General features: G+C 31.7%; 100 protein-coding genes (2 of these 100 only partly in view). 48 read left to right on the top strand and 52 right to left on the bottom strand.

What is annotated here, in order from left to right:
* Together PQF96_RS20735 and PQF96_RS20730 are read left to right on the top strand one after the other, a co-directional pair.
* Positions 1-2,079: the 3' portion of an ATP-dependent helicase gene (locus tag PQF96_RS20735; RefSeq protein WP_271768064.1), read on the top strand. The gene continues 252 nt to the left of window position 1, outside the view; only the last 2,079 of its 2,331 coding nucleotides appear in the window; its start codon lies off the left edge, out of view; its stop codon occupies positions 2,077-2,079.
* A 119-nt stretch (positions 2,080-2,198) separates the two neighbouring features.
* The gene (locus PQF96_RS20730) at positions 2,199-2,819 is read left to right on the top strand and encodes an L-threonylcarbamoyladenylate synthase (protein WP_271768063.1); all 621 of its coding nucleotides are present in this window, start codon (positions 2,199-2,201) and stop codon (positions 2,817-2,819) included.
* Positions 2,820-2,835: 16 nt separating this feature from the next.
* Here PQF96_RS20730 and PQF96_RS20725 read toward each other — a convergent pair whose 3' ends face one another.
* Positions 2,836-3,708, bottom strand: a complete 873-nt coding sequence (locus PQF96_RS20725; protein WP_271768062.1) for an AraC family transcriptional regulator — start codon at positions 3,706-3,708, stop codon at positions 2,836-2,838.
* Positions 3,709-3,933: 225 nt separating this feature from the next.
* Here PQF96_RS20725 and PQF96_RS20720 point away from each other — a divergent pair, with 225 nt between their 5' ends.
* Entirely contained in the window at positions 3,934-4,527 is a 594-nt protein-coding gene (locus PQF96_RS20720; protein ID WP_109438436.1) for a PPC domain-containing protein, read from the top strand.
* A 543-nt stretch (positions 4,528-5,070) separates the two neighbouring features.
* Here the strand turns inward: PQF96_RS20720 and PQF96_RS20715 are convergent.
* From PQF96_RS20715 to PQF96_RS20700, 4 genes are all read right to left on the bottom strand, one after another.
* Positions 5,071-5,934 carry an OmpA/MotB family protein gene (locus PQF96_RS20715; protein WP_109438437.1) on the bottom strand — a complete coding sequence of 288 codons (864 nt, stop codon included), beginning with the start codon at positions 5,932-5,934 and terminating at the stop codon, positions 5,071-5,073.
* A gap of 98 nt (positions 5,935-6,032) precedes the next feature.
* A complete protein-coding gene (locus PQF96_RS20710; RefSeq protein ID WP_271768061.1) occupies positions 6,033-7,025 on the bottom strand; it encodes a glycosyltransferase family 2 protein in 993 nt (330 codons plus the stop codon).
* Between the two features lie 192 nt (positions 7,026-7,217).
* On the bottom strand, positions 7,218-8,408 hold the full coding sequence (locus tag PQF96_RS20705) for a M57 family metalloprotease (protein WP_271768060.1): 1,191 nt from the start codon (positions 8,406-8,408) through the stop codon (positions 7,218-7,220).
* Positions 8,409-8,611: 203 nt separating this feature from the next.
* Positions 8,612-9,055, bottom strand: coding sequence for a type I restriction enzyme HsdR N-terminal domain-containing protein (locus PQF96_RS20700; RefSeq protein WP_109438440.1), 444 nt, complete (start codon positions 9,053-9,055; stop codon positions 8,612-8,614).
* Between the two features lie 26 nt (positions 9,056-9,081).
* Here PQF96_RS20700 and holA point away from each other — a divergent pair, with 26 nt between their 5' ends.
* Positions 9,082-10,086: a DNA polymerase III subunit delta gene (gene holA / locus PQF96_RS20695; protein ID WP_109438441.1), complete on the top strand. Its 1,005-nt coding sequence runs from the start codon at positions 9,082-9,084 to the stop codon at positions 10,084-10,086.
* Between the two features lie 4 nt (positions 10,087-10,090).
* On the opposite strand, the gene PQF96_RS20690 is transcribed toward holA, so the two are convergent.
* Positions 10,091-11,068: a lipid A-modifier LpxR family protein gene (locus PQF96_RS20690; protein ID WP_143916381.1), complete on the bottom strand. Its 978-nt coding sequence runs from the start codon at positions 11,066-11,068 to the stop codon at positions 10,091-10,093.
* 199 nt (positions 11,069-11,267) lie between these two features.
* Between PQF96_RS20690 and PQF96_RS20685 the strand changes: the two genes are divergently transcribed.
* On the top strand, positions 11,268-12,614 hold the full coding sequence (locus tag PQF96_RS20685) for an MFS transporter (protein ID WP_271768059.1): 1,347 nt from the start codon (positions 11,268-11,270) through the stop codon (positions 12,612-12,614).
* A 17-nt stretch (positions 12,615-12,631) separates the two neighbouring features.
* Here the strand turns inward: PQF96_RS20685 and PQF96_RS20680 are convergent, their stop codons facing one another.
* The 3 genes from PQF96_RS20680 to PQF96_RS20670 form a co-directional block, all read right to left on the bottom strand.
* Positions 12,632-13,939, bottom strand: a complete 1,308-nt coding sequence (locus tag PQF96_RS20680) for a Kelch repeat-containing protein (protein ID WP_271768058.1) — start codon at positions 13,937-13,939, stop codon at positions 12,632-12,634.
* A gap of 147 nt (positions 13,940-14,086) precedes the next feature.
* Positions 14,087-14,815 carry an SDR family oxidoreductase gene (locus PQF96_RS20675; RefSeq protein ID WP_143916384.1) on the bottom strand — a complete coding sequence of 243 codons (729 nt, stop codon included), beginning with the start codon at positions 14,813-14,815 and terminating at the stop codon, positions 14,087-14,089.
* A gap of 77 nt (positions 14,816-14,892) precedes the next feature.
* Complete coding sequence (locus PQF96_RS20670) at positions 14,893-15,348, bottom strand: Lrp/AsnC family transcriptional regulator (protein WP_143916385.1); 456 nt, start codon at positions 15,346-15,348, stop codon at positions 14,893-14,895.
* A gap of 133 nt (positions 15,349-15,481) precedes the next feature.
* Here PQF96_RS20670 and PQF96_RS20665 point away from each other — a divergent pair, with 133 nt between their 5' ends.
* Entirely contained in the window at positions 15,482-16,765 is a 1,284-nt protein-coding gene (locus tag PQF96_RS20665; RefSeq protein ID WP_271768057.1) for a cystathionine gamma-synthase family protein, read from the top strand.
* 412 nt (positions 16,766-17,177) lie between these two features.
* Here the strand turns inward: PQF96_RS20665 and PQF96_RS20660 are convergent, their stop codons facing one another.
* Together PQF96_RS20660 and fumC are read right to left on the bottom strand one after the other, a co-directional pair.
* Entirely contained in the window at positions 17,178-17,627 is a 450-nt protein-coding gene (locus tag PQF96_RS20660; protein ID WP_271768056.1) for a DUF2147 domain-containing protein, read from the bottom strand.
* Positions 17,628-17,756: 129 nt separating this feature from the next.
* The gene (gene fumC, locus PQF96_RS20655; RefSeq protein WP_143916387.1) at positions 17,757-19,154 is read right to left on the bottom strand and encodes a class II fumarate hydratase; all 1,398 of its coding nucleotides are present in this window, start codon (positions 19,152-19,154) and stop codon (positions 17,757-17,759) included.
* 185 nt (positions 19,155-19,339) lie between these two features.
* On the opposite strand from fumC, the gene PQF96_RS20650 reads away from it, so the two are divergent.
* Positions 19,340-19,516, top strand: a complete 177-nt coding sequence (locus PQF96_RS20650; protein WP_271768055.1) for a hypothetical protein — start codon at positions 19,340-19,342, stop codon at positions 19,514-19,516.
* 79 nt (positions 19,517-19,595) lie between these two features.
* Here PQF96_RS20650 and PQF96_RS20645 read toward each other — a convergent pair whose 3' ends face one another.
* From PQF96_RS20645 to prfB, 3 genes are all read right to left on the bottom strand, one after another.
* On the bottom strand, positions 19,596-22,055 hold the full coding sequence (locus PQF96_RS20645; protein WP_271768054.1) for a TonB-dependent receptor domain-containing protein: 2,460 nt from the start codon (positions 22,053-22,055) through the stop codon (positions 19,596-19,598).
* Between the two features lie 176 nt (positions 22,056-22,231).
* Positions 22,232-22,573: an arsenate reductase (glutaredoxin) gene (gene arsC, locus PQF96_RS20640; protein WP_109438450.1), complete on the bottom strand. Its 342-nt coding sequence runs from the start codon at positions 22,571-22,573 to the stop codon at positions 22,232-22,234.
* Between the two features lie 162 nt (positions 22,574-22,735).
* A protein-coding gene (prfB, locus tag PQF96_RS20635; protein WP_271768201.1) for a peptide chain release factor 2 occupies positions 22,736-23,834 on the bottom strand; the annotation gives its coding sequence in 2 pieces (ribosomal slippage) (positions 22,736-23,770 and positions 23,772-23,834; 1,098 coding nt in all).
* Positions 23,835-23,946: 112 nt separating this feature from the next.
* Between prfB and PQF96_RS20630 the strand changes: the two genes are divergently transcribed.
* From PQF96_RS20630 to PQF96_RS20620, 3 genes are all read left to right on the top strand, one after another.
* Positions 23,947-26,364 carry a zinc-dependent metalloprotease gene (locus PQF96_RS20630; RefSeq protein ID WP_271768053.1) on the top strand — a complete coding sequence of 806 codons (2,418 nt, stop codon included), beginning with the start codon at positions 23,947-23,949 and terminating at the stop codon, positions 26,362-26,364.
* A gap of 101 nt (positions 26,365-26,465) precedes the next feature.
* Entirely contained in the window at positions 26,466-27,689 is a 1,224-nt protein-coding gene (locus PQF96_RS20625; RefSeq protein WP_271768052.1) for a lanthionine synthetase C family protein, read from the top strand.
* 74 nt (positions 27,690-27,763) lie between these two features.
* Positions 27,764-28,810, top strand: coding sequence for a threonine aldolase family protein (locus PQF96_RS20620; protein WP_271768051.1), 1,047 nt, complete (start codon positions 27,764-27,766; stop codon positions 28,808-28,810).
* A gap of 29 nt (positions 28,811-28,839) precedes the next feature.
* Here the strand turns inward: PQF96_RS20620 and PQF96_RS20615 are convergent, their stop codons facing one another.
* Both PQF96_RS20615 and PQF96_RS20610 read right to left on the bottom strand, forming a co-directional pair.
* A complete protein-coding gene (locus PQF96_RS20615) occupies positions 28,840-29,160 on the bottom strand; it encodes a YegP family protein (protein ID WP_109438455.1) in 321 nt (106 codons plus the stop codon).
* Between the two features lie 126 nt (positions 29,161-29,286).
* Positions 29,287-29,610, bottom strand: a complete 324-nt coding sequence (locus tag PQF96_RS20610; protein ID WP_109438456.1) for a YbaB/EbfC family nucleoid-associated protein — start codon at positions 29,608-29,610, stop codon at positions 29,287-29,289.
* Between the two features lie 135 nt (positions 29,611-29,745).
* Between PQF96_RS20610 and PQF96_RS20605 the strand changes: the two genes are divergently transcribed.
* The 3 genes from PQF96_RS20605 (at position 29,746) to PQF96_RS20595 (ending at position 34,481) form a co-directional block, all read left to right on the top strand.
* A complete protein-coding gene (locus PQF96_RS20605) occupies positions 29,746-31,824 on the top strand; it encodes a S9 family peptidase (protein ID WP_271768050.1) in 2,079 nt (692 codons plus the stop codon).
* Positions 31,825-31,911: 87 nt separating this feature from the next.
* Entirely contained in the window at positions 31,912-32,952 is a 1,041-nt protein-coding gene (locus tag PQF96_RS20600; protein ID WP_271768049.1) for a PLP-dependent cysteine synthase family protein, read from the top strand.
* A 269-nt stretch (positions 32,953-33,221) separates the two neighbouring features.
* Positions 33,222-34,481, top strand: coding sequence for an aminotransferase class I/II-fold pyridoxal phosphate-dependent enzyme (locus PQF96_RS20595; RefSeq protein WP_109438459.1), 1,260 nt, complete (start codon positions 33,222-33,224; stop codon positions 34,479-34,481).
* Between the two features lie 74 nt (positions 34,482-34,555).
* Here the strand turns inward: PQF96_RS20595 and PQF96_RS20590 are convergent, their stop codons facing one another.
* The 3 genes from PQF96_RS20590 to PQF96_RS20580 form a co-directional block, all read right to left on the bottom strand.
* A complete protein-coding gene (locus PQF96_RS20590; protein ID WP_109438460.1) occupies positions 34,556-34,774 on the bottom strand; it encodes a hypothetical protein in 219 nt (72 codons plus the stop codon).
* 233 nt (positions 34,775-35,007) lie between these two features.
* Positions 35,008-36,126 carry a GNAT family N-acetyltransferase gene (locus PQF96_RS20585; protein WP_109438461.1) on the bottom strand — a complete coding sequence of 373 codons (1,119 nt, stop codon included), beginning with the start codon at positions 36,124-36,126 and terminating at the stop codon, positions 35,008-35,010.
* Positions 36,127-36,261: 135 nt separating this feature from the next.
* Positions 36,262-37,938 (bottom strand): transporter, encoded by a 1,677-nt coding sequence (locus tag PQF96_RS20580; protein ID WP_271768048.1) that lies wholly within the window; start codon positions 37,936-37,938, stop codon positions 36,262-36,264.
* A 100-nt stretch (positions 37,939-38,038) separates the two neighbouring features.
* Between PQF96_RS20580 and PQF96_RS20575 the strand changes: the two genes are divergently transcribed.
* Genes PQF96_RS20575 through PQF96_RS20560 form a run of 4 tightly spaced genes read left to right on the top strand, consistent with a single transcriptional unit; the run spans position 38,039 to position 43,577 of the window.
* Positions 38,039-38,308 (top strand): DUF4834 family protein, encoded by a 270-nt coding sequence (locus PQF96_RS20575; RefSeq protein WP_109438463.1) that lies wholly within the window; start codon positions 38,039-38,041, stop codon positions 38,306-38,308.
* 33 nt (positions 38,309-38,341) lie between these two features.
* Complete coding sequence (locus tag PQF96_RS20570; protein ID WP_271768047.1) at positions 38,342-40,786, top strand: YfhO family protein; 2,445 nt, start codon at positions 38,342-38,344, stop codon at positions 40,784-40,786.
* Positions 40,787-40,794: 8 nt separating this feature from the next.
* A complete protein-coding gene (locus PQF96_RS20565; protein WP_333968144.1) occupies positions 40,795-42,081 on the top strand; it encodes a glycosyltransferase family 4 protein in 1,287 nt (428 codons plus the stop codon).
* 35 nt (positions 42,082-42,116) lie between these two features.
* Positions 42,117-43,577: an oligosaccharide flippase family protein gene (locus PQF96_RS20560; RefSeq protein WP_271768046.1), complete on the top strand. Its 1,461-nt coding sequence runs from the start codon at positions 42,117-42,119 to the stop codon at positions 43,575-43,577.
* Between the two features lie 90 nt (positions 43,578-43,667).
* Here the strand turns inward: PQF96_RS20560 and PQF96_RS20555 are convergent, their stop codons facing one another.
* The gene (locus tag PQF96_RS20555) at positions 43,668-44,975 is read right to left on the bottom strand and encodes a hypothetical protein (protein WP_271768045.1); all 1,308 of its coding nucleotides are present in this window, start codon (positions 44,973-44,975) and stop codon (positions 43,668-43,670) included.
* 245 nt (positions 44,976-45,220) lie between these two features.
* On the opposite strand from PQF96_RS20555, the gene PQF96_RS20550 reads away from it, so the two are divergent.
* The 5 genes from PQF96_RS20550 (at position 45,221) to PQF96_RS20530 (ending at position 51,520) form a co-directional block, all read left to right on the top strand.
* Complete coding sequence (locus PQF96_RS20550; protein WP_271768044.1) at positions 45,221-45,817, top strand: hypothetical protein; 597 nt, start codon at positions 45,221-45,223, stop codon at positions 45,815-45,817.
* 245 nt (positions 45,818-46,062) lie between these two features.
* On the top strand, positions 46,063-46,581 hold the full coding sequence (locus tag PQF96_RS20545) for an RNA polymerase sigma factor (RefSeq protein ID WP_109438469.1): 519 nt from the start codon (positions 46,063-46,065) through the stop codon (positions 46,579-46,581).
* A 161-nt stretch (positions 46,582-46,742) separates the two neighbouring features.
* Positions 46,743-47,663 (top strand): FecR family protein, encoded by a 921-nt coding sequence (locus PQF96_RS20540; RefSeq protein ID WP_271768043.1) that lies wholly within the window; start codon positions 46,743-46,745, stop codon positions 47,661-47,663.
* A 35-nt stretch (positions 47,664-47,698) separates the two neighbouring features.
* Positions 47,699-50,293 (top strand): TonB-dependent receptor, encoded by a 2,595-nt coding sequence (locus tag PQF96_RS20535; protein WP_271768042.1) that lies wholly within the window; start codon positions 47,699-47,701, stop codon positions 50,291-50,293.
* A 195-nt stretch (positions 50,294-50,488) separates the two neighbouring features.
* Positions 50,489-51,520 (top strand): hypothetical protein, encoded by a 1,032-nt coding sequence (locus PQF96_RS20530; protein ID WP_271768041.1) that lies wholly within the window; start codon positions 50,489-50,491, stop codon positions 51,518-51,520.
* 86 nt (positions 51,521-51,606) lie between these two features.
* Here PQF96_RS20530 and PQF96_RS20525 read toward each other — a convergent pair whose 3' ends face one another.
* The 3 genes from PQF96_RS20525 to PQF96_RS20515 form a co-directional block, all read right to left on the bottom strand.
* On the bottom strand, positions 51,607-52,701 hold the full coding sequence (locus tag PQF96_RS20525; RefSeq protein WP_271768040.1) for an amidohydrolase family protein: 1,095 nt from the start codon (positions 52,699-52,701) through the stop codon (positions 51,607-51,609).
* Between the two features lie 481 nt (positions 52,702-53,182).
* The gene (locus tag PQF96_RS20520; RefSeq protein ID WP_271768039.1) at positions 53,183-53,851 is read right to left on the bottom strand and encodes a hypothetical protein; all 669 of its coding nucleotides are present in this window, start codon (positions 53,849-53,851) and stop codon (positions 53,183-53,185) included.
* A 116-nt stretch (positions 53,852-53,967) separates the two neighbouring features.
* Entirely contained in the window at positions 53,968-54,612 is a 645-nt protein-coding gene (locus PQF96_RS20515) for a peroxiredoxin-like family protein (RefSeq protein WP_271768038.1), read from the bottom strand.
* 282 nt (positions 54,613-54,894) lie between these two features.
* Here PQF96_RS20515 and PQF96_RS20510 point away from each other — a divergent pair, with 282 nt between their 5' ends.
* Positions 54,895-55,602 carry a hypothetical protein gene (locus tag PQF96_RS20510; RefSeq protein WP_271768037.1) on the top strand — a complete coding sequence of 236 codons (708 nt, stop codon included), beginning with the start codon at positions 54,895-54,897 and terminating at the stop codon, positions 55,600-55,602.
* A 104-nt stretch (positions 55,603-55,706) separates the two neighbouring features.
* Here PQF96_RS20510 and uvrA read toward each other — a convergent pair whose 3' ends face one another.
* Complete coding sequence (gene uvrA / locus PQF96_RS20505) at positions 55,707-58,487, bottom strand: excinuclease ABC subunit UvrA (protein ID WP_271768036.1); 2,781 nt, start codon at positions 58,485-58,487, stop codon at positions 55,707-55,709.
* A 240-nt stretch (positions 58,488-58,727) separates the two neighbouring features.
* Between uvrA and PQF96_RS20500 the strand changes: the two genes are divergently transcribed.
* Positions 58,728-59,312, top strand: coding sequence for an RNA polymerase sigma factor (locus PQF96_RS20500; RefSeq protein ID WP_109438479.1), 585 nt, complete (start codon positions 58,728-58,730; stop codon positions 59,310-59,312).
* Between the two features lie 235 nt (positions 59,313-59,547).
* Here PQF96_RS20500 and PQF96_RS20495 read toward each other — a convergent pair whose 3' ends face one another.
* Entirely contained in the window at positions 59,548-60,216 is a 669-nt protein-coding gene (locus tag PQF96_RS20495; RefSeq protein WP_271768035.1) for an endonuclease III domain-containing protein, read from the bottom strand.
* 159 nt (positions 60,217-60,375) lie between these two features.
* On the opposite strand from PQF96_RS20495, the gene bcp reads away from it, so the two are divergent.
* Positions 60,376-60,825 carry a thioredoxin-dependent thiol peroxidase gene (gene bcp / locus PQF96_RS20490; RefSeq protein WP_109438481.1) on the top strand — a complete coding sequence of 150 codons (450 nt, stop codon included), beginning with the start codon at positions 60,376-60,378 and terminating at the stop codon, positions 60,823-60,825.
* Between the two features lie 72 nt (positions 60,826-60,897).
* On the opposite strand, the gene PQF96_RS20485 is transcribed toward bcp, so the two are convergent.
* Entirely contained in the window at positions 60,898-62,346 is a 1,449-nt protein-coding gene (locus tag PQF96_RS20485) for a nicotinate-nucleotide adenylyltransferase (RefSeq protein ID WP_109438482.1), read from the bottom strand.
* 167 nt (positions 62,347-62,513) lie between these two features.
* On the opposite strand from PQF96_RS20485, the gene PQF96_RS20480 reads away from it, so the two are divergent.
* Both PQF96_RS20480 and PQF96_RS20475 read left to right on the top strand, forming a co-directional pair.
* Positions 62,514-63,275: an MBL fold metallo-hydrolase gene (locus PQF96_RS20480; protein WP_109438483.1), complete on the top strand. Its 762-nt coding sequence runs from the start codon at positions 62,514-62,516 to the stop codon at positions 63,273-63,275.
* 3 nt (positions 63,276-63,278) lie between these two features.
* Positions 63,279-63,776 carry a hypothetical protein gene (locus PQF96_RS20475; RefSeq protein WP_109438484.1) on the top strand — a complete coding sequence of 166 codons (498 nt, stop codon included), beginning with the start codon at positions 63,279-63,281 and terminating at the stop codon, positions 63,774-63,776.
* 110 nt (positions 63,777-63,886) lie between these two features.
* Here the strand turns inward: PQF96_RS20475 and PQF96_RS20470 are convergent, their stop codons facing one another.
* On the bottom strand, positions 63,887-66,751 hold the full coding sequence (locus PQF96_RS20470; RefSeq protein WP_271768034.1) for an esterase-like activity of phytase family protein: 2,865 nt from the start codon (positions 66,749-66,751) through the stop codon (positions 63,887-63,889).
* A 322-nt stretch (positions 66,752-67,073) separates the two neighbouring features.
* Here PQF96_RS20470 and PQF96_RS20465 point away from each other — a divergent pair, with 322 nt between their 5' ends.
* From PQF96_RS20465 to PQF96_RS20455, 3 genes are all read left to right on the top strand, one after another.
* Entirely contained in the window at positions 67,074-69,473 is a 2,400-nt protein-coding gene (locus PQF96_RS20465) for a glycoside hydrolase family 31 protein (protein ID WP_271768033.1), read from the top strand.
* A 162-nt stretch (positions 69,474-69,635) separates the two neighbouring features.
* Positions 69,636-70,031: a hypothetical protein gene (locus PQF96_RS20460; protein WP_271768032.1), complete on the top strand. Its 396-nt coding sequence runs from the start codon at positions 69,636-69,638 to the stop codon at positions 70,029-70,031.
* A 26-nt stretch (positions 70,032-70,057) separates the two neighbouring features.
* Complete coding sequence (locus tag PQF96_RS20455; protein WP_271768031.1) at positions 70,058-70,648, top strand: YdeI/OmpD-associated family protein; 591 nt, start codon at positions 70,058-70,060, stop codon at positions 70,646-70,648.
* A 195-nt stretch (positions 70,649-70,843) separates the two neighbouring features.
* Here the strand turns inward: PQF96_RS20455 and PQF96_RS20450 are convergent, their stop codons facing one another.
* The 4 genes from PQF96_RS20450 to PQF96_RS20435 all read right to left on the bottom strand — a co-directional run bounded on the left by PQF96_RS20450 (position 70,844) and on the right by PQF96_RS20435 (position 73,620).
* Positions 70,844-71,350: a hypothetical protein gene (locus PQF96_RS20450; RefSeq protein WP_271768030.1), complete on the bottom strand. Its 507-nt coding sequence runs from the start codon at positions 71,348-71,350 to the stop codon at positions 70,844-70,846.
* Positions 71,351-71,459: 109 nt separating this feature from the next.
* A complete protein-coding gene (locus PQF96_RS20445; protein WP_271768029.1) occupies positions 71,460-72,104 on the bottom strand; it encodes an outer membrane beta-barrel protein in 645 nt (214 codons plus the stop codon).
* Positions 72,105-72,354: 250 nt separating this feature from the next.
* Entirely contained in the window at positions 72,355-73,224 is an 870-nt protein-coding gene (locus PQF96_RS20440) for a hypothetical protein (RefSeq protein ID WP_271768028.1), read from the bottom strand.
* Between the two features lie 39 nt (positions 73,225-73,263).
* Positions 73,264-73,620 carry a hypothetical protein gene (locus PQF96_RS20435; protein ID WP_271768027.1) on the bottom strand — a complete coding sequence of 119 codons (357 nt, stop codon included), beginning with the start codon at positions 73,618-73,620 and terminating at the stop codon, positions 73,264-73,266.
* A 303-nt stretch (positions 73,621-73,923) separates the two neighbouring features.
* On the opposite strand from PQF96_RS20435, the gene PQF96_RS20430 reads away from it, so the two are divergent.
* Positions 73,924-74,601 (top strand): response regulator transcription factor, encoded by a 678-nt coding sequence (locus tag PQF96_RS20430; protein ID WP_271768026.1) that lies wholly within the window; start codon positions 73,924-73,926, stop codon positions 74,599-74,601.
* On the top strand, positions 74,598-75,860 hold the full coding sequence (locus PQF96_RS20425; RefSeq protein ID WP_271768025.1) for a sensor histidine kinase: 1,263 nt from the start codon (positions 74,598-74,600) through the stop codon (positions 75,858-75,860). The genes PQF96_RS20430 and PQF96_RS20425 overlap by 4 nt, the downstream gene beginning before the upstream one ends.
* A 38-nt stretch (positions 75,861-75,898) precedes the next feature.
* On the opposite strand, the gene PQF96_RS20420 is transcribed toward PQF96_RS20425, so the two are convergent.
* Positions 75,899-76,558 carry an alpha/beta hydrolase gene (locus PQF96_RS20420; RefSeq protein WP_109438489.1) on the bottom strand — a complete coding sequence of 220 codons (660 nt, stop codon included), beginning with the start codon at positions 76,556-76,558 and terminating at the stop codon, positions 75,899-75,901.
* A 4-nt stretch (positions 76,559-76,562) separates the two neighbouring features.
* A complete protein-coding gene (locus PQF96_RS20415) occupies positions 76,563-77,372 on the bottom strand; it encodes a hypothetical protein (RefSeq protein WP_271768024.1) in 810 nt (269 codons plus the stop codon).
* Positions 77,373-77,822: 450 nt separating this feature from the next.
* Between PQF96_RS20415 and PQF96_RS20410 the strand changes: the two genes are divergently transcribed.
* From PQF96_RS20410 to PQF96_RS20400, 3 genes are all read left to right on the top strand, one after another.
* A complete protein-coding gene (locus PQF96_RS20410) occupies positions 77,823-78,182 on the top strand; it encodes a hypothetical protein (RefSeq protein WP_271768023.1) in 360 nt (119 codons plus the stop codon).
* 42 nt (positions 78,183-78,224) lie between these two features.
* On the top strand, positions 78,225-79,097 hold the full coding sequence (locus PQF96_RS20405) for a type IV pili methyl-accepting chemotaxis transducer N-terminal domain-containing protein (protein WP_271768022.1): 873 nt from the start codon (positions 78,225-78,227) through the stop codon (positions 79,095-79,097).
* A gap of 92 nt (positions 79,098-79,189) precedes the next feature.
* On the top strand, positions 79,190-80,491 hold the full coding sequence (locus PQF96_RS20400) for an alginate export family protein (protein ID WP_271768021.1): 1,302 nt from the start codon (positions 79,190-79,192) through the stop codon (positions 80,489-80,491).
* A gap of 61 nt (positions 80,492-80,552) precedes the next feature.
* Here PQF96_RS20400 and PQF96_RS20395 read toward each other — a convergent pair whose 3' ends face one another.
* Genes PQF96_RS20395 through PQF96_RS20385 form a run of 3 tightly spaced genes read right to left on the bottom strand, consistent with a single transcriptional unit; the run spans position 80,553 to position 84,083 of the window.
* Positions 80,553-80,882 carry a DUF4870 domain-containing protein gene (locus PQF96_RS20395; protein ID WP_109434876.1) on the bottom strand — a complete coding sequence of 110 codons (330 nt, stop codon included), beginning with the start codon at positions 80,880-80,882 and terminating at the stop codon, positions 80,553-80,555.
* 25 nt (positions 80,883-80,907) lie between these two features.
* On the bottom strand, positions 80,908-82,161 hold the full coding sequence (locus PQF96_RS20390; RefSeq protein WP_271768020.1) for a dihydroorotase: 1,254 nt from the start codon (positions 82,159-82,161) through the stop codon (positions 80,908-80,910).
* Complete coding sequence (locus tag PQF96_RS20385; protein ID WP_271768019.1) at positions 82,158-84,083, bottom strand: vWA domain-containing protein; 1,926 nt, start codon at positions 84,081-84,083, stop codon at positions 82,158-82,160. Before PQF96_RS20385 ends, PQF96_RS20390 begins: the two co-directional genes overlap by 4 nt.
* Before the next feature lie 1,130 nt (positions 84,084-85,213).
* Here PQF96_RS20385 and PQF96_RS20380 point away from each other — a divergent pair.
* The gene (locus PQF96_RS20380; protein WP_109434880.1) at positions 85,214-86,446 is read left to right on the top strand and encodes a DEAD/DEAH box helicase; all 1,233 of its coding nucleotides are present in this window, start codon (positions 85,214-85,216) and stop codon (positions 86,444-86,446) included.
* A 57-nt stretch (positions 86,447-86,503) separates the two neighbouring features.
* Here the strand turns inward: PQF96_RS20380 and PQF96_RS20375 are convergent, their stop codons facing one another.
* Together PQF96_RS20375 and PQF96_RS20370 are read right to left on the bottom strand one after the other, a co-directional pair.
* On the bottom strand, positions 86,504-87,466 hold the full coding sequence (locus tag PQF96_RS20375) for a YitT family protein (protein WP_271768018.1): 963 nt from the start codon (positions 87,464-87,466) through the stop codon (positions 86,504-86,506).
* A gap of 173 nt (positions 87,467-87,639) precedes the next feature.
* Positions 87,640-88,158, bottom strand: coding sequence for a porin family protein (locus PQF96_RS20370; protein WP_109434883.1), 519 nt, complete (start codon positions 88,156-88,158; stop codon positions 87,640-87,642).
* Positions 88,159-88,329: 171 nt separating this feature from the next.
* On the opposite strand from PQF96_RS20370, the gene PQF96_RS20365 reads away from it, so the two are divergent.
* Positions 88,330-89,889, top strand: a complete 1,560-nt coding sequence (locus PQF96_RS20365) for an NAD(P)/FAD-dependent oxidoreductase (protein ID WP_271768017.1) — start codon at positions 88,330-88,332, stop codon at positions 89,887-89,889.
* Positions 89,890-89,895: 6 nt separating this feature from the next.
* Positions 89,896-91,806: a DUF4419 domain-containing protein gene (locus PQF96_RS20360; RefSeq protein WP_271768016.1), complete on the top strand. Its 1,911-nt coding sequence runs from the start codon at positions 89,896-89,898 to the stop codon at positions 91,804-91,806.
* Positions 91,807-91,849: 43 nt separating this feature from the next.
* On the opposite strand, the gene PQF96_RS20355 is transcribed toward PQF96_RS20360, so the two are convergent.
* The 6 genes from PQF96_RS20355 to PQF96_RS20330 all read right to left on the bottom strand — a co-directional run bounded on the left by PQF96_RS20355 (position 91,850) and on the right by PQF96_RS20330 (position 100,663).
* A complete protein-coding gene (locus PQF96_RS20355) occupies positions 91,850-93,067 on the bottom strand; it encodes a sensor histidine kinase (protein WP_333925883.1) in 1,218 nt (405 codons plus the stop codon).
* A gap of 240 nt (positions 93,068-93,307) precedes the next feature.
* Positions 93,308-95,119 (bottom strand): cytochrome-c peroxidase, encoded by a 1,812-nt coding sequence (locus PQF96_RS20350; protein ID WP_271768015.1) that lies wholly within the window; start codon positions 95,117-95,119, stop codon positions 93,308-93,310.
* A gap of 3 nt (positions 95,120-95,122) precedes the next feature.
* Entirely contained in the window at positions 95,123-96,586 is a 1,464-nt protein-coding gene (locus PQF96_RS20345) for an alkaline phosphatase PhoX (RefSeq protein WP_143918696.1), read from the bottom strand.
* 144 nt (positions 96,587-96,730) lie between these two features.
* Positions 96,731-97,504, bottom strand: coding sequence for a TIGR02757 family protein (locus PQF96_RS20340; RefSeq protein WP_143918695.1), 774 nt, complete (start codon positions 97,502-97,504; stop codon positions 96,731-96,733).
* Between the two features lie 5 nt (positions 97,505-97,509).
* The gene (locus PQF96_RS20335; RefSeq protein ID WP_109434890.1) at positions 97,510-98,172 is read right to left on the bottom strand and encodes an ABC transporter ATP-binding protein; all 663 of its coding nucleotides are present in this window, start codon (positions 98,170-98,172) and stop codon (positions 97,510-97,512) included.
* A 55-nt stretch (positions 98,173-98,227) separates the two neighbouring features.
* The gene (locus tag PQF96_RS20330; protein WP_271768014.1) at positions 98,228-100,663 is read right to left on the bottom strand and encodes a DUF5916 domain-containing protein; all 2,436 of its coding nucleotides are present in this window, start codon (positions 100,661-100,663) and stop codon (positions 98,228-98,230) included.
* 149 nt (positions 100,664-100,812) lie between these two features.
* Here PQF96_RS20330 and msrA point away from each other — a divergent pair, with 149 nt between their 5' ends.
* The 3 genes from msrA (at position 100,813) to PQF96_RS20315 (ending at position 102,333) form a co-directional block, all read left to right on the top strand.
* A complete protein-coding gene (gene msrA, locus PQF96_RS20325; protein ID WP_271768013.1) occupies positions 100,813-101,370 on the top strand; it encodes a peptide-methionine (S)-S-oxide reductase MsrA in 558 nt (185 codons plus the stop codon).
* 5 nt (positions 101,371-101,375) lie between these two features.
* Positions 101,376-101,972: a GTP cyclohydrolase I FolE gene (gene folE / locus PQF96_RS20320; RefSeq protein WP_109434893.1), complete on the top strand. Its 597-nt coding sequence runs from the start codon at positions 101,376-101,378 to the stop codon at positions 101,970-101,972.
* A 61-nt stretch (positions 101,973-102,033) separates the two neighbouring features.
* Positions 102,034-102,333: a hypothetical protein gene (locus tag PQF96_RS20315; protein ID WP_109434894.1), complete on the top strand. Its 300-nt coding sequence runs from the start codon at positions 102,034-102,036 to the stop codon at positions 102,331-102,333.
* Here the strand turns inward: PQF96_RS20315 and PQF96_RS20310 are convergent.
* The 6 genes from PQF96_RS20310 to PQF96_RS20285 form a co-directional block, all read right to left on the bottom strand.
* On the bottom strand, positions 102,330-102,851 hold the full coding sequence (locus PQF96_RS20310; protein ID WP_271768012.1) for a DUF6787 family protein: 522 nt from the start codon (positions 102,849-102,851) through the stop codon (positions 102,330-102,332). The genes PQF96_RS20315 and PQF96_RS20310 overlap by 4 nt on opposite strands.
* 76 nt (positions 102,852-102,927) lie before the next feature.
* Complete coding sequence (locus tag PQF96_RS20305) at positions 102,928-103,356, bottom strand: DUF6146 family protein (RefSeq protein WP_109434896.1); 429 nt, start codon at positions 103,354-103,356, stop codon at positions 102,928-102,930.
* A 73-nt stretch (positions 103,357-103,429) separates the two neighbouring features.
* On the bottom strand, positions 103,430-104,068 hold the full coding sequence (locus PQF96_RS20300; RefSeq protein WP_271768011.1) for a DUF937 domain-containing protein: 639 nt from the start codon (positions 104,066-104,068) through the stop codon (positions 103,430-103,432).
* Positions 104,069-104,245: 177 nt separating this feature from the next.
* A complete protein-coding gene (locus PQF96_RS20295) occupies positions 104,246-105,196 on the bottom strand; it encodes a D-2-hydroxyacid dehydrogenase (RefSeq protein WP_271768010.1) in 951 nt (316 codons plus the stop codon).
* Positions 105,197-105,238: 42 nt separating this feature from the next.
* Positions 105,239-106,303: a 3-phosphoserine/phosphohydroxythreonine transaminase gene (serC, locus tag PQF96_RS20290; RefSeq protein WP_109434899.1), complete on the bottom strand. Its 1,065-nt coding sequence runs from the start codon at positions 106,301-106,303 to the stop codon at positions 105,239-105,241.
* Positions 106,304-106,535: 232 nt separating this feature from the next.
* Entirely contained in the window at positions 106,536-107,597 is a 1,062-nt protein-coding gene (locus tag PQF96_RS20285) for an acyl-CoA reductase (protein WP_109434900.1), read from the bottom strand.
* A gap of 66 nt (positions 107,598-107,663) precedes the next feature.
* On the opposite strand from PQF96_RS20285, the gene PQF96_RS20280 reads away from it, so the two are divergent.
* The 4 genes from PQF96_RS20280 to PQF96_RS20265 all read left to right on the top strand — a co-directional run bounded on the left by PQF96_RS20280 (position 107,664) and on the right by PQF96_RS20265 (position 110,495).
* Entirely contained in the window at positions 107,664-108,011 is a 348-nt protein-coding gene (locus tag PQF96_RS20280) for a 4Fe-4S dicluster domain-containing protein (protein ID WP_109434901.1), read from the top strand.
* 119 nt (positions 108,012-108,130) lie between these two features.
* Positions 108,131-108,721 (top strand): outer membrane beta-barrel protein, encoded by a 591-nt coding sequence (locus PQF96_RS20275; RefSeq protein ID WP_143917363.1) that lies wholly within the window; start codon positions 108,131-108,133, stop codon positions 108,719-108,721.
* Positions 108,722-108,829: 108 nt separating this feature from the next.
* Positions 108,830-109,705 (top strand): alpha/beta hydrolase, encoded by an 876-nt coding sequence (locus PQF96_RS20270; protein WP_271768009.1) that lies wholly within the window; start codon positions 108,830-108,832, stop codon positions 109,703-109,705.
* Positions 109,692-110,495, top strand: coding sequence for an alpha/beta hydrolase (locus tag PQF96_RS20265; protein WP_271768008.1), 804 nt, complete (start codon positions 109,692-109,694; stop codon positions 110,493-110,495). The genes PQF96_RS20270 and PQF96_RS20265 overlap by 14 nt, the downstream gene beginning before the upstream one ends.
* Positions 110,496-110,558: 63 nt before the next feature.
* Here PQF96_RS20265 and PQF96_RS20260 read toward each other — a convergent pair whose 3' ends face one another.
* Together PQF96_RS20260 and PQF96_RS20255 are read right to left on the bottom strand one after the other, a co-directional pair.
* Positions 110,559-110,924, bottom strand: a complete 366-nt coding sequence (locus tag PQF96_RS20260; RefSeq protein WP_109434905.1) for a hypothetical protein — start codon at positions 110,922-110,924, stop codon at positions 110,559-110,561.
* Between the two features lie 448 nt (positions 110,925-111,372).
* Positions 111,373-113,076 carry an alpha-amylase family glycosyl hydrolase gene (locus PQF96_RS20255; protein WP_271768007.1) on the bottom strand — a complete coding sequence of 568 codons (1,704 nt, stop codon included), beginning with the start codon at positions 113,074-113,076 and terminating at the stop codon, positions 111,373-111,375.
* 199 nt (positions 113,077-113,275) lie between these two features.
* Between PQF96_RS20255 and menA the strand changes: the two genes are divergently transcribed.
* The 3 genes in view from menA to PQF96_RS20240 are tightly spaced (at most 29 nt apart) and all read left to right on the top strand, a layout consistent with a single transcriptional unit that may run on beyond the window.
* Positions 113,276-114,175 (top strand): 1,4-dihydroxy-2-naphthoate octaprenyltransferase, encoded by a 900-nt coding sequence (gene menA, locus PQF96_RS20250; protein WP_271768006.1) that lies wholly within the window; start codon positions 113,276-113,278, stop codon positions 114,173-114,175.
* A gap of 29 nt (positions 114,176-114,204) precedes the next feature.
* Positions 114,205-114,885 carry a metal-dependent hydrolase gene (locus tag PQF96_RS20245; RefSeq protein ID WP_143917367.1) on the top strand — a complete coding sequence of 227 codons (681 nt, stop codon included), beginning with the start codon at positions 114,205-114,207 and terminating at the stop codon, positions 114,883-114,885.
* Positions 114,885-115,343, top strand: partial view of an o-succinylbenzoate synthase gene (locus tag PQF96_RS20240; protein ID WP_271768005.1) — the beginning only. 582 nt of this gene lie beyond the right edge of the window; the window shows 459 of its 1,041 coding nt (coding positions 1-459); it begins with the start codon at positions 114,885-114,887; its stop codon lies off the right edge, out of view. The genes PQF96_RS20245 and PQF96_RS20240 overlap by 1 nt, the downstream gene beginning before the upstream one ends.

Genomic DNA, 115,343 nt, shown 5'->3' with positions numbered 1-115,343 from the left:
ATGGGGACATTTCATTCAATATTTGCTAAAATCCTAAGGTTTGAGGCAGATAAATTAGGGTACCCATCAAACTTTACAATATATGATACCCAGGACTCCCAAAGATTAATAGCTTCTATTATTAAAGAGATGGGATTAGATAAAGATATCTATAAGTATAAACAGGTATACTCCCGTATCTCCTCTTATAAAAACAGTTTGATCACTGTGAAAGCATATTTTCAAAATGCTGAATTGGTAGAAGCAGATGCAATGGCAAAGCGACCAAGGATGGGAGAAATTTATCAGCATTATGTTGATCGATGTTTTAAAGCAGGAGCAATGGATTTTGATGATTTATTGTTAAAAACCAACGAGCTATTAAATCGTTTTCCAGAAGTTTTGGCTAAATATCAAAATAGATTTAGGTATATACTTGTTGATGAGTATCAAGATACTAATCACTCTCAATATCTTATTGTTAGGGCACTATCAGATAAGTTTCAAAATATTTGTGTAGTAGGGGATGATGCACAAAGTATTTATGCTTTTCGTGGAGCAAACATTAATAATATTCTTAATTTTCAGAAAGATTATGATAATGTTCAGCAATATAGATTAGAACAAAATTATAGATCTACAAAGAATATTGTAGAAGCAGCAAACTCTATTATTGATAAGAATAAGACCAAATTAGATAAGGTCGTTTGGACGGCTAATGATCCCGGACCAAAAATATTTGTGAATAGATTACTCACTGATGGAGATGAAGGAAGATATGTAGCAAGCTCGATTTTTGAAAATCAAATGCAACACCAACTAGGAAATGGTAATTTTGCAGTGCTATATAGAACAAATGCTCAATCAAGAGCTATTGAAGATGCATTACGTAAACGTGATATAAAATATAGAATTTACGGTGGATTATCCTTTTATCAAAGAAAAGAAATCAAAGATGTACTGGCATACTTGAGATTAATTATTAATCCAAAAGATGAAGAAGCTTTAAAAAGGGTAATTAATTACCCTGCAAGAGGAATAGGGGGAACTACAGTAGATAAGCTAATTGTAGCAGCCAACCATTATGATCGTTCTATTTTTGAAGTTATAGAAAATTTGGATCGTATTAATTTAAAAATTAATAGTGGTACAAAAACTCGTTTGGAGAACTTTATGAATATGATTAAAAGTTTTCAAATTGAGAATCAAAATTCAGATGCATTTGTATTATCCGAAATAGTGGCTAAAAAGACTGGGCTATTACAAGAACTAAAAAAAGATGGTACACCAGAAGGAATTGCTAGAATTGAAAATATTGAAGAGTTATTAAACGGAATTCGTGATTTTGTTGAAGGACAAAAAGAAGTAGCAGATGAAACAGGGTCTTTGGCAGAATTTCTGGAAGATGTGGCATTAGCAACAGATCTAGATCAGGATACTGGAGATGATGATAGAGTAGCACTAATGACAATTCACCTGGCTAAGGGACTAGAGTTTCCCTATGTCTATATCGTTGGGATGGAAGAGGATCTTTTTCCATCTGGAATGAGTATGAATACCCGAAGCGAACTAGAGGAGGAGCGACGTTTGTTTTATGTGGCACTAACACGTGCAGAAACACAAGCATATCTAACATATACGCAATCTCGTTATCGATGGGGTAAATTGGTAGATGCAGAACCAAGTAGATTTATTGAAGAGATCGATGATCAATATTTAGAATACATTACTCCGGTAGAAAGTTATCGTTATAAGCCATTAATTGATTCTGATATTTTTGGTGAGGTTGATAAAAGCAAATTACGTCTTAAGAAACCCGTTTCTGGAGCTCCACCCCTGGCACATAAGCCAAATGAAGAACAGTTAAGGAAATTACGGAAACTTAGGCCGGTATCTGATAATACTACTAATGAATCAAAAACTAATTTGTTTGATGAAGAACTTATTCCAGGAACAGCAGTAGAACATATGCGTTTTGGATTAGGGAAAATTATTAAAATTGAAGGAGTGGGGCAAGATAAAAAAGCAGAAATTCATTTTGAAAAAGGCGGAATTAAAAAGCTCTTATTAAGATTTGCAAAATTAAAGATCATAGGGTAGCACAACGCTTCTTCCAGATAATTCTTAATAAAGGAGATCTATTTTTTAGATGTTAATCCCGATGTTTTTACAATAATATACTAGATATATAGAGTATATTTATACCAGTAAAAATAACTATGGCTGATTTTGTAAAACTATATAATGAAAATCCGAATCCACGAGAGATACAACAGGTAGTTGCATGTTTGCGAAATGGTGGGTTAATTATTTACCCTACAGATACTGTATATGGATTGGGTTGTGATATTACCAATAACAGAGCGTTAGAAAAAATAGCACATATCAAAGGAGTAAAACTTGCTAAAGCTAATTTCTCATTTATTTGTAAAGATCTAAGTAATCTTTCTGATTATGTTAAGCAAATCGATAATGCGACGTTTAAATTACTTAAAAGAACATTACCAGGGCCGTACACCTATATCCTTCCGGGAAGTAATAATTTACCTACTGTTTTTAAGAAAAAGAAAACTGTAGGAATTCGAGTTCCTGATAATAATATCTGTACTGCTATTGTTGAAGAATTAGGTAACCCTATCGTATCTACATCAATTTATGATGAAGATGAGGTGATAGAATATACTACAGATCCAGAGTTAATTCTAGAAAAATGGGATAATCTTGTGGACCTGGTAATTGATGGTGGATATGGTGATAATATTCCTTCGACCATTATTGATCTTACCAGCGGTGAACCTGTACTGGTTAGAGAAGGTAAAGGAGCTATAGATATTATCTAAATGGACTTTATTGATTTTATGAAACAGAATAGTTCAATTCATTTCTATACATACTAGGGGTTTTTCCCGAGAATTGTTTGAATAGTTTATTAAAATGAGAGAAGTTACTAAATCCACTTTCATAACAAATATCTGTTATGCTGGTTTGCTTTTCATGAAGAAGTTTGGCAGCATGTACTAATCGATACTCATTTACAAATTGTGTAAATGTTTTTCCTGTAATCTTTTTAAAATACCTGCAAAAACCAGGAACACTCATGCTAACTTTACTCGCGATTTCTTCTAATGGGATTGGTCTGCTAAATTCTTGCTGCACAAAATTAAAAATCAGGTTTATTCTATTATTGTCCTGTAATGCGGTTTCTATTATAAATCCTTCGGCATTTAATATAGTATAATCATTTGTCATTTCCATTTCTTTAAGGACTTGCAATATGCCGATTAACTTTTCAAATGAACTTAGATTTTTTAAAGATTCAATCTGTGCTCCGATCCTTCTTTTAGTGTTTCCATGAAATATGATTCCTTTTTTGGCTTGATCAAGAAGTTTCCCGATGGCATTCATTTCTGGAATATCAAAAAATGATGCTCCCAGAAAATTAGGTAACATTTGTATAATAGTTTCACTACTATTACCTGTCATCAAATCTGTAAACCCGCAATGAGGAAGGTTAGAACCAATAAGCATTAATGCTCCTTTCCTATAATACGACATGTGACTCCCTATTTGTCTTTTTCCAGTACCGCCATTTACGTATACAATTTCTATCTCTGGATGATAGTGCCAAATGGGGGCTTTGTTTTTATTGTCTTTAGAAAATGTTTCATAATAAAGAGAACTTCCAAACTCTGGTGAAATCTTTTCTAAAGAAGGTTTTATGTTTTTCATAGATATATTGATATTCTTTCTTTGATTTTAGAGCTAATATTATATTTTTTTTGTTAAAATATTGTAAAGTTAAATAAAAAAATACGTTAAATTAACACGAGTAAGGTTTTATTGTAATGTATAAGGTTAAAATAGCACATATATATGCAAATATTGTTGTGTTTGATACGAGTTTTCTAAGATACATTTGTACCATCAAACATTAACAATTAAAACCATAAAGAGATGAAAAGAGTAATTAACCTAAGCCTAATTGTATTTGCAGTTTTGTTAAGTACGGCTGTAAAAGCATCAGATTTTTTATCTGTAAAAATTGAGAACTCTTCTACAATTAATGTTTCATTGACTAATATTAGTAAAGGACAGAAATTATATCTTAAAGATTATTCAGGAACTATCTTGTTTAATGCGACTTTAGATGCGATGCCTACATATAAAAAATATTTTAATTTTAGGACTGTAGAGAATGGTGTTTATTTTATTGAGACAGAAACAGAATTTGATGTAAGAGTAACTCCGGTAATAAAAAATACAAAAGGGATAGCCTTAATAGAAAATTCTACAATAACAATTTTTAAACCAAAGTTATTAGTAGAGAATACGTTAGTTAAGGTGATGGTAACAAGAACAGAAGAAACACCATTAAATGTCTCTATTTATGACATAGACGGTGCATTAGTATTTGATGAAAAGATAATCGGAGAAGAAGGTGAATTCATTATTCAAAGAACATATAATTTCTCAGAAGTACCTTCAGGGAAATACGATATCCATTTCAGATTAAAAGATAGGGTATTTATTAAAGAAGTTAGTATCTAGATTGTTTTATTAACTCAACCACAAACAAGGCAATACAAATGTATTGCCTTTTTTATTGGTTTCAAATTAGGATAAAAACCATTCAACTTCATTTTAATGCCATGTTTTAGAAATACAAAAAGAAGTCATATTTTAAACCTTATCGAATTGTTGTCGACAATGCTGTCATACCTAAAATCATAATAGTTTGATTTAATAAGTATAGATATATAAGTTTTAAATAGCGATATTCAAAATCTTTGTAGAAAGCTTTTGACCTAGATTTTTGAAGTAGAAGATATTGGTGTTTTAATGAGTGATATTAGTTCAAATCATATCCACATACATATAGATTATATTCCCAGGTTAAAGTGTAAGTTATGTTATAAAGCATATAATTTTGTGCTAGAAGGGTTGATTGGGTAGGGAGTGTTGTATGAATTGGTTAGTTTATGTTGAGAGAAAGTGTTATTGTTTATTAAAAATTTGAATGAAAATTTATAGATATTAAAAAAGGGTTGTCATTACGACAACCCTTTTTTAATATATTTAGAGGTGATATTATTAGTTTCCTCCTGAAGCTTTTTTCATTCCATCTTCAATCATATTGTAAAACTGGTCAAGTTTTGGCAATACAACAATTCTGGTACGTCTGTTCTTTGCCTTATTGGCAGCAGAACTGTTATCAGCTACTGGTACATAATAACTTCTACCAGCTGCAGTCATACGTTTTGGATCAACTTTAAAATCATTTTGCAATACTCTTACTACAGAAGTAGCACGTTTTACACTCAGATCCCAGTTATCTAAAAGTACTTTGTTTTTGATAGGCACATTATCAGTATGACCTTCTACTAAGAATTCGATATCTGGCTTGTCATTAACTACTTTGGCAACCTTACCAAGTACTTCACGAGCTCTTGCAGATACATTGTAGCTACCACTCTTGAAAAGTAGTTTGTCAGAAATAGAAACATATACTACTCCTTTTTCTACGTTAATTTCGATATCCTCATCAGCAAGATTTCCTAAAGCACCTTTAAGACTTGTTACAAGTGCTAAGGTTACAGAATCCTTTTTTGTAATAGCATCCTGCATTGTTCTTATCTGCATATCTTTTTCCTTGATACTCTCTAAAGATTTTTCAAGATTCTCTGCTTCTTTTGTCGATAAAGTGGCTAAATTACCTACGTTATTTAGTAAAGCAGAATTTTGATTTTTAAGATTTGATACTTGATCCTGAAGAACTTTAAGTTGCGAAGTCGAACTTGATTTTTCTTCTAGACAGCTATTTAATTTTACCGTTGCGGAATTTAATAGATCCTCTGTTTCTTTTTGTTTGGCTTCTAAATCTGAAAATTTCTTCTGAGAGACACAAGAAGATAACAGAATTGCAAGGGAAGCCCCAATAATCATTACTTTTTTCATTAGAAAATTTGTTTTTAGTCTTATTCTGGTTATATAACTCAAAATTATTAAAATTGTGACGTAATACTAGGTCGTTAACAATAATTTATTATATACCCTTATAATTGATTGAAATGTTTACGTTTCAAAATAAAATACTGCCATACAACGGAAAAAAATGAATAATATTTCCCCGTTTTAGAAAGTTTTTTACGTTTTTTAATAAAAGTGTTAAAATTAGCATAGAAGCTTAAATGAGCCTTAAAGATAGCAAGGAAGTGTGAAAACTTACCTTGTAGTATAAATCGAGCAGCTGCAAGCCCATCCATTAGCATTCTTATGAAAATTAATCCCCATACACTATTTCCGGGAACATTTTTAACTAATAGATATAAACTGTTTCTAAAATTAAGGAACGTTTTTTTAGGATTCATTGTACCTAAAGTTGCACCTCCAAGATGGTAAATAACAGATGAACCATCATACATTATTTTATAACCTTGGTTATGTATCCTCCAACAAAGATCAATTTCTTCTTGATGAGCAAAAAAATCTTCATCTAATTTGCCGACTTCTTCAAATACTTGTTTTCTTATAAACAAACATGCACCACTTGCCCAGAATATTGGGGTTGTATCATTATATTGCCCTTTATCTTCTTCAAGTGTATCAAATATTCTTCCTCTGCAATATGCATATCCCAGCTTATCAATATACCCTCCTGCAGCACCTGCATATTCAAAATGTGACTTCTTTTTGTAATCTAAAATTTTTGGCTGTATGGCTGCAACCTCTTTAGAAGTTTCGAATGTTTTGATGACAGGAACTAACCAATTTTGAGTTACTTCAACATCACTATTTAGAAGACAATAAATATCTGCATCGATTTTTGCTAAAGCATCATTATATCCTTTTGCATATCCTCCATTCATTTCATTTCTAATAATCTTTACCTGCGGGAAAGATGTTTGTGTATATGATATAGAGTCATCAGTAGAGGCATTATCGGCAAGGTATACCGTTGCCTCCTCAGAGTATTTAATTACCGAAGGTAAAAATTCTTCTAGTAATGATCTACCATTCCAATTTAATATAACGACTGCAATATTCACACTGCAAATTAAAGAGTTTAATTGAAAATTAGCAGTAGATAATCCATAATTTATGGGAATATTTTTTTAAAATAAGAAAATCAATTTCTACAAGTTGGTCCACTTGATGAGAAATTGATTTTCTATAATAATTACATTTAACCTATAACTGGTAAAACGTTAGTGATTTAGGTTAAAATGTATAGGTGTTTGTTAGCGTAATATATAACAAGCAACTCCCTCATATCGATATCCTGCTGCACCGTTACCTTCGTTACGATTTGTAGTGTAAAAATGATTTACAACAGTACTGTTGTAAAAACGATATAATGGAATTCTACCACTGCCTCTAGACGAATATACATATCCAGCTACTCCTTGATATTGATAACCAGCAGCATTAGCTACTTCTCCACGGTTCGTAGAATAAAAATGATTTTTGGCATTTCTGTTGTATGCTTTATACAGAGGAATAGTACCGGTTACTTTTTTATCAAATACTTTACCTATGGCTCCCTCTAATCTATATCCTGAAGGTGCGCTTCGGTTAGTACTGTAGAAATGATCAATAGCTCCACTATTATAGAATCTATAGAATGTTTTTGGAGTTACAACAGGAGGTGTTGGTGTATTTGGAAATAAATATCTAATAGCAGTTTTATCTCCATTACTAAAATTATTAATTGTACATGCTTTTCCTCCATTCATTACAGATAGAGCATCTAGATTTGGTGTTCCGGGGATTAGACTTCCAAAAGATTGATTGGTGTGAGTAATCCCAACATTATGACCTATTTCATGTTGTACATTGGCTATTCTCATATTTTGAGTAATTGCGTTGCCACAAAGTCCTGGAGAATTAAAATCAGGATTTACCCAAATCCCTCTGCCTGGTAATCCGTTTCCAGTCGGAAATGTTCCTCGTCCAAAAACATTAGATGCTAAGTTAATTGAAGGATCTTGCGAATCATACATGATCTGAATATGAGAATTAGAAGATGATGTTGTGACACTCAATTTAAGTTTTGAATTTACTGAGTTCCATCGATTAATAGCTTGTACAGTCGCATTTCTCCAATTCGCATCCATTCCAGGGTTGATGTAAACCCTTACATTAGAAATGGTAACAGATTGTGGGTGTCGTCTTTGTTTGGAAACAGGATCTTCTGGATCAGGATATTTTGCATTTTTATCAAAAACAATATCTCCATCTACTAGGTAGTAGTCTCCAAGATCTTCAATAACGTCTTTTGAAAATCCCCATTTTTCTATAGTTTTTAGTACTGCATCATTTTGTTGCTCAATAGCATCTTCATTTGATACATCCTGATCTACCTCACAAGAGGTCATAATAAGTAGCAAGCAAGATAAAATTGCAATGCCAAATGATTTTAATGAATTCATAATTTTTAAGTTTTAAGATGTAGTTTTACCAGTTTGTAGTTATTTAAGACTTGAAATTATCAGAACTCATTTTGTTTTACAAGCCAACATTCTTGATATTTATAAATCTAAACTTCAAATTCATAAATTTAAGGTGACTGTTTTTGTTGGTTGAAGTATTTTTGAGGTGTTTAAATTGTTGTAAAATAATGGTTTAAGTGAAGTTATTTGTACTTAGGAATATCTTTTAGAAAAGTATACTGTTCATCAACATAATTCATCTGGCAATAGTAATGATCAAGACCATTTGTGATCATCAGATATTCGGCATCCAGAGCAAGGTTGTATCTTGCAATTTGATCAAAAACATTTTGGGTTATTTTTATACTAGCAGATTTACACTCAACTATAAGGTAGATACTTCCATTCGGATTAAAAATTATAATGTCATATCGTTTAGTCAGTCCATTGAGTTTAATTAGTTTTTCTACATTAATTAAACTTTCAGGATATTTTTTTTCGTCAATAAGATATTGAATGGTATGTTGTCGAACCCATTCTTCTGGAGTAAGGACAACAAATTTTTTGCGGATTCTGTCAAAAATAGAAACTTTATTTTCGCTACTTTTGAATCTGAATTGATACTCTGGAAAGTTAAGCTTTTGCATAGTACAAATTTGATGAATTTTTCTGAATGGATGAAGTAAAACAAATCGTAAGCGATATTAAAAGCGGAAACATAAAACCTGTCTATTTTTTGATGGGAGAAGAGCCTTATTATATTGATAAGATTTCTGAGTTTATAGATAAGAATGTACTTGCTGAAGAGGAAAAGGGGTTCAATCAAATGGTGCTTTATGGTAGAGATGTAACTATTGATGATATTGTTGGAAATGCTAAGCGTTTTCCTATGATGGCAGAGCGACAGGTTGTTATTGTTAAAGAAGCACAAGAATTATCAAGAACAATAGAAAAACTTGCTGATTATGTAGAAAACCCACAACCTTCTACAGTTTTGGTTATGTGCTATAAATACAAAAAGATAGATAAACGTAAAAAGCTCTATAAAGTAGTTGCAAAAAACGGGGTTATTTTTGAAGGGAAAAAACTATATGAAAATCAGGTTGCAGATTGGATAAGAAGAGTATTAGCAGGAGGTAAATATTCAATTGAACCAAAAGCAGCTCAAATGCTTGTGGAGTTTTTAGGAACTGACCTTAGCAAGATAAATAATGAAGTAGAAAAATTAAAACTAATTATTCCGGCTGGTTCTCAGATTACTGCGGATCAAATAGAAGAGAATATTGGTATAAGTAAGGAATTTAATAATTTTGAGCTTCGTAAAGCTATTGGAACGAGAAATGGAGTTAAAGCACATAGGATAATTAATTACTTTGCTCAAAATCCCAAAGATAACCCGCTTGTAGTCACTATTTCTTTGCTATATAGTTTTTTTTCTCAGGTATTACAATATCACGGTTTATCAGATAAGTCACAACGCAATGTAGCTAGTGCTCTCAAAATCAATCCTTATTTTGTCAAAGATTATTCAGAAGCAGCACATAACTATCCTATGAAAAAAGTAAGTAGAATCATTGCCTTTTTAAGAGAGGCTGACATAAAGAGTAAAGGAGTAGGAGCAGCAAATCTTCCTCAAGGAGATATTTTAAAAGAACTTTTAGTCAAAATAATGCGATAAGAGGTTAGAACCTATAGGCCACACCAACAATTCCGAATACATGATTTTGAGCAGTATCTAACACTCCGGTAGACCAGGAATAGATAACACTTAATGAAAGTCGATTTCTAGAGAAATGGATTTCATTATTCATATGCCATGATAAATTATTCAGATCGGATACAGAAACTGGATCATCTTTAAATAAATTTCCCTGAATCGTTGCATTAAATAAATTAATTCTTGATTCAATACTAAACTGAAAGAAAATCTCTGTCGTTTTTTTAGGAGATAGAATTGAATTATTAAAACTGACAGAATGGGTGGGTTTTTCAAATTTCCCTAATCTGAATCCTGCAGTAGGAGCTGCTTGAATATATAAGTTTCCTAGCTTTAAATTGCCTTTACCAAAGAAATTTAGCCAATTATTATTTGGGTTAAAATCGTATAGATAATCCAAATTCATATTGACAAGGAATTGATCTTTAAGTTGAAATTGCCACCCATCATAAATAGGATCATTACTAATACTTTCATGAAACCAATCTTGTAAATTTCTGGCTTGAGATGAAGGTCCCAGAATTCCTGTAAGTACTTCAGCTTTTAAAAAAGAGCGATCAAATACATAGGTAGTGTTTAGAAAAGCATAAAGTAATCCAGCAAAGGGTCTGTCAAAATTCTCTGGACCTTCTACAATATCTGTTTTTACAAACTCATCAATCCCAGAAGGGGTATACCCCTCTATTTTGACACCAATATTGTAAAAATTTGTGATTTTATTTTTAAAAATATTTTGTAATCCTAGAAATTTATCTGCAGTAAAAGAATAATCAAAACCTACACCATAGGAGTAATATCTATCTGTATCTCTATAGAATACGTAAATATCATTATCGTTTGTCGATCTAATCTGATTCTTAAAATGATTCTCCTGACTAGTTATATAAAAAGGGCAGAGGAGGGTAAATAAAAATGTAAAAAAAAGCAAGTTTTTTCTAAGCATTGATTATTGAGTTAAAGATCAGTAATTATTAAGTACATTAACTTTTTTAATGATTAAGACGATTTTTTAATGGTATACTAACTAATATTATTTAGAAATATTATATATGGATACCTACTTAATCAAAAGGATACAATTATCTTTATGTTATTAAAACAATTCAAATGTATAGAGATTATTACATATTCAACCTTAATTGATGAAAATTATTAAGTTTTTTAATGCTACAATTTTTCCTATCCTATTAGTTAATTTCATAGGCATATTGGGATATAGTATTGTAATTCCTATTTTAATATTTATCGTTGTTGACCTTGGAGGAAATGGCTTTATATATGGTATTTTGGGAGCGATGTATCCTTTCTTTCAATTAATAGGAGCTCCGGTTTTAGGAAAATTATCAGATCGTATTGGTCGTAAAAAAGTACTGATGATAAGTCAAGCGGGAACATTTATAGCCTGGTTGTTGTTTTTACTGGCTTTTATTCTTCCTAAGACCACACTTTGGTCATCAGATGCTGATTTTACCGGAAGTTATATTATGACATTACCACTCATCTTACTTTTTGTAGCCAGGATTTTTGACGGCTTCACCGGAGGTAATGTATCAGTAGCTAATGCATATTTGTCAGATATTTCTACAGACGATGATAGAGATAAGAATTTTGGAATGATGGGCGCATCAACAAGCCTTGGCTTTGTCTTGGGGCCTGCGGTTGCAGGAATATTAGCATCTACTTTTTTGGGAGAAGCATTACCGATTATTCTGGCTGCTATGATTTCATTGATTGCCATTATTGTGATTACATTAAAACTACCTGAAAGTAATCCTTGTGTGGTAGATACTGGTAGTTCTGGGTTGACATCTTTTAGAAGATTTTTTCAGGTAGAACATAAGGATTGTTATACTGATGATATAAAATCAGAAGTAAAGTCAAATACATTTTTAGAAATTCTAAAACTAGATCAAATTCCATTATTATACGCTATATATTTTCTTACTTTTTTAGCTTTTAGTCTTTTTTATGCAGGTCTACCTATTTATGCCTCTACTATATTAAAGTGGTCATCGATAGAACTTGGAGTTTTTCTGGCATATTCAAGCGTCATAATGATCTTAGTACAAGGGCCATTATTATCCTATTTATCAGGTAAAGTTTCAAACATTTTATTTGTTGCAGTAGGAACTATATTTTTGGCGATAAGCTTCTATGCGCTATCTTTTCCTAATATTATTGTTATGTATGTTGCAAACACTCTACTATCTCTAGGTAATGGTTTAATGTGGCCAAATTTTTTATCATTATTATCTAAAACAGGAAATCATCAGACTCAAGGAACAATCCAGGGATACGGCAACAGTATGGGAAGTTGCGCAAGTATTTTCGGGCTTATTCTTGGAGGTGTCCTTTTTGAAAGTTTACAGACACAAGTTTTTAGTATTGGAGCGGTAATATTTCTTTTGATATTTATTTTGGTTCTTGTAAATCATCTGAAAAATAAAAAAAACTTAAGATCAGAACAACATCAGGTTGAGACAGTATAATATCACAACATCTAACTTTAATTCGATGGAATCAGTTTAAGTTTAATATTTAAATTCTTGCCGTCATCATACGTGATAATTAGATTTGCTGTTTTCTGAACCGTTGAGGTATTCGCTAGCATGGTTATTTCTTGTGTAGTTTTTGATTTAATAAGATGATTAAGCAGGGTTTTCTTTATTACAAAATTAGAAGATCCTTCCCCTATAATGGCAATATTAGTGATAAAATTACCAGCATTCCCACCAGATGAAGTAATTGAAATATCTCTTGTTTTATTTGGATTAAAAATAACTTCTTTGACAGCATTTAAGGTACTTGCGCGTATTGCATCTCCTTTGGGTTCATCTTTTTTATAAACTTCCATGTGATGCTGTCTTCCACCTGCTTGTACAGGAGAACCTCCCGCAATATATATTCCTTTTCCTGATACTATGGCTTGAGTACCATGACGGGGAAAGTTTAAATCAGACTTGTTAGACCATGAGTTGGTTGAAGGCTTATAAGCTTCTACTTTTTTAAAAGCCGGACCCCGAGTTGTTCCTTCACCACCAATTACAAATAATTCATTCTCAAATACGATAATACTTGCTCCAGCTCTTGGAGTAGGTAAGTTTTGCTTTTTATTTAATGTTGACCATTTACCTTTTTTAAGGTCATAGACATCAACTTGAGGTATTAAGGGACCAAATGTACCTCCAGGGCCTCCAGACTTTCGTCCACTTATAGCATAGATGTTATCATCAATAATGGCTGCACTAAAATGATCTCGCGATATTGGAGCATCTTTTAGTTGCTTCCAGTTGTTATTTAATGGGTCATATACATCAAACCAAGGAATATACCCTCCGTTATGGCCTTTGGTATTTCCTCCAACCAAATAAAACTTATCTTTGTACGTTACTAGACCTGCACCACCTCTTCTTCGTTTAGGAGGTATCATAGGACCTTCCATCCATATATTTAATGACGGATTGTAAATGTAAATATGATCCGCCGGAATTTCGTTAGGAAAGTTATTGGTTTTAAAAGCTCCGATAATCCATACTAAACCATCATATTCTGTAGCCTGAAAATGATTAAATTCTATTGGTGCCTCTGTACCTTGAGACCATGTATTGCTACTATAATCATATATGTCAAGTCTTTTTGCCTGCTCTCTTCCTCCAAACATTATGAATTTGTTACCGGATTGAACAAATGAACATTCGTGCCGTGCAACATAATTTTCACTTTCATTTTTATTTATCCAAGAATCTTGAGCATATGCTGAATTAAAAAAACTGATTATGCAAATTGTAGATAATAAAAAAAGATCATTCTTCATGATGTACAAGTTTTGATAAGTATGAATATATTTGGTTTTTAAACTATAAACAAAACTCACATCTATTATCCTATAACATATCACTTTTTATGATGACCAATTGTTTTATTTTTTGATTTGTATAGAGCTTTTAAATAATTAATGTTATCAGGTTTTTGGATTTGTAGCAAACACAGTAGCTTCTGTTATAAATCCACGATCATCCATTTCTAAAAGGCTTGTAATGGTATGGGCAATTTCTTCACCTCTAAGTTTGGTTTGTTGTTCTACTTCGGTATATTGTTTTACAGCCTGATTGTTATCTACTCTGTTATCAGCAAAACTAGTCATTACTTCACTTGGGTTAACTTGCATCACTCTAATGTTATGAGGCCGTAACTCATTTCTCCAACTTTCTGTCATACCTCGTAATGCAAACTTGGTCGCCACATAAGGAGAAGCAGTAGGAGAACCCTTTAATGAAGATGTAGAACCAATATTTATAATATTTCCATATTCTTTTGCTACAAAATGCTTTGCCGATTCCTTTGCGCAAAGAGCAGCACCCAAAATATTAGTTTTAAATTGATCTGTAAATTTATCTGCTTCAATATCAACAAGTTTTGAGATATATCCATACCCTGCATTATTAACTAATACATTTAGACCATCCATTTTATCCTTTGCAGCTTCTACCATCTGTTTTACTTCAGTTTCACTGGTAACATCTGCTTTTATATAGTCTATATTTAATTCATTAGCAGTTTCCTGAAGTGTTGCCTCATTTCTTCCAGAAATAATTACTTTTGCTCCTTTTTCTTTTAGAAGTTTTGCTGTTGCCTTTCCGATACCAGAATTCCCTCCGGTTATCAATACTTTTGCATCTTTGATATTCATTCTTTCATGTAATTTTTAAGTTAATATCAAAGATATAGTATGAATTCTAAATCTTTTGTTAACCCTAAATGTTATTTTTAAGGAATAGGTAAATAAGAAAAATCTTTTACTTCTGTCATTACAAAAGAGCTTTGTACTTTAGAAATATTTTCTAGTGAAGCTAGTTTATTAGAAAGAAAATCTTGATACCGTTCCATATCCTGGGCATATATTTTAATGAGATAATCAAACATACCTGCAACATGATAACATTCTGCGACTTCAGGAAATTGTTGAATATCTTTCTCAAATTTCTTTAGATAATCCGTTTGATGAAGGTTTAAAGTAACATTACAAAATACTACTAATTGTAAGTTCACTTTTTTACGATCTATAATAGCTTTATATGACTTAATATAACCATCTCTTTCCAGTTTCTTGACCCGTTCAAATATTGGAGTAGTGGTTAAGTTAAGTCTTTCTGCTATCTCTTTGATCGTAATTTTTCCATCTTTTTGTAATAAAAATAATATTGATCGATCAATTTTATCCATAATATTTTTCTTTATAATCTCTTTTATTGAATCAAAAATAGAATAAAATTCTTTAACAATAATTTTTGTATAATTATATTCTTAAATTATCTAATACTATGGTTTTTAATTCTTTTGTTCTTAGTTTTATGAAATGAAAGAACACGACTTTAATCCGGAAAGCCTTATGATGACTTATGGGTATAAACCTGAGTTATCAGAAGGAGCAATAAAATGCCCTATTTTTCAAACATCAACCTTTGTTTTCAAGACAGCAGAAGAGGGAAAAGCCTTTTTTGAGTTGGCATATGGTTTAAGAGAAAAGTCTCCAAAAGAAGAACTTGGACTTATTTATAGTAGAATTAATAATCCAAATCTTGAGATTTTAGAAAATCGTTTATGCCTTTGGGATAAAGCAGATGATTGTGCTGTATTTGAGAGCGGAATGTCGGCAATAAGCACTGTGTTATTAGAGTTTCTGAAACCAGGAGATTTATTGGTGTATAGTAATCCTTTGTATGGAGGTACGGATCATTTTATTCATCATTTTCTTGATAAAATTGGGGTACACACCATCGGAATAATGCCAAATCAAAGTATGGATGAAGTAATCGAAATGATTAATGATTCTGGTAAAGCAGACAGATTGGCAATGATTTATTTGGAGACGCCGGCTAACCCAACCAATGACATTGTTGATATTGAGAAATTTAGTCAAGTAGCGAAACAATTCAGTACAGAAGATAAAAAGGCTCTTGTTGCTGTAGATAATACATACATGGGACCTTTATGGCAACACCCTTTGCAATGCGGGGCTGATTTGGTCTTATATTCTGCAACAAAATACATTGGAGGGCATAGTGATCTTATTGCCGGAGCTGTTTTAGGAAAAGCAGAATTGATGATGCGTGTTAAGACATTGCGTACGTTCCTTGGAAATATGGTAAGTCCGCATACCGCATGGTTAATGTTAAGAAGTTTAGAGACGCTAAAAGTGAGAATGGATCAGCAAACTCAAAATGCACAGATTGTTGCGGACTATCTAAAAAACCATTCAAAAGTTAAAAATGTATATTATCTAGGTTTATTAGAAGAAGGAAGTGAAGCATATCAAATATATCAAAAACAATGTTCTGCGCCAGGAGCAATGGTTTCTTTTGATATAGTAGGAGGAGAAAAGGAAGCATTTACTTTTTTGAATCATCTGAAACTTATGAAGCTCGCTGTAAGCTTGGGGAGTACAGAAAGCTTGGCAGAACATCCAAAAACAATGACACATGCCGGAGTTGATGAAGAGCAAAGACAGCAAATGAAAATTACAGATCAATTGGTAAGATTATCAATTGGAGTAGAGCATTCTAAAGATCTCATTTGGGATTTGGAACAAGCTTTGGAAAAAGTTGAAACTAATTCTATGCTAGAATTAGCGAAGGTATAAAAACCATATTGATATTAATTAACAAAGCACAACTTAAATCGAGTTGTGCTTTGTTGTTTTAGGGTGATTATTTCAGGTTTTTTGAGAATTTATAGAGTAGAGGGGAATATCTACTAAGTAAAATGGGGTTTTTTCCCCATTGTGTGAATAGGTAATCATAGTATCTTTGTTTCAGAATTATAAAAAAGAATAGTATAAACCAATTTTACACATAGAAATCATGAATTTATTCGGTATCAATTTTCAGTCTATTTTAGAATTTGTAAAAGAACTTCCAAAAGCTAGTAGTAATGCAATACACAGATAATAGTCATTACATATTATCTTATGAATTAATTTGGGGAAATTAAAAAAGTAAGAGAAAAAAATAGTGAATCCGTATTTGTATAAATGCGGATTTATTATATAAAAATTAGTTAGAAATACTTATAGTATCATCAGATTTTACTCTTCTTGCTTTGAAGGTTTTAAACAGGAAACTTTTATACGCTCTGATATAACATAAATCAATATCTTCACTATTAATCCAGACTTTAACTGTATACGTTTTTCCGCTATCGGCATTGTATATCGTACCGCCTGATAACTCGCCATCTTCATATTTTAATTCATTTAGGATATTCATCCCTAACAAAGGTCGATTTTGAAGCTCTTTTACAGGATTCTTATTATCTAAACCATTAAAATTGGATAATGGGTTCTCTGCTCGTTTATGAATTTTTCCATAAAAATTATCTCCATCTTTATAAATTTCGATAATTGATCCTCCTGTTATTTCCCATTTCCCGATATACGTGTCGGATGTAATAGAAGAATCTGGGGCAATCAGAAAAAATATTGTCAAAAGAAAAATAAATCTCATTGATATAAATTTATCAATTATACTGCATTAATCTTAAAAAAACTATAAAATGACTAATTATAATGTATAAAAAAACCTCACAATCTAATGCAAAAGACTGTGAGGCTTGATGTTTAAAGAGGTAACTTTTTATTTTAAAGTACCTACCATATCTTCAGGTTTTACCCATTCATCAAATTCTTGATCGGTTACATACCCTAAAGCGATAGCCTCATGTTTTAATGTTGTACCGTTTTGATGAGCTGTATTAGCAATTTCTGCCGCTTTGTAGTATCCTATTTTTGTGTTTAATGCGGTAACGAGCATCAATGAATTATTTAATAATTCTGTGATTCTTTTTTGATTAGGCTCGATTCCTTGAGCACAATGTTCATCAAAAGAAACACAAGCATCCCCAATAAGTTGTGCACTTTGTAATAGGTTGGCCGCCATTACAGGTTTAAAAACATTTAATTCAAAATGACCTTGCATTCCACCAACATTTATAGCTACGTCATTTCCTAACACTTGAGCGCATACCATGGTTAAAGCTTCGCATTGTGTAGGGTTTACTTTTCCAGGCATAATAGAACTTCCTGGCTCGTTAGCAGGAATAATTAGTTCTCCAATACCACTTCTTGGTCCAGAAGCTAACATTCGAATATCATTTCCTATTTTATTAAGAGAAATAGCTAATTGCTTCAAAGCTCCATGACTTTCAACAAATGCGTCGTGTGCTGCCAAAGCTTCAAATTTATTTTCAGCAGTGATAAATGGTAAACTGGTAAATTGTGCAATAAATTCTGATACTCGTTTAGCATATCCCTTTGGAGTATTTAATCCGGTTCCAACTGCAGTGCCGCCCAATGCTAATTCTGCCATATGGGGTAAAGTGTTTTCTAATGCTTTTATTCCATGATCTAATTGAGAAACATATCCAGATAATTCCTGTCCTATTGTAAGGGGAGTAGCATCCATAAAATGCGTTCTTCCGATTTTTACAACATCTCTAAACTCTTCTGATTTTTTCTTAAGCGTATCTCTTAATTGAATAACTCCAGGAATAGTAACTTCTACTATTTTTTTATAAGCAGCAATATGCATTCCTGTTGGAAAAGTATCATTAGAAGATTGAGATTTATTAACATCATCATTTGGTTGTAATGTTTTTTCTCCTTCGCCTATTGTTTGCCCTGCTAACTGATGTGCTCTATTAGCAATAACCTCATTTACATTCATATTGCTTTGTGTACCAGAACCTGTTTGCCAGATTACCAAAGGAAATTGATCATCGTGTTTTCCTTCTAATATCTCATCACATACTTGTGCAATTAAATCCCTTTTTTCTATTGGTAAAACACCAAGTTCACAGTTGGTATATGCAGCAGCTTTTTTTAAATAGGCAAATCCATAAACAATTTCTAGTGGCATAGAAGCAGGTGCCCCGATTTTAAAGTTATTTCTAGAACGTTCTGTTTGTGCTCCCCAAAGCTTATCAGCAGGTACTTTTACCTCGCCCATTGTATCCTTTTCTATTCTATATTGCATAGCCTTAATGATTTGTTTTTTTGAAAGGGCAAATTTAAGCATTTACCGTCCTATTTCTGAATAAAGCGACTATTTTTTGGTATATAAATTATGATCAGAAGAGATTTAAAAATAAATTATATTTCTGTTATGACATATAAATAAGACTTATTATCTTTGTCAAAATTGAAAATTAGAATATCGTTATGTTTGAATTTGATCAGTACCTTGGTTTTTTAGCTTTTTTGACTATCCTAACTATAGGATTTTGGCTAATGATCTTTTTATTAACTTTTGTAGTTCCTTATTGGATTATTGGTGCAAATATTGAGAACTTTAAAATGTGGAGAGAGTCAAAACGTAAGGCTAGAGAAGAAGCATAATTGGATATTAATTATATATAAAAAGGAAGTCAATTTGACTTCCTTTTTTTGTTTTATCCTATGATTTTTCATAAGTATACTATCCTTCAAATTCGTCATCTCCATCAAAGTTTCTTTGAGATCTTTGTCTTTTCTTTTTCTGATTAAATCTATAGGTGAAAGAGAGATTGAAACTACGTTCTCTCCATTGAAATTCACTATCAGAAATAAAAGTAGATGTGGTAGAAGTGCTCATTCTTTTTCTTGAGTTAAACACATCACTTATATTAAAGGTTAATGATCCTTTTTCTTTAAATACATCTTTACTGAAAGCAAGGGTCATGCTAAAAATCCCATCACTTTTTGTTTGAGCGTTTTCATTTGGTCCTCTATAAAAAATACTGGTTTGCCAATCGATTTTGGCAGGTAATGTAACTTTATTATTTATCCTTGCAAACCAACTGAAAATATCAGCATCTAGATTTTCACCATTATTTTCTCCTCTAATATTGTTTTGAAAAGCATTGAAGTTACCATTTAGCCTCCATTTCCTGCTTGGATTGTAAGTTAATGTAAACTCAAAACCATATCGATCAGAACTGGTTAGGTTTATTGGTCTTCTCCTAATAACGGGAACCTCTGTGCCTGGGTTATTATCATCTGCTCCAATAGTAGCAGTATCACCAGTGTCTTCTGAAATGAAAGTGAATATTTGAGTAGAATGATTATAATAAATAGACGTGTTTAATGTTAGTTTCCCCATTCTATTAAGATATCCTAAGTCAAAAGTATTAGCATAACTAGGATCTAGATCTGGATTCCCCTGAAAAATATTAGTTGCACTGGATCTTGAAGGAAACGGGTTGATAAATCTTGAGCGGGGTCTACGTATTCTTCGATTATATCCAAGAGTTAAACTTTGCTTTTTTGATAATTCATACCCAAGGTTTATGGTTGGAAATACATCTATATAGTTCTTTTTACTAAATTCATTGCTGGTTTGTTGATCTATTGTAATACGTGTGCTCTCTGTTCTAAGTCCCAACAGATAAGACAATTTTCCCCATTTACTTCCAAATTGTGTGTACGCAGCATTTACTTGTTCTCGATACAGCAATGTATTTGATAAGTCAGTATCTGTAGTTGTTATTCCATTATCTTCAAATTGAACGAGGAAATCAGTGTCCAGCTCATTAAAATTACCACGATATCCTAGTTCGAACTGACTTTTTTCTCCAATGGGAAGTATATAATCTGCTTGTAATAAAATACGATCTTGATCTTCTAATGTATTAACTAGTTCTGTAGTTGTAATATTTTCCTGTGTGATTTGAGAGCGCTCTTCTTCACTACTATCTTCAATTTGAAAATCGAAAGTTAACTTATGTCCGGTATCATCAAAATCTTTAGTGTAGTTAAGAGAATATTGTTTAGTGGTATCGTCTTCCGTTTCCGGATCAAATCTGGTATTTTGACTTATGATGTCACCATTAGCATCTAGTTCTGTAATTATATTTGTCGTATTACTCTCATTATCGCTTGATCGATATAAAAATGATGTTGTAATGGATGAAGTTTTGTTAATATACCATTCGACACCAACATTAGAATTTAGTCCTTTGCGTATTCTATCAAAATCTCGGTCTTCATTAAGAAAAGTATCTGGGTTATCTATTCCATCAGAATCAATGTTGAAAAACTTTGTTTCATTTAATGAATTTCCGGGAGATTCTCTATATCTATAGCCAGAAGTAGTAAAAAAGTTAAAATCCCCTGTACGGTAATTTATATTTCCAGAGATACCTCCAGCCAACGGGTATCCGCTATTCACTGTAATTGCTCCATTAACACCTTGTAGTTTGCTTCGTCTTAAAATGATATTCAGAATTCCTGCAGTGCCTTCTGCATCATATCTGGCAGAAGGAGATGTGATTACTTCAACTCTCTCTATGGATTCTGCAGGTAATTGACGTAAGGCATCAGTACTATTTAAACCGACTAATCCCGATGGTTTTCCGTTGATCAGAATTCTAACATTATCATTTCCACGAAGAGCTACGTTACCTTCTACGTCAACTGAAACAGAGGGGACGTTATCTAAAACATCACTAACTGTGCCACCACTTACAGTAAGGTCTTTTCCAACATTGTAAATTTTCTTATCTAGTTTTATCTCAACAGTGGTTTTCTCTGCAATGACTACTACATCATCAAGCGTCTCTGTATCTAAACCCAAAGATATTTTTCCGAGATTAGTGTTTTTGAATAATTTCTGTTTTTGTAGTTTTTTGGTTTTGAAGGAAATAAATTCAATACTTACATCATAAACCCCCGGAGTTACTTCTATACTAAATTTCCCTTCTTCATTTGTGATTCCTCCAGTTACTACTTTCTTTAATTTTGGGCTGAAAAATGCTATTGTTGCATATTCCAATGGTTCATTAGTATCTTGATCAAGTACAGAACCTGTTATTGTTATAGGGTTTTTAGAAAAATTTCTGTTTTGAGAAAAAGTAATCCAAGTACATATAAATAATAATAGAAATAAACCTTTTTTCATGTTTTAATGAGATAAAATAAGGGCCAAAAGTATCTAAGAAGATACTATAAAGCGGTTAATAGTCTGTTAAATGTCTTTGTATTAAATAAGCCATATAAAAATCACTTTTATATGGCTTATTTAAGACTATTAATTTTTAGAAAGGTTTAATCGATGATTACTTTTTTTTAAAAAAATTAAAGAATATCAACAACTTTTTGTGGAGGTCTTCCTATAATTGCTTTATTATCTTTAACAACAATAGGTCTTTCAATAAGAATTGGATGCTTACTTAAAACAGAAATCAATTCAGTATTAGTAATCTCTTTACCTTTATAATTTTCTTTCCAGACGGTTTCATTTTTTCTCACCAAATCTATTGGAGAAATATTCAAAAATTTTATTATTTCGGTTAATTCTTCAACAGATGGAGGAGTTTCCAGATATTTTACTATTGTAATATCTTCTGTTTTCTCTTCTAGTATAGCAAGAGTTTCTCTGGATTTACGGCATCTTGGATTATGATAAATCGTTGTCATAGTTGTTTTTTTAGAGATAGAAGTCTAATGACAGAGGTGTGATCCACTTTTAGAATACAATCTCTGACTTCGAATTTGTTTTTTACTTTTCTAACATAATACTAAAAATTTAAATTTGGTTTTATTGTAGAATTATTAGTTTACCTCATTCGTTACTCTAATTCATTCTTCATTTTTTTGCCCCATCATCATCAGATAAGCTTTTAGAAATTGATCAATATTTCCATCCATTACGGCATCAACATTTCCTGTTTCTTCAGCTGTTCTTACGTCTTTTACAAGTTTATAAGGGTGCATAACATAATTACGAATCTGCGATCCCCATTCTATTTTCATTTTTGAAGCTTCAATTTCATCCCGTTGTGCTCGTTGTTTTTGAAGTTCTATTTCAAATAATTGAGATTTAAGCATTTGTAAAGCTTTTAATCTATTCTCTTGTTGGGATCTGGTGTCTGAACACGAAATCTGTATACCTGTTGGGAAATGAGTAAGTTGTACTTTGGTTTCTACTTTATTTACATTTTGCCCACCAGCACCACTGGACCTGGATGTTATGATCTCATAATCTGCAGGATTAATATCTATTTCTATACTATCATCTGCAAGTGGATATACATAAATGGAAGCAAAAGAAGTATGTCGTTTCGCATTACTATCAAACGGAGAAATTCTCACTAATCGATGTACACCATTTTCACCTTTAAGCCATCCAAAGGCATAATCACCATCAATTTCGAGTGTAACAGTTTTTATTCCGGCTACATCACCTCCTTGGTAGTTTAGTTCTCTAACGGTATACCCTTGTTTTTCTGCCCACATTAAGTACATTCGCATAAGCATACTTGCCCAATCACAACTTTCTGTACCTCCGGCACCTGCTGTAATTTGCAATACGGCACTCATGCTGTCTCCTTCATCACTTAACATGTTTTTAAACTCTAAGCTTTCAATTTCGGATAAAGATTCTTGATAACGTTCTGTTATTTCTTCTTCTGTGGTATCTCCTTCTTTGTAAAATTCATACAAAACCTCAAGATCATCTACTAGAGAAACACCTTTTTCATAATCAGATACCCATTTTTTTTCAGCATTAAGAGAGCGCATTAGTTTTTCAGCCTCCTGGGCATTGTCCCAAAAATCTGGAGCATAAGTCTTTTCCTCCTCGTTAGCTATTTCAATAAGTTTGGCATCAATGTCAAAGATACCTCCTTAACGCAACCAGGCGCTTTCTGAGATCTAATAAAGTCTCTGTTGTTATCATCATCTAATTAATTTTTGACAAAAATAGGATTTAACAGTTCAGTAAGAAATAATTTTTATGTTATTTTATAGTTTTAGAAATTTTATAAACTTTTCTACACAAATCATACGCTATGAAACGTTATTTTGTTTGTTTGTTTTTTCTAATAGGAAATGTTATTTCTGCTCAATTTCTTGAAGAAAAGAAAAATTTAAAATCTTATGATGGTTACTTTAAGTTTCATTACAATGAAGAAAAAGATGAGATTTATCTCGAGGTAGATAAGCTTGAGTCTGAATTTTTATATGTCCATTCTTTGGCTACTGGTTTGGGTTCAAATGATATTGGGTTAGATAGAGGCCAAATTGGAGATGGAGTAGTGGTAAAATTTCAAAAAGCAGGAAATAAATTATTATTAGTTCAGCCTAATCAACAATATCGAGCTATTACAAATAATGCGTTAGAAAAAAGAAGTGTAGAGCAGGCATTTGCCAAATCAGTTTTATTTGGTTTTCCTATTAAGGAGGAGAAAGCGGGAAAGTATATAGTGGATCTTACGCCTTTCTTATTACAGGATACTCATGGTATAATAGGACGGTTAAAAGCTCAAAAAGAAGGTGCTTACAATATAGATAAGCAAAAAAGCGCTTTAAGTCTCGAAAGAACTAAAGCTTTTCCTAAAAATGTAGAATTTGAGGCTTTACTTACATATAAAGGAGTTTCTACTGGTCGTAATGTTAGATCCGTAGCGCCTAATTCAAAATACCTTACTGTTATTCAGCATCATTCATTTGTAGAATTACCAGATGATGGATATAAGAAAAGAAAATTTGACCCCAGAAGTGGTTCTATATTTATATCCTATATGGATTATGCTACTCCTGTACATAAACCAATTACTAAGCGATATAGTATTCGTCATCGGTTAGAGAAAAAGAATCCAAAACAGGCAATGAGTGAAGCTAAAGAGCCAATTATTTATTATTTAGATCCTGGTACTCCAGAGCCAGTACGATCAGCCTTGTTAGAAGGAGCAAGGTGGTGGAACCAAGCATATGAAGCTATTGGTTTTAAAGATGCATTTCAGGTAAAGATGTTGCCTGCAGATGCAGATCCAATGGATTTACGATACAATGTTATTCAATGGGTACATCGGTCAACAAGAGGATGGAGTTATGGAGCTAGTGTAGTAGATCCTAGAACAGGAGAAATCCTTAAAGGGCATGTAAGCCTAGGAAGTTTAAGAATCAGACAGGATTTTTTAATTGCACAAGCTTTGTTAAATAAACCTTTTGCTACTGGTGATGATAATTATAAGCCTATGTTAGAAATGGCTTTAGCTCGTATTCGACAATTATCAGCTCACGAAGTAGGGCATACTATTGGATTTGCTCATAATTTTGCAGCAAGTACAAATGGAAGGGCTTCAGTAATGGATTATCCTCATCCAACGCTTACCCTTAAAAACAATGAGGTAGATTTATCGGATGCGTATGATATAAATATAGGCGAATGGGATAAAGTAACCGTAGCATATAGTTACTCAGAATTTGCAGAAGGAGTGAATGAAGACGAGGCACTTAGAGCTATTTTGGATAAAGCGTATTCATCTGGGCTTAGGTTTATATCTGATAGTGATGCAAGACCACAAGGAGGTGCACATGAACTGGCACATTTATGGGATAATGGTAAGAGTGCTACAGATGAATTGAAAAATGTATTAAAAATTAGAGAGGTTGCTATGAAAACTTTTTCTACTGATAATATTCGTAGTAATGAACCTTATTCTGTTTTGGAAGATGTTTTTGTGCCACTTTATTTCTTGCATAGGTATCAAACTGAGGCAGCTATAAAGCTTATCGGGGGTTTGAATTATAATTATGCTGTTAAAGACGATCAACAAACCATTGTTGAGACAGTTAGTCCTAAAAAACAAAAGGAAGCATTGATAGAAGTCCTTCAGACTCTAACCCCACAAAAACTTGCTATTCCAGAAGATAAACTAAAATTGTTCCCTCCAAGAGCTTTTGGTTATTATCGCTCAAGAGAGTCTTTTAAAGGAAAAACAGGAGTAGGTTTTGATGCTCTTAGTGTAGCTTCAACGGCAAGCGATATGAGTCTTTCTCTTTTGTTACATCCAGAAAGGACTTCGAGATTAGTACAACAAAAGAGTTTAGATCAAGATCAATTGGGCCTTTCTGAAACATTGGATCAATTAATAGCATTATCTTTTAAAACTAAAGTAAAAAATAGCTATCATAAAGAAATTCAAGAAGTGATTAAAGCGAATGTTTTAAAACATCTTATGAATCTTAGTGTTGACAAAAAAGCTTACACTCAGGTGAATGCTATAGCTTATGGGAAACTTATAGACTTAACAATTCTTCTAAAAAATACACCAGCGAATTCAACTTATAAAGTGTATGATAGTTATTATCTAAATCAAATCAACAGGTTTTTGCAGAATCCCGAAAAATTTAAAGTTTTACCATCTCCAAAAATTCCGGATGGTTCCCCTATTGGAAGTTATAAATGTAGTATACAACCGTAAAATAAAATAGAGAATTAATATTCAAATTCATTTTATAGAAAGAATTAGTTTCATAGGTTTGTTCTAATGACGAATTGACTTTGTTAAATAAATAATGCTCCATGAATATAGAAAAGGATTTTAAAAAAAAATTGAAAGAAATTAGTGATATTTTAGATGATAAAACTTTTGAAAACAAAGAAGTAGGAGTGTTGTCAGGTGTCTCAGGTATAGCATTGTTCCAATTTTATTATGCTAAGTTTTTGGATGATGATACACATGCAGATAAAGGTGCTGATATAATAACAAAAGCGGTAGAACTTATTAATGAGGGATTTACTTACCCAACCTTTTGTACAGGTATCGCTGGAGCATGTTGGGTATTAGAAATTCTTAAAGAAGAGGAGTTTGTAGAACTTGAAGATGATTTTCTGTCATCTGACCTAGATGAATACCTGTTGTCAGCTATGAGAGCTGATATAGAAACAGAAAACTTTGATTTTTTACATGGGGCGATGGGATATGGGTTTTATTTTTTAAAACGGTATCAAAACACTACTTCTTTGGTATTGAAAGAAGGATATAAAGAATACCTTGATGAGTTAATAAATGCATTCAAAAAAACAGCAAAAAAGAATGACCGTGGAGTTTGGTGGGAATCTATTTTAAAAAAAGAAGATAACCTTAAGGGGTGTAACCTGAGTTTATCTCACGGGATATCAAGTACGATTAATTTTTTGTCCAGGATAGCAGAGCATGAAGAGTTTTATGACGATGTTAATGAGGTATTAACTCAAACTGTGAAGTTTATATTGAGTTATAAGAATCGGGATATTGCAGAGAGTTCACAATTTCCTAGCTGGATAGTTGAAGAAAAAGAAAATAATGTAAATTATTATTCGAGATTAGCGTGGTGTTATGGTGATTTAGGGGTGGGAATATCTCTTTTACATGCAGGAGAAGCTCTAAAAGATGAAGAACTTAAAAATGAAGCGATTGCTATATTAAAACATTCCACCAAAAGAAGGGATATAAAAGAAGCAGGAGTTATGGATGCTGGATTATGTCATGGGGCATATGGTATACTTCATATATATAATTACTTATATAGAAAAACAAAAGAAATAATATTTAAAGAAACTGCTGATCACTGGGCTGAGCAAGCACTTATTATGGGAACTCATGAAAAAGGATATGCGGGATATATGGTTTGGCGAGGTTCTGATGAAGAGAAATGGAAAAATGAAGAGAGTTTGTTGGAAGGAATTGCGGGTATAGGATTGTCTATTATATCCTATTTAGCACCTTTTGATACCAAATGGGATGAATGTCTTTTAATTAGTTAGTTAGATACAGATTCACTACAACTTTTAAGAAATTAAATTTTGTATTTGTATGATTCATTTAAAACTTTATGACAATGAAAATAGATCTTAGAAGCGATACGGTTACCAAGCCAACTCCAGAAATGCTAAACGCTATGATGGAAGCAGAAGTAGGGGATGATGTGTATAAAGAAGATCCTACTGTAAATGCTTTAGAAGAAAAAATAGCACATATGTTTGGTAAAGACATGGCTTTGTTCTTTCCTTCTGGAAGCATGGCAAATCAAGCTGCTATCAAATTACATACTCAACCGGGAGAACAGCTAATTGCTGATAAATATGCTCATGTCTATAATTATGAAGGAGGAGGAGTATCTTTTAATAGCGGAGTTTCTTGTAAATTGTTGGATGGTCATAGAGGTATGATTACAGCTGCTCAAGTTGAGGAAGCTATCAACCCTCCTGATTTTTATCATAGTCCGTTAACAAGCTTGGTATGTATAGAAAATACAACAAATAAAGGAGGAGGAGCTTGTTATGATTTTGAGGATATTAAAAAAATTAAACAAGTTTGTGATCAACATAATCTGGGATATCATTTGGATGGAGCAAGATTATGGAATGCCCTTGTAGCCAAAGGAGAAAGTGCTAAGCAATATGGAGATATTTTTGATACTATTTCTGTTTGTTTAAGTAAAGGGCTAGGAGCGCCTATAGGTTCTGTATTGATTGGGGATTCTGCAATTATGGAAAAAGCTATTAGAGTAAGGAAAGTTTTAGGAGGAGGGATGCGTCAAGTTGGATACCTGGCGGCTGCAGGATTGTATGCTGTAGAGAATCATATTGACAGACTTGCTGAAGACCATAAAAGAGCTAGAGAAATAGGAGAAGTTTTAGAAAAATTATCAATTGTAAAACAAGTAGAATCTATAGATACAAATATTATCATATTTACTATTGATGGTAAAGAGGAGGATTTTATTGCACAAATGGCATTAAAAAACATTCATTTTTATGGTATGGGGCAAGGTAAGTTGAGATTTGTAACCCACTTGGGCTATACACAACAAATGCACGAATATTTTCTCGAGATGTTATCATCGGTATCAGCGCAAAAAGATAAAGCTGTTCATGGTATTTGAACAGCTTTTATTATTAACACTTAGTAAAATTAAATTTCTTTAATATCTGCTCCAGAAGAGTTTTCTTTAACAGAATTAATACCATTTTCCATACCTGACTCAGAAGAGTACATCTGACTGCTCCCAATAATCTGACCGTTTCCTGCCTTAAGATTAAAATAGAATTTTCCGTTTTTTGCAGTTTTACGCTCATATCTACCATCTTCTGAAGCGTTCTTTTTAACAGAAGCAATTCCATTTTCTGCAGCAGCTTTACTATTGTAAACTTCACTGCTTAAGATAACTTGCCCGTTTTTTGCTTTTAAAGTAAAATGATAGCTAGACCCTTCCTTATTTTTGAGTTCAAACATATTGTTAGATTTTTAGTTAATTTTTTAGCTTTTGTTAAAATTATATAATAAATCGCAGAAAGAAAAATATAAAAACGCCTAAGCATATTTTTTTAGAAAGTTAGATGTATTATATTTAGAATACCACTATTTAAACATATCTAATCCCGGGATATTGGGCATACCTTCTTTTGCTACTGCTGCTAATTCTGTTTCATTAACTTGTGTTGCTTTAACAATTGCCTTGTTAAGTGTAAGAATTAGATAATCTTCTAATTGTTCTTTGTCGGCCAACAGCTCATCTGATATGGTAATACTTTTTATTTCTCTGTTAGCGGTAAGTGTGATTTTAAGTAAATCATCGGTGCTGTTTTCGTCAATTAAAACAGTATCCAGCCTTTTTTTAGTTTCTTCTACTTTTTGTTGGGTTTCTTTGAGTTTTCCCATCATTCCCATCATATCTCCAAACATGTATATTTATTTTGAAATTTATAATTGCAAAATTAGTATTTTGGTTGTTAATAAACTAGCAAGATTATTATGAAAACTCGGTACCATATATTCTTAATATCGCTTATTTTTGCTCATTCGTGTTAAAACAATATTATGCCGACATCTGAGACTAAAATTCAGCCACCTATTGCCGCCAAAAAGCCAACTAAACTCGAAAAACATGGAGATGTTCGTGTTGATAATTATTTTTGGTTGAATGATAGGGAGAATTCAGAGGTAATAGATTATCTCAAAAAAGAGAATGATTATAATGATAAAATGATGGCTCATACCAAAAAGTTTCAAGAGAATCTTTTTGAAGAAATGAAAAGTCGTATCAAGGAAGATGATTCTTCGGTTCCCTATAAACTCAATGGGTATTGGTATTTAACACGATATGAAAAAGGAAAGGATTATCCTATATATTCCAGAAAAAAAGAAACCTTAGAAGCACAAGAAGAAATTCTATTTGATTGTAACAAAGAGGCAGAAGGTCATAGTTATTTTAGATTAGTAGGGCTTAGCATAAGTCCAGATAATAAATTAGCTGCTTATGGTGTGGATACCGTAAGTCGGAGAAAGTATACAATACGTATTAAAAATTTAGAAACTGGAGAAATATATCCTGAGACTATTGAAACCACAACAGGAGGAAGTACTTGGGCGGCCGATAGTAAAACTTTGTTTTATACAAAAAAAGATGAAGAGACGTTAAGGTCTGATAGAATATACAGACATGTTTTAGGAACTTCGGTAACAGAGGATGTAGAGGTTTTTAACGAGACAGATGATACATTTTCTACATTTGTGTATAAAACCAAATCTCGTAAGTATCTTGTCATTGGTTCTAGTAGTACACTTACTTCAGAATATAGAATCTTAAGAGCTGATAATCCAACAGGAGAATTTCAGATTTTTCAGCCTAGAATTAGAGGTGTAGAATATGGTATAGCTCATTATAATACCGATTTTTATGTTTTGACTAATGCAGACAAAGCAACTAATTTTAAATTGATGAAAGTTTCAGAAGAAAATACAATCAAAGAAAATTGGAAAGATCTTATACCACATAGAGACAGTGTTTTATTAGAAGATGTTGAAATATTTAAGGATTATCTAGTTATTAGTGAGCGAGATAACGGACTTAATAAAATTAATATTAAAAGATGGGATGGTACAGCAGATTATTATCTCCCTTTTGATAATGAAACATATACTGCTTATGTAAGTACTAATCCTGATTTTGATACCAAAACCCTTAGGTATTCTTATAATTCTCTTACTACTCCTAATTCTGTTATAGATTTTAATATGGAGACTAAGGAAAAGGAAGTTAAAAAGGAACAAGAGGTACTAGGAGGTAAGTTTGATAAAAATGATTATACGTCTGAAAGAGTTTGGGCTACCGCACAAGATGGTACATTGGTTCCAATGTCTTTAGTATATAGAAAAGGAATTAAAAAAGATAGTAATAATCCTGTATTGCAATATGGATATGGTTCATATGGATCCACTATAGATCCATATTTTTCTACAGTACGATTAAGCTTATTAGATAGAGGATTTATTTATGCAATAGCACATATAAGAGGAAGCGAATATTTAGGGAGATCTTGGTATGATGATGGTAAATTATTAAAAAAGAAAAATACTTTTACAGATTTTATCGATTGCTCAAAATTTTTAATAGAACAAGAATATACTTCTGCACATCATTTGTATGCTATGGGAGGATCAGCCGGTGGGTTATTAATGGGAGCAATTGTAAATATGGCTCCTGAATTATATAACGGAGTGGTAGCATCTGTGCCTTTTGTTGACGTTGTAAGTACAATGTTAGATGATAGTATTCCTCTTACCACTGGAGAATATGATGAGTGGGGTAATCCTAATGAAGAAGAATATTATACCTATATGAAATCGTACTCTCCTTATGATAATGTAGCAGTTGAGGCTGTGCAAAAATATCCAAATATGTTGGTAACAACAGGGTTACATGATTCACAGGTGCAATATTGGGAACCAGCAAAATGGGTGGCCAAATTAAGAGAATTAAAAGTAGATGATAATTTGTTATTACTACATACTAATATGGAAGCTGGTCACGGAGGAGCTTCTGGCAGATTCGAAGCGCTTAAGGAAGTAGCAGAGGAATATGCATTTTTATTAGATTTAGAAAGTATAAAAGAGTAATTAAAAAAAATAGTGTAACTTCGTACCGTTTTTGTAGCAGATTTTGAACCCCCATTTTATTTCATACATCTGCATAAACACAACTATATGAGAGAAGATATTAGGGCTTATAATAATGTTTTAGAGCTTATTGGCGATACCCCGCTTATAAAACTAAACAATATTATGAAAGACTTTCCGGGAAATTACTACGCCAAAGTAGAATCTTTTAATCCGGGACATTCCACAAAAGATAGAATAGCACTTTATATTATAGAAGAAGCCGAGAGAAAAGGTATTCTTAAACCAGGTGATACTATTATTGAAACTACTAGTGGTAATACAGGTTTTAGTTTAGCAATGGTAAGTGTGATTAAAGGGTATGATTGTATTCTTGCAGTCAGTTCAAAATCCTCAAAGGATAAGATAAATATGCTCAAAAATATGGGAGCAAAGGTATATGTATGCCCTGCTCATGTAAGCGCAGATGACCCGAGATCATATTATCAGGTAGCAAAAAGACTTCATGAAGAAATTAAAGGTTCTGTCTATATAAATCAATATTTTAATGAATTAAATATTGATGCACATTATAACTCTACCGGTCCAGAAATATGGAATCAAACTAATGGTAAGCTTACGCATTTTGTAGCTTGTTGTGGAACCGGAGGTACAATCTCTGGTACAGCAAGGTATTTAAAAGAACAAAATAAAGATGTTCGAGTGCTTGGAATCGATGCATATGGTTCTGTTTTGAAGAAATATCATGAAACCAGAGAGTTTGATCAGGAAGAGATATATCCATATAGAATTGAAGGTTTAGGTAAAAACCTTATTCCTACAGCAACAGATTTTGATGTGATTGATAAATTTGAAAAAGTAAGTGATGAGGATAGTGCACATACAGCCAGAGAATTAGTGAGAAAAGAAGGTATGTTTTTAGGATATACCAGTGGTGCTGCTTTGCAAGGAATAAAACAATTAGCTGCCCAAGGGGAGTTTGATGAAAATAGTAATATTATTGTAATTCTACCTGATCATGGTTCTAGATATATGAGTAAGGTATTTAGTGATGACTGGATGTCTGAACAAGGATTTTTTGATAGCAAAAATGAAATTGATGCTAGAAAAGTAGAGTTCATAAAATAATATAAAAATTAAAAACGATATAAACATCTCGATATTTTGAGGTGTTTTTTTTGTATAAATTCTTTAGATAGCGTACTGATCTCTGCAATTGTTGATGTCATTTTTATTTATTAAATTACGGGAAATCATCAAAATACCAACTGCAAAATATATTCACTAGATTACGTTTTGTTAAAATAAAGCTTTACGAAAGTGAATTTAAATATAATTATGCCATCAAATCAATTTTCCGTATTTTCGCACACTTATAAGAAACAATTTTTTGATAAATGAGAGATTTATTTGATAAGATTTATAAAGACAAAGGGCCGTTAGGGAAATGGGCAGATAAAGCAGAAGGATATTTTGTTTTTCCTAAACTAGAGGGTCCTATATCAAATAGAATGAGGTTTCAAGGGAGAGAAGTAATTACCTGGAGTATCAATGACTATTTGGGATTAGCCAATAAAGAAGAGATACGTAGGGTTGATGCAGAAGCAGCAGCAGCATATGGTTCTGCCTATCCTATGGGAGCTAGAATGATGAGCGGGCATACCGATCTTCATGAGCAATTACAGGACGAATTGGCAGAATTCGTTGATAAAGAAGCATCTTACTTATTGAATTTTGGATACCAGGGAATGGTTTCTACAATTGATGCCTTGGTAAGTAAAGACGATATAATAGTATATGATGTTGATGCACATGCTTGTATTATAGATGGCGTAAGATTGCATCAAGGACAACGTTATACGTATCGACATAATGATATCGAAAGTATTGATAAAAACCTGATGAGAGCCACAAAAATGGCTGAGAAAACTGGAGGAGGAATCTTATTGATTTCTGAAGGTGTTTTTGGAATGCGTGGAGAGCAAGGAAGATTAAAGGAAATAGTAGCTTTAAAAGAAAAATACAATTTTAGATTATTTGTTGACGATGCACATGGTTTTGGTACGTTAGGAGCGACTGGAGCAGGAACAGGTGAGGAGCAAGGAGTTCAGGATCAGATTGATGTATATTTTGCGACGTTTGCAAAATCGATGGCTAGTACTGGAGCGTTTATTGCAGCAGATCAGGAAATTATAGATTATTTAAAATATAATTTGCGGTCTCAAATGTTCGCAAAATCACTTCAAATGCAACTTGTCGTAGGGGCATTAAAGCGTTTGGATATGCTAAGAACAATGCCTGAATTAAAAGCTAAATTGTGGCAAAATGTGAATGCATTGCAAAATGGATTAAAAGAACGTGGATTTGATTTAGGGACTACACAAAGCTGTGTTACACCTGTGTATCTTAAGGGAAGTATTCCAGAAGCTATGGCTTTGGTAAAAGACCTTAGAGAAAACCATGGTATTTTTTGCTCTATTGTGGTATACCCTGTGATACCTAAGGGATTGATCTTACTTAGGTTAATACCTACAGCATCTCATACTATGGAAGATATTCAGGAAACATTAATAGCGTTCTCAGCTATACGTGAACGATTAGAAAATGGAACATATAAACGCATGTCTGCCGCCGTTGCTGCAGCCATGGGAGAGTAATATAGAATAAAAGTTTATACTAAAAATCCGCTAAATATTTAGCGGATTTTTTTATTGAATTATTTTTCTGTTTTTTATCTGCAATGTGTACTAGGGCCTTTTACACATCTTCCATTTATACATGTGCATCGTCCATCTGTATTGGTAGAACAATCTAGCTTTATTGGTCCAATAAAGCAAACAGGGCCTTGTGATCCATTATCAGGGAATGTTGCTTCACCTCCATGAATGGTTTTTTGTTGATGTTTTACTAATTTTTGAACTCCTTGTAATTCTAAAATTTTTTTTAACATGATTATAGGTTTTAAGATGTTAAGAATCCTGATTTCTTTTAAGACACTCAAGTTAATGTCATTTGTAAATTACCTAAATATAATCAAATGACTTTTAAATATGGTTAAGGATACCTTATTTAACAAGTAAATATGATTAAATGTTAATGAAAAAAAGTAGTAGTAAATGTTTAAATAATGAAGTATGTATCTATGTGATAAGTATTGAAGTAAATGAGGTTCAAAATTTAAACCTATAAACTTTTTCGAAATGTTCTTCTCATTTTATGTTGTTCATGCTCATAGCCATTCCAAAGTGCCTGGATTGCTTTATTTTCTTCTAGTTCTGGATTGGTTTCTACAACTTCAATTCCGTTACGAAGAAAAGCTTCATTCATTTCCTTAAAAATAAGTGCAGTGACTCCTTTGTTTTGGTATTCTGGGTCAACTCCAATAAGATAAAAGGCAGCTGTATTGTTTCTACGCTGTGCTTTTAGGATATGTAAAAACCTAAGGGGATATACTTTGCCATTCATTTTTTTCAAAGCCTTAGAAAATGATGGCATAACAATAGAAAATGCTATAAGTTTACCAGTTTTGTCTGCAATACAGGTAATATACTCTGGATTAAGATATGGCAAGTATTTTTTCTTGTACATATCTATTTGATATTGTTGTATCGGAACAAAAGTTTGTAGGCTACTATACGTTTTGTTAAGCAAATCAAACATATCATCAGCATACTGAAGAATCTCTTTACTTTTATTAAACTTTAGAAGTTTAAGCTGATACCGTTCTTTAATTACACTGGCAAATTTGATTACTTTTTCTTTTGTCTGTTTAGGAACTCTGATTTTATATTCAACCCATGTGGCTGCAGCTTCAAAATCAAGAAGTTCCATGTGTTTTGCATAATAAGGGTAATTATACCACGTGATCATTGTATTTAACTCTTCATACCCTTTAATTAAAATTCCTGCCTTATCCATATTAGAAAAGCCTACGGGGCCTTCCATGTATTCAAGAGAGTTTTGAAGGCCATATTCTCTTACCTTTTCAAGCAAAGCTTTAGTGACTTCAATATCATCAATAACGTCGAACCATCCAAAACGTACTTTTGGTTTTTTTTGTTCATTTACCTCAATCCAATTTATAATGGCAGCAATTCTTCCAACGATTGTATTATTCTTATACGCTAAGAAGTATTTTGCATCAGCATTTCTGAATACAGGGTTTTTTTTCGGATTCATTACGTCTAACTCTTCCTTGATGATCGACGGAACGTAGTATGGGGAATCTTTATATAAATCAAAAGGAAATTTAACGAACGTAGTTAAATCTCCTTTTGAAGTAATTTCTTTAATCGTAATCATATATCATCTCTAATTCGTCACAAATATATAATCCTTTTATTAAATATTATGTTTGCATGCGGATCATTTTTGGTAATAATGTAATAGATTCTTTAATTGTAGCATTTTAAGAGTTCTATTTATGTTTTTTTACCATTATTGATCTATTTTTTCTAATTCTTTATCTACATCAGAATTATTTGTGTCATTTTCTTTTTCTTCCTGATTTTTACGTTTTTCTTCCTCTTTTTTCTTTTTCTTTTCATCTTTCAGGCGCTTCTTTTCTTCCTTCTTTCTACGTTTTTCCTCTGCTTTTTTATTTTTCTCCTGTTCTTTCTGATACTTTTCATATTCGGCATCTACATCTTCCTCTTTCTCTTCTTCTTTTTTCTTTTCAGCCTTTTTCTGCTCTTTTTCATTATCTATATCAAGCTCTTTTTCCATTTTTTCAAGTTCTTTGAGCTCTTTGTCAATATCCTGTAATTCTTGATCGACACCTTGTTCTTGTTCCATTTTATCCAATTCGGCATCTATATCATCAATCATTTTTTGTTTTTCTTTTGCTGCTTGTTGCTCAGCTTTTTCAGCTTTTCTTGCTTCTTTTGCCTCTCGTTTTAATCGTCGGGCTTCTTCTTTCTTGAATTTCTTACCTTCTTTTTTAGAAAGCTTCTCATTTTCTATACGCTCTCGTTCTAAACGGTCTGCAGTTCTTCTTTCATCAAGATCTTTTTCTATAGCATTTCTGAAGTCGTCATCTTCAAAATCATTGATAAAAGGAGTTTTTAGTAATTTAAGGCTATCATTTTCAATCTCTAAACCATCTTCCCCTTCTTCAAGCTCTCCTTCGATATCTTCTTCACCTTCACCATCTTCTTTCTTTTCTAAACCTTCTTCATCTTCTTTAACACCACCTTCTAATCCTGGTTGTTCTATAATTTCATCTTTATTATGCCAATCAAATCGATAAGATGCTCCAACGCTAACTGTAAAAATGGATGGAGTGTCTTTAAAATTAAAAGCAATATTAGCATCAAACTGTAAATCTTTTTGATATAAATAAGCTCCTCCTAGTCTTAAAATATTGTCACTATAAAAATCGCTTTTTTGCCCTTGATATTCTCCAAAGGCAGCCCATTTTTTATTAATAGTATGAGTAGAAGTAATAATCCACCCTATAATAGGATCATCTGTAGTTATTTTGTCAACGATTAAGTTTGTCACTAATACCCAATCTCCGTTTAAACTTGTTGACCAGTTGTTTTGTGTCATTACAACAATCTTTGGGCTAAAAGTATCATCATTAGGAGCTGTAAAAGGATTATCAGAAGAAATAAAGTTAGCCCCTAAATAAGCAGAAACTGCTGGGATTAAACTTTTCCATTTAAATTTATAGCGCTCTTTCCAACTTTTTAATGCATCATAATTTATAGAATCCTTTTTTGGTTTTTTATAAGGGTCATAAATCAAATATTTTGCACCAATGGTATTGACTTCAAAATTACTTCTCTTTATTTTTTCCTCATTACCCCCAATAGTTTGTCTAACACCATCAGCTCTAAATCTACCATTTAATCTAAGTTCTAATTGCTCAATTAATAGACCATACCTTACAGAATAATCAAAGTTAAAAACATTAGTTTTTGTATTAAGAATTTTATGCTTTTCTTTTCCAAAACCTATACCTCCTTCTAATTGTAAAACATTGTTACCAACAGAAAACGCGCCTTGAGACGTTCCAGGTCTATTCGTGTTTATTTTCTCAGTATACTGAGCAGATAAGGTTACACCAAATAGAAAAAAGGTGATTAATAAAAGAATAGATTTAGGGTTCATATTCAATAGATTTGGTTCAAATATAGCAGATTTTATCATTTTTTTAGGATAGTCTACATGTAATTGTATAGAGAGTTCATTATTTTTGAAAAAAAATGATATGCAGGAAGCTTCGTTGCAAGGGGTATTGAAGGTAATTCTCATTATTGTATTAATATATTATGGACTAAAAGTATTAACGCGATTATTTGGTCCTCTATTGCTTAAATATGTAACAAAGAAAGCAGGAGAGAAATTCCAACAACAGTTTGATCAGTATCAACAACCCCGCCAATCTAATGATGGTGAAGTTACTATTGAAAAAAAACCAAAACAAAAAACTTCTAATAAAGATGTAGGAGAGTATATCGATTATGAGGAAATTGATTAATTTGGCTCCTTATTTAGTAAACTCACACTTATCATGCCTTTAATCAAAAGATTCTTACCTCATTTACTTGTTGTTATAAGTTTTATAATTGCTTCATTAGCTTATTTTAGCCCGGTTCTAAGTGGAAAAAAAATGAAACAAGGAGATATTGTTCAATATTCCGGAATGGCAAGACAACAAACTGATTTTAGAAATCAAACAGGAGAGGAACCATATTGGGCAGACAATGCCTTTGGAGGTATGCCAACTTACCAATTGGGCGCACAGTATCCACATAGTTATGTAAAAAAAATAGATAGACTTATACGATTTTTACCAAGACCAGCTGATTATTTGTTTTTATATTTTATTGGGTTTTATATTCTTTTATTGGTTTTAAAAATGGATTACAGGCTTGCTTTTTTAGGAAGTTTGGCTTTTGGTTTTTCTACATATTTTATCATCATATTGGGTGTTGGACACAATGCCAAAGCACATGCCATCGGTTATATGCCCTTGGTACTTAGTGGTATTATACTCACATTTAGAAAGAAGTACATTTGGGGCTTTCTTTTATTAGCCATATCCATGGCTTTAGAAATTGCTGCCAACCATTTTCAGATGACCTACTACTTATTTTTGTTAGTACTTGTTTTGGGAATTTCATACCTAATAGATGCATATAAAAAGAAGGAAATACCTGATTATTTTAAATCTCTGGGAGTAATGGTTCTTGCAGTCTTATTTTCTTTGTTACTTAATGCGACCAGCCTTTTAGCAACAAAAGAATATACACAATTTAGTACAAGGGGTGATACGGGAATTACGATACAAGCAAATGGAAAAGAGAAAAAAGGTACGGGCTTAGACTTTGATTATATAACACAATATAGTTATGGTAGATTAGAGAGTTTTAATCTATTTATTCCTCGCTTTATGGGAGGTACGTCTACAGAAAATCTAGGAACAGATTCTAATGTTTATGAAGAATTATTAAGGTTAGGAGTGTCTCCTGCTCAGGCAAAATCATATACAGAATATGTACCTACCTATTGGGGCGATCAACCATTTGTAGGGGCACCTGCGTATATCGGTGCAACCATATTATTCTTATTTATTTTAGCATTATTTTTAGTTAAAGGCAGATTAAAATGGTGGATTGTTGGAGGCTCTATTTTAGCATTACTGCTTTCCTGGGGGAAAAATCTGGAATTTTTCACTAGGTTTTTTATTGACTATTTTCCTTTATACAACAAGTTTAGAGCAGTATCTTCTATACAAGTGATTGTAGAGTTATGCGTTCCCATTTTAGGTGTTGTGGGAATACATAAATTGCTTAGTAAAGAAGTTCCAGGGGATTCAAAAATAAAAGCTCTAAAATATGCAACGGGAATTGTGGGAGGATTAACATTAATCTTTTTATTGTTTAAGTCTACATTATTTAGTTTTAGCGGACTAGGAGACAGTTTACTATTAGAACAAGGTGGTCCAGATTATCTAAGAGCAATAAAAGAAGATAGAAAAGCAATATTTACTACCGATACTATACGGTCACTGGTATTAATTTTATTGATTGCAGGAGGATGTTGGCTATATCTGAAAGGAAAATTAAAGGAGAATCTATTATTAATAGGGGTAGGAGTTTTAATTACTTTGGATTTAGTTCTGGTAGATTGGAACTATGTGAACAAGAGTAATTTTGTGTCCTCTAGAGAATTTAACAAACCTTTTATTGCAAATAAAGCAGATGAAGAGATTTTTAAAGATAAAGGACATTTTAGAGTATTTGATTTAACAGCAGATCCATTTAATTCGGGTAGAGCAGCATATTTTCATAATGCTTTAGGTGGATATCATGCAGCTAAACCTGGAAGAATGCAAGATTTGTTTGAATTTTATTTGGCTAAAAATGATGTTGAAGTTATGAATATGCTAAATGTAAAGTATATCATTACTCAGGATGAAGATGGAGTAAAAGCTTTAACTAATCCTTATACTAATGGAAATGCTTGGTTTGTTTCTGAAGTTAAACAGGTGAGTTCTGCAAACGAGGAAATATTAGCATTGAAGGATTTAGATAACAAAAAACAGGCTGTAATCAATTCTAAATTTAATAATGTAATTTCTAAAACTAAGTATACATCAGATAGCTTGGCGTATATAGCATTAACTGCTCATCAACCTAATCATTTGGTATATGAATCTAAAGTTAAAGAAGAGAGTTTTGCAGTTTTTTCAGAAACATACTATCCAGGTTGGCAAGCTTATATCGATGGAAACCCAGTTGAACATGTTCAGGTAAACTATATGTTAAGGGGATTACCAATACCTGAAGGACAACATAAAATAGAATTTAAGTTTGAACCCAAGGTAATAAAGACGGGAAGTAGTATTGTTCTAACAAGTTCTATTATCTTTATTTTATTAATAATTGGAGGTTTTTATTATCAGTATAAAAAAACAGGTAGTTTACTATCTTTACCCAAAGAAGATAAGTAAATAAGATTTTGAAAGTTCTGATTATTACATATTATTGGCCACCTGCAGGTGGCCCTGGAGTACAGCGGTGGTTAAAGTTTGTAAAATATTTCAGAGAATTTGATATAGAACCAGTAGTTTATGTACCAGAAAACCCAACATACCCTTTAGTAGATGATTCTTTACTATCAGAAATTCCAGAAGGAATAACTATTCTTAAACATTCTATTTTTGAACCTTATCGTTTCGCTCAAATCTTCTCAAAGAAAGAAGCTAAAACCATAAGTAAAGGAATTATTGCAAATAAAGAAAAGCAATCTTTTATTCAAAGGTTACTATTATTTATACGAGGCAACTTTTTTATCCCTGATGCTCGTAAGTTTTGGGTAAAACCCTCGGTAAAATATTTGACAGATTATATAAGAGAACATGATATTAAGTCTGTAGTAACAACAGGTCCGCCGCATAGTGTACACCTCATAGGGAAGGAGTTAAAACAAATTTTGGGAGTAAAATGGCTAGCTGATTTTAGGGATCCGTGGACTACTATCGGATATCATGATAAATTAAAGTTAACCAAACGATCTATATATAAACATAAAAAGTTAGAAAGAGATGTTCTGGAAAGGGCTAATCATATAGTCGTTACTAGTTTTACTACTCAAAAAGAATTTAATGAGATTACAAACACCCCCGTTTCTGTAATCACAAATGGGTACGATATAGAAAAAGTAGAAAAGACTATTCTGGATACCAATTTTACAATTTCGCATATAGGGTCTTTATTATCGGGGAGAAATCCAATACATTTATGGAATGCATTGTCAGAATTAGTAAAAGAAAATGAAACTTTTGCCCAATCGTTTAGATTACAACTAGTAGGAGCGGTAAGTGACGATGTGTTATCCTCAATAAAGGAATCTGGGTTATCAGATTTTTTGATATTAAAAGGATATGTTCCTCATGCTGAGGCAGTCAAGATTCAGAGAAGTTCTCAGGTTTTGCTATTAATTGAAATTGATAGCGAAGAAACCAAAAGTATTATTCCGGGTAAACTATTCGAATATATGGTTTCAAAAAGACCTATTTTAGCTATTGGCCCTAAAGATGCAGATGTATCCAGATTGATTTCTGAAACTAGCTCAGGATCTTTTTTTGAATACCATGAATATGAAGAGATAAAAACACAAATACAAGAATACTTTTATCAGTTTCAAAAAGAAACATTAATATCTGGGGTTGACGGAATAGAAAAATATAGTAGGAGGGAGCTGACTAGGGAATTTGCTGAAATACTACGGCAGCTGGTTAAATAACATTGGAAATTTAAAAAATGAGACTTTAATAAGTAATGGGAGTAGTTGTTAATCAGACTGTTAAAAATGTAATTATTACTTGCCTTGGGTTTGGTATTGGAGCAATTAATACACTGTTCTTATATACTAATTTCATGGAAAAAGAATATTATGGACTAGTTTCCTATCTTCTTTCTGCCTCGAATCTTATATGGCCCCTAATGGCCTTTGGTGTACACAATACTTTAATCAAGTTTTTTTCTTCATATGCTGATGATAATCAACAACATAAATTTCTTACTTTAATGCTAATTTTACCTTCCATAGTTGCATTAATTTTGGGGGTAATAGGAATCCTGTTTTATACTACTATTTTAGAGTTTTTTGAAGAAGAGAATACAATTATACAACCTTATGTGTGGACAATTTTTGTCATAGCATTCGCTTTATCTTATTTTGAAGTATTCTTTGCCTGGTCCAAGGTAAAACTCAAAAGTGTTTTTGGAAACTTTATAAAGGAATTATTTCTTAGAATATGTATAAGTATCCTTTTATTCCTGGTGTATTTTAAAATACTCACACCTGATCAATTTATATATGCACTAGTGGTTGCGTGTCTGTTAAGAATGGTAATTATGCAATTATATGCATTTAGATTACATCGTATTACATTAAGTTTTTCTCTGCCAGAAAATTATAAAGCAGTATTTAAGTATTCTACACTTATTCTAATTGCAGGATCAGTGGCTACGTTATTGATCGATTTGGATAAAACGATGATAGAACGATATCTTCCAATAGAATATGTCGCAAAATATGGGATATGTGCATATATAGCAAGTGTGATCATTATTCCTTCTAGAGCAATGCATCAAATTACGTATCCTTTGACTGCTAAATTGATTAATGAAAATGCTAAGAAAAAATTACGTGACTTATACAAAAAGAGTTCGTTAAATCTACTAGCAACTAGCGGGTTACTGTTTGTATTGATTATCTGTAATGTAAGCCAATTGTTTGAAATTATTCCTGATGAATATGAATTATTTATTTGGGTAGTCATTTTGATTGGAAGTGCTAAATTATTTGACAATCTATTGGGAAATAACAATTCCATTTTATACAGCTCAGATTATTATAGAATTATTTTATATATAGGAATAGGGATGGCAGTTCTTACAGTTGTATTAAATATTCTTTGTATTCCGGTTTTTGGAGTTACAGGAGCAGCAATTGCAACCTTTGTAGCTGTTTCTTGTTATAATATGGCTAAAGTATGGATAGTGTATAAAAAATTTAATATGCATCCATTTTCTAAAAAAACCTTTTTAACGCTCTTATTGATTTTAGGTTATGTATTTGGGTTTTATTTTTGGGATTTACCATTTCATCCTTTTATGAATATAACTATTAAAAGTATTTTAATAAGTTTAAGTTATACCATAATTCTTTATGCGTTAACGATATCTCCTGATTTAAATGTTTTAATTAAGAACAGTATAAATAAATTAAGATAGTAGAATTCAAAAAGAAAATCCCCAGAGCATTCTACTCTAAGGGATTTTCCAACTAACCAACCAAAAAAATAAATGTTGTTATATGTCTTCTTAGCTTCTGCTTCTAGAAGAACGAGAACGAGAGTTATTCGATCTTGTACTTCTTGAAGTATTACTTCTTTGTCTATTTACTTGAGCTTTGGATCTACTTGTTCCTCTGCTTCTATATTGACTGTTATTAGAACGTTTTGTTACATTTCCAGAGTAATTTCTAGAAGAACTTTTCTGTCTCTGTGCCTGATTTGTTCGAGCAGCAGGTTTTTGAGTTCTAATACTTCTGTTATATTTTGCTCTATTATTATTTCTAGATGATGTACTAGCTACAGCATTTCTATTTCTTTGTGTAGTCTGTACTCTTTGTCTAGTTGGAGTACTTCTGTTATTAGATTGTACTCTTTGCTTATTCTGAACATTTCTACTCACAGAACGAGTTCTTGTATTTGGTGTTACAGAACGAGTTCTATTCACATTTTTACCAGTATTATAATTAGATCTACTTCTAGTAGCATTTCTGGTGTTATATGTTTTTGATCTGCTTCTATCTGCATAACGAGTATTATAATTATTAGATCTACTACGATTTATTTTACTATAGTTACGATCATTTCTTTTGTACATTGCTGTTCTGTGACCTCGAGTTCTATATGTTATACCTCTTGCGCTAGAACCTCTATATCCTCTGCGATAATTAGTTACTCTACTATGTGGTCTGTAATAGTTACGACTTCTATATGATCTCTGGTAGTATCCATCATAGTAATTGTTTCTATATACAGTATAAGAACATCTGTATGGTGTATAATATCTTCTGTATGGTCTTTCATACACAATACATCTACTTACTACTGGTACTGTAAAATATGCATGAAATGGTCTATATATATAACGCCTGTTGTAACTATTGATATAACCAGTACAGTTTAAGAAATTACCATAATTATTATAATGTACATATAATCCACCAACTCTAGATATACGACCATAATTGTTATAGTTTATATATATATCACCAGCCTGTATAATTCTTCCATAGTAATCATAAAAAATAGGAGTGTCTTCTATCTGTACCACGGCTCCATAATCATCATATTGTACATACGAATCATAATTGTAACCAGAATTAAAACTTATATTCACTCCCGGAGTATTAACACCAACACTTACACCACCTCGTTGTCCATTAAGATAAAAATCAAATTGTCCATCCGCATAAATCGAAAAGTCGATTCCTCCTTCAGAAAAAATAAATGATTTTCCATAGTTAGAATATCTAGCCGTCGATTCGATATTCGTTTCGGATGCATTAGCAGTAAATGAAGCTAATAATAAACCTGTAAAAAGTAAAACAAAATTTTTCATAATCTGTGGTTTTAAAATGAATGTTGAAATTGATTTTCAACTTCACTTTTATAGTATCAAGCAGCGTGCCAAAAAAAATAGACTTATGTGATTAGATTTTTTAGAATAGTTAATTTTTAAATTAAAATATTGATAAACAGTGCTTTGTGGTTTGTTTTTTGTAAAAACTGAATTCGTAGTAGGGTATTTATCTAACTATTTGTTTTAGAGATGTGAAATTTTAATACAAGTTATAAAGCAGGAATATGAAAAAAATATATTTGAGCATATTTATAGGATTATTAACCGTAGTATCATTAAATGCTCAGGAAACAGTACATGATAATAATAAAGAAGAAAATACATTTATGCCTAAAAATATAATTAAAGTATTTCCATTAAATGCATTGATTGGTGAGATTGGTATAGGGTATGAACGGGTTATTAAACCCAAAACGTCACTAAACTTTACCTTGATTCAGGAATTTAGAAAGGATGAAATTTTTAATACTGCATTATCTGTAAGAGATTATTACATTTTTTTTGAAGCAGATATGAGATTCTATTTGTCAAAATACAAAAAAGCACCCGAAGGATGGTTTGTAAGTGGTGGGTTATTGGGAGAGTATAATTATCGTAAATATAAAAGTAGGATTAATAATCAAGGTGTGGATTTTGAATGGCTTCAAATAGGTGGCTCTGGTAAAATGGGATACCAGTGGATGTTTAAGAAAGGATTAAAAGGGTTGACTATAGAAGTAGCTGGGGGAGCACGGTATAGAACTGCTGTAAATATATTTGATAAAGGATTTTCAGACGGATTCACTCCCGTTGTAGATTTCACAATCGGATACTCATGGTAACAATTTAGTATGTATTTATACTTTATAATAGAGTACTAAATAATTTACTTTTATTTTTTGAATTTTGGGTAGGGTATTTATGAATTCATTTGTTTTAGAGTTGTGAAACATAGTTTCAGTAACTTTAGATTTACCCCAATATCTATTTATGAATTATGATATTCATAGTAATAATGGTAATTTAATAGCTATATAGAACCGTTAACCTTTTATATTAAAATATAACTGACTTAAATTTTTTGAAAATGCCAGAGAAAGTAATTAGTGTTTGCGAAGAAAAAATATATGAACAATTATACCGTGAACACGCAGAAAAGATATGTTATTATCTCTACTATAAATATGGCGATATGGAAAAAGCTCAGGATATTGTTCAGGATAGTTTCGCCAAATTATGGATTAATTGTTCAAAAATACTTTTTGGTGCAGCTAAAAGTTTTCTTTATAAAATAGCTAATAATGCTTCAATCAATGCTATTGTGCATCAAAAGACAGTTTTAAAATACCAGGAAATAGAGCAAAAAACATATACCAATGAATCGCCAGAATTTCAGATGGAAGAAAAAGAATTTATGCATCGCTTAAATATGGCTATTTCTGGTTTAAAAGAAGGACAACGTGAAGTTTTTCTATTGAATAGAATAGAAAAGAAAACCTACAAAGAAATTGCAGAAATGCTTGGAATCTCTGTAAAAGCTGTAGAAAAACGAATGCATCTGGCATTAGTTATTTTAAGAAAAAAAATAAAAACACCTAATCTGTAAAATATGAATTTTTTAGATCAACATTATCAAAATGAATTTTTGGCTAAATGGATATACGGTGAACTTACAACGAAGGAACTTAATTCGTTCGTTAATTCAACTTTATATAAGAATTTAGTGTTTTCACCTTTATCCGATGATGACTCTATAAAAGAAAGTTAATGAAAAGTGATATGAATAAAGATGATTTTTTAGGAAAATGGTTATCTGGAGAGCTTTCTAATGAAGAACGTAAAGCCTTTGAAAACTCAGAAGACTATTTGGCATATAAGGATATATTAAAAGGAGTAGAACGACTTGAAAGACCTGTGTTCGATGTAGAAAAAGGTTTAAAAGAACAAAAGATCTACAATGCTTCATATAATAAATCCAAAAGTTCAAAAGTGATTAAACTTCGAACCTGGATGTATAGTGCTGCAGCGGTAATTTTGGTTATTTTTGGATTGAGGACTATATTTTTTCAAGATGTTAGAATACGTACTGAAATGGCGCAAACTCAAACAATAACCCTACCTGATAATTCTGTAGTGACTCTAAATGCAGATTCTTCTTTAAAATATGATAAAGATTCTTTTACAGAAGATAGAGTACTTCAATTACAAGGAGAAGCTTTTTTTGATGTAAGCAAAGGATCTACATTTACAGTAAGTACCAAAAATGGGGAAATTACCGTTTTGGGCACCGAATTTGACGTATATTCCAGAAATAAAAAATTAGAAGTGCATTGCTTCGAGGGTAAAGTGAGTGTTAAGAAAGATGACAATGAGGTTATTCTTACCCAAGGAAAGGCTACCAGATCCAATGAAAATGAAAGCCTGTCTTTATTTGAAATTACAAAACTAAAACCAGATTGGTTACATGGAAAAAGTAGTTTTTATGAAGTATCTCTTGACCAACTTATAAAAGAATTAGAAAGACAGTATAACATTAAAATTAATACAGGAAACGTAGATGTAAAAAGAGTATTTACAGGTTTCTTTAATCATGACGATCTAGAAACCGCTCTACGTACTAGTTTTGACCCTATGAATATTAGTTATACATTTGAAGGAGAAAAAATTATAGCCCTAAAGAATAAGTGATACGTTTTGAGTTCGTTGTATTATTAATATGTTTTTTGAATATATCAGGTTACTCACAACAAGTAGATAGTGTAGAGGTTGTTGAAAACCAATCGATATTTAATATTTTTGAAGCATTTAAAAAACAATATCAATATAGTTTTTCTTATGATGTTGTAGCGGTCAAGAATGTAAAACTAAAAATTGATCAAAAGACAATCTCTATTGATTCACTATTAAAAGAGATAAAAGAACAAACGCAATTTATACTACAAAAGGTTGACGATCAAAGTTATATTTTGGTAGAAAATGATGAAACTATCGAGATATGTGGTATTGTGGTCGATGCGGCATCTACTTTTGAGCTTACCCAAGCTACTATCTTAAACAACAATAATGCAATTAAGCTTACAGATGAGCAAGGTTATTTTAGATTACGATTAAGACCAAAAGATTCAATTTCTATATCTTATTTAGGCTATGATATAAAAACAATTAAAGCTTCTACTTTTTCAGGTTCGAGTTGTGATACAATTAGATTAAGTTCTGAAATTCAGAGTTTAAGTGAGGTTGTTATTAATGAGTATCTTACTACAGGTGTACAAAAAAATAAAGATGCTTCTATTAATGTATCTACCAAAAAGCTCAGAATTCTACCAGGACTTGTAGAACCAGACGTTTTACAGAGTTTACAATTATTGCCAGGAGTAAATAGCCCAACAGAGGATCCAGCGGGATTATATATTAGAGGAGGAACTCCAGATCAAAACCTGGTACTATGGGATGGTATCAAAATGTATCATAATGGCCATTTTTTTAATCAAATATCAACTTTCAATCCCTATATAGTCAAAAATGTAAAGGTATATCGAGGTGGAACCAGTGTACGGTATGGAGATCGTATTTCTGGAGCAGTGATTATAGAATCTGATGATGATTTGATCGAAAAAATTAAAATCGGAGGCGGAGTAAATTTTACTCATGCAGATATTTTTGCCAAAGTTCCTTTGTCAGAAAAAATAGGTGTGATGGCGGCTTTTCGCAGATCTACTACTGATGTGTATAGAAATATAGCATACAATAATTTAGTTCGAAAAGTCTTTCAGAATACCAGGGCAGATATTCCAGATAGTAATGTACAAGGAACTTTGGATAGGGAAGCTAGAGAAGATGATTTTTCCTTTTCTGATACAAACATTAAACTTGTATGGCATCCAGATGAACAAAATACAATAAAATTTAGTGGAATATTTGCAGAAAATAGATTAGATAATATTAGAAATGAAGCAGATACGATTACCTCTTTTAATCGTATTAATGATATTCTTAAACTTAGGAACGGGGGAGCTAGTCTAAATTGGAGAAAAGAATATTCGAACAATATCATCCAGAAAACAAATGTTTATTTTTCAATATATGATACTCGTTATAAGATCATTGGATCTAATACCAATTCACGACAAACCTTTATTTTTAATGAGAATAATCAAGTAAAGGATATAGGGGCAGAGTATTCTTTAGCTATTCCATTAACTCCAAAACAAACTCTTGGTGTCGGGTATCAATTTGTTTATAATGAGGCAAATTATAATAGAAGCGAAATTGCTAATGGAGTTGTAGATGTAGATTTGGAGGATGAAATTAGAGGAGAAGGAAATAATCATACCTTGTTTTCTGAATATACTTATAAATCTCCAAAATTATATATGAATTTTGGACTTAGAGGCTCCTATTTGAGTAATACAGATCAATTTTTTATAGAACCTCGTATGTTTTCTTCTGTAGAAGTGCTAAAGAACTTTAGACTAACTACTTCGGCAGAATTAAAAAATCAACAACTTAACCGCCTGGTTACTTTTGGTAGTATTTATAATCAAATTGAAGGCTTACCAGTTGCAGATAATGTATGGCTTCTTTCTGGAAAAATTAGAAATGATGACTCCGTTTTTGTTCCAGTAATCAAAAGCATGCAATTTACTTTTGGTTCTTTATACACTATTAATGGATGGAATTTTGATTTGGAAGCCTATTATAAGAAGCTTACTGATGTAACATCAATTAATAATTTTGTTTTGGAAGTTGCTTCTGCAGATACCGATAATGTTTTTGAAATAGGAAAAGAAGAACGTATTGGTTTTGATTTTTTACTAAAAAAAAGGATTCAGAATTATAGGTTCTGGATAGGGTATTCTTTAAGTAAAGCTCTAGTTACTTTCCCTAGTATACAGCAGAATGCTTTTTCAGGAAATTTTGATCAAAGACATGTATTAAATATCTCTCAAACTTTAAAGGTTAATAATTTTGAGTTTGCACTTGGATGGAATTATGCCACCGGAAGACCATTTACAAGATTACTAAGAGATGTTGATAATATAGACGATGGTATTAGAATCGATCCAAAAGGAATTAATTCTAGTAGATTTAAGGATTATCATAGACTAGATGCTTCTGCAGTATATAGATTTAATTTTAAAACTAAAAAAACCTGGGGAGGAATGATTGGATTCTCCATTCGTAATATTTACAATAGAAAAAATACGATTACTCAAGGGTTTTCTCGAAGAGAGGATGAAAATGGAATTTTTGTAGAAAGTTTTGAAAACAAATCATTACAACTCACACCAGATGTGGTTATCCGTTTTAATTTTTAAGAACAGATTTTAATATTAGATATTTACCTATTTGTTATAGACATCTCTTAAAGAGTTTTCATTTTTCATCAAATACATAAGAATTATATGAATAGTTGTGGTAGGGTTGACGCAATGATTAACGTTACTATATCATAAGACTAACTAAACTCTCATCCCACTTGAATTTAATTAATCATGCTTAAAAATTAATTCATGAGACGTAATTCTTTATTATTTATTTATGTATTCTTTTGTTTGACGCTACTTAATTGTAATAGTAGCGATGATGCTTTGAGTGCCACAGATTCTGAAATGAATCCAAATTCGGGAGGAGATCAGGACTCAGGGGGTACCCCTAGTCCTCCAACACAAGGAACACCGCTACGTACAGATGTAAAAACATTTATATTTGGACATAGCCTTATTGTACACTCGCCACCACTTATTCCTACTCCAAGCGACGAAACAACAGTTCCTCATTGGATGCATGTATTATCCCAATCTGCTGGTTATAGCTATGCTGTAGATGGTCAATATGGTTTTTTACCGCAACATGATAATCTTCCACCAATTGCACAGTGGGGATTTGATATAGCATCTGGAGTTTGGAATTCTGATGTTGAGCCATTTTCTGAGGCTAATTTTAACACGATACTATTAACCGCAGCCAATTTTGTACAGTATCAACCTGCAAATACGCCGTATGATGGAGATAATCCTGATAATACAACACCTCTTAGTGCTACTACAGATATTATTGATTGGGTTGGACAACAAGAAGAAGGGATAACAATTTATATTTATGAAAATTGGCCTGATATGGCTGGTTTTGTAAACTCATTTCCTCCTTCTCAAGAAGAATTTGCTAATTATAATGCAAATACAGTTGGAGATTTTCATAATTGGTGGTTAGATTATCATAACGCATTATTGGTTGATAGGCCTAATGTTAAGATGATTCCGGTAGGGCCAATTATAAGTAAACTACTTACAGATACAGCTTTAGAACAAATTCCGATTTTGGACTTATACGAAGATGCTGCTCCTCATGGAAGGCCAACCATTTATTTTCTAGCAAGTTTAATAACGTATTCTGCTATGTATGGGATACCACCACCATCAGATTTTGAAATTCCTACAACTGTACATAGCATAGTTAGAGACAATTATCAAGAAACAGTAAATTTTATTTGGAACGAACTTCAAAATTTTAATGACGAAAACGGGAATAGCCGTGTTTGGTAATACATAAAGTTTGTGATAAATAAAAAGAGGCAATAGATGTTCTAATTGCCTCTTTTGTTTTTTTAACCTGATATAAGTTCTATTAATTATTTTGGAAACAAGCTTTTATCAATATTTGGAATAATTTGTAAAGCATTTTTATAGTATAGTTTCTTCAATACTTCATCATCAAGATCTAATCCATACATTTTCCAAAAGGCATGGTATCTTTTATAGTAAGGAAAATATTCATCATCAGATTCGAGTACTCTAAAGTAGGTATAATACTCCTCTGGATTCCAGGAATCTTTTCCAAACATCACTCTGTCTTGATATTTTGTAAGGAAGGCTTTGGCATTTCTGGGTTGTCTTCCTAATTCTGCGATTACAGCTCCAATTTCACTATACATATTTGGTATTTCGTCCATTAGTTTTGCTAGTTTAGCCAAGTCGTTACCATACCAACCCAAATGGGCATTAATGAATTTAGTGTTTTTATGTTTTCTAAAAATTCGATGCTGTTCTTGTATAATCGTTTCCCATGATCCAGTAACATTAGCATCTCTTTTTCTTCTTGATCTAAGTTTTAGCTCTAACCACCGTTCATTTTTATTGTCATGCGCATCCCAAAATGGTTTTGGATCAGCAGAATGGATCAATACAGGGATACCAAGTTCTCCGCACTTTTCCCAAACAGGTCCAATTCTGGGATCATCTATTTTAATACGATTCCCTTTACTATCCTTATTATCCATGCCTTGACTTTTATAAATTTTTAATCCATTGGCACCAAGAGCTACATCTTTTTCGATTTGAGAAACAGTTTTTTGCGTCCAACCAGGTTCATCAATACCTGTAAGGTTAATATTGGTGAATACAATAAATCTATTAGGGAAATTCGTTTTTACATTTTCTAATGATTTAGCAAGATGTTCATCAGATCCTCTTCCTCTTCCAGATAGGTTTACCATCACTGCCATGTTGAGTTTATCCATTTCAGAAACAACATCTTGAAGGTTTTGTGTTGGCATTCTAAATTGATGATTATGGACATCGATAAAAGGGAACTTTGCTTTTTTGACCTCTTCTCCCGGTACAACAAGAGTAGAAGGGGGATCATAATCTTCAAATTCCATTTTTTGCGCGGCTATTTGTGTAATAGATGCTAATAGAACTAGTAAAAAGGCTTTCCAGAATTTCATATTTGTGATTTGATTTAGATAGCAAAAACATAAATATATAATAATCATACTGTCAAAAAGAAAGGTTAACAACACTTTATAAACTCTATAAAATCAATGATAATAGTACAATAATAAAAACCCCTGTTACTAAGTATGAAAAGTAACAAGGATCTTTATAAACAAATCACCAACCAATTACATTGTATATATTTTTATTTTAATTCACTTACAAAATAGGTTTATCAGCACAATAAGAATCAAATTTGATCGCTATGGAAAGAATTATGATGCTCTTACATACCTAAAACAAAAAAGAAATAAAATACCCTACTTTATTTTTTGAAAACATGACTATTTCCCAATTTATTAACCAAATATAGGAGACAGGAGGCCTAAAAATGTGATAGATTTCACAAGGAATCAAATAAAGAAAATCCCGTTACCTGAAGTATTTGGTAACGGGATTTTAAACAACTAACCAACAACTAAATTTTATATTTTAGTCATCATCACGATCATCATCGTCATCATCGTCATGATATCTTTTCTTCCTTTTTCTATTTTTATAATAATGATCATCGTCATTATCGTGCTTATAATATTTTGGCTGCCAATTCCTGTTATAATAAGGATCATGAGTTGTAGTACATCCATCGATACCACAGTATCCACAACCATCATAGTGAATATTACCTTCTGTCTCTCTTATTCTGTCATATCTGTTATAGTAGATACGTAATCCACCTATTTGATACACTAATCCTCTTCTGTTATATCGAATTGATATTGTACCTATTCTTCGTACTCTATTATATCTATCATAACTGATATAATTTGGTCCGACCTTTTTTAGTCTACCGTAATAATCATATCTAATAAAATTATTATGATGTGCTCGTACACGTTGAGTATATGTACCGGGGGTATTATATCTTCCGGTATTCCAATTTCCATAATGAGATCTACCTCTTCGATTAAGCACTTTATAGTCAATGCTACCTTCTGGGTAAACAAGAAATTTTATTCCTCCTTCGATAAAGACAATTGGTTGTGTGTTATGATAGCGTTTTGTAACCCTATCCTTGTGATCCGCATGATTGTGATCATTTGCCTTTACAGTTGTTACTATCAGTAACAAAGCTGCAGTAAAAAGTATCATTTTTTTCATAACCTTACCCGTTTTGGGTTTATGCCTACTCATTAGCTTTTCGGCTTCCGCTATTTGATTAATACTGTTTCAAATCGCGTGCCAAAAATGAGTAAGGTTATGAAAAATAAGGGTAATTATTTGGTTTTCAGAAAACTAATTATTTCTTCTGGATCCGCTCTTTCTTTATAATCTTCTTTAATGAAATCATAAATGATAGTTCCGTTCTGATCAATTATATATGTTGCTGATATTGGAAGTTGTTGAGCAGTATTTCCGTTACTTGCTTCTAAATCAATTTTAAAGCCTTGATAAACTTCAATAAGATCTTCTGGTAATGTAAATACGAGGTTAAATGCTTTGGCAATTTTATTATCTAAGTCAGAAAGAACTTCAAAACGTAATCCGTTTTTTTCTGAAGTAGTTAATGAATTGTCTGGTGTTTCAGGGCTTATAGCCACCAAAGTTGCTCCGTGTTTTTCAATTTCAGGTAATGCATCTTGTAATGCTTTTAGTTCCAGGTTGCAATAAGGGCACCATCCACCTCGATAGAAGGATAAGACAATTTTTTTATCTAATAATAATTCTTGTACAGACATTTTTTTATTGGCTGCATTGGGAAGTGTAATCTCTGGAATTTGATCTCCGGTTTTTAATGCTTTGGATACAAGTCCTTCATCGCGTAAGGTTTGTATACCATTATTCATTATTCTGTGTGTACTTTCTGAATATTTCGCTACAGATTGATCTGCACGAGCTTTTAGATCTTGAGTAAGTGACATTGTTTTGGTTTAAGATTAAATGTTTACCCTTAGCCGTAATTATGCGAATTACATTACAGATGTAAATATTATAAAAGTGTTAATGTTTCAGTTATATTTTAGTCATTAGTGGTAATGTAATTATTGAGGGATGACATGAGTCTAATGTCTTACTATATTAACTATAGGTAATACATGAATAAAAAGATGAAATTCACTGAAAACGGGGTGGTTATATAGATTTTTACGAACCATTTTTGTATGTATAATTCAATCTAAAATAATAGTTTTAATAATAGATATATGGAAAAATATTTAGAACCATTAGGAATTACAGAATTTAAGAATGCAAAATATGTTTTTAAACCTGTAGAAATTGATTTATGGGGGGAGAAGAAAGGAGAAACTTTGATAGAAATAGAAAATTGGGAGCTAGAAGGAGGATATAGGTATTTGGAGATTAACGCAAATATAAATGATACCTGGACCATGGCTTTTAGTGCTAGATATATAGATGACCGTTTATTTGAAAAAACAAAAATTGGAGATGATGTTGGTAAACATAATTTTCATACTATTGATTTACACCATATGGATGGCTTTAGTGAATTAGATAGTTATTTCTATACTTCAGATTATAATGATAGCATTCATGTTCTAAATGAGTTATTGATGAAATTTGGAAACTTAGAACTTGATAAAGAAGAAGAAAAGAACTTGTCAAATGCCGTATATATACCTTTTGACGCAATGAAAACATTAAAAAATCACCTTTTAGTAAAAATTAAAGATTTTTCTTCAGAAGAAGAGATTGAAGAAGCCACAATATCATTTATGGAGAATCAAGGAGAAGAATATAGATCTGATTTATATAGTGATTCCAAACTAATATATAAAGATGATTTTTGGGAAAATGAAGAATTAAAAGAGTACTATTTACATGAACAAATAGAGGATTTCATACAAATGAATTTTGATGAAGATGAGGTTTTTTTTGATGATTTTTTATAGTGCCTAAGAAGATATAAAAATATGGTCAAAAGACATCATTATTGATGAATATCGTTTCTAGTAGAAGATATGCTTATCTTTAAGTAAGAGGGAAGCATATCTTATTATAATTTTTCTTTTAAATACTGGCCCGTATATGAGTCTTTTATTTTTACAACTTCTTCAGGAGTACCCTCAGCCATTATAGTACCTCCATTTTTTCCTCCTTTTGGTCCCAGATCGATAACATGATCAGCACATTTAACGAGATCTAGATTATGTTCTATTACCAAAATAGAGTGCCCTTTGGATATTAATTCATTAAAAGATTTTAATAATTTTTTGATGTCATGAAAATGAAGTCCTGTTGTAGGTTCATCAAAGATAAATAGGGCTTTGTCTTTGGTATTTCCTTTAACCAAAAACGAAGCGAGTTTAATCCGCTGTGCTTCTCCTCCGGATAGGGTGGAAGAACTCTGTCCCAGTTGAACATAGCCAAGTCCAACATCTTGTAATGGTTGTAACTTCTTATGTATCTTAGTTTGATTGTGATCTGAAAAGAAATCAATTGCTGTATCTATTGTCATCGATAGTATATCATGAATGTTTTTATCATGAAATGTTACTTCGAGAACATCTTTTTTGAAACGTTTACCTCCACAAGTTTCACATTCCAGGTGTACATCTGCCATGAATTGCATCTCGATAGTAACTTCTCCTTCTCCTTTACAAGTTTCACATCGTCCGCCATCTACATTAAATGAGAAATGTTTTGCTTTATAATTACGAATACTAGATAATTTTTGAGAAGCAAACAAATTACGAATATCATCATATGCCTTTATATAAGTAACCGGATTAGAACGTGATGATCTACCAATCGGATTTTGGTCTACAAACTCTACATGTTTTATATTGCTGTAGTTACCTTTAAGTTCTGTAAACTGACCTGCTTTTTCTCCATACCCTCCCAATTCCTTAAGTACAGAAGGATAAATGATCTTTTTTACTAGTGTGCTTTTTCCGCTACCTGATACCCCTGTAATGGCGGTAAAGATTCCAAGAGGGATTTTAAGGTCAATGTTTTGTAGATTGTTTTCTCGAGCTCCAATGATTTCAAGATAATATTTTGAGGTCCTACGAGTTTTAGGAACTTCAATTTCAAGAGTTCCATTTAAGTATTTTGCTGTTAATGAATCAGCTTTTAGAATTTCATCATATGCTCCCGTAGCAACGACATGTCCTCCATGTGTACCGGCTTCGGGACCAATATCGATAATTTCATTGGCCGCTTTCATGATATCTTCATCATGTTCTACTACAATTACCGTATTACCAAGATCTCGAAGAGATTGTAATACTTTAATCAATTTTTCGGTATCCTTAGGGTGTAATCCAATACTTGGTTCATCCAGGATATACATAGATCCAACCAGACTGCTTCCTAACGAAGTAGCTAGATTAATACGTTGCGATTCTCCTCCAGATAATGTATTTGATTTTCTATTAAGTGTTAAGTATTCCAATCCAACATTCTGTAAAAACTCTAAACGGCTATTGATTTCTTTAAGAAGGCGTTTGGCAATTTTTGTATCATATTCATTTAAGGTAAGGTCTTTAAAGAAATCAGCTAATTCATTAAGTGGCTTCTCTACCAAATCTGTTAAGGTAGCTCCATTGATTTTTACATAGTTGGCTTCTTTGCGTAAACGCTTCCCTTTACAAGTAGTACATTTTGTTTTTCCGCGATAGCGAGAAAGCATTACACGATTTTGAATTTTATATGCTTTTGATTCTAATTCTTCAAAAAAACTTGTAATTCCTTCAAAGTGCTCATTTCCAGACCAAAGAAGGTCTTTGTCTTTGTCCGATAATTTGAAATAAGGTTTATGAATAGGGAAATCGAATTTGTATGCACTGTTTACCAGTTGATCCTTATACCAGCTCATACTATCACCGCGCCATGGAAAAACAGCTTCTTCATAAATACTCAAAGCGGTATTAGGAATAACAAGATCTCCATCAATACCAATAACATCACCATATCCTTCACATTCTGGACAAGCTCCATATGGATTATTAAAACTAAAAAGATGCACATTAGGTTCTAAAAAAGTAATACCATCTAATGCAAAAGTGTTACTGAATTCTTTAATATTATTATCAGTAAGTGTTTCGATATGACAAATTCCCTTACCTTCAAAAAATGCAGAATCAATAGCATCTGCTAAACGATTATAAAAATCCTCTTCATCTTTTTTTACGATACGATCTACAACTAGATAAAAATCATCTTTTTCATTAATAGTTGCTTCTTCTATTCGGTGCACCGTGCCGTTTACTTTGATACGCGCATACCCTTGTTGTTGTAGTACTTTTAGTTTACCCTCTAGTGTTCTTCCATCTTCGATATGAATAGGAGAGAGTAATAAGAGTTTCTCACCATTTTCAAATGTTTTTACATACTCAATAACATCAGTTACGCGATCTTTTTTTACTTGATTACCAGAGATAGGAGAGTAGGTTTTTCCAATTCTGGCAAAAAGTAATTTGAGATAATCATAAATTTCTGTTGTCGTACCTACAGTAGATCTTGGATTGGTAGAATTTACTTTTTGCTCAATAGCTATTGCAGGAGCAATTCCTTTTATATAATCAACCTTAGGTTTATTGAGTCGTCCTAAAAACTGGCGAGCATAAGACGAAAGGCTTTCAACGTATCTACGTTGTCCTTCTGCATATAAGGTATCAAATGCAAGACTGGATTTACCAGATCCAGATAATCCGGTAATAACCACTAACTGATTTCTTGGGATAACGGCGTCTAAATCTTTCAGGTTGTGAAGTTTAGCTCCTTTTATAATTATATTGTCTTTTGGATCTAAGGTTGTAATGTCTTGAATCATAGTAAATACGCGGTAAGAGCGCAAAGATAATGATTACAAAACAAGTATTATAACCTATGTCAAATGAAAGTTTAGTTAAAAAAATTAACAAGAAATTGTTTGATATTCAATGATAGTTACTATATTAGCCCCTGTAAATAAACCATAAATCTAAAACGAAACTGCCTATAGCATACCTTTACTTTTAAGTTTAACATAGCACGAGCCCCAAGCTTGTTGGTACTAAAATTAAATTAAGGTATGAAGAATTACACCCTAACAGACGCAGTTCTGGTTAATAACTACATTAAAGGAGACGAATGTGCTTTATCTGTTCTAATAGAAAGACATAAGCAGCGTATTTACAGTTTTATTTATTCTAAAGTTTTTGATAGAGATGTTTCAGAAGACATTTTCCAGGATACTTTTATAAAAGTTATCAGAACATTAAAGAATGGGAAATATAATGAAGAAGGAAAATTTCTACCGTGGGTAATGCGTATTGCTCATAATTTGGTCATTGATCATTTTAGAAAAGGAAATAGAATGCCAAAATTTGAAGATAATGGAGAATTTAGCATCTTTTCTGTGATAAGTGATGGAGATCTTAATGCTGAAAAAAGAATAATTAAAGATCAGGTAGAAGAGGATTTACGTAATTTAATTCAAGAATTACCAGAAGATCAAAAAGAAGTTCTGGTTATGCGTATGTACCGAGACATGAGTTTTAAGGAAATATCTGATAAAACAGGTGTAAGTATTAATACAGCCCTTGGTAGAATGAGGTATGCATTAATTAACCTAAGAAAAGTAATTGAAAAAAATAATATTGTTTTAACAAATTAATAACGTATTGATGCAATAAAGTTTAATTTGTCGCGTTATAATTTTAAATAACCCTAATATTTAAGATTATATAATATGGCAAAATTTTACTTTAAGTCTTCAAAAGAAGAAAAACATTTAGTACCTAGCAGAAAAACAATTGATTTTCTCTTAAGCTATTCAAAATCATTACAAGTTTTAGAGTGTAATAACCTTAAATTTGAAACGATTTTAAACTAAACTTATAAAAGGCCCATTATTTTTTAATGGGCTTTTTACTTTTATAATATTCATCCAAAACGGTTTTTCTACCTATAGTTTTTGTGATGATGTCTTTATCAAGATCCCAGCCTCTAGCAGGAGAATATTCTCGTCCATACCAAATGATTTGAAGATGTAAATCATTCCATAATTCTTTTGGAAATAAACGTTTGGCATCTTTTTCTGTTTGTGTTACATTTTTGCCATTGGTAAATCCCCAACGATACATTAATCTATGGATATGAGTATCAACAGGAAATGCAGGTACTCCAAATGCTTGTGACATAACAACACTTGCAGTCTTGTGTCCAACAGCAGGAAGTTCTTCTAATGCTTCAAAGCTTTGAGGAACCTCGCCATTATGTTTATCTATAAGAATCTGCGATAATCCGTGTATTCCTTTAGATTTCATTGGACTTAAACCAACGGGTCTTATAATTTCTCTAATCTCTTCTACAGATAGCCTAACCATTGCATATGGATTATCTGCACGATCAAATAATAAAGGAGTAATTTGATTGACTCTAACATCGGTGCTTTGTGCACTCATTAATACTGCAATTAATAAGGTATAAGGATCTTTATGGTCGAGTGGAATAGGAATTCTGGGATATAATTCTTGTAACGTTTTAATTGTAAAATCTATCTTTTCCTGCTTGGTCATATTGCCTAAATTGTTTTATGCTAAAGTATTAAATTATAAATCGAATATAATAGAGGATAATCATTAAAATTTTTATAAAACTGAAACGATATTGTTATTTTTGTTTTATTTTTATCCAGAAACTTTAAACAAAATTTAATTCATATAAATCATAGAACAATGACCACATTACAAGCAGGAGATAAAGCTCCTAATTTTTCAGCATTAGATCAGGACGGAAATACGATTACCTTGGATAATTACAAAGGAAAAAAGCTTGTGGTTTTTTTCTATCCCAAAGCAAGTACCCCTGGTTGTACGGCAGAAGCGTGTAATCTAAGAGATAATTATCAAACTTTTCAAAATCAAGGATATGAGATTCTTGGAGTGAGCGCAGATAGTGCAAAGCGTCAACAAAATTTTAAAAATAAGTTCGAATTACCTTATCCATTACTAGCCGATGAGGATAAAAAAGTTATTGAGGCTTTTGGCGTTTGGGGGCCTAAGAAATTTATGGGGAAAGAGTATGACGGAATTCATCGTACCACCTTTGTTATTGATGAAAACGGTGTTATTTCAGAAGTAATACTCAAGGTAAAAACAAAAGATCATACTGCGCAAATATTGTAATTAAAAATATATAAAAAAGCAGCATTAATAATCTCTATTAATGCTGCTTTTTATTTAAAATATCTTAATTGTTTATTCTACAGATTCTACGGTTTTATATCCGAAGAAATTATTTGCTTTAATCATTTCAGGGATAAGTTCAGGTAACTGATCTTCCCAACCAGGTTCTCCTTCTTGGATTTTTTGAAGAACTTCCCTGGAGAAAATATCCATGATAGATGGATCGTAATCTGTAATATCTTGCAGTTTACCATTATATTTAAAGAATTTGTATAATTCTTTCATACGAGGGTGTACCTTAAGAGTATCACTATCTGTAAGTTCACCTGTTTCATGATTTTTTAATGGATATAGATACACTTTTAGATCTTTGAAGAATAGTTTTCCAAAAGCTTCTAAAATCCCTCCACTTAAGTGCATGTAGTATTTTTGATCAAAAATATCTACCAGATTGTTCACTCCCATAGCCAAAGCCATACGCTCTTTGGTATAATTAGAGAAGTATTCAACCATACGATAGTATTCCTTGAAGTTTGAAATCATTACCGTTTGTCCTAGAGAACATAATAATCTGGCTCTTGACATAAAATCTTCTTCATCAATTTCTCCTTCTGCTCTTAGGTTGGATAAAGTGATTTCAAAAATAACTACAGTTTTCTCTTTTTTTACTTTATTCTCACTCAAAAACATGTTGAGTGATTTTTTATAGATGTCCATATTAACCTTGGTAACAGGTCTAAAACTCCCACGAAGGGCTAATATGTTTTTCTTATATAAAATCGCGGCAGGTAATATGTTATTTCCATCAGGACCAAACATAACCGCCTCGGTCATGCCATTTTTAACAAGTTGTAAACTCATTAAACGATTATCTACTTTTGTAAAGCGAGGACCAGAAAAGTTTATAGTATCAATTTCAATTTGATCTTTATCCAAATGATCATATAGGTAACGTAATAATTTTTTTGGGTTATCATATTTATAATAGGCACCATAAATTAGATTCACACCCAATACACCAAGAGTCATTTGCTGTAATCTAGCATCATTTTCATGGAATCGAATATGTAGTGTAATTTCATTATACTCTTCATTAGGAACCGTCTGGTAACGAATACCAACCCAACCATGTCCTTTGTACTTTTTTGCAAAATCAATAGTCGCTACAGTATTGGCATAACTAAAAAATAACTTATTTGGATGTTTTTCGCGAGTAATCCTTTCTTCGATAAGTTTTACCTCATGCTTAAGCATTTTTTTTAACCGTGCTTCAGTAACATAACGTTTATCATTTTCGATACCATAAATTGCATCACTAAAATCTTTGTCATAAGCACTCATGGCTTTTGCAATCGTACCTGAAGCGCCACCTGCTCTGAAAAAATTTCGCGCAGTTTCCTGACCAGCACCAATTTCTGCAAAAGTACCGTAGATGTTTTGATTGAGGTTAATACGTAAAGCTTTACTCTTTATTGAAGGGACAGATTCAAATTCTTTATCTCCCATTATCTTAATAGGCATAGTAAAAAGGGCTTTTTTTGTTTAATGTAAAGGTACTAATACCATAAGTATTAAAAAAGTTTGAATGTGAAATTTCTACATTTTAAAAAGTCGTTAAAAAGAATTAATATATTCATACAATTTTTGCCAAAAAAATATAAGTACATTTGCTGTAGTTTATCATAATTATGAAAGTAACTTTTCTTGGTACTGGGACCTCACAGGGAATTCCGATTATAGGAAGTGATCACCCTGTATGTCTAAGTGATGATCCCAAAGATAAGCGACTTCGGGTTTCTGTGCTTGTCTCTTGGGACAAATACAATTATGTAATAGATTGCGGACCAGATTTTAGACAACAAATGCTATCTAATCAGGTTTCAAGAATTGATGGTGTTGTTTTTACTCATGAGCATGCTGATCATACCATGGGATTGGATGATATACGTCCCTTTTTTTTTAGGCAAGGTGATATCCCAATATATGCCCACAAAAGAGTTATGGAAGCTTTGAAAGTAAGGTTCGATTATATTTTTGCTTCAGAAAATAAATACCCTGGAGCACCAAGTGTTATAGAAAATGAATTAGATAATACTCCTTTTTTATTGGGTAATCTAGATGTTGTTCCTATCAATACTTTTCATAACCGATTACAAGTTTTTGGATTTCGTTTTAAAGATTTTGCATATCTAACAGATGTAAAAACTGTAGAAGAAGCAGAAAGAGTTAAATTAAGAGGGGTTAAGGTGTTGGTTGTTAATGCACTTAGGATAGAACCTCACCATTCTCATTTTAATTTAGAAGAAGCTCTAGAGTTTATAGAGGATATCCAACCAGATCGGGCATATCTAACTCATATTAGTCATATGTTAGGGTTTCATGCAGAAGTAGAGAAACTATTGCCCCAAAATGTGTATATAGCATACGATAACTTAAAAATAACTATTTAAAACATGAAGAGTAAGATTTTTTTATACCTATTTATTTTTGCATCATTATTTATTCTTTTTCAATTTATGAATGCTAAAAAGGCAAAAGAGTCCTATGATACAAAGATTGATAATTTAAAAGCTAAGATTACCAAAAAAGAAGTAGCTTTTGATTCACTTGTGGATATTAATTTAGATTTAACTTATTTTTCTTTAGAAAGTAACGAAGATGCAGCGGCGTATTTTGAAGAAATGGGTTATGATGCAAATAAATTAGCTCTAACTATAGGAGATCAGATAATTAGTCAAAATAAAGCAGGAGAAGATAACCCAATAATTCCGTTTGTTGGGATGGAAGGTAATATGGCTATTAATAAAGTAAGACTTCTTAATCATAAATGGATCATAGCAGATTTTACTGATGGTGTATATTGGGGAGAGCTTTTTATTACTTATGAGGTTAGAAAAGATGGAGTGGTGGATTTTGAAGTTGAAAAATCATTTTTATATCCTAAAAACTAGTTTAAAAAGTAAGAAATTTCAGATAATATATTAAAAAAGCTACCTGGTATCAGGTAGCTTTTTTTGGTTTGTTGTAATGCGTGATAAGAAAGTTGGTTAAGGTATGTTGTCTATTTTTTTAATAATTTCTTTTTAGTCAGTTTTCCGTCTACATCTATTATAGCGATATAAGTTCCTTGTGAAACTAAAGATCCATTATCTGATGATCCATCCCAGGTATAATTAAAATTCCCTTCACTTTCTTTATGATTAACTAATTTTCGGACTAGATTACCTCGTATGTCATAAATGGTAATAGATACTTCATTCTTGTTATCATTAGTAATATTTGAAAACGTGACTTGCTCTTTAAATGTATTAGGATACACTTTAATGTTTTCTGAAATGACATCTTCTTCTTCTGTTTTTAGTCTATTCCATGACCTTCCTAAGGGTTGATCAAGCCATAAAAGAATAAATTCATTATCATCAGGTAGTCCTGTACCTACATGTCGACCAATACTAAAAGGATAATTGTTATCATTTAGTACTCCAATCAAAAATGGATTAAAAACGACCACGCTTTCTATAGTTACAAAAGGAAAAGCAAAATTTCTTCCTATTCCGATATCACCATCCAATCCAGGTTCAGAAATTCTAAGAATATCTTTAATTTTAAGAAGATCTACATTAAGTCTTTTTTCTACCAATTCTTCATTTTCATCTAATTCTATCTCATATATGGCTTTAAAACCATTTAGATCCCCTTGTGAACCATCACGTTCGATGATTAAACCTCTTTTGCGATTAAACATAATAAAGTCTCCTATTGCGGTCGCTTTTTGATTTAAAGGATATTCAAACTTTTTACCAGAATATGATTTACTTTCTAAATCAAATTCATGAATAAGTAAATTATTGTTATCAGCACCTTGTAAAGGCTTTTCCAGCAAAGGAAGTAACGTTCTTTTATCTGTACTTAGTGCCAGTCCTTCAAAACCACCACTACCTTTTACACGGAAAGGTGTATCTAATTCTGTATTACGATAAGGCCAATATAATCCAGCTAACCATGGCGTGTTTTGTCCATTTTGATCTTGTAGGTTTGTGCCATCTCCAGCATCTCCAACCTTTGGGAAATCACCAAATAAACATACGGTTCGTATCTCAGGATATTGTTTTTGTGTAATTAATAATGTTCTAAAGTCAAAACTTTGTATATCTGCTCTGTCGGTAAGGTTATTTTTTACAATAACATCTGCTATGGCTTTAGTAAAAGTTTCAGGATCGACCGTTCTATCGGCAAAAACATCTCCACGATCATCAGTGTCTGTTCTTGGATTGATTTTGGTTTCGATGTTAAAACGGACTTTGGATGCATTCATCCAACGTTTCATTGCTTCGGGATCTGATGCCCCAGGTCCGTTTTTATAATATTCAATATAAAAGTCAACAAAATCAAATAATTGTTGTAACGATGGCATAATATAGGGATCAACAAGCTCTTTTTGATTTGAAAATGCTACTGCAACTGGGGACAGTGAAAGATCATTGGTTTGAGCAGGTCTTCCATTTAATATTTTATCAGCAATAAATGTTGTTTGAATTTGATCTAATGTGAGATCTTTTACTAATACTTCATCGTTAAATTCATAAGGAGTACCATCAACTTTACGTGTTTTTGCAGCTTCAATATGTGGATCGTGATCCAAAACAGGAACTCCGTCAAGAGTAATTCCGCAATCAGTTTCGAGAGTAGGCATAAGGAAATCTAAAGCGGCTTCCATGGCTGGTAAAGTGTTTTCAGGACGTAGATTTCGTGAGCCTCTGTGTCCTTGTGCATCAAACAACTTTACATCAATCAAACCGTTTGCATTTATATAATCCGGTTGGCCATCTTTGTTTTTATCAAAATTTTGTATCGCTTCTAATAATAAATCTGGGCGATCAGAAATGATTCCTTGTACTCCTTGATCGAGAAGAAGATTCATGTTTTCTAGATCATTAACGGTATATACTACTACTTGATGTCCTGCTCGATTTAAAGAAGAAACATTAAATAATTCGCTAGAAGCTTGTTTGAGTCCAGTAGGAGGGTTTTCTCTACTTCCAACCTTTGTATTAGAATTTTGATCATCCAACATGACAAACCATGGGGATATCACTGGTGGTTTACTTCCGTTTGCTTTTGCATGTGATCTCATTGCGTTCATAACACGAAGTGCACTAAATTCTTCACTATATGGATTTTGTGGTGCACGAAGTTCTTTTCCCGGATTATCAAAATCAGGAAGAGAAAAGGGAGGGTCTAATAAAATCCCATTTTTATCAAAATGTAGCAAAAAAGGACCAAATTCATCACCAATCCAATAGTCGCCGTTAGCCGTTCTTTGTATAGACTCTATATCAAAATCTGCGCCGGTAAGGATTCTGGAATCACTAAAATGGTTAGTTATTGCAAAAGGTATCAAATGATTGGGATCACGCAATTCTATAAAGTCTAGTACGTCAATTCCACCATCGTTATGCGCAATAATACTTTTAAACTTTGGTTGTATTCTATAAAGACGTAGATGATAATCTGCTGAGTTTTCGATACTACCAAAACCGTTATCAGACAATACGGTAAAGGTTCTGTCAAAATTGTTTAGAACGGCAGAAAAACCTTGTATAGGTTGTTTGTTTAAAAAAGGAACTGGTTGTTGATTGATCAATCCTTGGTTTATATATTGTCCTGAGGAAGGGCCTTCAGAGAAGCTGGCAGCAGGCAAAACTGCTCTTGAGATCAGTATGTCTCCAAAGTTGGTAAAGGACTTACCAGTTCCTTTTGGAATCATTTTCTTGTTGTAATTGTTATCAGTAGGAATCTCGAATTGAGATTTCTCTATAGTCTCTTTTTTTGAGTTTTGGGCTTGAAGTGATGACGATAAGATACATAAGATACTTAATAGTGTATAGTATGTCGTTTTTGAAATGATTTGGTAATGACGTTTCATGATGTGTATTACGTTTAAGATTAATTTGGTTAATGACTTCATAAAATTACGCGCTGTATATTACCAAATCGTTTATCTTCTTTAAACAAATGTTTAGGATAAGGTTAGCTGTTTTATGATTGTGTAATACCCAGGATGAACATGAAAACTAAATTAGGAACTTGTACGAAAACGTTGTAGTGATATATTGTGATTCTTATTACATAAATTGAATTTTGATGAAAATTCAATAATTCTCAAGCAGGGTAAGGGGTTATAGGAGTATTCTAAGAGGATTAAATTATATTTGATTTCAATATATTTAAGAAAACATACGTCAAGGATGAATATCAAGTTTCTACATTTTGCAGTTTCTATAATAGTTGCGTCAACCATTATTTCATGTAAAAAAAAATATGAAGGATCTTATCAGGGTTATAAGAATGAAAATGGATATATAGAAGTTTATAAAAAAGATGGAAAATATAGGTTTAAAATCTATTCAGATAAAATTATAGAAACTTCGTTTATCCCCAAAGGAGAAACATTTGATTCTACATCTCATGCGGTTATTTTGAAACCCAGATTAACAAAGACAGCTATTATTGATAGTGATAGTATTTTGACCATTAATACTAATGGTATTGATATTCATATTACTAAAGAACCATTTCATATTTCATACACCTATAAAGGAAAAGAATTAATATCTGAAAAAGATGGATACGTAAAAACAGATTCTTTAGAAATATTAAACTTTAATTTAGATAAAGACGAAGTAATTTATGGAGCAGGATCCAGAGTAGTTGGAATGAATAGGAGAGGTAAGAGACTTCAATTATACAATAAAGCTCATTATGGATATGAAACCCAATCAGAATTAATGAATTTTACTATGCCTTTAGTGCTTTCTTCTAAGATATATGCAGTACATTTTGATAATGCACCTATTGGGTTTCTGGATATTGATAGTGAAAAAGATAATACACTTGGGTACGAAACAATAGGCGGACGAAAAACATATCAGGTAATAGCTGGAGATGATTGGAAAAATTTAATGTATGAGTATACAGAACTAACAGGTAAACAACCTTTACCGCCTAGATGGGCTTTTGGAAATTTTGCTAGTCGTTTTGGGTATCATTCTGAAAGAGAAACTCGTGAGACCGTAGAAAAATTTGCAAAAGATAGTATCCCCTTAGATGCTGTAATTTTAGATATTTATTGGTTTGGAAAAGATATTAAAGGGCATATGGGAAATCTTGAGTTTTTAAAAGACTCATTTCCCAATCCAAAACAAATGATTAATGATTTTGCGATTAATGGCGTTAAAACGGTTCTTATTACAGAGCCGTTTGTATTAACATCTTCTAAGAAATGGGATGAAGCAGCGTCAAAAGGAGTTTTAGGAACTGATATAGAAGGGAAACCTTTTACCTATGATTTTTACTTTGGTAATACAGGAATTATTGATATTTATAACCCCAAAGGAAAAGAATGGTTTTGGAATATTTATAAAGAGCATGTTAAAGATTTTGGTGTAGCAGGTTGGTGGGGAGATCTTGGAGAACCCGAGGTGCACCCATCAGATTTACAACATGCCGTAGGAAGTGCAGACGAAGTCCATAATATATATGGTCATGATTGGGCGAGAATGATACAAGAAGGATATCATAAAGATTTTACAGATCAGCGTCCTTTTATATTAATGCGTGCAGGGTATTCAGGATCACAACGTTTTGGTATGATACCATGGTCTGGAGATGTAAATAGAACTTGGGGAGGATTACAACCACAAACAGAAATAGCTCTTCAGATGGGAATGCAGGGGATGGGATATATGCATTCTGATCTTGGAGGATTTGCTGGTGGAGAAACTTTTGACGCTGAGTTATATACACGTTGGTTACAATATGGTGTGTTTCAACCAATATTCAGACCCCACGCACAAGAACATATTGCACCAGAGCCTGTTTTTCATGATAAGAAAACAAAAGCTTTAGCCAAGAAAAGTATTGAACTTAGGTATAGTTTGTTACCTTATAATTATACGATCGCTTTTAATAATAATCAAACAGGAATGCCTTTAATGCGTCCCTTGTTTTTTGAACATTCTAATGATAAAGAACTATTAGAACTAAGTTTTACGTATTTGTGGGGAGATGATTTTCTAGTATCTCCGGTTATAAAACCCGGAATAGCATCTATGGATGTTCCTTTTCCAAAGGGAATAAATTGGTATGACTTTTTTACAGGAGAAAAATTTGAAGGAGGAGGGTATAAAACCGTTAATGTTGAAAAAGATCATATTCCTGTATTTGTAAAAGGAGGAGCTTTTATTCCGATGATAGCGCCGATTTTAACTACAGATAAATATTCTACCAAAGATTTAGTACTACATTTTTACTATGATAGTATGGTCAAAAAGAGTTTTGGGACATTATACGATGATGATGGTAAAACACCTATGGCTTTTGAAAATGGAAAATATGAAATATTAAAATTTGATAGTAAAACATCATCAGGGGAGTTATCTATTTATCTATCTGCAAAAAAAGGAATAAATTATACATCAAGTGATCGAAACATTTCTTTAGTTATACATAATATTAATGAAGAACCAAAATCAGTTAAGATAGATGATAGATCAATTTCTTTTGATTGGAGTGAAGAAGATAAAACGGTAGTATTATCTTTTAACTGGAATTCTGCTGAAACTAAAAATATGAATATTTTGTTGTAGTACTACTGTAATTTAGGATACTATAATTTATCAGTTTTTTATGAATAATACATTATAAGGTTTGTTATATTAGAGAGGAGATAAAATTTCTTTGGTTTTATATATAAAATAGTATATTAAGGCACTTAATCAACTTAGTAACTCAACATTATATAACACAAAATGAAACTAAAGAATATACTTTTTTTGCTTATTGCCCTAAGCCTAACGGGGTGTAAATCTAATGATATATTATGGCTCAATGGTCAATGGGAAGGCATTGGATGTCAATTAGATTTTGAAGAAACTTATACCTGGTCTATTAATCTAAATATTAATGCCACTAAAAAGTTATTTAATATAGAATACCCTAGTCTTAAATGTAATGGAAATTGGGAATTGATAGACTATTCTAATGGTAGAGCTATTTTTTCTGAATTAATAATAGAAAACACTAATGCCTGTATAGAAAAAGGGAAAGTTATACTCACTAAAGTAGATGAAAATCATATTAGCTTTAGTTACTATATATTAAATGAGAATGAAGTCGTAGCTTTTTCAACATTAAGAAGAAAGTAAAGTAGGATTGATGTATACATTAAGTCATGCAAAAAAATAAATCAGTAGAAGAATTCATTATAAAAAATAAAAATTGGAAAGGGGCTTTAGAGGTTCTAAGAAGTATAGTGCTTTCTACAGAATTAAAGGAAACTATAAAATGGGGAGTTCCTGTATATACGATTAACAATAAAAATGTAATAGGTTTAGGTGCTTTTAAATCTTATGTGGGTATTTGGTTTTTTCAAGGGGTATTTCTTAAGGATGTTTCTAATGCATTGGTAAACGCTCAAGAAGGAAAAACTAAAGGGCTGCGACAATGGAGATTTAATAGTGTAAACGATATTGATAAAGATCTGGTGCTTCAATATATACAAGAAGCGATTCAAAATCAGAAGGATGGAAAAGAAATTAAACCAACCAAATCAAAAGATGTAAAATTTCCTCTGGAATTATCCAATGCATTAAAATCAGATTCAGATTTTAAGCAATGTTTTGAGCAATTAACTCCTTTTAAACAAAAAGAATATGTAGAATATATTGCTACTGCAAAACGAGAAGCTACAAAATTATCAAGGCTTGAAAAAATTATTCCTATGATTAACAGGGGAATAGGGCTAAATGATAAATATAGATGACATATCTTCATCAATACATATTTTGAAATGACCATGGTAAAATTGTAATTCTAGAAAATAAAAACCAAGCCTTTTCTTTCTTTTGTTGCGCAATAGAAAAAGTGAAAAGGCCTGGAGACTGACAACTATAAGTAGCATTATTTAAAGATGAATTATATATTTAAAATCATAAATACTAATTTATCTTTTAAATTTTTAGACGGTAGCATCATAATTTTCTGTGCTTTGATTCTCAACCTCTTCTTTTATTGAATTGTAAATATTTTCATCATCGATTTTACGTATAGATGACAATTTTTTTAATAATAGGATTGCTTCATCTTTACTTTCTTCAAACAAGTTAATGGTGTTTTTATTGAAATTAATATTTTCCTCGGCTTCCATTTTTAATATTTGAGATTGGTATAAAAAATTACCTATAATATGATTACTGGCATATAACATTGACCGATAGATTTTTCTTTTTTCTATGTTTCTTTTCTTTTCCAAAATAACAATGGTATTTAAAACAACGAATAGAATAAAAAACTTAAACCATAGAAACACTAACTCGTCAATTTTAGATGATTTTATAAAGTTAAAATATTTGTCTATTTGCTCTGCCAAATCTATATTTTGTGTTATACAGTAGAGATACCCAGTTATAGATATTAAAAACCCAATAATCACATAGATATATTTTTTTAAAACTAGTTTTATCATTTACTAATGTTTTACTTATAATTATGTTTCTGCTTTTAAACAACTATAATTTTATGTATAAATGATTTTGAGGCAGTAACCATGTATAGTATAAAAAGTTATTGCTTTTTTAAAATTTATATGCTAAGCCAAAATTGATATGCTCGAAGTCAAATCCTACTATTATTTCATCAGTCGAATGTTCTTCTCCATCGACTTTTGTAGATTCATAAGATAAGGCTCCCCAAAATGCCTCAATGGCAAAATGATCGGTCAAAAAATATGTTAATCCAGGGCTAAGACCAACTTTATAACCGTCTTCCTTTACTTTTGTACCGCTTACTTCTTTATCGGCGGTAAGATAATCAACTCCAAGTTCACCAAAGAGAGAAAATTTATGACCAGGAGTGAAATCATATCGCCCAAATATTCCTACAAGTCCATTATGGGATTTACTTTCTTCAAGCCCTGTTCCTATTTCTTCCGTTTCTGATTCTCTTTCATACCCTAATTTTATACCTCCAATAATAGTTTCAGAAATGAGATAACCAACTCTGGTGAATAATTCTAATTTGATATCTTCTTCTTCACCCTTTTTTTTTGAATCAAATCCAAAGAGTGCAGAGACAAAAATATCTCCTTGTTCAAATTCTCCTTTCTTATCGTAATCTTTAGCAAAATGATGTTCTTCTTTAGAAGCTTCATTATGATGTTCTTGTGCATTAGAGTAAATGAAAGAAGCTATTGTTGTTATTGTTAAAAGTATTTTTTTCATAATTTATTATATTAAATAAAGTATTTTTTGTTTATAGGCATACCTGCTCTTTTTATAACTATAATTAGTATAAAAGGAGTGCTTTTTTTGGTTTATTAAATGGAAGGATTAATCTCTTAAACTCTAAGAAATATACAATGGGGATGAAGTATATTAGAAAACTCTAAAAGCTTTTGTTATTTATAAGATTAATGATTGGATTTATGTTTTGATAATTTAATTGAATAAAACTGTAGGAAAAGCAGATTTATTATAATTTTGTATGCTCGTATAAAGTTGTTATTTCATTATAAGCTCTTGTTAGTTTATTTGAAATATTGTAAATTTCTTTGTGTGTATACCCCTGACTTGTTAGTTTATCTTTTTTGATAAGTTCCCATATGGTTAGTGCAGCTGCAATTTTTTGATCCAACTCGATATTGTCAAAGTCTGATAGGAGCAGAGGAGTATTTGTACCATCTATTTCAAAATAGATGTTTTTTAGTATTTGTTCAGAATTCTTATCCTTTAATGTTGGATGATTTGCCAAATAATATAGAGCTAACCTTTGTGCAAGCATACGTTGTCTTCCCGATATAGCAATGATTTTTTTTAATGCTATGTTTTTTTCTTTATAATTTTCTTTTTCTTCTAAATTAGTGGTTAAGCTATTATCTGCATTTCTTGATTCAATTGCAATAGAATGTACTATGTTCTCTGTTGCTTTGAGCAAATCTGTGTTTAGATTTAAGATCTTTTTTGCATTGTCAAAATTAGGATTACTTTCTATCAATTTTTTAAATTCAATCCATAAATTTTGAACTTTTAAAATATTATTTTTTGTAAGCTTACTAGTAGTATTTCTACTTAGGATTTCATTTTGTTTTTCAAAAATTATTTTACTGGTCATTAGATTTATTGATGCTTTATTGTCATCAGAGTTTTCTACCATATATAGATAATCTTTAGCCATTTTTTGAAGTAACATTCCCTGTTTTTCTGATATATTAATAGCTTTATTAAAACTCATGATACCATATTTTGGATTGGGTTGGGCGTACATAGAATTTAGACAAATGGTTATTATTCCAATTATGAATAGCTTTACCTGTGGTCTTTTAGTACTTAATTTGTTTTTCATTTTAATTATTTTTGAGTTATAGTTTTACATATTTATTCCTTAGTATTCTTCAAGGGTGAATTTTGTTATTTTATTATCTTTTGATAATCCCAGAATTAGAATCATTGATGAGTGTTCGAATTCGATGAGGTATCTTTTCTCTTTATCTTCGTCTATTAAAAATGTATATCCTCCCATAGAGCCTTTTTTTGTTTGATTATCTGTGATAAACGTTTTTACTTTTTCTAATGTAAAAGTGGATTGTAAATCAGCTGAGAAAACGCTAAAAATTTTATTAGCATCTTTAGCATTATACCCTTCAGATATCTCGTTAATTATTTTTTGATAATCTTCTTGAGTTTGAGAAAAACTCACTTGTAAAAAGAGGAATAAAGCAAGGCATAGTATTTTTTTCATATGATTTAGATTTGAATTAAGGTTTAATTATCTTTTTATTAAAGTAAAATGTTATTTTGCAGCTATTTTTATTTTATTGGGTGCGAATGTAGAACTAGAATCTGTAGAGAATCCGAAGAGAATCTGAAGGAAATCTGTAGTAGCTGTTATGCTCCTTTTTTTAATGTATCATTGAAATTAAAAGGAGTTTTATTTTCAAAATCCTTAAAGCAAAATAATGCTTTATAAATGTTGACTCATATTTGTTTATTACCTTTTAGTATTGTGGGTAAGTAGTAAGTGTTAAATTTAATTTTTTATACAATGAAAATTCTAATCGTTGAAGATGAGCATTTGATTGCAGAATCTATGTTACGGTATTTAGAAAGAGAAGGTTATCAATGTGAGTGGGCTGATAATTTGGTAAAAGCAAAAGAAAAAAGTTGGGATTTTGAGTATGATTGTATGATTATTGATATCAATCTTCCCGATGGCAGTGGTCTTGATATTATTGAGCAAATTAAAGAAATGAATTCAAATTCGGGAATTATAATTGTATCTGCTCGTAATGCTATTACAGATAGAATCAAAGGACTTGATATAGGAGCTGATGATTATCTCACCAAACCATTTGATTTGGCAGAATTAAATGCCAGAATAAAGTCTATAATACGAAGAAGAAATTTTAATGCTCAAAATAATATTACTTTTAATGAAATTGAAGTATGCCCTTATGAAACGTGGGTAAAAGTAAACAATAAAATACTCAAGCTTACTAAAAAAGAATATGATTTGATACTCTATTTTATATCTAATCCAAATCGAGTAATTCCTAAAGGAGCGATTGCAGAACATCTTTGGGGAGATGAAATGGGAATGGCAGATTCTTACGATTTTATTTACACTCATTTGAAAAACCTTCGAAGAAAAATTATTGAACAAGGAGGAAATGATTACATTCAGACAGTATATAGTTTGGGATACAAATTTTCTGATCAATGAAGTTACTAAATCTATCGAATCGCTATTATTTTATAGGTCTATTTGTAGTTTCTCTTATCGGAGGTTTGTCCTCTTATTTTGTTATAAATAATATTATAAACACAGAGTTTAATAATAAGTTATTAGCAGAAAAGGAAGAACTAATAGAAGAACTTAATACCTATGATGAGTTAGTTAGTAGTTCACGAATTAATATAGGTGATTATATTACGATTAAAAAGGTAGATACAAATCCAAAAATTCATGCAATAATAAAGGATACAGTTTTGTTTCATAAGTATCAGAAGAAAGAATTAAATTTTAGACAGATCACCTTTTCAGATAAGATTAAAGATGATTATTATATCATAACCATCACCAAATCATTACTTTCTTCAGAAGATTTGATACGAGGCGTTACAGAAATTATTACTTTGATCAGTGTACTTTTTTTTGCTACAATGCTTATTTTAAGTAATATAATATCTCGAAAAATTTGGGTGTCATTTTATAGTACACTTGCGCAGATTAAAGAATTCAATGTTAAAAAACCAAATCCATTACTTTTTAATAAAACAAAAATATTAGAGTTTCAGGAATTAAATACTACTCTAGAATTAATGGTAAATCAGGTAAATAAGGATTACAAAAATTTAAAAGAATATACAGAAAACACATCACATGAGATACAAACACCATTAGCAATCATTAAGAATAAGATAGAGCTGTTAATGCAAGATGAAGGTTTTTCTGAACAACAATCAGCTATTCTAAGTCAGGTGTATGAGTCTACGAGGAGACTGTCTAAACTTAAAGATAACCTTTCGCTTTTGTCAAAAATAGATAACAATCAATTTATCGAAACTTCCAAATTATCTTTGGCAGATTATATTAAGGATAGAGTAGATAATGTTGAAGAATTACTCACGATGAAAAACATTGAAGTTACTATGGATCTTGTAGATAATCTAGTAATTGATATTAATGAAACTATGGCTTATGTCTTATTTAATAACCTAATTGGTAATGCTCTTAAGCATAATATAGAATCTGGAAAGTTAATAATAAGACTTACAAATGATTATTTTGAAATTAAAAATACAGGGCTTCCACTTGAAATTCCTGAAGAAGAATTATTTAAGCGTTTTAAAAAATATGGAAACCGTTCTGACTCAACAGGCTTAGGTTTATCATTAGTAAATCGTATTGTTGAATATTATGATTTTTCAATAGATTATAGAAACAAAGATAATTGGCATGAGATAGTTTTAAAATTCTAAGTCTATGATTGAATTTTACTTTGTTTCTAATAGAAGCATTAGATCAATGTACTCAGCCATTCCTTAAACTGATAAAAATTCTGTGGAGCAACACCATGTCCTACAGGAAACTCATGTAATGAAGTTTCTATCCCTAATTCTTTAAGTAAGACAGGAGCTTTACGAGCCCAATCAACAGGGATAACCTGATCCACACTACCATGAGAACAATACAAGTTTAACTTGGAAAAGTCATTAGATTTATATCCCTCTTTTAATATGTCTTCATTCAAATATCCACTAAGAGCAATTACATTGTTAACTTTTTGAGGGTAGGAGAGTGCCACGGCATAACTCAAAATAGTACCTTGACTAAACCCAAGAAGAGTAACATTATCTGAATCTAAATCATATGCATTTACAGCTTCATCAATAAAATTAGCAATCTTATCTCTGGATTCGATGGCTTGCTTGTCATCACTAAACTTACCTTGAGCAGCATCAAAATAGATAGCATACCAGGCATTTCCATATGGCTGCATAGGATACGGAGCACGAACCGAAATGATACATAACTCTTCAGGTAATTCTGCTGCAAAAGAAAAAAGATCATTTTCATCACTTCCATATCCATGAAACATAAATAACACTGGGGTTTTTTCTTTTTTGATTGATGGTGCCTGGATAATATGATATAGAGAAAGTGATTGGGTTTGCATAGTTTTATCTTATTTGTAGATGTATATGGTCATCATGTCTTACAGCCCGGCATCCTTGAAATCTAATTTTAGGACTTTGTATGCCCAAACGATATCGTAAATGAGGTTCTATAAACACCTTACTGACCTGTTTTTGTTTTACAATTGCCAAAAGTAAATCTTTTGTAGCTTTTTTAGAAAATTTTAGACTCTTGTTTACTGTTCCGAAAGTAAAATATTGAGTAAAATCATATTGCCAATATCCTTTTTGTTTGCAAATTGTGGTTTGCTGATGTTCATTTTTGGTAGGAGATTCAAATACTCCGTATCCACTAATAGAAGGTTTTTTATTAACTATATGATGTTCTTGGTTTGTATAAATAAACGAAATGTCAATTTTTTTGCCATCATCATGACTAAGATGTGGAAGTAATGGGAAATTATCAATAAAAGGAAAATTAGCATCTAGATATACTAATTTGATTTCTGGATTTGATTCTTCAAATGAATGAGCAATTTGCTGTAGTGCATTTTGTAATTGTGGTGTTACATAATTTCTATTCAAGAATTTAGTTAAAAAAGTATGTGCTTCTATAGTTGACGAATCTTTAATTTTTACTCTTCCAAAAAGAGGAGTTACATAAGGAAGGATTAAAAAGGTAACAAAAGTATATATAGAAAAAAATGTGATTGTTTTTATAATCGCTTTTTTTTTATTTTTTTTTCTTAAAAACAATAGGTCCGTACATAGATAAATAATTCCTCCTATTTGTGTGGTAACAGTTAACAAGATTATGATAAGAATCTTAACTATAATTTTTACGATTAAATTCATTAAAGTAAATATACTGATTGATTTAGATACTATTTTTTGTTTAAAGTTTATTATTTAACAAAAAATGAAATAATGTTAATTTTTAATTGCTATTACTGCTTTGAAATGTTTTAAATGTATGTTTTACAGTTAATTAAATCAATAAACATATGTTAATTTTTGATGTATAAACGTAATTTTATTATGGTTTAACCATAATTGTTTTATATATTGATATCATATTGATTTTCAGTTCAATATGTTTTTAAGACTTCACACAGGCTTTTATAGAAAAAAACAGGCTTATAAATTATCCAATTATCTTCTTAAGAAGGTATTTGACAGGAAGAAAATGGTATTCCAACTACTATAAGTGTTTTTTACTTATATCTAATTTAATTTAGACTCTAATAAAAGTACTATAGTACATTCAAACATATGTAAAATATTAATCATTAACCCCAATATCTTATGAATAAAATTACCTATACAATTGTGCTCTTATGTTTTGTGCAATTTGGTTTCTCGCAAACCGACAATGATTATCAAACCATAATAACCACTATATCTGAAGGGTATAATGCTAAAGATGCTAATAAAATTTTTAGCGTTTTCTCAGCTGATTTACAATCAACATTTTCTCTGGATAAAGTAAAAAGTTTTATTGAGGAGAACCACGCTTCAAAAGGTGCTATGAGCGAATCTACTCTTTTGGTAGAAGAAGATGGAAATAGGAGGTATTTAACAGAATTCGAAAATGCATCCTCTGTTTTAGTTCTCGGATTATCTTCAGATAATAAAGTTAAAACATTTGCTCTAGAAGAGTATTAATACCCCAAATTTAAAATTACAATAACCTTATAATTCAATTACATGAAAAAAGAAATTTTTACACTCAAATTTATGGTAATACTATTCTTTATAGGAATAATGATGCCAGTTTCAAATACTATTATTGCCCAACAAAGCAATTCTTATGGAATGTTAAACTTTAATAAAGCAGTAAATATCTCAGGGAAACAGCGAATGCTTAGTCAAAAAATAGCAAAAGCATATTTATATATTGTGGAAAACCCAAGTGATGCTGTTGCAAAACGAGATTTATTAACCAGTAAATTGATTTTTGAAAAACAAAATAGTATCTTATTACAAAACTCGGGCTATAAAGTTACCAAGGATAGAATAGCAACAGTTGAATCAATCTGGAAAGAATTTAAAAAGTTGATAGAAACTACACCTAATTATGATAATGCAAAGAAAATTATTGAGATGAATACTGATCTTTTAAAAGCTTCGAATAATGTGGTTTCTGCTATTATAGTTGAGTCTAAAGGAGCTAATAATAGTCAGGAATCTCTATTAGAAGACGATAGTTTAGGAGAAGAAGATACAGAATTAAAACAAATTATCAATATGTCCGGTAGACAACGAATGTTGTCCCAAAGGTTGGCGTTGTATTATTTTGCGAATCAACCTACAATAAAAGATAAAAATTCTGAGCAAATGTTAAAGAATGTATATAATGAATTGGATGGTGCTATTAGCATGTTATTAATCTCAAATTTTAATAACACACGAATAGATGAGAAATTAGGAGTTGCAATGTCAAAATGGGATCAGGTTAAATCTAACAAGGATAAGCTATTTAAACAAGGGATTAAGCCTGCTGATATGTACAGAATTAGTAATGAACTTACAAAAGCATTTAATGCTGTAACCAGCTTATACGAAAAGGTTAAATTGTAATTTTAAGTGTTAATTTAGTAAGAGAAAATACGTATTTATTATGAATCATAATGGTACGTATTTTTTTTATCTTCAATCTAAAATATAGAAATATGAAAATAAAAATACCTTTAATAGTATTGATTTTTACTATAATTCAAAATTATGCACAAGAATTAAGTATTGATGCAGATATCAGGCCTCGGTTAGAATATTTAAATGGTTTTGGAAGCCTTTTACCAGATGGAGTTGATGCAGGATTATTTGTACAACAACGTTCGCGTTTAAAATTTGGATATACAACAGATAAATTCTCTACCTACCTAAGTGTTCAGGATGTTAGCGTTTGGGGGGATACTCCACAAATCGCAGCAGCAGATAACAATAATAGCTTTTCTCTGGCACAGGCATGGATAGATTTTAAATTCGGAAGTGGATGGTCCACCAAACTAGGAAGACAAGCCTTGTCTTATGATGATCAACGAATTTTTGGAGGTTTAGATTGGGCAATGCAAGGACGCTTTCATGATGCAGCTCTACTTAAATACTCCAAAGAAGGATTTAAATTTGATCTTGGAGTTGCATTTAATCAAAATGGTGTGAGTAGACAAACGACATTATTTGATCCTAATAATGCAGGTAATGCAAGAGCTGTTTTTGATTATAAAGGAATGGTATATGCCTGGTTACATAAAGACTGGGAGAAATTCTCTGCAAGTGTATTGGTTGCAAATAACTCCTATCAAAATTTGGGAGATGATGGTCAAACTCCGGTGGATGGAAATGTGAATCGTCAAACTTTTGGAACACACCTAGTAGCCAAACCAACCAAAGGACTCTCGATAGCAGCAAACGTATATGGACAAACAGGAGAATTTACAGAAGATATTGATCTATCAGCATACAATGCTATGCTAGAAGTAACATATAAACCAGGAAAAACACTTTTTGGACTTGGATTTGAAACTTTAAGTGGTGATGAAAACGGAGGTACAGATGGAGAAATCGAATCGTTCTTTCCTATTTTTGGTACCAATCATAAATTTAATGGGTATATGGATTATTTCTACGTAGGAAATCATGCCAATAATGTTGGACTCAATGATATTTATGCCAAAACAGTGATAAAAACCGGTGAAAAATCTAGCCTGCTACTCAAAGCTCATTATTTCTCTGGAGCCGAAAGCCTGGGAGATAATGTAGATGATTACCTGGGAACTGAAATAGATATTGTATTTACACAAAAACTATTAGCTTTTGCAACACTTAAAATAGGATACTCTCATATGTTTGCCTCTGATTCTATGGAAATACTTAAAGGAGTACCTGAACCTGCGGATAATCAATTTTGGGGATGGGCCATGCTAGTCGTAAAACCTAACTTCCTAAAATGGAGCCCAAAAGCAATTGAATAATTGTTATAGAGTTAAACAAAAGAAAGATTTAAAAAGAGTAATCAATACTGATGCTCTTTTTTTATTTAATAAAACTAAACCATTGTTGAAACAAAGGCCCAAGTATTGGAACAGTTTTTTGTTCTTCTCGTATTGCTGTTATAAGTCCAAAAACCCATAGAACAAGAATAAACACATAAAATGAAGTAGATATTGGCCAGGAATCAAAAATACTAACCAATGCTCCTAATATGTAAAATGAAATATTAACTCCTAACGCTTGCCTTAAATGAAAGTTAGTAAATTGGTTTTTACTGTCTTGATTCATAAAAAAAGCTATAATTGTACCAATTATAGTGATATAAGCTACTATAGCTGCTGTTTTTCCTTGTTTTGCGTAATCAGATTCCATGATTAATGAATTATTAATTTATGATCTACTTCAATATCATTTTTCCATTAGCAATAATACCGTAGGTTTCTCCTAGTATATTTTTTCCAACTAGAGCGCAATTTTTAGAAGTAGATAAGATCTGTTTTTCAGTAAATATAGCATCATTTTTAGAATTAAATAAAGATAAGTCAGCTTTATTACCCTTATCTATTATTGTATTTTTTATTCCAAATATTGACTTGCCATTAGTAAGCATATCTACTGTTTTTTCTATACCCAACAAATGATTAAGTATACCGAAAGCGCTTTCTAATCCGATAGTTCCGTACTTTGCATTATCAAACTCCACTTTTTTGTGTTCTATATCCATAGGTCTATGATCACTTGTAACCATATCTATAGTTCCGTCTTCTACGCCTTTTATTAATGCATCTACATCTTTTTGTATTCGAAGTGGAGGTAATACCTTATAATTGGTATCAAATGTATCCAGTTCCTTATCAGTTAATACAAGATGATGAACCGTTGTACTACAACTTATGTGTAATCCCTTAGCTTTTGCTTCTCGTATCAACTCAACAGATTTAGCCGTCGATATTGTTGGAATATGTAATTTTCCTCCGGTATATTCTAACAAAAATAAATCTCTTGCAATTTGTAATTCTTCTGCTAAAGCAGGAATTCCTTTTAATCCTAATAATGTACTTTGTTCTTCTTCATTAACCATTCCTTTTCCCGCGATATTATTTTCCTGAGGGAAAGACATCACTAAACCATCAAAGTTTTGAGCATAAAGTAGTGCTATTTTTAATAAATTAGGGTTTTGTATCGCTTTTTTATAATCTCCAAAGGCAATTGCGCCAGCTTGTTGCATGTCAAAAAGCTCTGCCATATCTTTTCCAGCTGATTGAGTGGTTAAAGCTCCGAAGGGATATAGAGATACAGCATGATTCTGTGCTTTTCCTTTAAGAAAACTAATAGATGCACTATTATCAATAACAGGAAAAGTATTTGGATGTAATCCTATAGCAGTAAAACCACTTTTTGCAGCAACCTGTAGTCCATTATCTATTGTCTCTCGCTCTTCATATCCAGGTTCACCAAAACAAACACTACTATCAAACCATCCTTGTGAAACATGTAAATTGTTCAATGCTATTTCTTCTACAGTGCCAGAGGCTTTTATAGCAGCATTTATGTCTGCAATGATGCCATTTTCAATCAAAATATCAACCGTTTTATTATGAAAAGGTGACGCATGATCAATTATAGTAGCAGCCTTTAGTAAGAAGTTCATTTTAGGTATTTTAATAGTAATATTTCAATTAATAAGAATATCAGCGCAAAAATAACAAACCATTTCCAAAGTTCATTAACACTGGTCTCTTCTTTTATTTGATCAAAAAGCTCAGTCACAGAATCACTAACCTGATATTCTTTTGTTGTATTTAGATTATAGTACTGTAAATCACTTTCTAGGCTATTATAGTTATAGCTTACATGTTGAATAGTATTGTCTTTGTTTTCTAAGCTGTAAATTCCAGATTTTGTAGGAACTTCATCAGTTGTTATTCTTACTTTAGTAGCAAAACTTTGTTGTAAGGGGATAATCTTTTCTTGATCAGAAACCAATGATAATATTCCGTCTTGACCCAGAGATATAGGTACATCATAAGAATTGGTCTGACCAATGGTATAGGATATATCTGTATGTTGCAAACTAAGTTTTCCAATATTATATAATGTAGGAACGATAAGTGGTGAATTCTTAAAATTAGAGTTCTCACGATTTATCGCCGCTGTAAAAACATATAATGAATTCGTTTTATATAAGAATGGAGTATTATCTTCAAAGGATAGTATTGTACCAGAGGAAGTACTTGTATAGTAAGTATTCACTTTTGGATACTGAAAATTAGTCACACTTTTATCAAATACTCCTCGATATAAAGGATGTGAAAAATTGATGGTTGTTATTTTCTTTTCCTGTTTCTTTTCTTCAATAAATCCTTGATTAGAATATCCAGTGATGAACTGTTGATAGGAAGTTATATCGCCATCTGTAGCAGGAATAAAACAAATAGTTCCTCCTTGATTAGCAAAAGATCTTAAAGCATTAATTAAAGAAATAGGAATTTGTTTTACTTCGTTTATAATAACCAAATTTGCATTGTTGAGATCATTATAATTAAGTTCATTAACAGAACTACTACTCAAAGAAAATTCATCCGAAGTAAATATGTTTTTGATAAAACTATCATTGGCCTCATTAATAGCCACAACTTTAATCTTCTCTGGAGTATTAATTGTAAAATACCTTGAGTTATCAAATGTAATTGCTGGATCTTCTATAGTTACACGTCCATTAATTTTGGTGTTTTCATCTAATCGAAATTCAGTTTGAGTAGTACCATTTTCAGGAATTGTGACAGCAGTTTTAGCAATTAGTTTATCGTTGTTATATAATGCAATGGATATATTTTCTGTAGAAACTTCGGTATTACTCAGTACGGTATTAAGCATTAACTCATTATTCTTATTACGCAGCAAATACAAACTATCGATAGCTATATTTTGTCTTGTAACAGGTTTTAGTTGTACTAAATGAATTTTGGAGTCTGAGTTTTTTGGTAAACTAAATACGTTTTCTTTTTGCTGAAAATCAGAGATTATAATCACTCGTTTGATTGTCTCTGAAGACGAGCTTAATAATTGTTTAGCTTTAAGATAAACTGCAGCATACGAAAGTTGATTAGAAGAATATTCTATCTGCAACAAATCATTAAGGATATCACTTTTAGAAACATCGATAAAAGTTTCTGTATTTGTAAATAGAGATATGGTTTCCTCTTCTGGAAGATCACTCAAAATTTCTTGGACTGCACGTTTCAAAAGTGGTCCTTTAGAACCTTTAGCCTGCATACTAAAAGAATTATCCAGATAGATTGCTGTTTCACTTTTCTTACCAACAATTTCTTCCAGAGCTATAAAAGGCTGTGCAAAAGCAATAATAATTGCAGCTAATGCCAACAAACGGGTCAAAAGGGTAAGCCATTTTTTAATTTGTGAGCTTTTGCGAGTTTGTATCGTTGCAGATTTAAGGAACTGTACATTGGTAAAATCTACCTTTTGAAAACGTCTTAGTTGAAATAAATGAACTAAAATGGGAATGATAAGAGCAAAAAGAACGTAAAGAAATTCTGGGTGTTTAAACTGCATTCTTTATAATTGGGATTAATCTCTTTGATTATCAATTGATTTCATTTTTTAAACTTTTAACTTGTAAATAAATACTTGAAAAACGTGTAAAAATAAATAAGTGTTTTTTATAATAATGCAGTAAATATAGTAATTTTAAATTGCTTTTTTTATGATTTTATGCTGAGCTCAACAAGAAGAAGAGCTAAACTAATATTCTATGATATTATACATGTACTTAGTGAATTGATATCATATATAAATAGTGTTGATAAAGAAATATGGAAATAAAAAGACGATAACAAAATCGTAGTATAAGAAGTAATTAGATTATCCCATGATATTTTATAAAAACTAGTGTTCTTAACTCCTAAAATTTTAATCTTTTTGGCAAATCTTTGACACATAAATTTTCTTATAATATTTTAGTAAGAGTTTAACTATTCATTAAAAGATATAACGCTTTTTTCTAATTACAAACAGGTTCGTTATTCAATGTATAAGTTGAAATCTTAGAGCCTTTCTTACAGAGTGTATTCAATAGATTTTTGGTTTTTAATTATTTTCATTTTAGATATTTAACAGGATGAGAACATTATGCCCTAACAAGAAAACAAATAATAATTTTAGATAAAGAGAATAAGGTTTTGCCAATAAGATGTAAACCGTGAGCGTCTTTAAAATTATTGCGGTATAATTTAATTTTTTTATTATGTTAAAAAAACTCTTAAAACTCAACGAAGCTCAACAATTGAGCAAAAATGAACAACGAACAATTAATGGATGAGGAGCAAGAATTCCTTCCGCTTGTACTTATCCGGGGGCACCTCCATTTGGTGGGCCATGTTTTTGTTTTGTAGATGGACAAGTTTGTAGAGTACAGGAAGACTTTATCTGCCTTGATGGAACTGATCCTATCTGCCCAAATTTCTGATATCGAGGTCCACTAATATTTCAATGAAATTTATGACTAAGAAAAAAGCCGAGAAAAGTAATCTCGGCTTTTTTTCTTAGATAGTATACAAGCAGATTTTTAAATAGAGAGTTACTATCTAAGATGCGTAAAGTATATCCTAAAAATATGATGTACATTTGCACATTCATTCAGAAATGGCATTTTCATATACATTGTTATTTCTTAAACAATTTATATGTCATTCAATACATTAGGACTTTCCAATGCATTATTAAAAGCAATTAATAAAAAAGGATATACTACACCTTCTCCCATACAGGAAAAGGCAATTCCTCCAATTTTAGAAAAAAAAGATGTTTTAGCGTCTGCACAAACCGGAACAGGTAAAACAGCTGGATTTACATTACCTCTATTACAATTACTATCTCAAGGACAAAAATTAAGAAAAAGACCTGTTAGAGCCCTTGTATTAACGCCAACCAGAGAATTAGCGGCTCAGATATTGGATAATGTAAAAGCGTATAGTGAGTTTTTAGATTTGAGATCTATGGTGATATTTGGAGGAGTAAATGCAAATCCTCAAATTCGAGCTTTAAGGAGTGGAGTAGATATATTAGTAGCTACTCCAGGACGTTTGTTGGATTTACATAATCAAAGGGCACTTTCTCTGGCAAATATTGAGATTCTTGTTTTGGATGAAGCTGATCGTATGCTTGATATGGGATTTCAAAGAGATCTTAACAAAATATTGAAATTATTACCAGCCAAACGACAAAACTTATTGTTTTCGGCAACGTTTTCAAAAGAGATTAAACAATTGGCTAATGGGATACTAAATCACCCTGTTTGGGTTGAAGCAACACCAGAAAATACTACAGCAGAAAAGGTTGACCAAAAAATATACAGGGTGGATCAAAAAAGGAAATCAGAACTTATTATCAAGTTTATCTCAGAGGGAAACTGGAAACAAGTATTGGTTTTTACCCGAACAAAACATGGGGCAAATCGATTAAGTGAAAAAATGGTAAAAAGTGGTATAAGTGCTGCAGCTATTCACGGAAATAAGAGTCAAGGAGCAAGGACTAAAGCTCTTGGAGGGTTTAAGAAAGGGACTATTAGAGTGTTGGTAGCAACAGATATTGCTGCTCGTGGGTTAGATATTCCTTTATTACCGCATGTAGTAAACTTTGAATTGCCAAACATTTCTGAAGATTATGTACATAGAATAGGACGAACCGGAAGAGCAGGAGCTAGCGGAGAAGCAATTTCACTGGTGTGCCAAGATGAATTAAGTTATGTGCGTGGCATAGAGAAGTTACTTGGAGAAAAATTACAAAGTGAAGTGGTCGAAGGATTTGAACCTACTACAAGTTTTGAAAATACAAAACCTGCTTCAAAAAATAGATCATACAATAAACCTAAGCCAAAAGGTAATAACAGAAATTATAAAAGAAGATCAAGAAGGTAATAACTCTTTTAAAGGTTCTGTTTTTTTACTTTATTCTATCTAGTAGTAAATTTCTGCTTAGATTGATCTCTTCTTAATCATACCTCCTCTAGTATCATTAATACTGTGCATAATAACAAAAGCGTTAGGATCTATCTTTTCGATCTCTCTATTCAATTTACTAATTTCTAGTCGGGTTACTACAGTATATAGAATATCTATCTCATTCATATGACCATGATTTCCATATCCTTGTTTTCCTTGATATATGGTTACTCCTCGTCTCATGGTATGAGTAATCATATCCATTATTTTTGTGTTATGTTCAGAAATAATAGTAACTCCAGTGTATTCTTCAATACCTTCAATTACAAAATCCAAAGTCTTAGAAGCAGCAAGATAGGTGAGCATTGAGTATAGAGCTGTTTCTATAGATAGAAGGTAGGCAGCAGCAGAGAAGATAATTACATTGATAATAGTAATGGCATCCCCAACCGTTGTCCCTAATTTTTTACTCATAAAAATAGCTAATACTTCAGTACCATCTAATACACCCCCTCCTCGCACAGAAAGTCCGATTCCGGCACCAAGAAAAAAACCTCCAAAAACAGAAACTAATAATTTATCTTGAGTAACCTCAGGAAAGTCAATGAGCAAAAGAGACAATGCCAATCCTGATATTGCAATAGTTGCTCGTATGGCAAATCGTTTTCCTATCACTTTAAACCCTAGAAATATAAAAGGTATATTAATGACCACTATTAAGATATAGAGTGGGATAGATGTAATTTCAGAAACAAGTAATGATATTCCAGTAACACCTCCATCAATAAACATATTAGGTAATAAAAAACTTTCCAGACCAAAAGCAGCAGAAATTACACCTAAAACGATCAGAAAGACGTCTTTAAACAGGGAAATTAGGGTTACTCTGAGTTTTAGAGATGTTTGATTAAAATCAGACTGTAAATCTTGATCATTTTTTTTAAGCTTTTGTGTAATAAAAGCCTTGATGATTCTACGTTTCCATATTGAATTCATAGGCTTTAAGAATAATTGTTTTTAGCTAATAATTGAGACGTATTATCGTGTTTTGTTCATATATAAAGCTACGTAACCTTTTTATTCTTAAACCTAATTTTAACAAAGCTTTGGGCATAAAAAAAGGACGAAAAATTTGATTCCGTCCTTTTTTGATTTTTTATTATGTTCTATTAGAAGATATAGTATCCAACAGATATCTGAAAAGCAGAGTTTTTAGCTTCTACATTATCAATAACATCCGTAAAACCGAAGTTATAACGTAGCTGACCAAAAAATGGTCCAAATTCTACTCCAGCACCTACAGCACCACTAAGGTCAAAACTTTCTGGATCACCAACTTCAAAATCGTCATTAACTACAAAACCAAATTGAGGTCCGGCTTCTACACTAAAAATTTTAGCAAATTTAAGTTTTACAAGGACAGGAAGGTTTAGATAATCAATATCTGTATCTTCTATTCCTTGCGCAGAATACAAAAGTTCAGGTTGCAGAGCAATAGTTTCTGCAAGACTAACTTGCAAAACGGCACCAATGTGGTATCCTGTTCTTCCATCCAAATTATCATTTACATCATCACCATTGAGCGTAGCAAAATTTACCCCACCCTTAAAACCGAATTTGATGTCTTGTGCATTTGAAGATACTGAAAAACTAATTACTGCAATTGCTAATAAAAAAAGCTTTTTCATAATTGTAAATTTAAGGTTTGTTTAAATCCAAAGATAGGAACTTAAACCTTAATTAAATGTTAAATGTAGCATGTTTGAGTTATTTTTAGCTGTTATTTTTGAATTTTATCGATATAATTTTGAAACAAAGATTGTTGTATATTCGCAGGAAATTCAAGATTATAATCCGCATTGCAACACGAATTCACTATACAAGTTTCTCCAGAGATTGCCGCAAATCCTAATCGGTTAAAGACTACAGTATCCAAAAAAAATAATATTCCTCTACAGGAAATTAAACATATACAAGTCTTAAAACGTTCTATAGATGCAAGACAAAGAGCAATTAAGGTTAATCTAAAACTAAAAGTTTTTGTACAAGAAGAATTTGTAGATTCAAGTATCGAACTACCAGAATATCCTTTTGTATCCAATGCTCCAGAAGTTGTAATTATTGGTGCAGGTCCAGCTGGTTTATTTGCTGCATTGAGATGTATAGAATTAGGATGTAAACCTATCGTTTTAGAACGAGGTAAAGATGTTAGAACACGCCGTAGAGACTTAAAAGCAATTAATAGAGACCATATTGTTGATGAAGATTCTAACTATTGTTTCGGCGAGGGAGGCGCAGGAACATATAGTGATGGGAAATTGTATACTAGATCTAAAAAAAGAGGTGATGTTAACCGTATTTTAGAACTTTTGGTTGCTTTTGGAGCCACAGACCAAATTCTTGTAGAAGCACATCCTCATATCGGAACAAATAAACTACCTGGTATTATAGCTGCAATACGTGAAAAGATAATAGAAAGAGGAGGAGAAATACATTTTGAAACTCGTGTTATTGATTTTGAAATTAAGAACTCAGAAATTAATGGGGTTACATTATTAGATGGTAGTATTATAGCTACTAATAAATTGATTTTGGCAACCGGACACTCTGCAAGAGATATTTTTGAACTATTATATCATAAACAAATAGAGATCGAAGCAAAACCCTTTGCATTGGGAGTACGTGTAGAGCATTCGCAGCAATTAATAGATCAAATCCAGTATAGATGTGAAGTGCGAAGTCCATATTTGCCTCCTTCACCATATAGTATTGTTAAGCAAGTTAGAGGCAGAGGCATGTATTCTTTTTGTATGTGTCCTGGAGGAGTTATTGCTCCTTGTGCAACCAGTCCGGGAGAAGTAGTCACCAATGGCTGGTCTCCTTCAAAAAGAGACCAACCTACGGCTAATAGTGGTATTGTTATAGAACTTAGAATGGAAGATTTTAAACCATTTTCTAATTATGGGCCATTATCTGGAATGTATTTTCAAAAAAGTATTGAACAGCAAGCATGGAAAGTAGGAGGGAGAACTCAACGAGTTCCTGCGCAAAGGTTAATAGATATGGTTGAAGGAAAGGTGTCATCAAACCTTCCTGTAACATCATATAAGCCTGGTTTAACATCTGTAGATATGAATGCTGTGTTTCCAGAATTTATTCATGATACTTTAAAGGATGGTTTTAAAGCTTTTGATAAAAGTATGCGAGGGTACCTTACTAATGAAGCTGTTGTACATGCTCCAGAATCACGTACTTCTTCTCCAGTTCGTATTCCAAGAGATTGGAAAACATTAGAGCACTTACAAATTAAAGGATTGTATCCTTGCGGCGAAGGAGCCGGATATGCAGGAGGTATAATTTCGGCAGCAATTGATGGAGAAAAATGTGCAGCAGCTTGTGTTGCAACAATAAAAGCATAATAAAATATGAAATGTAATTATGTGTCTATGAAGTCCAGATTATGGATTTACTGTATTTTGTTTTTAAGTATATTGGTTTTTTCATGCAAAGAAAATAACGATAGACAAGCTATTGAAAAAACTGAAGATACAGAAAATGCTATCGATTTTGGTGAAGAAGAAACTAATGAAAAACTGGTGGTCATTGCTAAACAAGGATTAGTAATAAGGGATGAACCTGGGTTGACTGGTCATAAAATAGGGAAATTTGAGTATTTAAGTGAAGTAGAGGTAATTGAAGTAACAGATCAAGTATTAGAGCTTAAAGACGAGAATACAGTTATAAAAGGAAATTGGGTAAAAGTAGTTTTTGAAGCATATAAAAGTGCATATGTTTTTGATGGTTTTCTTAAGACCAAAGATGAATTGAAAGCAAGTAATGCTAGTTATCAATTTAAAGTAGCTAATGTAAAAATGGCTACTAATTTATTATCTACAGTAAATTGCAAAGTAGCAGTCCAAAAGGCTATAGGAAAAGAAGTCTATTTTTTACCTGAAGAATCAGAAAAAAAAGAGCTTGTATATTCTGGAAATAATATTTTTTTAGAAACGGTACAATTAGCATATGATTCTCACAGGCCATTAGTACTTTCACCAGATATTATTTGGTTAGCTATTGCTCAAGGTTTCTCTTGTCATGTTAATGAGAATTTTAAAACATTAGAAGATAAAATTTTTGTGACTGATAAACCCGATAAAATAAAATGTAGAGAAGATTCTTTAAGCAAAGGAGCAAAACATTGGGGTAAATTGGTTTCATCATTATCTAATGAAACCAAAAAGTATACTCAGGAAAATTTGTATAAGACTATGGTGCCGAATTTTTCGACAACTACGTCTTTAGAAACTACTTCTTTTGAAGTAACATTGTTAGAAAGCTTTGAACAAGCATTTGAATATGTTGGTGAGACTGGCTGTGGGATTCCGTATATAACAATAGAAGGTATTCCTGAAGATTGGGGAAAAATATATGCAAATATAGATAACCTTAAAGGATATGGGCTGGATGATTGGATAGATCAATTAAAACCTGTTTTACAAGAATTTGAAAATGCGTCCAAAGGTGAGATCAATACGGTTTTTTGGAAAGATATATATAAAAATGCTAGTGAATATGGTGCTTTTTATATTTCGGGATGGATTGTTAAGTTTTTTCCCTATATAAAAACATTAGAAAGTGATGTTGCGGGTTCTTATGATCCAGAAACGGGTATGACTAAAGTAAAAGAAGTATACATAAAGAATCCTTTTTATAAGGATAATGATTATTTGATGTCTACATTATCTACAGACGATTTTCCTTCAGGATTTTCTCAGATTGATATACTGTGGAATGATTATTTCAATGATAAAACTATAGATATAGAAGTTTACGCAGGATTTTTGGGAATATCTCAATCTTCTGATATCTCATTAAAACCATATATAACGTATGCAATCTGTAAAAAAGATGCATCCATAATAGAGACAGAAATGGTATACAATTCGGGCGGTACTTCTCATGATTCTTATGAATATTGGATTCCTTATCCGGTTGAAAATAAATTAATAAAACAATTATCGGTATATGATATTAAGAAGCACAAAACAAATGATATCGCTATAGCATATATAAAGGAAAGTATACGATCAAAATTTGATGTTGATGGTGTCAAAATTGATTTTGTGGTTTTAACGAATGGAACAGTTACAGATATAAAAATTGAGAATAGTAAAGATGAACAACTATTGTCTGATATAAGGAAATATTTATATGATTTGCCTCAAAAATGGTTTCCAGCTTTAGCACCAATAGGTATAATCGATAATGATTGGGATCTTGAAACGGATACCAAAAAGTTAATGAAAGTGAATAGTAAAATTATTCTGGAATTTTAAATTTAATTTTTAGGCTCCTTTTTAATATAAAAAATGAAAAGAGCTAGTTAGGCTTTTGGATAGAAAATTCAAAAGTTGTTTGTATTTTTTCCTGAGAAGATACTTTTATCTCACCTCCAAGCTTTTTTACAAGCTTCTTAACTGTTGAAAGACCTATTCCATTACCTTTATTACCATTCCTGTCAGTATGGTTAGCTATAGTAAAAAGATCAAAAATCACCTCTAATTTATTATTTGGAATCCCCATTCCGTTATCGGTTATCTTGAAATGATAAAAAATATCATCCTCTTTAGTTTCGATAGATACAATAATTTGTTCTTTATCATTGTACTTAATACTATTTCCGATAAGATTAAAAAAGATTTGCTTTAGCGCAAGCTTGTTCGATTCTAAAATCGGATTTTCTTTTGGAAAATTAATAGTAAAATCTGGTTTAATACTAAGTAAACTAACAATTTCCTGGAGTAAATCGTTTAGAACAAATTTTTCGGGTTTATGATTGATGAGACTTTCACTTTCATAGTGCTCAAGAATATCACCTATATAATTGCTCATTGAAAACGATGAGATTTTAATATATTCAAAGTATTCTAAGCTTTCAGAATCCAGTTTGTCTCCAAGTTTAAGTTTTAGTAAATCTGTAGATGTAATAACATTAGCCAATGGCATTTTGAGATCATGAGATATTACTCTGGCAAATTCTCGTAAAGAATCATTACGTTTTTTTAGTTTGGACTGCATATACTCAAGATCTCTATTCTTTTTGTTTAGTTCAAAAAGCATGATTACCTGATTAGCAAGAGATTTAAGTGCTTCTATTTGTTTTTGAGAAAGCTTTTTGGGTTTACTGTCAATAACACATAACGTACCTAAAGCAAAACCATCTTTATCTACCAAGGGAATTCCTGCATAAAAGATTACAATTTTATCAACTTCGGTGAGAGGGTTATTACAGAAGCGAGGATCTTTACGAGCATCTTCAACAATTAATGGTTTATAGGGGTCCAGAATGGCATGCGCACAGAAAGACACAGCTCTTGGTGTTTCACAAATAGCTAAACCATATTTAGACTTAAACCATTGCCTATCTTTATCTACAAGAGAAATTAATGCTATTTCTGCATCACATAGAAATGAGGCAAGTGTAGTAATCTCGTCAAATTCTTTTTCGAATTCTGTATCAAGAATATTTAGTGAATGTAAAGCTTCAAGTCTGAGCTTTTCATTTGTTGGTTTTGCAGCTTCTGTCATCCTCGTCATAGAATTGATTTAGAACCATTCAATTCTTAATAAAATTAACAAAAATAACTTACATATTAAGAATTAATTAGCATTACGTACTTATTTTGTGTGATTACCGTAATACAGCTACATGATTTTATTATTTAAAAAAGTACTTTAATGAATTTGCTTAGAATGCTTAAGTTTATATAAAATATAACTCCCATACTAATCAATTAGTATAGGAGTTTACAATTACCTGATAGATATTAACAACAATTAATTTTCATATTTGGTTTGATCTTCTAAACTATTCATGAATGCAATAATATCTTTAATTTCTTCTTTTGAAAGATGCAATGGATCAGGAGGCAAAGTTTGGTATGTGGCATCGATTCCTATACCTGCACCACCTCCGCGATTATAAAAGTCAAGTACTTCTTCTAATGTTTGGTATACTCCATTATGCATATATGGGCCAGTTTTACTCACATTTCTTACTGTTGAAGTTTTAAAAAAATGCTTTCTCTGTTCTGTTTTATATACATCATATCTTCCTAAATCTTCGCTAATAGTAGCATTGATTGTATCATTTTCTTTAGGCACTCCAATTAATTCAATCTCTGATTCTCTGTAGTTTGGAGGTACAGTACCATTAAAAACGGGAGCAAAGTGACATGTAGCACATTTAGCTTTTCCATTAAAAAGATTAAAACCATTAATCTCACTTTTGGTAAGGGTATTTTCTATTCCATTTATGTTTTGATCAAATTTAGAATTAAAAGGGGCCAGACTTCTTATATAACTCGCAATAGCATTTCTTATCTGAGCATTATTAACTTTTTGATTCTTAAAAACAGTATTAAATTCTTTGAGGTAACTACTATCTTGAGCAACTACTTTTCCCAAAGTTTCTAAGTCTGTATGAAATTCATTTTCATTTTCTACCACTGCGATGATTTGTCCTTCAAGGCTACCAGCTCTTTTATCATAAAAAAATGCCTGTTGTAAACCAGAATAAAGAAGAGTAGGTGTATTACGGGTAACACCTGCACCTATTTTTAGACCATCGGTAAAAGCTTTATCAGGATGATGACAAGTGGCACAACTTATTTTTTTATCAGAAGATAAATTAGTGTCATAAAATAGCTTTTTACCAAGAGCTATTTTTTCTGGAGTTGTTTTTCCCGAGTTTCTATCCGCAAAATAGGTGTTATTGTAAGTGTTTGCAGAGAAAAGAGAAGTTGCATCATTTTTTATTGCCAGCTCAAAAGGAAAACTAACGTTCCAGTCGGCTACTATTTTATTCCAAAGTTCTAATTGTTTATGCGTATGATTTTTTATAAAATCATAACGATTAAATGTATTGAAATCACCTTTTAAATCGCTAATTGATGCATCTATTTCTGTATTCCAATGATCAAATAATTTTTTATTCTTAAACTCCTTTTCAAAAATAACTAAGTATGTTTTTAGACTTTGATATACAGTTTTGGATTCCTCTAAAGAATTCTCTAGAACTGGTGAGTCAAATCCAGTGATCCCTGTGAGAGATATTTGAATTATTGATTTCCTTAACAACCATAAGAAATGATATGTTTTTATGTGGTTAAAACTTATGTTTTTCTTTATTAATTTTAGTCGATTTGAAACCAAGTCCAAGTGCTTGTTTATTACAGTAGTATCTATTTGTTCTGTAAAGATTTCTTCTTCTAAAACCTGATATCCACTTGGGTTTTTAATTTTGATATCGGTATAATCTTCCTCTTCGATTTTTAGAATATTAGGTTGATTTAAAAAACCATAATTTTCAATATCTAAAGAAGCTAAAATTGGCTCGGTTTTTTTAAAATATTTTCGTGATTTCAAAAAGTTTTTTTTAAGATCACCAGTATTCGTTCGGGCACTATCCAGAGCATTAATAGCCATTGTTACATCATCAATGAATTGTTCTTTCATTTGATTGTTATATGGTATTTTTTCTGGTGTTTTTACTTGTTCAGAACAAGAAGTAACGCTAATTATCGATATGATAAAGAGGCTTATCATAAAATAAGCCTCTTTATTAAGGTTTAATGAAAATTGAGTCATATATTATCTTTCTAATCCTTTGATTACATATAGCATACTTCCTTCTTTTCGGCTATTTGCAACATCTGGATTTGCAGTTGGATCAGTAAATGGTACTCCATCAGCTCTTTCCCATCCATGATTTTGAGTAATCATAAGAAATGTATCATCGACATCGATAACATCAGAAATATCGATCATACCAGTGATTTCCCATATTCTATCTACACTACCATATCCGGAACCTGCAGCTTTAACTTGGTCACATTCTAATACTACTTTTAGTTCTCCTGTATTTAGATTGTATTGATATAATCTGGCATAGTGATTTGCAGCTGGTTTGAACCCTTGAATTCCGTTTGGATCTTCTTGTATATATGCGTAATTTTCTGTTACTGTAATATTATCAGGGCTGTGGAAAGCTTCAGCTGTACCACCTACTTTATCACCATCTAATACACAAGTTATTTTACCAGCTCCATATGGATTTCTACTATTTAATTCAACTTTATAAACTCTTCCAGAACGAGTTCCTTTTCCAATTAATCCAGGCTTATCTCTACCAGTCACAGCAAGATATACTTCTCGATTATTACTACTAAGTCCTCTTCTCCAGTCTATATCTTCTAATCTAGAGAATCCCATAACACCTTTTTCTTTGGCTTCAGCATCCAATAAGTCGATATCTTTTTCTTTTAATTCTACAAACTCCATATCATATGCAACACCTTCTTCCATATCCATTTCATAAGTAACATCTGGAGAAGTAACTTTTAGTCCGTATAATTTTCCTCCTTCTAAGTCTCCTTGTCTACCTACATACATTCCTAGTTGTCCAGAAGGAACTTCATTATTACTATTGTCATCTCCTATAAAAACTACTGTTTTTCCTGGATATGCACGTCTGCTAAGCGCTACGGCATTTTCTGTTGACCATTGTCCTAATGCTGGTAACATTCTTGGAGCAGAAGCTTCTGATGCATCTTTATATGGGTCAGTAGCAAAAACTCCTTTTGAGTTTCCTCCCCATTCACCTCCAGATAGGTATAAAGGACCAAAACCATGTACAGATGGAGTGATTAATGAGCCAGAACATTGCGCTGTATTAGCAGTTGCTAATGCATTAAGAATATGTTCTCCTTTGATTGGTTTGAATGTTTCATCTAGAGTAATTCTAGCCACAGAATAATCAGCCTCTATATTATTGATTAAGGTGAAAGTTCCATTTTTATTGCGAAGTAATCCAGCACCATCGGCCATAGATCCATACGTAAAATCCGGAATGTATGTATCTTCAGAAGATAATAGGTTATAAATTTCTATATCTGAAAATTCTGGAGTTTTTTCTACAAGAATAGGAGAAACAGAATGATTTTTTAGTTCAATTTTTCCTGTTGGAGGTTTAACTGGGCCGCTAAAATCATCATCGTCACAAGAAATAAGAACAGAAGCTAATATTAGATAAGCGAGAATAAAATAGTTTTTCATGATTGTGTGTGTTTTTTTGTTCACACAAATTTAACTCAGGCTCTATCTGAATTACTTTACGAAGATGTTTTATGTTTATTAAAGAAATATCACTAGAATGTTTACAACGTAAAATTAACATTACTCTTTAGAATGAATCTAAACTTAGAATTTTTCGAATACACCAAGACCAAATAATGCGTAATCATACTTAACTGGGTCCATAGGGTCTAATGTCCTAAGTTTTGTATCCAATTGTAACAATGCTTTTCCATCATTTTGTTTGCGTTTTAATAACCCCAGTTTTCGAGCTACATTTCCAGAATGTACATCCAATGGGCATGATAATTGAGAAGAAGAGAGCTTGTTCCATATTCCTAAATCAACACCAGCTTTAGCATCGCGTATCATCCACCGCAGAAACATATTAATGCGCTTAGCGGCAGAATTTTTATGAGGATCACTAATATGCTTTTCGGTTCTAGATTGATGGGGAAGACTAAAGAATTCTTTTTTAAATTCATGAATAGCATTTTGGAGTGTGTTTTCTGAAGCAAATTGCTTAAAAAAGCTCTCCATATCATCAAATTTAGTATATAAATAATGTAAAGCTGTAATAAAATAGGAGAGGTCTATATGATTAAAGGTGCGATGTACAAAACCTTCTAAGCTTTGCAGGTCATTTTCTGTATGACTCATAATAAAATCATGAGGACTATTCCCTAAGAGGTTCATTAACCGATGAGCATTATTTAAAATACTTTTGCGATTTCCCCAGGAAATAGTGGCTGTTAAAAAGCCCGATATTTCAATATCCTTTTTTTCTGTAAAGAGATGGGGTATCTGTACAGGATCGGTTTCTATAAATTTTGGTTGTTCATAGAAAGTAGCTTTCTCATCAAGAAATTCTTTAAGCTCGGTTTTATTTAACTTTTTCACCTGGATTATCCAACAATTTTACCATCCACCATGACCAGTTTTCTATCTGCCATATCAGCTAGTTCCTGGTTATGGGTTACAATTACAAAAGTTTGACCAAATTCGTCTCTAAGTTTAAAAAATAATTTATGTAGATTTTCTGCTGCTTCACTATCTAAGTTTCCAGAAGGTTCGTCTGCAAATATAACTTTTGGATTATTAATTAGTGCTCTCGCAACGGCTACACGTTGTTGTTCACCACCAGATAGTTCGCTGGGTTTGTGGTTGTAACGATCAGAAAGACCAAGAAAGTCTAAAAGCTCTTTTGCTCGTTTCTCTACTTCTGCCTTTGGAGTTTTCTTTATAAAAGCGGGGATACATACATTTTCCAGAGCAGTAAATTCTGGTAATAATTGATGAAACTGAAAGATAAATCCCAGCTGTTCATTTCTAAACTTTGAAAGTTGTTTCTGGGATAATGAATTAATATTTGATTCATTAATTAGTAAGTTACTTTTTTGTACTTCACTAACTCGATCTAATGTGCCCAAAATTTGTAATAATGTCGTTTTTCCTGCGCCAGAAGCACCAACAATTGATACAATCTCTCCCTGTTTGATATGAAGATCTACCCCTTTAAGTACATGAAGATCTCCATAATTTTTATGAATATTATTTGCCTTAATCATCTATTTTTTCGACTTGATGGAGTGAAAGTAATCAATATCCATAGAATCCCCAAGATTATCCTTTAGAAGAACGTTTTAAATTATTCACATCAAGAAAATATACTACTCTTAAAGATAATGTATGTTGTATAGGTTGGCTAAAAAGATTATCCAAACTTTGCGTATAATTTAGAGTAGATAATTCATCATCATTAAATATTTGATTGCGATAGAGTAGTGTAGCTTCACTACCGGGAGCAAAACGCCAATTAAAACTCAGGTCCAGGTTCCAGATATTAAAATTTGTATTAGGGTTGTTTTCTGATATGTCATAATTAGTGCGTGATCTTGAGCCATTTTCATTAAGAATAAAAAATACATTATCAGAATAGTCAGCTGTACTCCAAAAATTTCTAAAACGTAAATTGATTGCTTTAAAAGGATCAAAATTATAACTAGCACTAAGAGAGTTTTCTAAGGATATAATATCCCGTTGTCCCAGAAATACATCAACATCGTTATCATCAATATACCCAAAGTTCTTAGGTCTGTTAAAGTATTCTGATCTCCAGATTAACAATAATTTATCTGAAAAACGGTATCTGGGAGAAATTTCTACTCTATAAATTTTTTGTGAATCTCCAAACCATTGTCTTGTACCTGCACTAATATCGTAAGCAAATTTTTTCCTGAAGTCAGACGAAACAAATATTCTTCCACCGGCACTAGGGCTGAATGTCACAAATCTTCCATCTACTCTAGGTTCAAAATAATCTTGATTTTTAGAATTATAAGATCCTCTGGCTCCAAAAGCAAAGCGTTCTCTAGTTACAAAAAAGGAGTTGAGCCCTATGGAGTTTTGGGTTTGTACACTAGGATCATATAAACGTTGATGTCTTGCAAAAACATTGATACGATACCTGTTAAAAATACCTTGAGGTTCAAAAATCTCATATGACGCATTAACTCTAAAATTATTAAAATTATTTCTAAAGTTTACCCCCAAGTCATTAACGTCATAGGTTTTATTCGCAAGATCATGGCCGAATCCATATCTAAACCTTCCTTTGATGCGATCAAAGTCAAGTTCTGAAGAAAAACCACCAATGTTTTCATCTGCCAGGTTTACCTGGCTTACGATCGTTCTTCCGGTTAAGCGATATGAATTTACTTTATTGGCAAGGTTCCATGCTAAACCTGTTACATTAGCATCTCTAAATTTACTTCCATTACGGGTAACATTTGTATTGATTAATGAAATAGAAGAATTGTTATTAAACTGTTGATCCAAAACAAATATATTGTAGTTTGCCAAAGGTTCCACCACTTCATTACGGACAGAACCGGTAATTGTATCTGTAATTCGTACTTCTGTTTTTTCTGTTATTGCATTAAAAAAACCAATACCCAAATTACCATTAGTTCTTCCTGAAATTTTTAAAGCATTCAGTAAATTTATTTTTGAAGGAGCATCTTCTGCAACTTCATTTTCATTGAGATCATCATCTGATATAGATGATGAAGGACCTCCTCCAACTCTTCTGGAAAAGAAAATATCCCCTTTGTTGAACAGTTCTGTGCCTTCTGTAAAGAATTGTCTATTTTCTCCAAAAGTCTGTTCAAACGGCCCTAGATTAAGTCGGACTTCATCAAAAGAAGCTTGTCCAAAATCAGGAATTAATGTGGCATCCAAAGTAAAACTATCACTCAATCCATATTTTACATCCATTCCGGCGCTAAAATCAGTTTCAGTCTCTCCATCAAAATGAGAAACCAAACCTTGGACAAAAGGAAAAAAAGTAAGTCTAACAGGAGGATCTATATTCTCAACACCTTTTACCAGGCCATTGTATTGCGTTTGTTGTCCAACTTTATTATCAATAAAGTTCCAGGTATGTGTTTGGTTACGGCCTTGTAGTCTTCGATAAAAATTTATACTCCAATCTTGTGCATCAACTTCAGGAAATCGTAATGCGTTATATGGAATTTTGAATTCTGCGTACCAGCCTTTTTCATCAAATGAAACTTTAGCTTCAAAAACTACATTATAACTAAAATCTTCATCAAATTGATCAGCTCTTGCATCTCCAATAGTTCCCGCACTGGTAATAAAAAATCGGGTTTCATTTATACCATCATTATACGTATTTATACCAATGCTAAAAAAATCGGCCTGAACAAATACATTATCTCGCTGACTAAATTGTTTTAACATTCTATTTACTTGATCATCATGTAAATATGCGGCAAAATAAACGGCTTTATTATCATAAGCCATTTTTACTTCAGATTGCAAGTTTTGAGGTATTTCTCCTTCATTTCCAGGTCTCCACATATGAAACCCTCCATTAGCCGGAATTGTTTTCCAAACATCATCATCTAGAATACCATCAATTTTAGGAGGATTACTAATTCTTTGGGCATTAATTTCTTTTCTTTCCTGTGCAAAAGAATGTAAAATAAAAAACAATAAAACTAATACACAAGTATTGGAGCGTAGTTGTAAATTCATGAAATCGTAATAAAAACCTTACTTTTTTGAGTTATGTGCAAAACTAACTTTGTATTAGGAGACGGCATACTAACGAAAAGTTAAAAAGAATAAAAAATGTTTAATATAGACGTATTTTTGTTAAACAAAAAAATGTTTTTAACATTACTATGGGAGAAAATACTACACAAATTGCGGTTTTAGCAGGAGGATGTTTTTGGTGTACAGAAGCTGTTTTTCAACGTTTAGAAGGAGTTAATCAAGTCATCTCTGGATATACAGGAGGAACCATTAAAAACCCGGCATATAGAGAGATTACAACAGGAAGAACTGGCCATGCAGAGGCTATTAAAGTTGAATATAATCCAGAACATATAAGCTATAAAGAACTATTAGAAATCTTTTTTGCTACTCATGACCCGACGACACTAAATCGTCAAGGAGCTGATAAAGGAACACAATATCGAAGTGCTATTTTTTATGTTGATAAGGATCAGGAAGAAATTGCGACAAAGGTAATTGAAGAGTTAAATAAGGAGCGTATTTTTGATAATCCGATAGTAACAGAAGTTACCGAATTAGGACCATTTTATAATGCAGAAGAATATCATAGAAATTATTACAATCAAAACAGTAGTCAGGGATATTGTCAATTTGTAATTGATCCAAAACTTAACAAATTATATACTACCTTTAAAAACAAATTGAAAAAAGAAATAGAGAATTAAGTACTATGCCATATAAGAATTTTGAAGAATACAATATAAAAGTAACTGAAGAAGTAAAACAAAAATTTGAATCAATTATAGAAGACCTTGGAGAAGATGTAAATAGAGAAGGTATTGTTAAAACTCCAGAAAGAGCTGCTAAAGCTATGCAATTTCTTACCCAAGGATACCATCAAGACCCGGCAGAAATATTAAAAGGAGCAATGTTTAAAGAAGGTTATGATGATATGGTTATTGTAAAAGATATTGAGCTGTATTCATTATGTGAGCATCATATGTTGCCATTTTTTGGGAAAGCACATATCGCTTATATTCCTGATGGTCAAATTGTTGGTTTAAGTAAATTGCCAAGAATTGTTGATGTTTTTGCCAGAAGATTACAAGTACAGGAAAGATTAACACATGATATTCTTGAATGTATTAATGATACTCTTAAACCAAAAGGTGTAGCAGTGGTAATCGAAGCTTCTCATATGTGTATGATGATGAGAGGTGTACAAAAACAAAATTCTGTGACTACGACTTCAGGTTTTAGAGGGCAATTTGAAAAAATCGAAACCCGAACAGAGTTTTTAAGATTAATAACTGCCGATTTAGGATAATTATTTTTTGGAATACTCTTTGCTTTATTTATTGTATATTAAACTTAAAACAATTAAATGTATGGCAAAAGATAAGTACAAAAAATTAGGACTTAGTTTACTTTTTGACGGACTAGGAATGGTTAGCTATATAATTCCTGGAATTGGAGAATTTGCTGATGTATTATGGGCGCCCTTGGCGGGATGGCTTATGACAAGAATGTATAAAGGTAATATGGGTAAAGCAGCAGGGGTGTTTACTTTTGTAGAAGAAGCGCTACCTGGATTAGATGTTATACCATCTTTTACAATAATGTGGGTATATAGTTACGTAATTAAGAAAGAAAAAGTGAATAAAATTATCGATTTAGATATTTCTTAATCCTTGAAAAAACGAGCAAACCCCATTCTGCTTAACATTTTTTTCTCAAAATTCCAGAAAAATTTAAATTGGCCAAATATCCACCCTACTATAAGAAGCAGTACCTGATATATCGGAAAGACGAGTAGGATTCTAATAGGCCAATATATCCAACCATTGGTAGTTTCTTTGGATAAACTCAAAAATGAGAGTATAGGATCTGAGACTCTTGCAGCTGTTGAACCGGTAATAGCAAAAACCATAAAAATTGCAATAAGTTCCCATCTATAGTTGACACTCCATCTGGTTTCAAGAACACCAAAAAGTTTTAAAGTAATAAAAAGGAGTAGAGATGATAATAAAATTGTAATTGCAGAGAGCAAACCAAAGTAAATACTATCGGTTTTGGAGATATCTATCGACCCCAGGATATATTTAGCAATGAGATATCCTGAGAATATCAAGCTAAGTAATCCTAGCATTGGAAATATTAGTTGCCAACTAGATTTTATTTCCCATCGTTCTTTAAACTTTTGCATGGGGCAAAAATACAATTAAAGCTAAACTAAACAATATATTTTCTATAGTAAACTGATAAATTTTAGGTTAGGTAATTTAAAATCTATTACCTCTAGAAACAATAAATCTTTGTCGATAACGCTGTTCAAAAAATAAGAAGTAATTATAAAGAAGATAATTTACTTCGTATCCATAATGAATGTTAGGTTCATAATTAATTTGTTGAAAATATAAGTTTGCATTAAATCGTTGAGGTTGTAGTACTCGTTGATTAAACTCGTTAACATATATACGATTTCTGGATTCTAAAAAGTTTTCTCCATAAAACCCCCTGGGCCTTTGAGTGACAAGCCATGCATTAAATCCGGGTTCTATAATTATGATTTCATACTCTAAGCTATCATTTGCAATTCTTATGGTATCAGAACCTGTATCTGCAGAAGCTACATCCATGGTTTTGGTATCAGTAGAAGCACAGCCAATAATCAAAAAGGCTACTATGATGGTGTAAATAAGGCTTTTCATTATTCCAATTTATTTGAAATTACAAAAAAGCCGAAGAATTACCTTCGGCTTTAACCATTATTTAAGGATTGTATTATTTGCCAAAAAGCCCTCCAAGAAGTCCTCCAAGGCCACCTTTGTTCTTTCCTCCACTGCTTAATAGCATACCGGCAACATCATCAAGGATACTACCATCTCCATCAGCATCAAGAAAAGATTCAATCAAAGATTGCTCTTTTGAACCTTTTGCAGCACCTGACATATTTCCTAATAAGCTTGTTAAACCATTAGCATCACTAACATTATTCTGTGATGCTTGTTTTCCTAATACTCCCATAAGAATTGGAGCAGCTACTTTTAGAATCTGTCCAACAGAACCAGCGTCTATTCCAGATTTTTGACTTAGAGCGTTTTCAACAGCAGGTTGTTTCCCACCAAGTACGTGACCTAAAATTCCGGCACCATCATTGGTTACACTTTGATCAACACCACCTTCGAACAAACCTCCTAAGTTATCTAGGATACCACCAGAATGATTTCCAGAAAGCGCATTTAATAAACCAGAAGCACCTTCTGGGGTAGAAGCATTACGTTGCATTGCTCCCATTAGCACGGGCATGGCCATACTCAATAGTCCACTAGTTTTATCAGATGATTGTCCCGTTTGTGAACTTACACCATCAATAATTTGTTTGCCCATAGGGCTATTTAAGAGTTCTAAAATTCCAGACATAGTTGTTATAGTTTTTGTGAATCTAAATTTACATCTTTTATTAGTAGAATTTTATAAAGCCAATCATTTTATTTTGGTCAAAAATAGATGAAAGACCATTTTGCAGGATGAAATACAAAAAAAGGTCATTTCAGTTTCTGAAATGACCTTTTAGCGTTAACACTTATATAATTATAATTAATTCAAGATTTTAATAATTTGTTCAGCTAATTCCTGTCCAATACGATCTTGTGCTTCTCCTGTAGCCGCTCCAATATGTGGTGTTAATGATATTTTATTGTTCATTAATACTTTTATTGCAGGGCTAGGTTCGTTTTCGAATACATCAAGACCAGCAAAACCTAATTTACCGTTCTCCAAAGCATCTACTAATGCTACTTCATCGATTACTCCTCCACGAGCGGCATTAATAATACCTGCACCATCTTTCATTTGCTCGATTTCTGGTTTTCCGATAACATATTCTTTTTGTGCTGGAACATGTAAGGTAAAGAAATCAGCTTGTTTTAAAACTTCTTCTTTAGAAACAGTTTTAATTTTGAAGGTTAAAGATTGCCCGTCAAAGAAATCTACAGGAATTTCTATTTCTTCAATAAATGGATCGTATGCTATTACATTCATTCCAACTCCTATAGCTATTTTGGCAGTTGCTTGTCCAATTCGTCCTATACCTATAACTCCAAGGGTTTTCCCTCTTAGTTCGATACCACTTCCGTATGCTTTTTTAAGATTTTTGAATTTGCTGTCACCTTCTAAAGGCATATTACGGTTAGAATCGTGTAAAAAACGAACACTACCATATAAATGAGCAAATACTAATTCTGCAACAGATCCAGAAGATGCTGCTGGAGTATTAATTACATGTAATCCTTTTTCACGGGCATAGGCAACATCTATATTGTCCATACCAACACCTCCACGGCCAATAATCTTAAGAGAAGGGCAGTTATCAATGATATCAGTTCTTACTTTGGTCGCACTACGAACAAGTAATACCGAAACTTGATTTTGATTAATATAATCTACTAATTGATCTTGAGCTACTGTCGTAGTCAAGACTTCAAATCCTTCTTTTTCCAAGGCATCAATTCCGCTTTGTGATACTCCGTCGTTTGCTAATACTTTCATTATTTCTAAATCTTGTTTTTTTTATTTTAAATCTCCCGGGTGTTATGCTTTTCGTTCTAAATCTCCCATTACATCAACAAGAGCGGCAACGCTTTCCATAGTCATTGCATTATACATGCTGGCTCTATATCCTCCAACACTTCTATGTCCATTCACTCCATTAATTCCAGCTTCTTTCCACATCGCATCAAATGTTTCTTTAAGATCTTCATTAACGAGTGTAAATGTAGCATTCATATTTGAACGATCTTCTTTTGCAGCAAATCCGTTAAATAATGGATTTAAGTCTATTTCAGAATAAATAAGTTTTGCTTTTTTCTCATTTAACTCTTCTATAGCGGCTATACCACCTAGTTTTTTAAGCCATCTAAGTGTAAGCATTGAAACATATACTGCAAAAACAGGAGGAGTATTAAACATACTCGCTTTGCTAATATGAACTTGATAATCTAACATAGAAGGAATTTGTCTTTCTATTTTACCAAGAATATCTTCTTTTACAACGACAAGAGTTGTTCCTGCAGGTCCCATATTCTTTTGCGCTCCCGCATAAATAAGACTAAACTGTGAAAAGTCTAATTGTCTAGAGAATATATCGCTACTCATATCACAAATAAGTGGAGCGTTTGATACAGGGAAATCTTTAATTTGAGTTCCAAAAATTGTATTGTTACTGGTACAGTGTATGTAATCTAAATTCTCGGGTATTTCAAATCCTTTTGGAATGTAATTGAAGTTTTTATCCTTAGAAGATGCAATTTCTATTACTTCTCCAAAAAGTTTGGCTTCTTTAACTGCTTTGTCACTCCAGCTACCAGTATTCATATATCCGGCATTGGATTGTAATAAGTTATACGCTACCATAAGGAATTGGGTACTTGCTCCTCCTTGAAGGAATAGTGCTTTGTATCCTTTACCTTCCAGACCTAGTAATTCTAAAGCCAGACTACGAGCTTCTTCCATTACGTCAACAAAATCTTTACTACGATGTGAAATTTCGATAATGGAAAGGCCTGAATTATTATAATCTAGAATAGCTTGAGAAGCTTCTTTAAATACTTCTTGTGGTAAAATACAGGGTCCAGCGCTAAAATTATGCTTTTTCATGTGCTAATGTTTATTGTTTTTAATGGCCACATGGAATCTTCTTTAACGATCAAAAACACCTTTTACAAAATTTGATAATAGTTGTTCTAATCGCTTCGGTTTCATCAGTAGTTTTTAATGTTGATAAATAGTATTATTTAATAGTGTTTTGACTCCTATAAAATAGGGTTGAAAAAACACCACAAAGGTGCTAATAATCTAATACAAATTCATTGTCAAAATGATAAATTATTTAATTAATTTTTGTCAAAAATTCAATAATGTCAATACTATCGGCATAATCTGAAAGCTTTGGGTGTTGAGTTTTTCCGAAATCAACAGTGTCATAAGGTAAATTAGAACCTACAATACACTGTATTTTTTCTTTATCGAGCTCTAGTTTTTGTGATAGGGATTCATTTGATTCATAAGTTTCATAGAATAATGTTGCAATAGGAGAACCATAACTTTCATCTTCTTTAATCATCAAAAAACCATTTTCTAATAATGTATAGTTACTCATCAGGTAAACTGCTTTATTATAATCATAATTATTAGCATATTTTGCCCCTTTGATAATATCTTGATATGGGTATATCGCTCTAAAAAAAACATCAAAATCATAGCCTTTAGGTACCATTAATTTAGACACGCTTCTGCATCCTAAACCAAAATATCTAAATATATCCTCTCCGAGAGCTTCAAGTTGCTGAGTCGTCTCATTTCCTGTTAGTACTGCAATAGAATTTCGATTTTTACGTATGATATTAGGGACATTACCAAAATAATGTTCAAAATACCTCGAAGTATTGTTACTACCTGTAGCAATAACGGCATCAAAATTTTTAAACTTTTCATTTGTAAAAGAAATGTAGGTCTCAAAATTTGGCTCTATGGCAATAAGATATGAAGATAAAAGAGGTAATAATTGATTATCATTAGAAGATTGTTTTACCAAGACCCGATGTCCCGAAATAAGAACAGAAAGGAAATCATGAAACCCGACCAATGGAATATTACCAGCCATAATAATTCCTATAGTTTTTGAATTAATTTCGTCTAATTCATAGTGAGAAACCCAGTCCAATAAATTCTCTTCTGTTAAGAGATTACTCCATTGCTGTATAGAAAAAAGAACATTTTCTTCTGTAAACCATCCATTATGGTGGACTGCATTGGTAATCTTGTGGGTCATTTCATCAAAAAAATCATTGGTATGAATAACAGAGTTAACTTTCTCGTAACCAGTAGATTTGAATTGACTAAGAAACTTTCCTAATTGAGAAAAAGCTTTGATACGATCATTTAATAACATTTCTTATTTGTTTATCACTAGTTTAGGAGTTATTTTTGTCTTGCAAATTTAGAATAAAAAAGAGCTATGGCAATTATAATAACGGATGAATGTATAAACTGTGGTGCTTGTGAGCCAGAATGCCCAAATACTGCAATTTATGAAGGAGCTGATGATTGGAGATATTCTGATGGTACAGATTTAGAAGGTGATGTGGTTCTTCCTGGAGGAAAAGCGGTAAATGCTGATGAGGCACAAGAACCTGTTAGTGATGAATTATATTATATAGTACCTGATAAATGTACTGAGTGTAAAGGTTTTCATGAAGAACCACAATGTGCAGCTGTATGTCCTGTGGATTGCTGTGTACCAGATGAAGATATAGTAGAAACTGAAGAATTTTTATTGCAGAAACAAAGTTTCATGCATAAATAATGTATTGTTTTTTGGAAAAAATTAATAAAAACCTGTCTATTGGCAGGTTTTTTTATGGTCATTTTTCAAATTTTAGTACTTTCGCCATTAAATACAACCTCAAATCAAAACATGAAATTATGAAAAAAATAGTTTTCTTTATCTTATTTGCAACAATCTCTATTACTTCTTATGGACAATATAGATGGGAGGTTTCTGCTGGAGCAACCTTTTCTAAATTAAACCTTGATCAAGGTGAAACCTCTGGAGGCACTGGTTTTTTTGTTAATGCAGGATATGGATATGTGATGGGAGTGAGAGCTAGAACCAGTATTGTTTTTTCTTTAGACCTTTTACAACGTACTAGTGAAATAGAAGGAGTTGGTGATGCAGAGACATTACAAGTAGGATTTAATCCAAAATTTAGATATCTAACCGGAGAAGGTAAAGATAGATTTCGAGGATTCATTAATGTAGGTCCTTCATTTAGAGTAAATACAAAATTTGAAGTTGGTGGTGTTGAACTGGAGGATGATGCTTATGAGAAATTAATTATTGGCGGAGTATACGGAGCTGGTTTTTCTCAAATGGTTGGTGAAATGTTTGATATCATAGCAGAAGTTGGTGTGATGAATGATTTTGTGGATAATATTACTGATACAGATAGTAAGTTTTTTGATATTTACGCAAGAGTGGGAGTTCGATTTAGAATCTATGATGCAAGACGTTAATATTAATATATTAGAATAAACTTTATAATCCTGCTTCGGCAGGATTTTTTATAGGTACATATCTATTTAATTTTTTGTAAATTAGTTACTTACAAAAAAGATAATTGGATGTCAAATTGGGGATATATAATAATTATAACTCTTGCAGTATACTTTGTCGCAAGTGTAGCCCTGTATTATTTACAAGAGTATTTCATTTTTAAACCAGAAAAACTAGATAAGGATTTTCAATTTCATTACAATAATCAAGTTGTAGAGGAGTATAATATAGAAACAAGAGATGGAGCAATAATAAATGGACTTCATTTTAAAGTAGACAATCCAAAAGGAATTGTTTTATATCTAAAAGGAAATTCTAAAAGTATAAAAGGGTGGGGGAAGTTTGCAGTGGATTTCACTAGACATAGATATGATGTTTTTATGCTAGACTATAGAGGTTTTGGTAAAAGCACTGGTAGACGTTCACTAAAAGCTATTAAACGAGATCTGCAATTTGTGTATAATAAGATGAAAGAAAAAGTAGATGAGAAATACATTATTTTATATGGTAGATCGATGGGGTCTGGGTTTGCTGCAAAATTAGCATCTATAAATAATCCTAAAATGTTAATTCTAGATGCTCCATATTATAGTTTGAGTAAAGTAGCCGCAAAGTTTATTCCTTTTATGCCTGTCTCACTGATTATGCGCTATCCTATACCAACCTATAAATGGCTTAAATATGTAAATTGTCCTATTCATATTATACATGGAACCCAAGATAAATTGATTCCGTTTAAATCCAGTATTAAATTATCTAAAATCAAACCTAAACTTACCCGTTTATATACTGTAATAGGGGGAGGTCATAAAAACCTTAATAATTTTGAATCTTATCACAAGATGCTTGGAGAAATTATTAATTCTAAAATGAGACGTTTAAATCTTTCTGAGACTAGTATAGGGGTTGTGCATTCTTCAAAGAAACTAAATGCAGAAGCTTAGAAATATATTCCTATATGGTGTTTGCTTTTATGGTGTTGTTCTTTTACTGCTTTATTGTTTTCAGGAGAAAATTCTTTTTCAACCAGAAGAGCTTTCTAATAACTATACATTTCAATTCGAAGACCCTTTTAATGAGTTTTTTATTAAAACTAATGATAGTAATCAGCTTAATGCAATTCATTTTACTACAGAAAACCCTAAAGGAGTTATTTTGTATTTCCACGGAAATAAAGGAAGCCTGAAACGTTGGGGTAACATTGCGTCTTTTTTTGTGAAAAAAAAATATGATGTAGTAGTTATGGATTACAGAGAATATGGAAAAAGTACGGGTAAGATTAGTGAGCAGGTATTGTATAAGGATGCTCAATTGTTTTATGATTATGTAAAAAACATATATCCTGAAAATCAAATTGTAGTATATGGTAGATCACTAGGTACAGGAATTGCAGCAAAAGTGGCCTCAGAAAACAATCCAAATCATTTGGTACTAGAAACCCCTTATTACAATATTAAAGATGTTGCAGAACATTGGTTTCCTTATTTTCCTGTTAGTTTTATATTAAAGTACAATTTACCATCAGATGTTTTTGTTAAGAAAGTAAGTTGTGATATAACCGTATATCATGGGACAGAGGATAAGGTTGTTCCTTACCAATCAGGAGAACGCCTCTTTAAAAGTATCCCTATTTCTAATAAAAGAATGATAACGATTATAGGAGGTGAACATAATAATCTAATAGAATTTAATACGTACCGTAGTACAATAAATGAAATTCTAAAAAATGACTAATACTAATTAATCATTTTTTTAGAAATCATATTAAATGTAAAGAAGAAAATTAGGTTTAATTCTTTAGTGTGCCATTAAAGCATCTCGGTAATCTTTTAAATCTGATATATTCATCTTGTTATTAAGACTTTTAGTCAAAGAAATAAGGTATTTAAGACTTTCTACTGGGTCTTTAACCGTATCGTTATCAGAGGATGTGGTTTCTTCATCAATTGGTTCATCATCAGGGATAGGTATAAGAAACGAATCATTCTCTTCTATATGCTCATAAGTATATCTAAGCACTTTTACTACAAGAGGCACTTGTTCTTCTAGAGCATATGTTCTTAATTCTTTAAGATCATCAATTAATGTGTCTGAATTGATACCTGTTTTTCCAAGGTCTTCAATAATTTTATCGACTAACTTGTTTGCTTTTTTATTTTCCAAAAGGGTAAAATTATAAAGATGATTAACTATTAATGATTGCAAATTTAAATTTTTCCTCACTTATGAGAAATCAATTCTGAGTATTTATTTAATTTAACACTGTTTTTTTTATTTAAGATATTTTAACAATTGACTCGTTTTTTGTGTAAAATACTGTTTTTCAGATATTTAAAAGCTATTACTTCAATCAATACTACTATTCCGGCTAAAGTTTGAGGTAAAACCGTAACCGTATATGCTCCAAACCTCTTTATCTTTGAAAAGTATTCCAATTACAATTTTTCCCTTACTTTTTTTGTTTTCCCCAACACTTACCTCCTTATCCTAAGGAGGTAAGTTCTTCTTATACCATTACGTAATGAGAATAAGAATCTAATTTTTTATTTGAAATTAAATCAAAAACTGCTTGAGACACAATGAAATTTAACCTTAAGCAATTATTGACAGCTTACTTTTTGGGTTCTAATAAAATGATATTGTAATCAGAATTGATTCTAACAGAATCTTTAGAAACATTTACTTCGATACCAGAATATTGATCAATTAAAGACATTCCTTCTGGAAAAATAGAATCAATTTTTATTGTTTTTTCTCCCTTAGGAAGATCTAAAGCTACCACAACTTTGTCAGAAATGTTGTTTTTATTGTATGTTCTAGAAAAAACATAAGGTGATTTTGAGATCATTTTGTGTTTTCCGCCTCCAATAGCAGGGTGGTTTTTTCTGAATACTCCTAATTTTTGCCAGTGAATCAACAAAGATTTGGTATTACTATTAGAGATTGAATCCCAGTTCATATTAGATCTAAGGGTAGCATCGCCTTTGGTCCCTTCAATAATAAGAGGTCTTGCTATTTCATCTCCATAATATATCTGCGATATACCAGGCGTTAATAAAAGCTTGGTGGCAGATTCGTATGTTTTAGTGCGGTCCTTATCAAAAGGTTGTGAATCATCATGAGAACTAATATAGTTCATCACACTTTTTCCGATTAAATTTGTATTAAGGATGGTACTGTATTTGCTAAATAATTGTTCATAATCCTTCTGAGCAGCATCATATTTAAATTGAAAATTGATCAGATTATCAAATCCATTAGCAAAATAATCTACTTTTCTATCTCCAAAATCATAATATCGTTTTCCATCAACTCCGTAACCATATAGCTCGCCAATAATATAAAATTCATTCTCGTCAAGTATTTTATCAGGGTTTTTAGATTTCCATTCTGCAAACGCTAGTTTTGCTTGTTCTGCTAGTACGCTCCATGCACCTTCTTCTACATGCTTAACTGTGTCAACACGATATCCATCTATTCCTAGTTCTCTAACATAATCTGTTAACCATTTAATGATATAATTCTTAGGAGATCTTTTTAAGCCAGTTTTAGTGAAGAAAACATCAATTTCTGCAAGTTCTATTTCTAATGTTCCTTCTTTTTTCCATTTGTTTAATAGTATGGCGGGTAATCCTACATTTTCATCACTTTCTGTTTTAACATCCGGAAGATTTTCTACCAATGTACAAGCAACTGTACTTTTATAATCTTTAAAAGCGCATTTTGGAGAAGTACGTACCCAATTATCTGGCCATACAGGGTCTTTATCTGTAACAGGGCCAGTGTGATTCAATACGACATCCATGAGTATTCGTATTCCGTTCTTATGGGCAATTTCAACTAATTTTTTTAAATCTTTATACGTACCAAAATTTGGATCAATCTTAGTCCAGTCTTTTGTCCAATACCCATGAAATGCATATGTGTTTCCGGTTCCTTCATCCACGCTTTCATGTACTTGTTCTACCACAGGGTTAAACCAAATAGCATTAATTCCCAGTTTCTTAAAATATCCATCTTCTATCTTTTGAATAACCCCTCTGATGTCTCCTCCTTCAAAACCTCGTAGTTTTCCTGTTTCTTTTGTTCTTTCTAAAGATTCATCATTATTAGGATTTCCATTGTTAAACCTATCGGTAAGTAAAAAATAAACATTAGATCCTTCCCAAATGAATGGTAATGTTTTTGAAGTATTTGGTTTTTTAATACTATCATTTGAGGTAGTTGGTGTAGTGTTTTTCTCTTTTTTTGAATCATTATTACATCCAGCGGTTACAAATAAAAATAGAAAAGCGATAATTATTATATGTCTCATAAGTATGTGGTGGTTTAAAGTGCTAATCTATAAAAAGTCTCATAAAAATATGGGGAAGAAGAATTGCGAAATTAATAAAAATGGAATCAAAACAATTTGGTGTTATTATGATAAACGAACTATGAATGTGAAGAATTGATGTGAATTATTTTTATTTTTTTAGGAAAATACTGTTCCTTTGGGATCTAAATGATCAAGAATGACCAAAATTAAAGCCTGGATCTCGGCTGCACGTCTGCGAACATTACCCTTATCAGTATCTGGAATAATTGTAGGTTCTGCCTTGGGATATCAAAGTTTTATAGGGACAGGTATTTTTTGGCTTGCTATAGCTACTACTTTAGGGTTACAAATACTTTCTAATTTTGCTAATGATTATGGAGATGGAGTAAAAGGAACGGATAATGAGGATAGGGTTGGCCCGCAAAGAGCTTTACAAAGTGGAGCAATTTCTAAAAAAGAAATGTTTAGAGGGATCATAATTACTGCTTTAATAACTTTAGGAGTATCTATTGCTTTGATTTATGTCTCCTTTGGAGCAGCCAATTTTTTGTATTCAATATTCTTTTTTCTTTTAGGATTAGCTTCTATCGTCGCAGCTATAAAATATACCATGGGTAGTTCTGCTTATGGATATAAAGGACTAGGAGATATTTTTGTATTTATATTTTTTGGATTGGTAAGTGTGGTAGGTTGTTATTTTTTATTTACTAAGAATCTTAATTTTTTAGTTTTTCTTCCTGCAATAACTATTGGATTATTAAGTGCAACGGTATTAAACCTTAACAATATGAGAGATCATAATAGTGATAAAAAAGCAGGGAAAAATACACTTGTTGTAAAATTAGGGATCAATCGTGCAAAGAAATATCACCTTTCATTACTAATACTTGCTATGCTATCCATGTTGCTTTATCTTTTACTCACCTATGATCATTGGGTAAATTTATTGTTTCTTTTATCATTTATTCCTTTATTGATACATATCAAAAAAGTGATCAATACTAAAAATACAGAACTATTGGATCCAGAACTTAAAAAAGTAGCTTTAACAACATTTTTGCTTTCTATTTTGTTCAGTCTCGGTCAGATTTTATAGTTTTCGTATTACTTAAAAGTATTTCACACATGAAAATTACATTTTACGGGCAGAACACCCTACTTGTTAAGATTAATGATATCAATATATTAATTGATCCGTTTATATCAGGAAACCCACTATCAAAAGATAAAATAGCTATCGATGATATAAAAGTTGATTATATCCTACTTACACATGCACATGAAGATCATGTTCTTGATGCAGAAGCTATAGCTAAAAATAATAATGCAACAATCGTTTCTAATTATGAAATAGCTATGTATTATCAAAATCGAGGTATTCAGGTTCATCCTATGAACCATGGAGGAAATTGGAATTTTGAATTTGGAAAAGTGAAGTATGTTAATGCTATTCATACCAGTAGTTTTGCTGATGGGACCTATGGAGGACAACCTGGTGGATTTATAATTGAAGGAGAACACAAGACCATTTATATTGCTGGAGATACTGCTTTAACAATGGATATGAAACTAATTCCAATGTATACAAAGTTAGATTTAGCAATATTACCGATTGGTGATAATTTTACCATGGGAGTTGATGATGCTATTATAGCCAGCGATTTTGTTGAATGTGATAAAATTTTAGGAGTACATTATGATACCTTTGGATATATAGAAATTGATCATGATGAAGCAAAACGAAAGTTTTTTGAAAGAAATAAAGATCTTATGTTATTAGAAATAGGTTCAAGCATTGAATTATAATGATCGCTAAATACCATAAACATATTCTGGAGTTTAAAAGACCAAGTGGTACTTCCAGAGGAGTTTTGAAAACTAAGGAAACATGGTTTATAACTCTAATAGATGGAATGAAAAAGGGGGTAGGAGAATGTGGTATTCTAAGAACATTAAGTATAGATGATCGATCTGATTATGAAGAAAAACTTAAATGGACTTGTGAGCATATACATTTAGGTGTGGATAAATTATGGGAAGAGTTGATCGAATTTCCTAGTATTCAATTTGGGGTAGAAATAGCTTTTAAATCCCTGCATAGTGATTCTCCGTTTGTATTATTTCCTTCAAAATTTACGCTAAACCAGGATCATATTCCTATTAATGGACTCATTTGGATGGGAACCAAAGAATTTATGCGTGAGCAAATAGTGGATAAATTAAACCAGGGATTTAATTGCATAAAAATGAAGATCGGTGCTATC

The organism is Aquimarina algiphila (assembly GCF_947494415.1).
GTDB lineage: Bacteria > Bacteroidota > Bacteroidia > Flavobacteriales > Flavobacteriaceae > Aquimarina > Aquimarina algiphila.
This window is presented reverse-complemented; position numbering and strand designations above follow the sequence as displayed.

Bases quoted from the DNA above. Each gene is read 5' to 3' on its own strand.
- PQF96_RS20560 (WP_271768046.1), top strand. From the start codon at position 42,117: ATGGGAGTAGTTGTTAATCAGACTGTTAAAAATGTAATTATTACTTGC.
- PQF96_RS20650 (WP_271768055.1), top strand. From the start codon at position 19,340: ATGTTTGAATTTGATCAGTACCTTGGTTTTTTAGCTTTTTTGACTATC.
- PQF96_RS20305 (WP_109434896.1), bottom strand. From the start codon at position 103,356: ATGAAAAGCCTTATTTACACCATCATAGTAGCCTTTTTGATTATTGGC.
- PQF96_RS20590 (WP_109438460.1), bottom strand. From the start codon at position 34,774: ATGTTAAAAAAAATTTTAGAATTACAAGGAGTTCAAAAATTAGTAAAA.
- arsC (WP_109438450.1), bottom strand. From the start codon at position 22,573: ATGACAACGATTTATCATAATCCAAGATGCCGTAAATCCAGAGAAACT.
- PQF96_RS20575 (WP_109438463.1), top strand. From the start codon at position 38,039: ATGCAGGAAGCTTCGTTGCAAGGGGTATTGAAGGTAATTCTCATTATT.
- PQF96_RS20610 (WP_109438456.1), bottom strand. From the start codon at position 29,610: ATGTTTGGAGATATGATGGGAATGATGGGAAAACTCAAAGAAACCCAA.
- PQF96_RS20415 (WP_271768024.1), bottom strand. From the start codon at position 77,372: ATGAATTTAATCGTAAAAATTATAGTTAAGATTCTTATCATAATCTTG.
- PQF96_RS20310 (WP_271768012.1), bottom strand. From the start codon at position 102,851: ATGCAAAAGTTTAAAGAACGATGGGAAATAAAATCTAGTTGGCAACTA.
- PQF96_RS20475 (WP_109438484.1), top strand. From the start codon at position 63,279: ATGAAGAGTAAGATTTTTTTATACCTATTTATTTTTGCATCATTATTT.
- serC (WP_109434899.1), bottom strand. From the start codon at position 106,303: ATGAAAAAGCATAATTTTAGCGCTGGACCCTGTATTTTACCACAAGAA.
- PQF96_RS20385 (WP_271768019.1), bottom strand. From the start codon at position 84,083: ATGCAGTTTAAACACCCAGAATTTCTTTACGTTCTTTTTGCTCTTATC.
- PQF96_RS20440 (WP_271768028.1), bottom strand. From the start codon at position 73,224: ATGAAAAACAAATTAAGTACTAAAAGACCACAGGTAAAGCTATTCATA.
- menA (WP_271768006.1), top strand. From the start codon at position 113,276: ATGACCAAAATTAAAGCCTGGATCTCGGCTGCACGTCTGCGAACATTA.
- PQF96_RS20520 (WP_271768039.1), bottom strand. From the start codon at position 53,851: ATGAAAAAAATGATACTTTTTACTGCAGCTTTGTTACTGATAGTAACA.
- PQF96_RS20450 (WP_271768030.1), bottom strand. From the start codon at position 71,350: ATGATAAAACTAGTTTTAAAAAAATATATCTATGTGATTATTGGGTTT.
- PQF96_RS20495 (WP_271768035.1), bottom strand. From the start codon at position 60,216: ATGACCAAGCAGGAAAAGATAGATTTTACAATTAAAACGTTACAAGAA.
- PQF96_RS20615 (WP_109438455.1), bottom strand. From the start codon at position 29,160: ATGTTTGAACTCAAAAATAAGGAAGGGTCTAGCTATCATTTTACTTTA.
- uvrA (WP_271768036.1), bottom strand. From the start codon at position 58,487: ATGATTCAAGACATTACAACCTTAGATCCAAAAGACAATATAATTATA.
- PQF96_RS20595 (WP_109438459.1), top strand. From the start codon at position 33,222: ATGAGAGATTTATTTGATAAGATTTATAAAGACAAAGGGCCGTTAGGG.
- PQF96_RS20405 (WP_271768022.1), top strand. From the start codon at position 78,225: ATGAAAAAAGAAATTTTTACACTCAAATTTATGGTAATACTATTCTTT.
- PQF96_RS20445 (WP_271768029.1), bottom strand. From the start codon at position 72,104: ATGAAAAAAATACTTTTAACAATAACAACAATAGCTTCTTTCATTTAC.
- PQF96_RS20255 (WP_271768007.1), bottom strand. From the start codon at position 113,076: ATGAGACATATAATAATTATCGCTTTTCTATTTTTATTTGTAACCGCT.
- PQF96_RS20540 (WP_271768043.1), top strand. From the start codon at position 46,743: ATGAAAAGTGATATGAATAAAGATGATTTTTTAGGAAAATGGTTATCT.
- PQF96_RS20395 (WP_109434876.1), bottom strand. From the start codon at position 80,882: ATGGAATCTGATTACGCAAAACAAGGAAAAACAGCAGCTATAGTAGCT.
- PQF96_RS20400 (WP_271768021.1), top strand. From the start codon at position 79,190: ATGAAAATAAAAATACCTTTAATAGTATTGATTTTTACTATAATTCAA.
- PQF96_RS20515 (WP_271768038.1), bottom strand. From the start codon at position 54,612: ATGTCACTTACTCAAGATCTAAAAGCTCGTGCAGATCAATCTGTAGCG.
- PQF96_RS20470 (WP_271768034.1), bottom strand. From the start codon at position 66,751: ATGAAACGTCATTACCAAATCATTTCAAAAACGACATACTATACACTA.
- PQF96_RS20375 (WP_271768018.1), bottom strand. From the start codon at position 87,466: ATGAATTCAATATGGAAACGTAGAATCATCAAGGCTTTTATTACACAA.
- PQF96_RS20285 (WP_109434900.1), bottom strand. From the start codon at position 107,597: ATGTTATTAAATGATCGTATCAAAGCTTTTTCTCAATTAGGAAAGTTT.
- PQF96_RS20315 (WP_109434894.1), top strand. From the start codon at position 102,034: ATGGCAAAAGATAAGTACAAAAAATTAGGACTTAGTTTACTTTTTGAC.
- PQF96_RS20350 (WP_271768015.1), bottom strand. From the start codon at position 95,119: ATGACTCAATTTTCATTAAACCTTAATAAAGAGGCTTATTTTATGATA.
- PQF96_RS20685 (WP_271768059.1), top strand. From the start codon at position 11,268: ATGAAAATTATTAAGTTTTTTAATGCTACAATTTTTCCTATCCTATTA.
- PQF96_RS20550 (WP_271768044.1), top strand. From the start codon at position 45,221: ATGAAAAAAATATATTTGAGCATATTTATAGGATTATTAACCGTAGTA.
- PQF96_RS20460 (WP_271768032.1), top strand. From the start codon at position 69,636: ATGAAACTAAAGAATATACTTTTTTTGCTTATTGCCCTAAGCCTAACG.
- PQF96_RS20585 (WP_109438461.1), bottom strand. From the start codon at position 36,126: ATGATTACGATTAAAGAAATTACTTCAAAAGGAGATTTAACTACGTTC.
- PQF96_RS20300 (WP_271768011.1), bottom strand. From the start codon at position 104,068: ATGTCTGGAATTTTAGAACTCTTAAATAGCCCTATGGGCAAACAAATT.
- PQF96_RS20295 (WP_271768010.1), bottom strand. From the start codon at position 105,196: ATGAAAGTATTAGCAAACGACGGAGTATCACAAAGCGGAATTGATGCC.
- PQF96_RS20725 (WP_271768062.1), bottom strand. From the start codon at position 3,708: ATGAAAAACATAAAACCTTCTTTAGAAAAGATTTCACCAGAGTTTGGA.
- PQF96_RS20280 (WP_109434901.1), top strand. From the start codon at position 107,664: ATGGCAATTATAATAACGGATGAATGTATAAACTGTGGTGCTTGTGAG.
- PQF96_RS20265 (WP_271768008.1), top strand. From the start codon at position 109,692: ATGCAGAAGCTTAGAAATATATTCCTATATGGTGTTTGCTTTTATGGT.
- PQF96_RS20455 (WP_271768031.1), top strand. From the start codon at position 70,058: ATGCAAAAAAATAAATCAGTAGAAGAATTCATTATAAAAAATAAAAAT.
- PQF96_RS20580 (WP_271768048.1), bottom strand. From the start codon at position 37,938: ATGAACCCTAAATCTATTCTTTTATTAATCACCTTTTTTCTATTTGGT.
- PQF96_RS20625 (WP_271768052.1), top strand. From the start codon at position 26,466: ATGAATATAGAAAAGGATTTTAAAAAAAAATTGAAAGAAATTAGTGAT.
- PQF96_RS20675 (WP_143916384.1), bottom strand. From the start codon at position 14,815: ATGAATATCAAAGATGCAAAAGTATTGATAACCGGAGGGAATTCTGGT.
- PQF96_RS20335 (WP_109434890.1), bottom strand. From the start codon at position 98,172: ATGATTAAGGCAAATAATATTCATAAAAATTATGGAGATCTTCATGTA.
- PQF96_RS20600 (WP_271768049.1), top strand. From the start codon at position 31,912: ATGAGAGAAGATATTAGGGCTTATAATAATGTTTTAGAGCTTATTGGC.
- PQF96_RS20715 (WP_109438437.1), bottom strand. From the start codon at position 5,934: ATGAAAAAAGTAATGATTATTGGGGCTTCCCTTGCAATTCTGTTATCT.
- PQF96_RS20380 (WP_109434880.1), top strand. From the start codon at position 85,214: ATGTCATTCAATACATTAGGACTTTCCAATGCATTATTAAAAGCAATT.
- PQF96_RS20690 (WP_143916381.1), bottom strand. From the start codon at position 11,068: ATGCTTAGAAAAAACTTGCTTTTTTTTACATTTTTATTTACCCTCCTC.
- PQF96_RS20670 (WP_143916385.1), bottom strand. From the start codon at position 15,348: ATGGATAAAATTGATCGATCAATATTATTTTTATTACAAAAAGATGGA.
- PQF96_RS20330 (WP_271768014.1), bottom strand. From the start codon at position 100,663: ATGAATTTACAACTACGCTCCAATACTTGTGTATTAGTTTTATTGTTT.
- PQF96_RS20510 (WP_271768037.1), top strand. From the start codon at position 54,895: ATGGAAAAATATTTAGAACCATTAGGAATTACAGAATTTAAGAATGCA.
- PQF96_RS20430 (WP_271768026.1), top strand. From the start codon at position 73,924: ATGAAAATTCTAATCGTTGAAGATGAGCATTTGATTGCAGAATCTATG.
- PQF96_RS20545 (WP_109438469.1), top strand. From the start codon at position 46,063: ATGCCAGAGAAAGTAATTAGTGTTTGCGAAGAAAAAATATATGAACAA.
- bcp (WP_109438481.1), top strand. From the start codon at position 60,376: ATGACCACATTACAAGCAGGAGATAAAGCTCCTAATTTTTCAGCATTA.
- PQF96_RS20275 (WP_143917363.1), top strand. From the start codon at position 108,131: ATGAAAAAAATAGTTTTCTTTATCTTATTTGCAACAATCTCTATTACT.
- PQF96_RS20355 (WP_333925883.1), bottom strand. From the start codon at position 93,067: ATGACGAGGATGACAGAAGCTGCAAAACCAACAAATGAAAAGCTCAGA.
- PQF96_RS20570 (WP_271768047.1), top strand. From the start codon at position 38,342: ATGCCTTTAATCAAAAGATTCTTACCTCATTTACTTGTTGTTATAAGT.
- PQF96_RS20680 (WP_271768058.1), bottom strand. From the start codon at position 13,939: ATGAAGAATGATCTTTTTTTATTATCTACAATTTGCATAATCAGTTTT.
- PQF96_RS20345 (WP_143918696.1), bottom strand. From the start codon at position 96,586: ATGAAAAACTATTTTATTCTCGCTTATCTAATATTAGCTTCTGTTCTT.
- PQF96_RS20665 (WP_271768057.1), top strand. From the start codon at position 15,482: ATGAAAGAACACGACTTTAATCCGGAAAGCCTTATGATGACTTATGGG.
- PQF96_RS20700 (WP_109438440.1), bottom strand. From the start codon at position 9,055: ATGCAAAAGCTTAACTTTCCAGAGTATCAATTCAGATTCAAAAGTAGC.
- PQF96_RS20465 (WP_271768033.1), top strand. From the start codon at position 67,074: ATGAATATCAAGTTTCTACATTTTGCAGTTTCTATAATAGTTGCGTCA.
- msrA (WP_271768013.1), top strand. From the start codon at position 100,813: ATGGGAGAAAATACTACACAAATTGCGGTTTTAGCAGGAGGATGTTTT.
- PQF96_RS20660 (WP_271768056.1), bottom strand. From the start codon at position 17,627: ATGAGATTTATTTTTCTTTTGACAATATTTTTTCTGATTGCCCCAGAT.
- PQF96_RS20555 (WP_271768045.1), bottom strand. From the start codon at position 44,975: ATGAAAAATTTTGTTTTACTTTTTACAGGTTTATTATTAGCTTCATTT.
- PQF96_RS20645 (WP_271768054.1), bottom strand. From the start codon at position 22,055: ATGAAAAAAGGTTTATTTCTATTATTATTTATATGTACTTGGATTACT.
- PQF96_RS20420 (WP_109438489.1), bottom strand. From the start codon at position 76,558: ATGCAAACCCAATCACTTTCTCTATATCATATTATCCAGGCACCATCA.
- PQF96_RS20390 (WP_271768020.1), bottom strand. From the start codon at position 82,161: ATGAACTTCTTACTAAAGGCTGCTACTATAATTGATCATGCGTCACCT.
- folE (WP_109434893.1), top strand. From the start codon at position 101,376: ATGCCATATAAGAATTTTGAAGAATACAATATAAAAGTAACTGAAGAA.
- PQF96_RS20605 (WP_271768050.1), top strand. From the start codon at position 29,746: ATGCCGACATCTGAGACTAAAATTCAGCCACCTATTGCCGCCAAAAAG.
- PQF96_RS20525 (WP_271768040.1), bottom strand. From the start codon at position 52,701: ATGAAATTCTGGAAAGCCTTTTTACTAGTTCTATTAGCATCTATTACA.
- PQF96_RS20270 (WP_271768009.1), top strand. From the start codon at position 108,830: ATGTCAAATTGGGGATATATAATAATTATAACTCTTGCAGTATACTTT.
- PQF96_RS20360 (WP_271768016.1), top strand. From the start codon at position 89,896: ATGAAATGTAATTATGTGTCTATGAAGTCCAGATTATGGATTTACTGT.
- PQF96_RS20720 (WP_109438436.1), top strand. From the start codon at position 3,934: ATGAAAAGAGTAATTAACCTAAGCCTAATTGTATTTGCAGTTTTGTTA.
- PQF96_RS20480 (WP_109438483.1), top strand. From the start codon at position 62,514: ATGAAAGTAACTTTTCTTGGTACTGGGACCTCACAGGGAATTCCGATT.
- PQF96_RS20705 (WP_271768060.1), bottom strand. From the start codon at position 8,408: ATGAATTCATTAAAATCATTTGGCATTGCAATTTTATCTTGCTTGCTA.
- PQF96_RS20500 (WP_109438479.1), top strand. From the start codon at position 58,728: ATGAAGAATTACACCCTAACAGACGCAGTTCTGGTTAATAACTACATT.
- PQF96_RS20435 (WP_271768027.1), bottom strand. From the start codon at position 73,620: ATGAAAAAAATACTATGCCTTGCTTTATTCCTCTTTTTACAAGTGAGT.
- PQF96_RS20410 (WP_271768023.1), top strand. From the start codon at position 77,823: ATGAATAAAATTACCTATACAATTGTGCTCTTATGTTTTGTGCAATTT.
- PQF96_RS20245 (WP_143917367.1), top strand. From the start codon at position 114,205: ATGAAAATTACATTTTACGGGCAGAACACCCTACTTGTTAAGATTAAT.
- PQF96_RS20630 (WP_271768053.1), top strand. From the start codon at position 23,947: ATGAAACGTTATTTTGTTTGTTTGTTTTTTCTAATAGGAAATGTTATT.
- PQF96_RS20425 (WP_271768025.1), top strand. From the start codon at position 74,598: ATGAAGTTACTAAATCTATCGAATCGCTATTATTTTATAGGTCTATTT.
- holA (WP_109438441.1), top strand. From the start codon at position 9,082: ATGGATGAAGTAAAACAAATCGTAAGCGATATTAAAAGCGGAAACATA.
- PQF96_RS20370 (WP_109434883.1), bottom strand. From the start codon at position 88,158: ATGAAAAAGCTTTTTTTATTAGCAATTGCAGTAATTAGTTTTTCAGTA.
- fumC (WP_143916387.1), bottom strand. From the start codon at position 19,154: ATGCAATATAGAATAGAAAAGGATACAATGGGCGAGGTAAAAGTACCT.
- PQF96_RS20530 (WP_271768041.1), top strand. From the start codon at position 50,489: ATGAGACGTAATTCTTTATTATTTATTTATGTATTCTTTTGTTTGACG.
- PQF96_RS20620 (WP_271768051.1), top strand. From the start codon at position 27,764: ATGAAAATAGATCTTAGAAGCGATACGGTTACCAAGCCAACTCCAGAA.
- PQF96_RS20485 (WP_109438482.1), bottom strand. From the start codon at position 62,346: ATGCCTATTAAGATAATGGGAGATAAAGAATTTGAATCTGTCCCTTCA.
- PQF96_RS20730 (WP_271768063.1), top strand. From the start codon at position 2,199: ATGGCTGATTTTGTAAAACTATATAATGAAAATCCGAATCCACGAGAG.